Origin of the sequence: Roseicella frigidaeris, from assembly GCF_003258945.1 — a bacterium.
In the GTDB taxonomy this organism is placed as follows: domain Bacteria; phylum Pseudomonadota; class Alphaproteobacteria; order Acetobacterales; family Acetobacteraceae; genus Paracraurococcus; species Paracraurococcus frigidaeris.
On sequence record NZ_QLIX01000001.1, the window covers coordinates 554,273 to 635,423 of the forward strand.

The 81,151-nt window shown below is 73.1% G+C and carries 71 protein-coding genes (1 of these 71 only partly in view); 34 read left to right on the forward strand and 37 right to left on the reverse strand.

Annotated elements, in window-relative coordinates:
* The 4 genes from DOO78_RS02570 to DOO78_RS02585 all read left to right on the forward strand — a co-directional run.
* Window positions 1-150, forward strand: partial view of a chorismate mutase gene (locus DOO78_RS02570; protein WP_165838679.1) — the final stretch only. 678 nt of this gene lie to the left of the window's left edge; only the last 150 of its 828 coding nucleotides appear in the window; its start codon lies off the left edge, out of view; its stop codon occupies window positions 148-150.
* A complete protein-coding gene (gene hisC, locus DOO78_RS02575) occupies window positions 150-1,244 on the forward strand; it encodes a histidinol-phosphate transaminase (RefSeq protein WP_111468144.1) in 1,095 nt (364 codons plus the stop codon). The genes DOO78_RS02570 and hisC overlap by 1 nt, the downstream gene beginning before the upstream one ends.
* Entirely contained in the window at window positions 1,237-2,178 is a 942-nt protein-coding gene (locus DOO78_RS02580) for a prephenate/arogenate dehydrogenase family protein (protein ID WP_111468145.1), read from the forward strand. Before hisC ends, DOO78_RS02580 begins: the two co-directional genes overlap by 8 nt.
* 166 nt (window positions 2,179-2,344) lie before the next feature.
* A complete protein-coding gene (locus DOO78_RS02585; RefSeq protein ID WP_128079987.1) occupies window positions 2,345-3,340 on the forward strand; it encodes an SMP-30/gluconolactonase/LRE family protein in 996 nt (331 codons plus the stop codon).
* 12 nt (window positions 3,341-3,352) lie between these two features.
* Here DOO78_RS02585 and DOO78_RS02590 read toward each other — a convergent pair whose 3' ends face one another.
* The 5 genes from DOO78_RS02590 to DOO78_RS02610 form a co-directional block, all read right to left on the reverse strand.
* Entirely contained in the window at window positions 3,353-3,808 is a 456-nt protein-coding gene (locus DOO78_RS02590; protein WP_111468147.1) for a hypothetical protein, read from the reverse strand.
* A complete protein-coding gene (locus DOO78_RS02595) occupies window positions 3,805-4,389 on the reverse strand; it encodes a c-type cytochrome (RefSeq protein ID WP_111468148.1) in 585 nt (194 codons plus the stop codon). Before DOO78_RS02595 ends, DOO78_RS02590 begins: the two co-directional genes overlap by 4 nt.
* A 64-nt stretch (window positions 4,390-4,453) precedes the next feature.
* Window positions 4,454-5,713, reverse strand: coding sequence for a PQQ-dependent sugar dehydrogenase (locus tag DOO78_RS02600; RefSeq protein WP_111468149.1), 1,260 nt, complete (start codon window positions 5,711-5,713; stop codon window positions 4,454-4,456).
* Window positions 5,714-5,995: 282 nt separating this feature from the next.
* The gene (locus DOO78_RS02605) at window positions 5,996-7,513 is read right to left on the reverse strand and encodes a UdgX family uracil-DNA binding protein (RefSeq protein WP_207802770.1); all 1,518 of its coding nucleotides are present in this window, start codon (window positions 7,511-7,513) and stop codon (window positions 5,996-5,998) included.
* Window positions 7,510-8,766 (reverse strand): putative DNA modification/repair radical SAM protein, encoded by a 1,257-nt coding sequence (locus DOO78_RS02610; protein WP_111468151.1) that lies wholly within the window; start codon window positions 8,764-8,766, stop codon window positions 7,510-7,512. The genes DOO78_RS02605 and DOO78_RS02610 overlap by 4 nt, the downstream gene beginning before the upstream one ends.
* A 168-nt stretch (window positions 8,767-8,934) precedes the next feature.
* Between DOO78_RS02610 and DOO78_RS02615 the strand changes: the two genes are divergently transcribed.
* The 7 genes from DOO78_RS02615 to DOO78_RS02645 all read left to right on the forward strand — a co-directional run bounded on the left by DOO78_RS02615 (window position 8,935) and on the right by DOO78_RS02645 (window position 16,684).
* The gene (locus DOO78_RS02615) at window positions 8,935-9,999 is read left to right on the forward strand and encodes a ketopantoate reductase family protein (RefSeq protein ID WP_165838680.1); all 1,065 of its coding nucleotides are present in this window, start codon (window positions 8,935-8,937) and stop codon (window positions 9,997-9,999) included.
* Between the two features lie 73 nt (window positions 10,000-10,072).
* Window positions 10,073-11,044: a tripartite tricarboxylate transporter substrate-binding protein gene (locus DOO78_RS02620; RefSeq protein WP_111468153.1), complete on the forward strand. Its 972-nt coding sequence runs from the start codon at window positions 10,073-10,075 to the stop codon at window positions 11,042-11,044.
* Window positions 11,045-11,511: 467 nt separating this feature from the next.
* The gene (locus DOO78_RS02625) at window positions 11,512-11,952 is read left to right on the forward strand and encodes a PepSY domain-containing protein (RefSeq protein ID WP_165838681.1); all 441 of its coding nucleotides are present in this window, start codon (window positions 11,512-11,514) and stop codon (window positions 11,950-11,952) included.
* Between the two features lie 105 nt (window positions 11,953-12,057).
* Window positions 12,058-13,602 (forward strand): ABC transporter ATP-binding protein, encoded by a 1,545-nt coding sequence (locus DOO78_RS02630; RefSeq protein ID WP_111468155.1) that lies wholly within the window; start codon window positions 12,058-12,060, stop codon window positions 13,600-13,602.
* Window positions 13,586-14,656 (forward strand): ABC transporter permease, encoded by a 1,071-nt coding sequence (locus DOO78_RS02635; protein ID WP_243634311.1) that lies wholly within the window; start codon window positions 13,586-13,588, stop codon window positions 14,654-14,656. The genes DOO78_RS02630 and DOO78_RS02635 overlap by 17 nt, the downstream gene beginning before the upstream one ends.
* A complete protein-coding gene (locus DOO78_RS02640; protein ID WP_111468157.1) occupies window positions 14,649-15,578 on the forward strand; it encodes an ABC transporter permease in 930 nt (309 codons plus the stop codon). The genes DOO78_RS02635 and DOO78_RS02640 overlap by 8 nt, the downstream gene beginning before the upstream one ends.
* A 32-nt stretch (window positions 15,579-15,610) precedes the next feature.
* Window positions 15,611-16,684 (forward strand): BMP family ABC transporter substrate-binding protein, encoded by a 1,074-nt coding sequence (locus tag DOO78_RS02645; protein ID WP_111468158.1) that lies wholly within the window; start codon window positions 15,611-15,613, stop codon window positions 16,682-16,684.
* Window positions 16,685-16,702: 18 nt separating this feature from the next.
* On the opposite strand, the gene arfB is transcribed toward DOO78_RS02645, so the two are convergent.
* The 3 genes from arfB to DOO78_RS02660 are packed head-to-tail and all read right to left on the reverse strand — an operon-like array spanning window position 16,703 to window position 19,271.
* The gene (gene arfB, locus DOO78_RS02650) at window positions 16,703-17,125 is read right to left on the reverse strand and encodes an alternative ribosome rescue aminoacyl-tRNA hydrolase ArfB (protein WP_111468159.1); all 423 of its coding nucleotides are present in this window, start codon (window positions 17,123-17,125) and stop codon (window positions 16,703-16,705) included.
* Window positions 17,122-17,898 carry an ethanolamine ammonia-lyase subunit EutC gene (gene eutC / locus DOO78_RS02655; RefSeq protein WP_111468160.1) on the reverse strand — a complete coding sequence of 259 codons (777 nt, stop codon included), beginning with the start codon at window positions 17,896-17,898 and terminating at the stop codon, window positions 17,122-17,124. The genes arfB and eutC overlap by 4 nt, the downstream gene beginning before the upstream one ends.
* Window positions 17,895-19,271, reverse strand: a complete 1,377-nt coding sequence (locus DOO78_RS02660; protein WP_111468161.1) for an ethanolamine ammonia-lyase subunit EutB — start codon at window positions 19,269-19,271, stop codon at window positions 17,895-17,897. Before DOO78_RS02660 ends, eutC begins: the two co-directional genes overlap by 4 nt.
* A gap of 167 nt (window positions 19,272-19,438) precedes the next feature.
* On the opposite strand from DOO78_RS02660, the gene DOO78_RS02665 reads away from it, so the two are divergent.
* Genes DOO78_RS02665 through DOO78_RS02675 form a run of 3 tightly spaced genes read left to right on the forward strand, consistent with a single transcriptional unit; the run spans window position 19,439 to window position 22,670 of the window.
* Entirely contained in the window at window positions 19,439-20,632 is a 1,194-nt protein-coding gene (locus tag DOO78_RS02665) for an LLM class flavin-dependent oxidoreductase (RefSeq protein WP_111468162.1), read from the forward strand.
* Window positions 20,629-21,801 carry a serine hydrolase domain-containing protein gene (locus DOO78_RS02670; protein WP_111468163.1) on the forward strand — a complete coding sequence of 391 codons (1,173 nt, stop codon included), beginning with the start codon at window positions 20,629-20,631 and terminating at the stop codon, window positions 21,799-21,801. Before DOO78_RS02665 ends, DOO78_RS02670 begins: the two co-directional genes overlap by 4 nt.
* A 5-nt stretch (window positions 21,802-21,806) precedes the next feature.
* Window positions 21,807-22,670, forward strand: coding sequence for an MBL fold metallo-hydrolase (locus tag DOO78_RS02675; RefSeq protein ID WP_111468164.1), 864 nt, complete (start codon window positions 21,807-21,809; stop codon window positions 22,668-22,670).
* Window positions 22,671-22,691: 21 nt separating this feature from the next.
* Here DOO78_RS02675 and DOO78_RS02680 read toward each other — a convergent pair whose 3' ends face one another.
* From DOO78_RS02680 to DOO78_RS02700, 5 genes are all read right to left on the reverse strand, one after another.
* Window positions 22,692-24,320 (reverse strand): inorganic phosphate transporter, encoded by a 1,629-nt coding sequence (locus tag DOO78_RS02680; protein ID WP_111468165.1) that lies wholly within the window; start codon window positions 24,318-24,320, stop codon window positions 22,692-22,694.
* Between the two features lie 349 nt (window positions 24,321-24,669).
* Entirely contained in the window at window positions 24,670-25,428 is a 759-nt protein-coding gene (locus tag DOO78_RS02685; RefSeq protein ID WP_111468166.1) for an ABC transporter ATP-binding protein, read from the reverse strand.
* 7 nt (window positions 25,429-25,435) lie between these two features.
* Window positions 25,436-27,241, reverse strand: a complete 1,806-nt coding sequence (locus DOO78_RS02690) for a branched-chain amino acid ABC transporter ATP-binding protein/permease (RefSeq protein ID WP_207802758.1) — start codon at window positions 27,239-27,241, stop codon at window positions 25,436-25,438.
* Window positions 27,241-28,098, reverse strand: a complete 858-nt coding sequence (locus DOO78_RS02695; RefSeq protein ID WP_111468167.1) for a branched-chain amino acid ABC transporter permease — start codon at window positions 28,096-28,098, stop codon at window positions 27,241-27,243. The genes DOO78_RS02690 and DOO78_RS02695 overlap by 1 nt, the downstream gene beginning before the upstream one ends.
* Window positions 28,099-28,122: 24 nt before the next feature.
* The gene (locus DOO78_RS02700; RefSeq protein ID WP_207802759.1) at window positions 28,123-29,322 is read right to left on the reverse strand and encodes an ABC transporter substrate-binding protein; all 1,200 of its coding nucleotides are present in this window, start codon (window positions 29,320-29,322) and stop codon (window positions 28,123-28,125) included.
* A gap of 357 nt (window positions 29,323-29,679) precedes the next feature.
* Between DOO78_RS02700 and DOO78_RS02705 the strand changes: the two genes are divergently transcribed.
* A complete protein-coding gene (locus tag DOO78_RS02705; RefSeq protein WP_111468243.1) occupies window positions 29,680-30,915 on the forward strand; it encodes an aminotransferase-like domain-containing protein in 1,236 nt (411 codons plus the stop codon).
* Between the two features lie 26 nt (window positions 30,916-30,941).
* Here the strand turns inward: DOO78_RS02705 and DOO78_RS02710 are convergent, their stop codons facing one another.
* Window positions 30,942-31,391 (reverse strand): group III truncated hemoglobin, encoded by a 450-nt coding sequence (locus DOO78_RS02710; protein WP_111468169.1) that lies wholly within the window; start codon window positions 31,389-31,391, stop codon window positions 30,942-30,944.
* A 177-nt stretch (window positions 31,392-31,568) separates the two neighbouring features.
* Here DOO78_RS02710 and DOO78_RS02715 point away from each other — a divergent pair, with 177 nt between their 5' ends.
* Window positions 31,569-33,989: a recombinase gene (locus DOO78_RS02715; protein WP_111468170.1), complete on the forward strand. Its 2,421-nt coding sequence runs from the start codon at window positions 31,569-31,571 to the stop codon at window positions 33,987-33,989.
* Window positions 33,990-34,062: 73 nt separating this feature from the next.
* Window positions 34,063-35,526, forward strand: coding sequence for an FAD-dependent oxidoreductase (locus DOO78_RS02720; RefSeq protein WP_111468171.1), 1,464 nt, complete (start codon window positions 34,063-34,065; stop codon window positions 35,524-35,526).
* Between the two features lie 32 nt (window positions 35,527-35,558).
* On the opposite strand, the gene DOO78_RS02725 is transcribed toward DOO78_RS02720, so the two are convergent.
* The 3 genes from DOO78_RS02725 to hemC all read right to left on the reverse strand — a co-directional run bounded on the left by DOO78_RS02725 (window position 35,559) and on the right by hemC (window position 38,157).
* Window positions 35,559-35,987 carry an organic hydroperoxide resistance protein gene (locus DOO78_RS02725; RefSeq protein WP_111468172.1) on the reverse strand — a complete coding sequence of 143 codons (429 nt, stop codon included), beginning with the start codon at window positions 35,985-35,987 and terminating at the stop codon, window positions 35,559-35,561.
* On the reverse strand, window positions 35,987-37,096 hold the full coding sequence (gene hemH / locus DOO78_RS02730) for a ferrochelatase (protein WP_111468244.1): 1,110 nt from the start codon (window positions 37,094-37,096) through the stop codon (window positions 35,987-35,989). The genes DOO78_RS02725 and hemH overlap by 1 nt, the downstream gene beginning before the upstream one ends.
* A 68-nt stretch (window positions 37,097-37,164) precedes the next feature.
* Window positions 37,165-38,157, reverse strand: coding sequence for a hydroxymethylbilane synthase (hemC, locus tag DOO78_RS02735; RefSeq protein WP_111468173.1), 993 nt, complete (start codon window positions 38,155-38,157; stop codon window positions 37,165-37,167).
* Window positions 38,158-38,558: 401 nt separating this feature from the next.
* Between hemC and DOO78_RS02745 the strand changes: the two genes are divergently transcribed.
* Together DOO78_RS02745 and DOO78_RS02750 are read left to right on the forward strand one after the other, a co-directional pair.
* Window positions 38,559-39,602, forward strand: coding sequence for a LysR substrate-binding domain-containing protein (locus tag DOO78_RS02745; RefSeq protein WP_111468175.1), 1,044 nt, complete (start codon window positions 38,559-38,561; stop codon window positions 39,600-39,602).
* Between the two features lie 113 nt (window positions 39,603-39,715).
* A complete protein-coding gene (locus tag DOO78_RS02750; protein WP_111468176.1) occupies window positions 39,716-40,135 on the forward strand; it encodes a VOC family protein in 420 nt (139 codons plus the stop codon).
* Window positions 40,136-40,186: 51 nt separating this feature from the next.
* On the opposite strand, the gene DOO78_RS02755 is transcribed toward DOO78_RS02750, so the two are convergent.
* The 7 genes from DOO78_RS02755 to DOO78_RS02785 all read right to left on the reverse strand — a co-directional run bounded on the left by DOO78_RS02755 (window position 40,187) and on the right by DOO78_RS02785 (window position 49,625).
* The gene (locus DOO78_RS02755) at window positions 40,187-42,616 is read right to left on the reverse strand and encodes a TonB-dependent siderophore receptor (protein ID WP_165838682.1); all 2,430 of its coding nucleotides are present in this window, start codon (window positions 42,614-42,616) and stop codon (window positions 40,187-40,189) included.
* Between the two features lie 311 nt (window positions 42,617-42,927).
* Window positions 42,928-43,878 carry a FecR family protein gene (locus DOO78_RS02760; protein WP_111468178.1) on the reverse strand — a complete coding sequence of 317 codons (951 nt, stop codon included), beginning with the start codon at window positions 43,876-43,878 and terminating at the stop codon, window positions 42,928-42,930.
* A gap of 89 nt (window positions 43,879-43,967) precedes the next feature.
* Window positions 43,968-44,483: an RNA polymerase sigma factor gene (locus tag DOO78_RS02765; protein ID WP_111468179.1), complete on the reverse strand. Its 516-nt coding sequence runs from the start codon at window positions 44,481-44,483 to the stop codon at window positions 43,968-43,970.
* A gap of 174 nt (window positions 44,484-44,657) precedes the next feature.
* Window positions 44,658-46,046 (reverse strand): dihydrolipoyl dehydrogenase, encoded by a 1,389-nt coding sequence (gene lpdA / locus DOO78_RS02770; RefSeq protein WP_111468180.1) that lies wholly within the window; start codon window positions 46,044-46,046, stop codon window positions 44,658-44,660.
* Between the two features lies 1 nt (window position 46,047).
* On the reverse strand, window positions 46,048-47,376 hold the full coding sequence (locus DOO78_RS02775) for a dihydrolipoamide acetyltransferase family protein (protein WP_111468181.1): 1,329 nt from the start codon (window positions 47,374-47,376) through the stop codon (window positions 46,048-46,050).
* Window position 47,377: 1 nt separating this feature from the next.
* Window positions 47,378-48,391, reverse strand: a complete 1,014-nt coding sequence (locus tag DOO78_RS02780) for an alpha-ketoacid dehydrogenase subunit beta (protein WP_111468182.1) — start codon at window positions 48,389-48,391, stop codon at window positions 47,378-47,380.
* Between the two features lies 1 nt (window position 48,392).
* Window positions 48,393-49,625: a 3-methyl-2-oxobutanoate dehydrogenase (2-methylpropanoyl-transferring) subunit alpha gene (locus DOO78_RS02785; RefSeq protein ID WP_111468183.1), complete on the reverse strand. Its 1,233-nt coding sequence runs from the start codon at window positions 49,623-49,625 to the stop codon at window positions 48,393-48,395.
* A gap of 272 nt (window positions 49,626-49,897) precedes the next feature.
* Between DOO78_RS02785 and DOO78_RS02790 the strand changes: the two genes are divergently transcribed.
* From DOO78_RS02790 to DOO78_RS02800, 3 genes are read left to right on the forward strand one after another with little or no spacing between them, the layout of a single operon-like run.
* Complete coding sequence (locus tag DOO78_RS02790) at window positions 49,898-50,767, forward strand: FAD binding domain-containing protein (protein WP_207802760.1); 870 nt, start codon at window positions 49,898-49,900, stop codon at window positions 50,765-50,767.
* Between the two features lie 3 nt (window positions 50,768-50,770).
* Complete coding sequence (locus DOO78_RS02795; protein ID WP_111468184.1) at window positions 50,771-51,274, forward strand: (2Fe-2S)-binding protein; 504 nt, start codon at window positions 50,771-50,773, stop codon at window positions 51,272-51,274.
* A complete protein-coding gene (locus DOO78_RS02800) occupies window positions 51,271-53,520 on the forward strand; it encodes a xanthine dehydrogenase family protein molybdopterin-binding subunit (RefSeq protein WP_111468185.1) in 2,250 nt (749 codons plus the stop codon). The genes DOO78_RS02795 and DOO78_RS02800 overlap by 4 nt, the downstream gene beginning before the upstream one ends.
* A gap of 68 nt (window positions 53,521-53,588) precedes the next feature.
* Here the strand turns inward: DOO78_RS02800 and DOO78_RS02805 are convergent, their stop codons facing one another.
* A complete protein-coding gene (locus DOO78_RS02805) occupies window positions 53,589-54,023 on the reverse strand; it encodes an Lrp/AsnC family transcriptional regulator (protein WP_111468186.1) in 435 nt (144 codons plus the stop codon).
* A gap of 160 nt (window positions 54,024-54,183) precedes the next feature.
* On the opposite strand from DOO78_RS02805, the gene DOO78_RS02810 reads away from it, so the two are divergent.
* Complete coding sequence (locus DOO78_RS02810) at window positions 54,184-55,074, forward strand: dimethylarginine dimethylaminohydrolase family protein (RefSeq protein WP_111468187.1); 891 nt, start codon at window positions 54,184-54,186, stop codon at window positions 55,072-55,074.
* Between the two features lie 58 nt (window positions 55,075-55,132).
* Entirely contained in the window at window positions 55,133-56,389 is a 1,257-nt protein-coding gene (gene rocD, locus DOO78_RS02815; RefSeq protein ID WP_111468188.1) for an ornithine--oxo-acid transaminase, read from the forward strand.
* A gap of 47 nt (window positions 56,390-56,436) precedes the next feature.
* On the opposite strand, the gene DOO78_RS02820 is transcribed toward rocD, so the two are convergent.
* On the reverse strand, window positions 56,437-57,183 hold the full coding sequence (locus DOO78_RS02820; protein WP_111468189.1) for a siderophore-interacting protein: 747 nt from the start codon (window positions 57,181-57,183) through the stop codon (window positions 56,437-56,439).
* A gap of 187 nt (window positions 57,184-57,370) precedes the next feature.
* On the opposite strand from DOO78_RS02820, the gene DOO78_RS02825 reads away from it, so the two are divergent.
* On the forward strand, window positions 57,371-57,940 hold the full coding sequence (locus tag DOO78_RS02825) for a TetR/AcrR family transcriptional regulator (RefSeq protein ID WP_111468246.1): 570 nt from the start codon (window positions 57,371-57,373) through the stop codon (window positions 57,938-57,940).
* 167 nt (window positions 57,941-58,107) lie between these two features.
* Here DOO78_RS02825 and DOO78_RS02830 read toward each other — a convergent pair whose 3' ends face one another.
* The 6 genes from DOO78_RS02830 to DOO78_RS02855 all read right to left on the reverse strand — a co-directional run bounded on the left by DOO78_RS02830 (window position 58,108) and on the right by DOO78_RS02855 (window position 64,538).
* Window positions 58,108-58,674, reverse strand: a complete 567-nt coding sequence (locus DOO78_RS02830) for an NADPH-dependent FMN reductase (protein ID WP_111468190.1) — start codon at window positions 58,672-58,674, stop codon at window positions 58,108-58,110.
* Window positions 58,675-58,724: 50 nt separating this feature from the next.
* Window positions 58,725-59,765: an SDR family oxidoreductase gene (locus tag DOO78_RS02835; protein ID WP_111468191.1), complete on the reverse strand. Its 1,041-nt coding sequence runs from the start codon at window positions 59,763-59,765 to the stop codon at window positions 58,725-58,727.
* A gap of 102 nt (window positions 59,766-59,867) precedes the next feature.
* Complete coding sequence (locus DOO78_RS02840; RefSeq protein ID WP_111468192.1) at window positions 59,868-61,013, reverse strand: FAD-dependent oxidoreductase; 1,146 nt, start codon at window positions 61,011-61,013, stop codon at window positions 59,868-59,870.
* Entirely contained in the window at window positions 61,010-62,248 is a 1,239-nt protein-coding gene (locus tag DOO78_RS02845) for an MFS transporter (RefSeq protein ID WP_111468193.1), read from the reverse strand. The genes DOO78_RS02840 and DOO78_RS02845 overlap by 4 nt, the downstream gene beginning before the upstream one ends.
* Entirely contained in the window at window positions 62,245-63,639 is a 1,395-nt protein-coding gene (locus tag DOO78_RS02850; protein ID WP_111468194.1) for an MFS transporter, read from the reverse strand. The genes DOO78_RS02845 and DOO78_RS02850 overlap by 4 nt, the downstream gene beginning before the upstream one ends.
* Window positions 63,640-63,647: 8 nt before the next feature.
* Window positions 63,648-64,538: a PRC-barrel domain-containing protein gene (locus tag DOO78_RS02855; RefSeq protein ID WP_111468195.1), complete on the reverse strand. Its 891-nt coding sequence runs from the start codon at window positions 64,536-64,538 to the stop codon at window positions 63,648-63,650.
* 138 nt (window positions 64,539-64,676) lie between these two features.
* On the opposite strand from DOO78_RS02855, the gene DOO78_RS02860 reads away from it, so the two are divergent.
* Window positions 64,677-65,111, forward strand: a complete 435-nt coding sequence (locus DOO78_RS02860) for a secondary thiamine-phosphate synthase enzyme YjbQ (RefSeq protein ID WP_111468196.1) — start codon at window positions 64,677-64,679, stop codon at window positions 65,109-65,111.
* 26 nt (window positions 65,112-65,137) lie between these two features.
* Window positions 65,138-66,205, forward strand: a complete 1,068-nt coding sequence (locus DOO78_RS02865; RefSeq protein ID WP_111468197.1) for an SDR family oxidoreductase — start codon at window positions 65,138-65,140, stop codon at window positions 66,203-66,205.
* A gap of 195 nt (window positions 66,206-66,400) precedes the next feature.
* On the opposite strand, the gene DOO78_RS02870 is transcribed toward DOO78_RS02865, so the two are convergent.
* Entirely contained in the window at window positions 66,401-66,712 is a 312-nt protein-coding gene (locus tag DOO78_RS02870; protein ID WP_111468198.1) for a KTSC domain-containing protein, read from the reverse strand.
* A 110-nt stretch (window positions 66,713-66,822) separates the two neighbouring features.
* On the reverse strand, window positions 66,823-67,245 hold the full coding sequence (locus DOO78_RS02875) for a hypothetical protein (protein ID WP_111468199.1): 423 nt from the start codon (window positions 67,243-67,245) through the stop codon (window positions 66,823-66,825).
* A 479-nt stretch (window positions 67,246-67,724) separates the two neighbouring features.
* Between DOO78_RS02875 and DOO78_RS02880 the strand changes: the two genes are divergently transcribed.
* The 6 genes from DOO78_RS02880 to DOO78_RS02905 all read left to right on the forward strand — a co-directional run bounded on the left by DOO78_RS02880 (window position 67,725) and on the right by DOO78_RS02905 (window position 75,669).
* Entirely contained in the window at window positions 67,725-68,936 is a 1,212-nt protein-coding gene (locus DOO78_RS02880; protein WP_111468200.1) for a nitrate/nitrite transporter, read from the forward strand.
* 6 nt (window positions 68,937-68,942) lie between these two features.
* Window positions 68,943-71,057, forward strand: a complete 2,115-nt coding sequence (locus DOO78_RS02885) for a molybdopterin oxidoreductase family protein (RefSeq protein ID WP_111468201.1) — start codon at window positions 68,943-68,945, stop codon at window positions 71,055-71,057.
* A complete protein-coding gene (locus tag DOO78_RS02890) occupies window positions 71,054-71,407 on the forward strand; it encodes a hypothetical protein (RefSeq protein ID WP_207802761.1) in 354 nt (117 codons plus the stop codon). The genes DOO78_RS02885 and DOO78_RS02890 overlap by 4 nt, the downstream gene beginning before the upstream one ends.
* 10 nt (window positions 71,408-71,417) lie before the next feature.
* Complete coding sequence (nirB, locus tag DOO78_RS02895) at window positions 71,418-73,859, forward strand: nitrite reductase large subunit NirB (RefSeq protein WP_111468202.1); 2,442 nt, start codon at window positions 71,418-71,420, stop codon at window positions 73,857-73,859.
* Window positions 73,860-73,861: 2 nt separating this feature from the next.
* Window positions 73,862-74,191 (forward strand): Rieske (2Fe-2S) protein, encoded by a 330-nt coding sequence (locus DOO78_RS02900; protein ID WP_111468203.1) that lies wholly within the window; start codon window positions 73,862-73,864, stop codon window positions 74,189-74,191.
* A gap of 239 nt (window positions 74,192-74,430) precedes the next feature.
* Entirely contained in the window at window positions 74,431-75,669 is a 1,239-nt protein-coding gene (locus tag DOO78_RS02905) for a M24 family metallopeptidase (RefSeq protein ID WP_111468204.1), read from the forward strand.
* Between the two features lie 66 nt (window positions 75,670-75,735).
* Here DOO78_RS02905 and DOO78_RS02910 read toward each other — a convergent pair whose 3' ends face one another.
* The 3 genes from DOO78_RS02910 to DOO78_RS02920 form a co-directional block, all read right to left on the reverse strand.
* Entirely contained in the window at window positions 75,736-77,184 is a 1,449-nt protein-coding gene (locus DOO78_RS02910; RefSeq protein ID WP_128079988.1) for a phospholipase D family protein, read from the reverse strand.
* Window positions 77,185-77,360: 176 nt separating this feature from the next.
* The gene (locus tag DOO78_RS02915) at window positions 77,361-78,251 is read right to left on the reverse strand and encodes an endonuclease/exonuclease/phosphatase family protein (RefSeq protein ID WP_243634313.1); all 891 of its coding nucleotides are present in this window, start codon (window positions 78,249-78,251) and stop codon (window positions 77,361-77,363) included.
* A gap of 327 nt (window positions 78,252-78,578) precedes the next feature.
* Window positions 78,579-79,460, reverse strand: a complete 882-nt coding sequence (locus tag DOO78_RS02920; RefSeq protein WP_165838683.1) for an LLM class F420-dependent oxidoreductase — start codon at window positions 79,458-79,460, stop codon at window positions 78,579-78,581.
* A gap of 319 nt (window positions 79,461-79,779) precedes the next feature.
* Between DOO78_RS02920 and DOO78_RS02925 the strand changes: the two genes are divergently transcribed.
* Window positions 79,780-80,820, forward strand: a complete 1,041-nt coding sequence (locus DOO78_RS02925; protein ID WP_111468207.1) for a Bug family tripartite tricarboxylate transporter substrate binding protein — start codon at window positions 79,780-79,782, stop codon at window positions 80,818-80,820.
* Window positions 80,821-81,151: the final 331 nt, after the last annotated feature.

The following is an 81,151-nucleotide window of genomic DNA, read 5'->3' on the forward strand; positions in this document are numbered from 1 at the left end:
CAGATCCAGCGCGAGGCCGGCCATGCCCTGGCGCTGGCCGAGATCGAGGGGGTGGTCGCGGCCGGCGATCCGCGCCTGGCCCGGCTGCCCTTCGCCCATGTCGTGCCGCTCGGCTTCTACGCCGTCCCGGCGAGTGGAGATCCAGGCTGATGCCGACCCTGCTGCCCCGCCCCTCCATCCTCTCGATCGAGCCCTATGTGGGCGGCGAGTCGAAGATCCCGGGCGTCAACCGCATCGTGAAGCTCTCCTCCAACGAGGGGGCCTTCGGGGTGCCGCCGGGCGCCCAGGCCGCCTATGCGAGGCTCGCCGCCGAGCTGCACCGCTACCCCGATGGCAGCGCCACGGCGCTGCGCGCGGCGATCGGCGCCCGCTTCGGCCTCGATCCGGCGCGGATCGTCTGCGGCAACGGCTCGGACGAGCTGATCGGCGCGCTGATCCTCGCCTATGGCGGCGAGGGCACCGAGCTGGTGATGAGCGCGCATGGCTTCGTCATGTACGACATCGCCGGCCGCTATGCCGGCTGCCGGGTGATCAAGGTGCCGGAGCGCGACCTCACCGCCGATGTCGATGCCATGCTGGCGGCCGTCGGCCCGCGGACGCGGCTGGTCTTCCTCGCCAACCCGAACAACCCGACCGGCTCCATGCTGCCAGCCGGGGAGGTGGCGCGGCTGCGCGCCGGGCTGCCCGAGGAGGTGCTGCTGGTGCTGGACAGCGCCTATGCCGAATACGTCACCCGGCCGGATTACGACCCCGGCACGGCGCTGGTCGAGGCCGGCACCAACACGGTGATGACGCGGACCTTCAGCAAGATCTTCGGCCTCGGCGGCGTGCGCCTCGGCTGGTGCTACGCGCCGGCGCATGTCATCGACATCCTCAACCGCGTCCGCGGCCCCTTCAACGTCAACGCCCCCGCCATGGCCGCCGGCATCGCCGCGCTGGCCGAGCCGGATTGGGTGGAGACCTCCGTCGCGCACAACGCGGAGTGGCGGGCGCGGCTCTCGGAGGGGCTGCGCGCCGCCGGTATCGGCGTGCATCCGAGCGAGGGCAATTTCATCCTCGCCGATTTCGGCACCGCCGAGCGGGCCAAGGCGGCGGATGCGGCGCTGAAGCAGCGCGGCCTGATCGTGCGCATGATGGGCGCCTATGCCCTGCCGCAGGCGCTGCGCATCACCATCGGCACGGCCGAGGAGTGCACCATGGTGCTGGACGCGCTGACGGGCTTCATGCGCGGCGCGAATGGCTGAGCAGTTCTTCGGGCGCGGCGCGGCGACGCCGGACCAGGTGCGGACGCAGGCGGCGCCGCTCTTCGAGCGGCTCTGCCTGATCGGCGCTGGGCTGATCGGCAGCTCCATCGCCCGCGCGGCGCGGGCCAAGGGCGGCATCGCCCGCAGCATCGTCGCCCATACCCGGCGGCCGGAGACGCTGGACCGCATCCGCGCCCTCGGCTTCGCCGATGTGGTGGAGCCGGATGCGGCGCGGGCGGTGGCGGGGGCGGATGGCGTCATCCTCTGCGTGCCCGTCGGCGCCTATGCCGGGGTGATGCGCGAGATCGCACCGCATCTGGCGCCGGGCTGCATCCTCACCGATGTCGGCTCGACCAAGGGCAGCGTGATCCGCGACCTGCGGCCGCTGCTGCCGCCGGGCGTGCATCTGGTGCCGGCGCATCCCATGGCCGGCACCGAGCACAGTGGCCCGGATGCCGGCTTCGCCGAGCTCTTCGAGGGGCGCTACTGCATCCTGACGCCGCTGCGCGAGGGCGATCCGGCGGCGACGGAGCGGGTGGCGGAGCTGTGGCGCCGCTGCGGCTCCATGGTCGAGCGGATGGATGCCGAGACGCATGACAAGGTGGTGGCGATCGTCTCGCACCTGCCGCACCTGATCGCCTTCACCATCTGCGGCACCGCCGACGACCTGGCGGAGGAGACGCGCGAGGCGGTGCTGCGCTTCGCCGCCTCCGGCTTCCGCGACTTCACCCGCATCGCCGCCAGCGATGTCGATATGTGGCGCGACATCTTCCTCAACAACCGCGACGCCTTGCTCGAGATGCTGGCCCGCTTCACCGAGGACAGCCACGCCCTGGCGCGGGCCGTGCGCTGGGGCCAGGCGGATTTCATCGAGGACCGCATCCGCCGCGGCCGGCGCATCCGGCGCGGGTTGATCGAGCGCCGGCAGGCCTGACGGCCGGCGCCCTACGGGCCGCGTCATGGCGGTTGCGGTTCGCTCTGCCGCTTCGCTATGGTTGCATGGCTATAGCGGCGCGGGCTGCCGGGGTCGCGCCGTGGCGCCGGGGAAGACCCGGTCGCCGCCTCGCCGCAGGATGGCGGCGCGACAACGGGAGGAACCCATGCAAAAGCGATTGCGCGCCACCCTGCGTGGCCTGCGCCGGGCCGCCATGGCGGCCGGTCTTCTGGCGCTTCCCCTGGCCGCCGGCAGCGCGGCAGCCGATGTCGTGGTCCCTGGCCACGGCGACTTCCCCGAAAGCCTGCATGCCAGCGCCGACGGCACGCTCTTCTTCAGCAGCATGGCCGGCGGCCGGATCTTCCGCGCCGCGCCCGGCGCGGCCGAGGCCCGCGAATGGATCCCGGCCGGCACCAACGGCCTCTCCTCGGTGCTCGGCATCCTCGCCGACGACCGGTCCGGCACGCTCTATGCCTGCTCGAACGACATGGGCTTCGCCGGCATCACGGTGCCGACGGGCAACACGCCGCCGGCGCTGAAGCTGTTCGATTTGCGGACCGGCGCGGCGAAGGGCAGCTTCCCCTTCCCGCCCGGCACCATCGAGGGACAGTCGCCGCTCTGCAACGACATCGCGGTCGCGGGCGACGGCACGGCCTATGTGACCGACACGCTGTCCGGGCGCCTCCTCCGGCTGCGGCCGGGCGCCACGGCGCTCGAGGTCTGGGCGCGCGATCCGCGATGGAACGACAAGGGGCCACGGCTCGATGGCATCGCCATCGGCGAGGGCGCGCTCTACGTGAACTTCTTCGAGGGCGACGGGCTGTTCCGCGTGGCGATCGGGCCGGACGGCAGCGCCGGCGCGGTGACGAAGCTCAGGACCTCGCGCCCGCTCGTCCATGCCGACGGGCTGCGCATGGCCGGGCCGAACACGCTGCTGATGGTCGAGGGCGAGGGCAAGGGCACGCTCGACCTCATCACCATCAAGGGCGACGAGGCGGAGATCCAGGTGGTGCGGGACGGGTTCCAGGGACCGGTGTCGGTCGTCCAGCATGGCGACACGATCCACGTGCTCGATGTGCCGCTGAAGTACCTCTTCGATCCGGCGCTGCGGTCGCAGACGCCGCCGCCCTTCAAGGCGGTCCCCGTGAAGCAGCCGAGATAGGGCGGCGGCGCGTCAGGGCATGATGTCGGCCGCGTCGCAGGCGGCCGGGATCACCGCCTCCGCCGGCAGACTGCCCTCGGCATAGCGTTCGAGGCGCGCGCGGAAGTCCCGGTAGGGCGCGCTGGCCTGCTGCGCATGGCAGGTGGTGGACATGCCGGCGAGCTCGCGCGGCAGGCCGCCATTCTCCTCCACGATGCGCTGCATCCGCTCTCGCACCCGGGCGAGTTCGGCCCGGGTGCGGCCCTGGTAGCGGCTGCGGGCCTCGGGCGAGAAGGGGCAGTGCTCGAAGCGCTCGGCCAGGGCGCGGCGGAACATGCGCCCGGCGAGCGGATCGCCGCAGGCATCGAACTGGTAGAGCGAGATGGCGAAGCCACGCTCGAAGGCCTCGGTGTCCTGCAGCGGCGGATCCTGCGCCGGGCCGGCCGCCACGAGCAGCAGGGCGGCGGCGAGCAGCGGCGCGCGCCTCATTCCGGACTCTCCAGGTAGAGGGCGATCGCGGTGATCTCGTCATCCGAGAGGCCGCCGGCAACCTCGTTCATCGCCGCGACGCCGACGCTCGGGCGGGCGTTCTTGCGGTAATCCTCGAGCGCCTTCGCCGTGTACTCGCGCGTCTGGTGGGCGATCGCCGGCGCGGCCTGGCTGCCGGCGTAATTGTCCATGTGGCAGGAGGCGCAGCGGTGCCGCGCGGCGGCCTGCTTGCCCATCTCGTGCAGCGCCGGCTCGGCCGGGCCGGGCGGCGGGCTGATGCGCGGGAGGGAGGCGAAGAAGGCGCCGAGGTTGCGCAGCTCCTCGTCGGAGAGCTCGGCGGCCTGCGGCTGCATGATCTCGCTCTGCCGCCGGCCGGAGCGGAAGAAGACGAGCTGCCATTGCAGGTAGCGCTCCTTCTGCCCCGCGAGGGAGGGAATGGATCGGTCGGCGGTGATGCCGTCCGTGCCGTGGCAGGCCATGCAAGGCTCGGCGCGGACGCGGCCGGCCTCGATATCGGCGGCTTCGGCGGTGGGGAAGGCGAGGCAGGCGGCGGCCGCGAGGGCGGCGAAGAATGGGCGCATGCGCGGCTCCGTCCAGGTGCGAGGGCGTGCCGCCCGGTCGCCGTGACCGGGCGGCTGCCTCGCCTCAGCGGGAATAGCTGATGCGGTAGATGGCGCCTGCCCAGTCATCCGCGACCAGCAACGCGCCATCCTTGGCGACGACGACGTCGGCCGGGCGGCCGGAATACTCCTGCGCCCCGGTCAGCCAGCCCTCGGCGAAGATCTCCTGCTTGGCGTTCTTGCCGTCCGGATCGACGGTGACGTGCACGATCCGCCCGCCCTGGTACTTGTGCCGGTTCCAGGAGCCATGCTCGGCGATGAAGATGGTGTTGCGGTACTCCGCCGGGAACATGCTGCCGGTGTAGAATTTCATCCCAAGCGGCGCGACATGGGCGCCGAGGTTCAGCACCGGCGGGGTGAACTCGTCGCATTTGTGGCCCATGGCGAACTTCGGATCGGGCATGTCGCCCTGGTGGCAGTAGGGGTAACCGAAATGCTCGCCCAGCCGGCCGATGCGGTTCAGCTTGTCGCTCGGCATGTCGTCGCTGACCCAGTCCCGGGCATTCTCGGTGAACCAGTACTGCCCGGTGCGCGGATCGATGTCGCCGCCGACGCTGTTGCGCACGCCGAGCGCGACGAGCTCGGCGAGGCCGTTCGGGTGCACGCGGCGGATCTGCGAGAGGCTGGTCGGGGGGATGCCGATGTTGAAGGGCGGGCCGAAGGGCAGGTACATCGCGCCCTCCTTGTCCATGACGATGTACTTCCAGCCATGCGCGACGAAGGGCGGCATGTCGTCGTAGACGACGGTCGGCTCGGGCATGGCGCCGAGCTTCGACTCCGCGCCGTCGTAGCGGAGCAGTTTGTCGATGGCGACCACGTAGAGCGCGCCGTCGCGGAAGGCGACGCCGGTGGGCATGTTCAGCCCCTTCAGGATCGTCTTGACCTCGCGCTTGCCGCCCGAATCGGTCACCGCATAGACGCTGCCGGCACCGAAGGAGCCGACGAAGAGCGTGCCGTTGTCGCCCCAGGCCATCTGCCGCGCCTCGGGAATGCCGGAGGCATAGACCTCGATCTTGAAGCCGGGCGGCAGCTTGATCTTCTTCAGGTTGTCCTGCAGCTCGGCGAGCGGCGTCGGGGTGGCCGGGCCGACCGGTGGCGCCAGGCCCTTCTGCCCCTCGGTCTCGTCGCCCAGGAACCAGTCGGGCGGCGGGTTCTTCCAGAAGCTCGGCTTGCTGCTGTCGTAGCTCTTGAGCTGCGCGGCGGCCGGTCCGGCGCCGAGCGCCAGCCCCGCCGCGGCGAGCGCGGCGAGCGCGATCCCCCGCTTCCGCAATGATGTACCGGACATGGACGGTTCCCCGTTGTTTCCACGACACCATAACGATGTCGCGTGCCGCACGAGACCATGCGGAGTTGCCGCATTGCAAGCGCCCCGCTCGGCCGGGAATGCGGAATCCGGGCGGCCGATCCGAGGCTGCATTCCCTGTCCGTCATGCAACGGCAAGCTCCGCGAAATCCGCTGATGGCATCTGGGCCAGGACCCGCTCACCCGGCTTCGCGGACCATGGTCCAGCGTGTCATTCGAGCGCGCGATTCGCGCCTTCGGTGAGTCGGGCTCGGCGGTCACGCCCTAGGCGCCGGGGCGTTCCGCCATCTCCCGCGCCGCGGCGAGGTCGGCGACGAAGCGGGCATATTCGCGCTCCTTGCCGGCGGGGTCGGGCAGGCGCAGCAGGTAGGAGGGATGCACGGTCGGAAAGATGCGGAAGCCCTCCGGCGCCTCGATCACCTCGCCCCGCACCCGGGTGATGGCGAGAGGCTTGCCGGTCAGCGCCCGCAGCGCCGTCGCGCCGAGCGAGACCACGAGGCCCGGCGCGACCAGCTCGATCTCCCGCTTCAGGAAGGGCCGGTAGTAGGTGATGTCGCCGGCATCCGGGGATTGGTGCAGGCGGCGCCGGCCGGTCGGCTTGAATTTGAAATGCTTCACCGCGTTGGTGACGTAGGCGGCGCTGCGGTCGATCCCCGCCTCGGTGGCGGCGCGGTCGAACAGCCGCCCGGCCGGGCCGACGAAGGGCCGGCCGGCAAGATCCTCCTCGTCGCCCGGCTGCTCGCCGATGAACATCAGCGCCGCGCCGAGGGGGCCTTCGCCGAAGACCGGCTGGGTGCTGGCCGCCGTCCAGGAGGGCAGGTCGTTGCGGCCCATGAGCTCGGCCCGCAGCGCGGTGAGCGCCGCGGCCGGGTCCTCGATGCGGGAGAAGAGATCGGCTGGCATGGTCTCCGCAACGTCCGGGAGGGGCATTGGCTGCACCGGCCTGGATGGCGGGCGCTGGCGCCGTGCGGCCGGCGGGGCCGCGCCGCGGGCCAGCATCCCGGCCACGCGCTGCGGCGCCTCGGCGATCAGGCGGGGGATCTCGCGCGCTTCCGGCAGGTTGCGCCAGTACTTCACCGGCATCTCCGCCCGCATCGCCGCCGGCTTCAGGCGGGCGGGATTGAAGACGCTGCGGTAGTAGGCGCGCCAGAGCTCCTCATGGGCATCCTCGGCCGGCGCCTCACGCCGAGTCCCGCCGGGGCCCATGCGCAGCGTCTCGCCATCCCAGTGCGCACTGGCCTCCGGCGTCAGGATGGACCAGCGCAGCCCGGCGAAGCGCCGGATGAAGAAGCCCGTCTCGGCTTCGAGGATGTGGTGGTCGGGCTCGAACCAGGCGACGTAGTGCGCCGCCGGGCCAGCTTCGCCTGGCGCCTCGGTCCCGACGCAGCGGAAGCGGAGGAAGGCGTGCATCTTGTGGGCGTCGCGCCGCACCGCCCGCACCATGGCGGAGAGGCGGAGGATGTCCGGATCCGTCGCCACCTGCAGCAGCCCCGGCTCGCCCCGCGCCAGCCGCCAGAGCAGGCGGTAGAGCAGGGCGAAGCGGTCCGGGTCGCGGTGGCGGATGGCGGTTTCGGCGGCCTCGACGAAGCGGCGCGGCACGCTGGCCGTCAGCGGCGCCGTCTCCGGCACCCGATCCCGGGCGAAGAGCGCCGGCGCCTCGCCGGCCACCCGCCAGGCCACCGCCGCGGGCGGCAGATCCGCCGCCAGCAGGCACCGCGCCTGGGCGCGCCAGGCGGGAAAATCCGCCGGCCCGGGCAGCGGCGCGTCGATCCGGCCGGTCAGAGCAGCACCATCTGGCGCGGCCGCGCCGCCGCGGCCAGGCCGCCTCGCGGCGCCAGCAGCCGCCGCAGATCGGCGCGGTCGAGCAGGCCGGCGCGCGGCTGCCGGTCGGCGGTGACGAGGAAGGGCAGCAGCTTCGCCAGCGGCAGGCGCAGCCGCGCCAGGTCGTCAGTGCGGATCGCCCGCTGCCGGCGCGTCGAGAGCAACTTCTCGACCGTGCGCGTGCCGAGGCCGGGGACGCGCAGCAGCATCTCCCGCGGCGCGCGGTTGACGTCGATGGGGAAGCGCCCGCGATGCTTCAGCGCCCAGGCCAGCTTCGGATCGAGGCCGAGATCGAGCATGCCGTCCTCGCCGCCCGCCAGGATCTCCTCCAACTCGAAGCCGTAGAAGCGGAGCAGCCAGTCGGCCTGGTAGAGGCGGTGCTCGCGCAGCAGCGGCGGCGCCTGCGGCGGCAGCGTCGCCGAGGCGTCGGGGATCGGCGAATAGGCGGAGTAGTAGACGCGGCGCAGCCCATAGGCCGCGTACAGCGTGGCGCTGGCGCCCAGCACGGCCCCGTCATCGGCGGCATCGGCGCCGACGATCATCTGGGTGCTCTGGCCGGCGGGGGCGAAGCGCGGCGGCGCGGCGCGGCCGGCCTCGCGGCCCGCCTCGCGCGCCTCATCGATCCTGAGCCGCAGGCCGGCCATGGCGCGGCGGATGCCGGCGGCGTCCTTCTCGGGCGCGAGCCGCCGCAGGCTGGCCTCCTGCGGCAGCTCGACATTGATGGAGAGCCGGTCGGCCCATCGCCCGGCGCGGGCGAGCAGCTCCGGCGCCGCATCCGGGATGGTCTTGAGGTGGATGTAGCCGCGGAAGCCGTGCTCCTCCCGCAATTGGCGGGCGACCTCGGTGATCTGCTCCATCGTGTAGTCCGGGGAGCGGATGATGCCGGAGGAGAGGAACAGCCCCTCGATGTAGTTGCGGCGATAGAAGTGCAGCACCAGCGTCACCAACTCGCGCACCGTGAAGCGGGCGCGCGGCACCTGCGAGGAGGCGCGGTTGATGCAATAGGCGCAGTCGAAGAGGCAGGCGTTGGTCAGCAGCACCTTGAGCAGGGAGATGCAGCGCCCGTCCGGGGCATAGGCGTGGCAGATGCCCATGCCCTCGGTGCTGCCGATCCCGCCCTCGCGGCTGTCGCGCGTCTCGGTGCCGGAGGAGGCGCAGGAGGCATCGTATTTCGCGGCGTCGGCGAGGATCTCGAGCTTGCGGCGCAATTCCATGGATCGTTCCGGCCTCGGGGCATCCGCGGGCGCTGCGAGGCCGGCGGATTGTTCACTATATGTTCTCAGATGCCCGCCTGGCAAGCCCCGCCCGCCGCCTCCGGCCCGCGGATTGCGGCACCTGCAACCCAGGGGCATCATCGCCCGGAATTCGGGAAGGAATGCTCCATGGGCAATCGCATCGCCATCATCGGCGCGGGGGCGGTCGGCGGCTATGCCGGCGCGCATATGGTTCAGGCGGGCGAGGACGTCACCTTCGTCGACATGTGGCCGGAGCATGTCGAGGCGATGCGGCGGGACGGGCTGCGCATCACCCATATCCGCGACGTGCCCGAGTTCACCGTGCCGGTGCAGGCGCTGCATCTGACGGAGCTGCAGCAGGTCTCCAAGCAGCGGCCCTTCGACATCGCGTTCATCTGCGTGAAGTCCTACGACACCGCCTGGGCCACCACGATGGTGAAGCAGTACCTGGCGCCGGGCGGCTTCTGCGTCTCCCTGCAGAACTGCATGAACGAGGAGACCATCGCCGGCATCGTCGGCTGGGGCCGCACCCTCGGCGCCATTGCCTCCTCCATCACCGTCGAGCTCTGCGAGCCCGGGCATGTGCGGCGCGCCTCCGGCAAGGGCGGGGCGGCGCATACCGTCTTCCGCGTCGGCGAGGTGCATGGCCGCATCACCGACCGGGCGCAGGAGGTCGGCCGGCTCTGCGCCCTCTCCGACAGCTGCGTGGTCACCGCCAATCTCTGGGGGGAGCGCTGGTCGAAGCTGGTCACCAACGCCATGGCGAACGGCCTTTCCGCCTGCACCGGGCTGATCAGCCGCGAGATCCTGCTCGACGACACGCTGCGGCAATTCACGGCCCGGCTCGGCAGCGAGGCGATCCGCGTCGGCCAGGCGCTCGGCTATTCGCTGGAGGAGGTGCACCACCTCGACCCCGAGATCATCGCCCGGGCCGGCGAGGGCGATGCCGAGGCGCGCCGCGCCTATGACGAGCACCGCATCCGGGAGGCGAACAAGCCCGGCGGCGGCGCGCATCGCCCCTCCATGGGCCAGGACATGGTGAAGGGCCGCCGCACGGAGATCGAGTTCCTGAACGGCTTCATCACCGACCGGGCGCAGGAGATCGGCCTCGCCACGCCGGCCAACGCGGCGCTGACCGAGATCGTGAAGCGGGTCGAGAAGGGCGAGTTGCAGCCCGACCCGCAGCACATCAAGGCGCTGCGGCTGAACTGAGGCGTCCCTGTTCCATCGATCGGCCGCGCGATCCCTCGCCTCGTCGCGGGATCGCGCGCTGGGAGACTCCACGATGCATCCGACGCGCCGCGGCCTGCTCGCCGCTCCGCTCATCCTGGCCGGCACCGCGCGGGCGCAGGAGGCGGATTACCCGACCCGCCCCGTCACCATCATCGCCGCCGGCGCCGCCGGCGGGCCGACCGACACCGTCACCCGCATCGTCGCCGACAGCATGGGCCGGCATCTTGGCCAGCCGGTGGTGGTCGAGAGCATCGGCGGCTCGATCGTCGGGCCGCAGCGCATGGTGCAGTCGAAGCCCGATGGCTACACGCTGCTGATCAACAATATCGGCATGGCGGCGAGCGCCACGCTCTACCGGTCCCTGCCCTATGACGTGCCGGGCAGCTTCGCCCCGCTCGGCCTAGTCTCCGACGCGGCGATGACCATCGTCACCCGCCCGGATTTCGCGGCGAAGGACCTCGCCGCGGTGATGGCGGCGTTGGCGCAGCGCGGCGATGCGCTGAACATGGCGACCGCCGGCCTCGGCTCGGCGGCCAATCTCTGCGCCCTGCTGGTGCAGCAGGCGGCCGGCAACCGGGCCACCGTCGTGGTGTTCCGCGGCACGGCGCCGGCGATCGCCGAGCTGATGGCCGGGCGGATCGACCTGCTCTGCGACCAGGCGACCAACACCATCCCCTATATCCGCGACAACCGCGTGCGGGCCTGGGGCGTCAGCAGCCCGCAGCGGCTGCCGGGCCTGCCGGCGGTGCCGACCACGGCGGAGGCCGGCTTCGGCGGCATCGCCATGAGCACCTGGCATGGGCTCTACGCGCCGGCCGGCACGCCGGAGCCGATCCAGGAGAAGATCTCCGCCGCCATGCGCGCCGCGTTGCAGGAGCCGAAGCTGCGCCAGCGCTACGCCGAGCTGCTGACCGACATCCCGGCCCCGGAACGGCAGACCATCGCCTTCCACCGCCGCTTCCTGGCCGAGGAGGTGGCGCGCTGGCGGCCGATCATCCAGGCGGCCGGCGCCTATGCCGACTAGGGCAGATCCCGATCAGGTGGCCTCACCTGATCGGGTGGCGGCATCGGACCGCGTGAAGAGGCTCGCGCAACACCACGATGGAATATGATGCGGGGGCGAATCGCGCTTGAAGGGCGGGAATCGGCGGGGCCAGCCCGGCCGGCAAATCGCGCCGGCTCGTCGGCTCCTGGTGACGCGCATCGCGCGATGTTGCGCGATGATCCGGAAGGCTAATTCGCCTGTGCATACAGGGTCCGTCGCGCTAGGCGGGCCGTGGAACGGGATCGCCACGACGGCCTCGGACCGTGCGCAACGCGCGGTCGAATGCCGGTGCGGGGCAGGGGCCGTGAAGGCATGTGAACGGCGCCGGCGCGAAGGCGGTTCACGACCGGGCCGCCAGCGGCTAGCGTCTCGGCATGAACCTTCCCCAGCCGGCGCGGTTAGTCCGGCCATTCTGCCCGGGGACGGGCCATGTCGGAGTTTGCGCCATGCCCGTGCGGCACTCGTTTGCCCCTATCCTGTGCCTTGTCCTGGCCTGTGCGGCGCCACTCCCGGCGCCGGCGCAGGACACACCGGCCCAGAAGACCGATCCCGCCTGGCTGACCGTCGACCAGGTGCGCACCGTGCTGCGGGCGCGGGGCTACAACGAGATCGGCGAGGTGGAGCGGCAGGGCGACACCTACAAGGTTTCGGACGCGACGCGCTATGGCGAGAAGGTGCCGGAGCTGCGGATCGACGCGCTGACCGGCGCGCCGCGCGACGCCCCGATGCTCACTGAGGGTCAGGCACGCATCCTGCTGCAGGAGCGCGGCTACACCGATGTCGAGGAGGCAGGCCGGGAGGGGGAGGTGATCCATCTCCGTGCCCGCCAGAGCGACACGCCGGTCGAGCTGCGCGTCAATGCCCGCACCGGCACGGTGATACGCTGAGCCTCGCCGGGACCGCCCTGGCGATGGCGCGCCCCGCCCCGGGCCCGGCCTGCCGGCGCCGCCGGACATGAGCGCCGGCCGGTCCGCGCTCGCCCGCCGGCCTGCATGAGCATGCTGCCGCCCGCCCCGCCCCGCCTGGCCCTGACGGGCATCGTCAAACGCTATGGCGGCGTGCTGGCGAATGACGGCATCGCGCTGCGCGTGGCGCCGGGCGAGATCCATGCCCTGATCGGCGAGAACGGCGCCGGCAAGTCCACCCTGATGAAGATCGTCTACGGCGTCGTCGCCCCCGATGCCGGCGAGATAACCTGGGATGGCCGCCCCGTCGCCATCGCCGACCCGAATGCCGCGCGACGCCTCGGCATCGGCATGGTCTTCCAGCATTTCTCGCTCTTCGAGAGCCTCACCGTCACCGAGAACATCGCCCTTGGCCTCGGCAGCGCGCGGCCGCTGCCGGCGCTGGCGGCGGAGATCCGGCAGGTCGCGGCGTGCTACGGCCTCGCGGTCGATCCCGGGCGGCCCATCCACCATCTCTCGGTCGGCGAGCGGCAGCGGGTCGAGATCCTGCGCTGCCTGCTGCAACGGCCGCGGCTGCTCATCCTGGACGAGCCGACCAGCGTGCTGACGCCGCAGGAGGTGACGGGCCTCTTCGGCATGCTGCGGCGGCTCGCGGCGTCGGGCTGCTCGATCCTCTACATCAGCCATAAGCTGGAGGAGATCCGCGGGCTTTGCGACGCCGCCACCGTGCTGCGGGCCGGGCGGGTGGTGGCGCGCTGCGACCCGCGGGCCGAGACGGCGGAAGCCCTGGCCGAGATGATGATCGGCGGCCGCGTCGCCCACACCACGCGGCCGCCGCCACGGCAGTCCGGCCCGCCCTGCCTGGTGGTGGACCGTCTCAGCCTGCCGCCGGCCGAGCCCTTCGGCACCGCGCTGCGCGACGTCACCCTGGAATTGCGGGCCGGCGAGATCCTCGGCATCGCGGGGGTCGCCGGCAACGGCCAGACGGAGCTGCTGGCGGCGCTGGCCGGCGAGCGGCGCGTGGCGCCGGCCCGCATCGCGCTCGAGGGCCGGCCCATCGGCGGCCTCGGCCCGGCGCCGCGGCGGGCGCTGGGCCTGACCTTCATCCCGGAGGAGCGCCTCGGCCGCGGCGCCGTCGCTGGCTACAGCCTGGCCGAGAACGCCCTGCTGACGCGGCTCGATGCCCGCACGGCGCCGCATGGCCTGCTCGACCGGCGCGCCATCCGGGCGCTGGCGGCGCGGCTGATCGTCCGCTTCGGCGTGCGCGCCGCGGGAGTCGCGGCCAAGGGGCGCAGCCTTTCAGGCGGCAACATGCAGAAATTCATCGTCGGGCGGGAGATCGATGCCGGCCCGCGCGTGCTGCTCGCGGCGCACCCCACCTGGGGGGTCGATATCGGCGCCGCGGTCGCCATCCACCAGGCGCTGCTGGACCTCGCCGCGGCCGGGGCCGGGGTGCTGGTGGTCAGCGAGGATCTGGACGAGCTGCTGGCGATCGCCGACCGCATCGCCGTGCTGGCCGGCGGCCGCCTCTCGCCGCCCCGGCCGGTCGGGGAGACCAGCATCGAGGCGATCGGCCTGCTGATGGGCGGCCAGGGGACGGCGCGAGGCATGGCTGATGCCGCTACGGCTTGAGGCGCGGCCGGAGCCGTCGCGCGCCATGCTCTGGCTCTCGCCGGTGCTGGCGGCGGTCCTGGCCGCGGCCGGCGGCGGCCTAGTCTTCGCCGCGCTCGGCTACGATCCGCTGCTGGCGCTGCGCACCCTGTTCATCGATCCGCTTGCGACGCTGGACGGGTTGACCGAGCTCGGCCTGAAGGCGACGCCGCTGCTGCTCTGCGCCATCGGCATCGCCATCGCGGTGCAGGCCGGCCTCTGGAACATCGGCGCCGAGGGGCAGCTCACCATGGGGGCGATCGCCGGCGGCGGCATCGCGCTCGCCTTCGGCGGCGGGGGCCACTGGTGGATCCTGCCGGCGACGCTGCTGGCCGGCGCCGCGGGCGGCGCCGCCTGGGCCGCGATCCCGGCATTGCTGAAGACGCGCTTCCACGCGCATGAGATCCTGACCACCCTGATGCTCAGCTATGTCGCGGTGCAGATCCTCGGCTGGCTGGTGCATGGCCCCTGGATCGACCCCGAGGGGTTCAACTTCCCGCAGAGCCGGATGTTCGAGCCGGATGCGCTGCTGCCGGTGCTGGTCGAGGGCTCGCGCCTGCATGCCGGCGCCCTGCTGGCGCTGCTGGCGGTGCCGCTCGCCTGGCTGCTGCTCGCCCGCACCGCGGCGGGCTTCCGGCTGCGCACCATCGGCCTGGCGCCGCGGGCCGCGCGCTATGCCGGCTTCCCGGAGCGGGGCAGCGTCTGGTTCGCCCTCTGCCTCTCCGGCGCCCTGGCCGGGCTGGCGGGCGTGGGCGAGGCGGCGGGGCCGGTCGGGCAGCTGCAGCCGGTGATGTCGCCCGGCTACGGCTTCGCCGGCATCATCGTGGCCTTCCTCGGCCGGTTGCAGCCCTTCGGCATCCTGGCCGCGGCGCTGCTGATGGCGCTGATCTACCTGGGCGGCGAGCAGCTGCAGGTCTCGATGCAGTTGCCGCTCGCCGCGACGGGCACGATCCAGGGCATGCTGCTCTTCTTCCTGCTGGCCAGCGACGTCTTCATCGACCATCGCCTGGTCTGGATGGCGCGCCGGCATGCCTGACGGCTTCGTCCTGCTCGCCCTGCTGGTGGCCACGCTGCGGGCCGCGGCGCCACTGCTGCTCGCCGGCTTCGGGGAGCTGGTCGCCGAGCGCTCCGGCGTGCTCAACCTCGGCGTCGAGGGGATGATGCTGGTCGGCGCCGCCGCCGGCTTCATCGCCACCGTCGCCACCGGCCAGGTGCTGCTCGGCCTGATGGTCGCGGCGCTGGCGGGGATGCTGATGGCGTTGCTCTTCGGCCTGCTGACCCTGACGCTGGGCGCCAACCAAGTGGCCTGCGGCCTGGCGCTGACCATCTTCGGCACCGGCCTCTCGGCGCTGATCGGGCTGCCCTGGCAGGGCACGCCGATCCCCGGCCTGGCCAGCGTGATCTGGCCGGGGCTCGATGCCGCCGGGCCGGTGGCGCAGCAGCTCATGCTGCTCGATCCTTTGCTCGGGCTGGCCCTGCTGCTGCCGGTGCTGGTCGGATTCTTCCTCTACCGCACCCGATCGGGCCTGATCCTGCGCGCGGTGGGCGAGAGCCATGAGGTGGCGCATGCGCTCGGCTACGGCGTGTTGCGCGTGCGCTATGCGGCGGTGCTGTTCGGCGGTGCCATGGCCGGGCTGGCCGGGGCCTATCTCTCCCTGGTCTACACGCCGATGTGGACGGAGAACATGGTGGCCGGCCGCGGCTGGATCGCCCTCGCCCTGGTGGTCTTCTCGGCCTGGAAGCCGGTCTGGCTGGCCATCGGCGCGCTCTTCTTCGGCTTCGTCACCATCGCGCAATTCCAGGCCGGCGCCCTCGGCCTGGACGTGTCGCCGCATCTTCTCTCGATGCTGCCCTATCTCGCCACGGTGGTCGTGCTGGTGCTGATCTCCCGCGACGAGACGCGGCGGAAGCTGAACGCGCCGGCCGCCCTGGGCAAGCCTTTCACCGCCGCCGGATGATACCGCCGCTCCACCATGGGACACCGCGCCGCATGAGCCTGCACCGCCGCCCGCTTCTCGCCCTGCCCGCGCTGCTCGGCGCCGCCGCGCTGCGCCCGGCCCGCGCCGCCGATCCCTTCCGGGTCGGCTTCGTCTATGTCTCGCCGATCGGCGATGCCGGCTGGACCTTCCAGCACGAGCTCGGCCGGCGCGCGGTGGAGGCGGCGCTCGGCCCGGCGGTGAAGACCGCCTATGTGGAGAACGTGCCGGAGGGCGCCGATGCCGAGCGCGTCATCCGCCGCCTGGCGCAGGACGGCAACCAGATGGTCTTCGCCACCTCCTTCGGCTACATGAACCCGGTGGAGAAGGTGGCGCGCGCCTTCCCCAAGGCGAAGTTCGAGCACGCAACGGGCTACAAGCGCGCCGCCAATCTCGCCACCTATTCCGGCCGCTACTACGAGCCGCGCTACCTCACTGGCATCATCGCCGGCCGGCTCTCGAAATCGGGCACCATCGGCTATGTCGCCGCCTTTCCGATCCCGGAGGTGATCCAGGGCATCAACGCCATGCTGCTCGGTGCCCGCAGCGTCAATCCGAAGGCCGTGATCAAGGTGGTCTTCACCAGCTCCTGGTTCGACCCGGGCAAGGAGCGCGCCGCGGCGGACACGCTGGTGGCGCAGGGCGCCGACTACCTGACGCAGCACACGGACAGCACCGCCGTGGTGCAGGCGGCCGAGGAGAAGGGCGTCTGGTGCAGCGGCTATGACAGCGACATGCTGAAATACGCGCCCAAGACCCATACCACCGCGGTCGAGATGCATTGGGACGACTACTACATCGACCGGGTGCGCAAGGCGATCGACGGCGGCTGGACCAGCGGCGATGTCTGGGGCGGGCTGGCGAGCGGCATGGTGAAGCTCTCCCGCTTCAACCCGGCCCTGCCGGCGCCGCTGCTCGCGGAGGTCGCGGCGCAGACCGAGGCGATCAAGTCCGGCCGGCTGGTGGTGTTCTCCGGCCCGCTCCGGGACCAGTCCGGCGCGGTGAAGCTGCCGGAGGGCAAGGCGCTGACGGATCCCGAGATCTTATCGATGAACTGGTTCCTGGAGGGCGTGCAGGGCAAGCTGTGAACCTGCGCGCCGCGTGACTCACTCGGCATCCGGCCGCCCGCGCAGCCGCTTGACGTCGCCCCGCTTCGCCTTGCCCTCCAGCCGCCGGGTCTTGGCGCCGAGCGTCGGCCTGGTCGGTCGGCGTGGCGGCGGGGGCGGCGTCGCCGCCTCGCGGATCAGGGCCAGCAGCCGCTCCCGCGCATCCTCGCGGTTGCGGAGCTGGGTGCGGTGCCGCTGCGCGGTGATGACCAGCACGCCCTCCCCGGTGACGCGCCGCCCGCCGAGGCGCAGCAGCCGCTGCCGCACCGGCTCGGGCAGGGAGGGGCTGCGGAGGATGTCGAAGCGGAGCTGCACCGCCGTCTCCACCTTCTGGATGTTCTGGCCGCCGGCGCCGGAGGCGCGCAGGAACTCCTCCTGCAACTCCGACTCGTCCAGGCTGATGCGGTTGGTGACGCGGATCATGGCGGCAGCAGGTCCTGGCGCGGCTGCTCGTCCTTGAGCGCGACGCCGGTCATCCCCTGGCCGAGCGCCGCCCGCGCCAGCCAGACCAGCTTGCCGGCGCCCTGCGCGGGGGAGAGCCCGCCGGGGCGGATGTTGGAGATGCAGTTCCGCTCGGCATCGCTGCGCCCCGGCCGCGGCGCATGGGTGAGGTAGAGGCCGAGGGAATCGAGTGCCATCAGCCCTGGCCGCTCGCCGATCAGCATGGCGACCAGACGCACCCCCATGGCGCCGCCGATTTCGTCGCCGAGCGCGACCCGGGCCTGCTCGGCCAGCACGATGGGCGCCAGCGGGATGCCGGCCTGGCGAAGCAGCGGCAGGGCATGGCCGATCACCGCCGGGGCCTGCGCCTGCACGCCGGTGGCGCAGAGGCCATCGGCGATGACGAAGAGCAGGCTGCCCGGCGCCGGCGGCAGCAGGGCGCGGTGCTCCTCCCGCAGCCTCCGGCCGAGATCGGGGCGCAGCAGATAGGCCCGGCGGTTCGGCGCCTGGCTGGCGACGCGCAGCACCGGCAGGCCGAGCGGCGCCAGCGCCGCCTCCAGCGCCGCCGGGTCGAGGGCGGACTGCACCGCGTCGCGGGCCCGAGCATGCGCCTCCTGGAAATCGAGATGCGCCGCGGTGGGCAAGCCGTTGCCGGCGCGGCCGAGGGCGACGCGCGCCGCGGTGAAGCGGCGCAGCTCGCTCCATCGTGCCGATGGCGCGTCCGGGGGGGCGGCCGGCGGATCGGCGGCGCTCATGCCAGCCCCGCCAGCGACGGGGCAAGGCGCGGCGGCAGCTCGCCGGCGCTGCTTGCCGCCTCCAGCCCCATCCGCTCCATCCAGGCGGCGAATTCCGGCGCCGGCCGCTTGCCGAGCGCGGCGCGGAGATAGCGGCCATCGTGGAAGGAGCTGGACTGGTAGGCGAGCATCACGTCATCCGCCCCGGGCACGCCCATGATGTAGGTGACGCCGGCGACGCCGAGCAGGGTGAGCAGCGCGTCCATGTCGTCCTGATCGGCCTCGGCATGGTTGGTGTAGCAGACATCCACCCCCATCGGCAGGCCGAGCAGCTTGCCGCAGCAATGATCCTCCAGCCCGGCGCGGGTGATCTGCTTGCCGTCGAACAGGTATTCCGGGCCGATGAAGCCGACCACCGAGTTCACCAGCAGGGGCGGGAATTCCCGCGCCACCGCATAGGCCCGCGCCTCGATGGTCTGCTGGTCGCAGCCGTGATGCGCCTCGGCCGAGAGGGCGCTGCCCTGGCCGGTCTCGAAATACATCAGGTCCTGGCCGAGGCTGCCGCGGCCGAGGCCGAGCGCCGCCTCCCGCGCCTCGCGCAGCAGGGCGAGGCTGACGCCGAAGCTGCGGTTGGTCGCCTCCGTCCCGCCGATCGACTGGAAGACGAGATCGACCGGCGCGCCCTGCTCGATGGCGAGCAGGGTGGTGGTGACATGCGCCAGCACGCAGCTCTGGGTCGGGATGGCGTAGCGGTCCCGCACCGCATCCAGCAGCTCGAGCAGGCGGAGGGTGTTGTCCAGGCTGTCGGTCGCCGGGTTGACGCCGATGACGGCATCGCCGGCGCCGAGCAGCAACCCGTCCAGGATGGCGGCGGCGACGCCGCGCGGGTCGTCCACCGGGTCGTTCGGCTGCAGCCGGATGGAGAGGCGGCCCGGCAGCCCGAGGGTGTTGCGGAAACGGGTGGTGACCTGGCATTTCGCGGCGATCGCCACCAGGTCCTGCAACCGGCAGATCTTGCTGACACCGGCGACCATCTCGGGCGTCAGGCCGGGGCGCAGCGCGGCCAGCATGGCGGGCGAGGCTGCCTCGGAGAGCAGCCAGTCGCGGAAGCCGCCCACCGTCAGATGCGCGACCGGGGCGAAGGCGGCCACATCGTGCCGGTCGAGGATGAGGCGGGTGACCTCGTCCTCCTCATAGGGGATGACTGCCTCGGTAAGGAAATGCCGCAGCGGCAGGTCGGCCAGCTCCCGCTGCGCCGCCACCCGTTCCTGCGCGCTGCCGGCGGCGAGGCCGGCCAGCACGTCGCCGGAGCGGAGCGGCGTCGCCCGCGCCAGCAGGGTGCGCAGATCGGGGAAGAGGTAGCGCGTGCCGCCGACCGCCTGCGCGAAGCCCATGGGACCCTCCTGGCCCTCTCCTTTACGCGGAATCCCCTGCTGCGGGGAGGGCGCCCCGGGGACGCCGAGGAGGGCGGCGGGCCCCGTGGCTTGACGCTGCGGGGCGCCCGGGACCAGCCTTGCCGGGAAGGGCCCGGCAAGGGCTGTCCGTCGCGGAGGGAACGCGCATGAAATTCGGCGTCTTCTACGAGCTGCAACTGCCCAAGCCCTGGGGGCCGCGCAGCGAGCGCGACCTGTACCATGATGCGCTGTCGCAGCTCGAGCTGGCGGACCGGCTCGGCTACGACTATGCCTGGGAGGTGGAGCACCACTTCCTCGAGGAGTATTCGCACTCCCCGGCGCCGGAGGTCTTCCTCGGCGCCGCCAGCCAGCGGACCAAGCGGATCCGCCTCGGCCATGGCATCATCCAGCTCACCACCAACCATCCCGCCCGGGTCGCCGAGCGCGTCGCCTGCCTCGACCTGCTGAGCGACGGGCGGGTCGAGCTCGGTATCGGCGAGGGCGCCAGCATCACCGAGCTCGGCCCCTTCGAGCGCAGCATGGAGGAGAAGCGCGCGGTCTGGGAGGATGCGGTGCGCTGCGTCCTGCCGATGTTCACGCAGGAGGGCTGGGAATACGACGGCCCCTATTTCAAATTCCCGCTGCGCAACGTGCTGCCCAAGCCGCTGCAGCGGCCGCACCCGCCGCTCTGGGTCGCCTGCTCGCAGCTCGAGACCATCGAGATGGCCGGCCGCCGCGGCATGGGGGCGCTCGGCTTCCAATTCCTCTCGGCCGATGCGGCGCATGCCTGGGTGCACGCCTACTACAACAGCTTCGTCAAGCGGCAGGAGAAGCTGGCCGAATACGAGACCAACCCGAACATCGCCATCGTCAGCTACTTCATGTGCGCCGAGACGGACGAGGAGGCGCGGCGCCGTGCCGATGGCGTCACCTTCTTCCAGTTCGCGCTGCGCTACTACAACGCCGCCAAGGGGCGGGAGCGGGCGAAGCCCGGCACGGTCAGCCTCTGGGACGAGTACGAGGCCTGGAAGCGCGCCAATCCCGAGGCGCTGCAACGCGCCCTCTCGGGCGGGCTGATCGGCTCGCCGGAGACGCTGCGGCGCAAGCTCAGGAAATTCGAGGCCTCGAACATCGACCAGGTCATCCTGCTCAACCAGGCCGGCAAGAACACGCATGAGCATATCAGCGAAAGCCTGGAGCTCTTCGCCCGCGAGGTGATGCCGGAATTCCATGCCCGCGAGCCGGCGCATCAGGACTGGAAGCGCAAGGTGCTTGCGGGCGAGATCGCGTTGGAAGAGATCGACACCGAGCCCTTCCGCGAGCGCTTCGGGCCGAATGCGGTGCGGGCGGCGGCGGAATGAGCCCGCTGCCGCTGGCGCGGCCGGAGGAGGTCGGCCTCTCGACGGCCCGGCTGGAGCGGCTGGGCGCGGTGCTGGAGGAGCGCATCGCCGCCGGCCACCTGCCTGGCGCGGTGGTGCTGGTCGGGCGGCAGGGCCGGATCGCCTGGCACCGGGCCCATGGCCGGCGCGACCCTGCCGCGGCGGACCCGATGCGCACGGATGCGATCTTCCGCATCTACTCCATGACCAAGCCGCTGGTCTCGGTCGGCATCATGCTGCTGATGGAGGAGGGGCGGCTGCAGCTCGGCGAGCCGGTCGGCCGCTACCTGCCCGATCTCGCCGGGCTGCGCGTGGCGGCGCCGGGCGGCGGCACGGTGCCGGCCGCGGCGCCGGTCACCATCCAGGACCTGCTGCGCCATACCTCCGGCCTCACCTACGAATTCCTTGGTACCGGGCCCGTCCACCAGGCCTATGCGGCGGCGCGGATCGCCCGCCGGGCGCAGACCAATGCCGACCAGGTGGCGACGCTCGCCACCCTGCCGCTGCTGCACCAGCCGGGCACGCGCTGGGAGTACAGCCGCTCGACCGATGTGCTCGGGCGGCTGATCGAGGTGGTGGCCGGGCAATCCCTCGGCGCCTTCCTGGCCGAGCGCATCTGCGCGCCGCTCGGCATGGTCGATACCGGCTTCCATGTGCCGACGGGCCAGCAGCATCGCCTCGCCGGTGGCTTCGCGCGCGACCCGGAGAGCGGCGCCGAGGTCGCCCTGCTGGATGTGCGCGAGGCGCCGCAATTCCAATCCGGCGGCGGCGGCATGGTCTCGACCAGCGCCGACTATGCCCGCTTCCTGCAGATGCTCGCCGCGAATGGCGCGACGGAAGGTGGCCGGATCCTCTCGCGCAAGACGGTCGAGCTGATGACCGCCGACCATCTCGGCGCTATTCCGGGCAGCCCCGACCTGCTGCCGCCCGGCTTCGGCTTCGGGCTCGGCTTCGCCGTGCGGCGGGACCGCGGCCTGGCGGTGACGCCCGGCTCGGTCGGCCTGTACTACTGGAGCGGGCTGGCCGGCACGACCTTCTGGGTCGATCCGGCCGAGCGACTCTTCGCCGTCTTCATGATGCAGGGGCCAGGGCAGCGGGAATACTATCGCGGCCTGATGCGCGACATGGTCTATGCGGCGATCGTGGATTGAGCGGCATGCGCTGGACGATTGGCGAGGTCACGATCAACAAGGTGGTGGAGCTGGAAATGGCCGGCGGCAGCCGCTTCCTGCTGCCGCAGGCGACGCCGGAGGAGGTGCGCGGCATCCCCTGGCTGGCGCCGCATTTCGCCGACGAGGCAGGGCGGCTCCGCCTCAGCATCCATGCGTTGATCATCGAGACGCCGGCGGGCCGGCGCATCCTGGTCGATACCTGCCTCGGCAACGACAAGCAGGGGCGCAGGATTCCGCACTGGAACGGCCGCCAGGGACGCTTCCTCGAGGATCTGGCCGAGGCCGGCTATCCGGCGGAGAGCATCGACACCGTGCTCTGCACCCATCTGCATGTGGACCATGTGGGCTGGAACACGCGGCTGCTGGACGGGCGCTGGGTGCCGAGCTTCCCACGGGCGCGCTACGTCTTCGGCCGGCGGGAATTCGCGCACTGGTCGCGGCCGGAGGCGGGGGATGACAGCCAGCGCGCGGTCTTCGCCGATTCTGTGCAGCCGATCCTCGATGCCGGCCTCGCCGAGTTGGTGGAGGCGGATCACCGGCTTTGCGAGGAGGTGCAACTGGTGCCGAGCTTCGGCCACACGCCGGGGCATGTCAGCGTGCTGATCCGATCCGCCGGGGAGGAGGCGCTGATCACCGGCGACATCGCGCACCACCCCTGCCAGCTCGCCCGGCCGGACTGGAGCTCGACCGCCGATAGCGACCCGCGCCAGGCCGAGGCGACGCGGCATGCCATCTTCGGCGGGCTGGCGGGGCGGCCGGTGCTGGTGGTCGGCACGCATTTCGCGGGACCGAGCGCCGGCCGCGTGGTGCGGGACGGGGCCGGCTACCGGCTGCTGGTCTGCTGGTAGGCGCGCGGGTGATCCGCCAGGTCAGAAAACCTGGCGGAAGATCACGTAGAGCGAGCCGGCGATGACGATCGCCGCCGGCAGGGTGAGCACCCAGGCCATCGCCAGGTTGCGGACGGTCGCCCATTGCAGGCCCGAGCCGTTCGCCGTCATCGTGCCGGCGACGCCGCTCGAGAGCACATGGGTGGTCGAGACCGGCAGGCCGTAGACATCGGCCATGCCGATGGTCGCCATGGCGACGATCTCGGCCGAGGCGCCCTGCGCATAGGTCAGGTGCGTCTTGCCGATCTTCTCGCCCACCGTCACGACGATGCGCTTCCAGCCCACCATGGTGCCGAGGCCGAGGGCCAGCGCCACCGAGACCTTCACCCAGGTGGGGATGAATTTGGTGCTGTGGTCGAGGGCCGCGCGCAGCGACTTGAGCGAGGCCAGCTCCGCCTCGCTGAAGCCCGGCGGGTGCTGGCCCATGACGCGCACCGCGTCGGAGGTGAGATACATGTCGTTGCGCACATTGGCCGTGACGCTGGCCGGCACCGCCCGGATGGCGCCGTAGCTCTGCACCTGCCGGCTGATATCGGCGGTGAGCGTCGCAAGGGCCGCGAACACTTCGGGGCTGCCCACTTGGCGCGTCTTCAGCGCGTCGCCGATGACGCCGCGCGCGGCCGCCGCGCTGGCGGGCGGGCTGGCGCCACCGGCATGCGCCTCGAACACCGACTGCGCCTGGCGCGTGGTCTCAAGGAAGGCCGGCGTCGCGCTTTCCGGCATCGAGCGGTTCAGCGCATAGGCGGTGGGCACGGCACCGATCAGGATGAGCATGATCAGCCCCATGCCCTTCTGGCCGTCATTGCTGCCGTGGAAGAAGGACACCCCGGTGCAGGTCAGCACGAGCAGGGCGCGGATCGGCGCCGGCGGCGGCTTGTTGCCCTCGGGCGCCCGATACAGCGCTGGGTTGCGCACCACGAATTTCATGGCGAGAAGCAGCAGCGCGGCCAGCACGAAGCCGATCATCGGGCTGATCAGCAGCGACTCCAGCACGCCGACCGCCTGCGCCCAATCGACGCCGGAGGTGTTCTGGCCTTCAGGCGCCAGCAGCTGGTTGGCGATGCCTACCCCCATGATGGAGCCGATCAGCGCGTGCGAGGAGCTGTTCGGCAGGCCCATCGCCCAGGTGCCGAGATTCCAGATCACCGCCGCGATCAGCAGGGCGAAGATCATGGCATAGCCGGCGCCGCTGCCGACCTGCAGGATGAGCTCGACCGGCAGCAGGGTGACCACGGTGAAGGCGACCGCGCCGCTCGAGGTCAGCACGCCGAGGAAGTTCCAGAAGCCCGACCACACCACGGCGGTGAGGGGCGGCAGGCTGTGGGTGTAGATCACGGTCGCCACCGCATTGGCGGTGTCGTGGAAGCCGTTGACGAACTCGAAGCCGAGGGCGGTCAGCAGAGCGATGCCGAGCAGCACCAGCGCCGCCGTGGCGATCTCGTGCTGGCCCGCCGCGCCCACATCGCCGGCGATGCTGAAGGCGGCATAGGCAAGGCCCCCCGCCAGCACCAGGATGAAGGCGATGGCGCCGAACGAGTGCGGCCTGCGGTCGAGGTCCGGCCTGGGTGAATGCGCAGGCGCGAGGCCCCGGTCCAACGCAGCGTCCGACATCATCCCCATCCCGATCCTTGTTCGGGGAGGCTAGGCGGCGCCTGCGCCGGGTTCGATGTCGGGACCATGACAGATGGCGCCGCGTCAACGAGCAGCGGGGCCGGCCAGGGGCGCGGGGCCCAGCAAAGGCTTGATGCTACTCGGCTTGGCTGGTTCCCGTTTGATATCGAATAAACAATCCCTCACCTTGCGTACGGCCGCTGGTAAGGCTTGCGTGCTGGTTCAGAATGCAAATCCGCCCGTCCCGTCGCCGGTCGGCATGTGGCGCGAGGCGGGGCGCGGAGCGCCGCAACCCGGGAGCCTGCCGCAGTCCCAGGCTTCCGCGCGGCATGCTCCATCCGATCACGCCCTAGCCATGCAGGTGCAGCGGCGACTCGCCACCGAAATAGCTGCGCTCCAGCCGCAGCGGCAGGTCCGGCTCGTCGGCCGCCGCCTCCAGCGCGATCCGCCCCTGCACCATGGCATAGACCCGGTCGGAGACGGCCAGCGCCTTCTCGATGAGCTGCTCGACCAGCAGCACCGAGGTGCCCTTCTCCCGCAGCGCCGCGACGACGCCGAGGACGCGGTCGACCAGCACCGGCGAGAGGCCGGCCGAGGGCTCGTCCAGCATCATCAGCCGCGGCCGCCGCACCAGCCCCTGCGCCACCACCAGCATCTGCTGCTGGCCGCCGCTGAGCGCGCCGCCGCGGTCCTGCCGCTTGGCGGCGATCTCGGGGAAGTATTCGAGCGCCTCCTCGATCCGCTGCGCCCGCTCGGCCCGCGGCAGGTCGTAGCCGGCCAGCAACAGGTTGTCGGCGACCGAGATCTGGGTGAAGACCCGATGCCCCTCGATGACATGCACGAGGCCGGCGCGCGCCGCCTCGCGCGGACCGGCGCCCCGCATGTCCTGGCCGGCGAAGCGCACCTCACCCCCGCTCAGCGGCAGCAGGCCGGAGACGGCGCGCAGCAGCGTGGTCTTGCCGGCGCCGTTGGGGCCGAGCAGCGCCACCACCTCGCCCGGCATGATGCGGAGCGAGACCTCGTGCAGCACGGCGATCTTGCCGTAGCCGGCCGCGAGGCCCGTCACCTCGAGCACGGGCGCCGCGCCGGGCCCGGCGCCCGTCCGCATCGCCGGTTCAACCGCCGAGATAGGCACTGACCACCTCCTTGTGGCTGCGGATTTCCTCCGGCGTGCCGGCGGCCAGCACCTTGCCCAGGTTGAGCACGGTGATGCGGTCGCAGATCTCGAAGATCAGGTCGGCATGGTGCTCGACCAGCAGCACGCCGATGCCCTGGCGGCTGACGCCGCGGATGAGCTGGTCCAACCGCTTGATCTCGTCGGTCGAGAGGCCGGCGGCCGGCTCGTCCAGCATCAAGAAGGCCGGGCGCAGCATCAGGGCGCGGGCGATCTCCATGAAGCGCAGCTCGCTGTGCTGCAGCCGGTCGGCGCGGATATCCGCCAACGCCCCGAGGCCGACGGCCTGCAAGGCCTGCCGGGCGCGGTCCTCGAGCATCCGCTCCTCCCGCCGCTGCCGCGGCAGGGAGAGCAGCGCCTCGAGGAAGCCAGCGCGGCCCTCAATGGTGGCGCCGACCATGACGTTCTCGAGCACCGAGGCTTCGCCGACCACCCGCGGCGTCTGGAAGGTGCGGGCGATGCCGCGCGCGGCGCGCCCGACCGCGTCGCCGGCGGGCAGGGGGCTGCCGTCGCAGGTCATGCCGCCCGTCTCCGGCCGGTAATAGCCGGAGATGACGTTGAGCGTCGTCGTCTTGCCGCTGCCATTCGGCCCGATCAGCCCGTGCACCTCGCCGGGGCGGAGATCGAGGTCGAGACCGTCGATGGCGCGGACGCCGCCGAAGGCCAGCACGATGTCGCGCAGCGTGAGGCCGGCATGCCGCGGCTGCTGCCCGAGCAGGGCCGGTAGCAGCTCCGGGCGGGGGATCACCGCCCGGTTCTCCGGCAGCTTGCGGCGGTTGCGCGGGTCGATGAGCGAGGCGATGCCGCCCGGGATGGCCAGCACGATCACCAGCAGCAGGGCGGCGTAGAGGAAGGTGGACCAGGCGGCGAGCGGCGCCGCCACCTCCGGCAGCAGGGTCAGCAGCAGGGTGCCGAGCAGCGGCCCGAGGATGGAGCCGCGGCCGCCGATCAGCACCGCGATGAAGAAGAGCAGCGAGAGGTCGAAGGTGAAGGCGTCGGGGGTGATGTAGGTCTGCAGCGTGGCGAAGAGCCCGCCGGCGAAGCCCGCCAGCGCCCCGGCCAGCAGGAAGACCAGCACCAGCAGCCATGGCTTGGCGATGCCGCTCGCCTCCGCCGCCACCTCGGCGTCGCGCAGGGTGACCAGGGCGCGGCCGAAGCGGCTGCGGGCGATGTTGCCGGTGATCCAGGTGCAGAGCGCGGCGAGCGCCAAGCACAGGTAGTAGAAGCCCCAGGCGGTGTCGAAGGGCGCGGGCAGGCTGGGGCCGGTGATGCCGATGCCGCCGCCGGTCACGTCCTGCCAGGCCAGCGCCACCTGGGTGACGATGGTGGCGAAGCCGAGCGTCGTCATGGCGAAGTAGAAGGTGCGCAGCCGCAGCGCCGGCAGGCCGACCACCACGCCGAAGACGGCGCCGAGTAGCGCGGCGGCGGCCAGGGCGAGCGCCGGGTGCAGCGGCTCCAGCAGGTTGCCGGCCGCCAGCACGCTGGCGGTGTAGGCGCCCACCGTCAGCAGCGAGACATAGCCGATGGCGAGCTGCCCGGCGAAGCCGACGATGAGGTTGAGGCCGGAGACCAGCACCCAGTAGATGCAGGCCCGGGTGGCGATCAGCGCCCAGTATTCGTTGCCGGTCAGCGGCAGCAGCAGGGCGAGGGCGAGCAGCGCGGCGAAGGGCCAGAGCAGGGCGAGCAGCCGCGGCCGGGAGGGCGCGGCGCCGGCGGCAACCGGCATGGCGTCGTCGATGGCGGCCATCACACCCTCCGCGCCGCCGGGGCGCCGAACATGCCTTGCGGCACGGCGAGGAGGACGATGATGAAGAGGGCGAAGACCGCGACCGAGGAGAAGATGCCGCCCACCAGGAAATTCGCCGCCTGCTGGAACAGGCCGAGCAGCAGCCCGCCGATGACGGCGCCGCGGTTGTTGCCGAGGCCGCCGAGGGCGACCGGCACGAAGCCGTAGAAGTTCAGCAGCGGCCCGTTGGCGAAGAAGGCGAGCAGGAGCTGGCCGCCGGCGAAGCCGGCGAGCGCCCCGATGGCCCCGGCCAGGGCGTAGCTGGCGATGCGCAGGTTCCGCTCCGGCAGGCCGAGGGCGCGGGCGGCGAAATTATCCTCGGCGACGGCGAGGAAGGCGCGCCCGACCAGGGTGCGGCGATAGAGGTATTCCAGGCCGATGATGGTGGCGGCGCAGGCCAGCACCGGCAGCCAGTATTTCTCGTCCCATATCCCCTCGCCGATCCCGAGCAGGCGCGGGAAGGGCTGCGGCTCGGTGCTCCAGGTGAGCGCCGTCACCTGCTGGATCATCAGCGCCAGCGCCAGGGTCGAGAGCACATAGAGATGCTGGTCGAGGCTTTTCAGCACCGGCCGCACCGCGACATATTCCGTGACCACGCCGACCAGGGCGCAGGCGGCGAGCGTCAGCGGCAGGGCCAGCAGGATGGGCAGGCCGAGGCGCAGCGCGAAGAGCGAGCCCAGCACGCCGCCGAGCATGCCGAGCTGCCCGGCGGTGAAGCTCATGACGCGGGAGGTCGCGAACATCGTGTTGTAGGTGATGCCGATCAGCGCGTAGATCGCGCCGACGGCCAGGCCCGAGGCCAGGATGGAAGCGAGCATCGACGGTCCTCCCGCGCGCCCGGATCAGCCGTAGCCCGGGGCGAGGGCGAAGGTGCCGTTGCGGCCGGAGCTGGCATCCGACATCACCACGTCCTGGCCGGGATAGCCGTTGTGCTGCTCGGCCGTGTAGCTGTAGTCGCCATAGTAACCGGGCCAGGCCTGCAGCCCGTTCCAATGCTTGATGATGGCCTCGTTCGAGGTGCTGCCCGTCGCCTTCACCGCATCGGCGACGAGGTTCACCGCGTCGATCGCGCAGGCGATCCACCAGAACAGCGTGTCCTGCAGGGCCACCTTGCCCTGGAGCTTCTGCACCAGCTCCTCGCTGCGCGGCGGCAGCTTGCCGTCGGCGCCGTAGCTGCAGCTCCGGTAGCCGATGGCATAGACCTTCTTCCAGTTCTCCGGCTTGTCGATGAGCTGCCCGATCTCGCCGGAGGAGAGCGAGGGATGGCCGATGAAGGGCACGTCCCAGCCCATCTTGGCGCGGGTGTTGAGCAGCCGCGCGATCATGCCGGTGGAGACCGACCAGATGATGATCGCCTCCGCCCCGGCGTTGCGGGCCCGCAGCATGTCGGGCGTCATGTCCGGCTGGGTGGCGTCGATATTGGCCTTGTAGACCACCTCGGCGCCGTCCTTCTGGAAGCCGGCGGCGCTGTCGTTCGCCGCGGTGACGCCATAGCCCGTGGTGTCGCCGATGACCGCGACCTTCTTCGCCTTGGCGACCTTGGTGGCGTAGTTGCGCACCGCATCGTCCCATTGCGTGTTGCTCGGCGCGATGCGGAAGGCGTTCGGGTACTTCTTCGGGTCGATCAGGCTGTTGACCACGCAGGGATGGATGTTCGGCATCTTGCCGCGGGCCATGATGGCCGTGGTCGCCAGGCTCTCGCCGGAGTTGGTCGGCCCCCAGATGGCGTGCACCTTGAGCTGGCTGATCATCTCCTGCGTCGCGTTCACCGCCTTGGTCGGGTCGCCCTGGGTGTCGCGGGTGACGATCTCCACCTTGCGCCCGCCGATGCCGCCGGCGCCGTTGATCGCCTCCGCCGCCCAGACGACGCCGCGGTTGAAGCCGATGGCCGGGGCCGAGCTGGGCCCGGTCAGGGCGGCGAGCCAGCCGATGCGGATCGGCTCGGACTGGGCGAGGGCGGGCGCGGCGAGGCCGAGGCCCGATGCGGCGGCCAGCCCGGTGCCGCCAAGGGCGAAGCCCCGGCGCGTGATCATCCTGGACATCTCGTTCCTCCTGGCGCGGGCCCCGCCTTCGGACGAGTCCGCCATAGTCTTCGGGCACGGCGCCGGGGCGCTCCCTCGGGCCGCCGGCCGCGGCCTCGGGGCATCGCTCTCGCTGGGGCGGGGACCGGCCATCGCACCTGGCCTGGCCGAGACCGGACCGGGCAGGCCCTTCAGGCCGCGGCTCCTGCGGCGCCGTGCCCGCCTATCCTGCGGGGAAGGCCCGGGTTGTCAACGCTGCCCCAGGCGGCGCGTGGGCGGGGCGGGGCCCCGGATTGCCCGCGCGCCCGCGCCTCGGCAGAGTGGGGCGGAGGGGCGGCGCCCCCAAGAATGATCGACTTCCAGGGACCGCAGACGCCCATGTCCACGACAGCGACCGACTTCACCCCGCTCTTCCGCAAGGACGTGCCCGCGGCGGCGCCGCGCTTCACCGGCCTGCCGAAGTACAATTTCATCGGCGGCCACAACGACCCGACGCACATCCCCGCCGAGACGCTGGCGGACTGCGCCGCCGCCCTGCTGCGGCGCGACGGGGCGAAGCTCGCCCTCTACAATCTCGGCCAGGGGCCGCTCGGCCATCGCGGGCTGCGCGAGCTGGTCGTGGACAAGCTGAAGCGCCATCGCGGCGTCTCGGTGACGCCGGAGGAGGTGCTGCTCACCTCCGGCTCGCTGCAGGGGCTCGACCTGGTGAACAGCCTGCTGCTCGAGCGCGGCGACACGGTGCTGGTCGAGGAGCTCTCCTATGGCGGCGCGATCACCCGCCTGCGGGCCCTCGGCGTCACCGTGGTGCCGATGCCGCTGGATGCCGACGGCATCCGCATCGACGCACTCGGCACCACGCTCGACGGGCTGAAGGCCAAGGGCGTCCGGCCGAAATACCTCTACACCATCCCGACGGTGCAGAACCCGACCGGCTCCATCATGCCGCTGGAGCGCCGGGAGGCGCTGCTGCGCCTGGCCCGGGCGCATGGCGTGCCGGTCTTCGAGGACGAGTGCTATGCCGACCTGGTCTGGGCCGGCACGCAGTCGCCGCCGGCGCTCTACGGGCTCGACCCGGACCAGGTGATCCATATCGGCAGCTTCTCGAAGACCCTCGCGCCGGCGCTGCGCTCGGCCTATGCCGTCGCGCCCTGGCCGATCCTGTCGCGGCTGGTGGCGCTGAAGACGGATGCCGGCAGCGCCTCGCTCGAGCAGATGCTGGTGGCCGAGTATTTCTCGAAGCATTTCGACAGCCATGTCGAGGCGCTCTCCGGCGTGCTGAAGGAGAAGCTCGACGTCATGCTGGAGGCGGTGGAGCGGGAGTTCGGCAGCGCCGCGGAATGCTTCGTGCCGAAGGGCGGCATCTTCCTCTGGCTGCGCCTGCCGGCGGAGGTCGATGTCCGCAAGCTGGTGAAGCCGGCGGCCGATGCGGGGATCGCCTTCAACCCCGGGCCGGAATGGGCGGTGGTGCCGGATGCGGCGGCCTCGCAGCTGCGGCTCTGCTTCGCCCTGCCATCCAAGGAGCAGATCCGCGAGGGCGTCGCCGCCTTCGCCCGGGTCTGCTTCGAGCAGACCGGCATCCCGGCGCAGAGCGGCAACATCCGCCACGGCGGGTAGGTTCCGGGCGGCGGGGGGGGGCCGCCTCAGCCGCCGGCGGCGCGCGCGGCCGGCCGCGGCGGCAGGGCGAGCGGGATCAGCCCCATCTCCAGGCTGCGGGCGATGCGCCGCGCCCGTTCCAGCATATGCGCCGCCCCGGCCGGGCTCAGCCGTTCCCGCGCCACCTGCTCGAACAGGGCCAGCCAGCGGGCGAAATGCGCCGGGGTCAGGCGGAGCGGCGCATGCGCCTGCATGGGCTGCCCGTGATAGCCGCCCTGCATCAGGGCCACCGAGCCCCAGAAGCGGGCGAGGGTGGCGATATGCGCCTCCCAATCCGCGACGCCGGCGAAGGCCGGGCCGAGCAGCGGGTCCTCCCGCGCGGCGCCATAGAAGGCGCGCAGGAATGCCTCGATCGCCGCGGGGTCCAGGCCGGTCTCGTCGGTGATGGCCCGGCTGAGGGCGGCGCGGCGTTCGGCGGTTTCGGGGATGGGTGACATGGCGGGCTCTCCGGCGGCGTGGTCGCGCCGATAAGTGGTATTGTCAATGCATTTTTACGGTCGGAGGCCCGGGCTCGCTCGGTGAATTTTCTGCATCTGGTGGTCCAAGGCCCCATTGATCGCTATATATGGTGTGTACCGACCGGAGTCGCAGCCGGTCCCATGGAAGGCGATAGAATGGATGGCTCCCTGCCCGGACCCTTTCGGGCCCGCTCCGCTCCGGCCCCCGGCGCCAGCTTCGGCACCGCGCCCCGGCCGGCGCGCGCGCTCGATCCGGGCATGGGCCTGGCCGTGGCGCGCCGCACCGTCTTCCGCCCGGAGGACCGCGAGGATTTCGGCCGCGTCGCCGACCGGGTGGCCGCCGGCAACATGGCGCTGCTCGGCGAGGCGGCCGATCCGGTCGAGCAGGCGCGGCTGCGCAACGCCATCGCCACCGGCGCCCTGCTGACCTCCGGCCGGCACCTGCAGCACGGCGATGCCGCGCAGCCGGGGCGGAACATGGAGGTCTTCACCAATTGCGCCACCGCGCATGCCTCCTTCACGCTGTTCTACCTGCTGCTGAACGGCAGCGGCGTCGGCCGTGCCTATGACGACGAGCTGATGGCGGTCGATTGGGGCCGGGCGCCGCGGCTGCTGCTGCATCTCGACCCCGCGCATCCCGACTGGCCACGGGACCGCGCCGCGCTGCACCGCTTCGGCCTGGAATTCGCGCTGCTGCCCTGGGGCAGCCGGCCGGAGGACGTCACCGCGGCGCAGGAGGCGGATATCCGCGCCTGGATCGCCCGCGAGCTGCATCCCGTCGCCGCGCCCCTGCCGCCGGACGTGATCCGCCACCGCATCGAGGACAGCCGCGAGGGCTGGGGCAAGGCGGTGGAGCTGCTGGAGAGCCTTGCCTTCGCCGGGGCCGAGGACCGCACCCTGCTGCTCGATTTCAGCGCCATCCGGCCGCGCGGCGCGCCGATCGGCGGCATGCAGGGCCGCCCGGCCTCGGGGCCCCTCTCGCTCATCCGCGGCTTCGTCAACCTGCGCCGGCACGTGATCGCGCCGTCGCGGCCCGATGCCGCCGGGGGGACGCCGCTGCCGCCCTGGGAGCAGGCGCTGCTGGCCGATCATCACCTCTCGGTCGAGGTGCAGGTGGGGGGCGCCCGGCGGGCGGCGCGCATGGCGACGAAATCCTGGCGCGACCCGGGCATCCTCCGCTTCATCCGCGCCAAGGCCGAGGGCGGGCTCTGGACGGCGAACAACTCCGTCATGGTCGATGCCGAATTCTGGGCGGGCGTGCGCGCCGCCCGCGCCGGCAGCGCGGCGCCGCTGCACCGCCAGGCGCTGGCGGTCTTCGAGGAGGCGACGCGCTGCGCCTTCATCAATGGCGAGCCCGGCTTCATCAATGGCGACCGGCTGGAGGACCACCGCACCGGCGCCGCCTGGGCCAAGCCGGTGCATGCGGATGGGCGCGACGTCCGCTCCGCCCGCTACCAGGCCGACCAGGCCGTGCCGCTGCTGGCCGAGCTCGCCCGCCGGGCGCAGCAGGCGCGCTTCCCGGCCACCACCAACCCCTGCGGCGAGATCACCCTGCACGTCACCGGCGGCTATTGCGTCATCGCCGATTTCGCGCCGCTGCTCGCCTGCCCGGTCGATCTGGCCGAGGTCGCGCCCGGCGCGGTGCCGGCGGACCTCGCCGCCGCCTGGGATGCGCGGGTCGAGGACAGCGTGCGGCTCGGCATCCGCTTCCTGATGCGGGCCAACCTGATGGACGCGCTCTATGCCGAGGAGGTGCGGCGCACCAACCGCATGGGGATCGGCCCGACCGGCCTGCACGAATGGGCCTGGATGCGCTGGGGCCTCGGTTTCGCCGACCTGCTGGACGAGGACCGCTCCGCCCCCTTCTGGGCCATGCTGGCGCGGCTCTCGGCGGCGGCGAAGGCCGAGGCGCTCGACTATGCCGAGGAGCTCGGCCTGGCCGCGCCGGTCACCGTCACCACGGTCAAGCCGGCCGGCACCACCAGCAAGCTCTTCGGCCTGACCGAGGGCGCGCATCTGCCGGCGCGGCGGCAATATCTCCGCTGGGTGCAGTTCAAGGGCAGCCAGGAGGGGGAGGGCTGGAGCGCCGACAGCGACCCGCTGCTGCCGGATTACGCGGCGCGCGGCTATCCGGTGCGCGGGCTGCAGAGCTTCCCTGGCATGGCGGTGGTCGGCTTCCCGACCCTGCCGCTGATCCAGCGCCTCGGCATCGGCGAGCGGCTGGTGACGGCGCCCGAGGCGGGGCCGGAGGAGCAGTATCGCTGGCTGGCGCTGCTGGAGCGGCACTGGATCGGCGCGGAGCGGGGCAACCAGGTCTCCTACACCCTGAAGCTCTACACCGACCGGCACGACCTCGAGGCCTTCCGCGCCATGCTGCTGGAGCACCAGCCGCGCATCCGCTGCTGCGCCATCCTGCCGAGCCGGCCGGACCATGCGCTCGGCTATGAGTACCTGCCGGAGGAGGAGGTGTCGCCCGGCCGCTTCGCCGCGCTGGTCGAAAGCGTGCGCGATCCGGCGTTGCACGAGGCGATCGACCTCGCGCATCTGCAATGCGCCGCGGGGGTCTGCCCGATCTGAGCCGGCGCGCCGCCTCTTGCGCCGTGCCCGATCCGGCGGATGCTGCGACCGGGCGGGGCGCAGGGGGCTGAGCATGCCGGACCAGGCCGAGGGGCTCGCGGCGCAGGCCGCCCGGGTGGCGCGCGATCTCGATCTGCTGGGGCTGCCGCCGGCGAACTGGCCGGCCACGCCCGCGGGCCCGGATGGCGCGCCGGTGCTCGACGTGCTGGTCGTCGGCGCCGGCATGTATGGCATCGCCGCCACCGCCGCCCTCGCCTTCAAGGGCGTGCGCGCCATCCGCATGCTGGACCGCGCCCCGGAAGGGCTGGAAGGGCCCTGGGTGACCACGGCGCGCATGCAGACGCTGCGCTCGCCCAAGCACCTGCCGGGCGTAGCACTCGGCATCCCCTCGCTCACCTTCCGCGCCTGGTACGAGGCACGCTTCGGCGCCGCGGCCTGGGAGCGGCTGTACAAGATCCCGAATGCCGACTGGCAGGCGTATCTGCTCTGGGTCCGCCGGGTGCTTCGCCTGCCGGCGGCGAATGGCGTGGCGCTGCGGCGCGTGGAGCCGCACGGGGGGATGCTGGCGGCGGTGCTGGAGGAGGGCGGCGCCGAGCGGGTGCAGCTCTGCCGGCATCTGGTGCTGGCGACCGGCCGCGCCGGCACCGGCGGCCCGGCGCGGCCGGAGGGGATCGATCCGGCCCTCTGGCCCGATCTCGCCGCCGATGGCGGTGCCGCCATCGATTTCGCGGCGCTGCGCGGCAAGCGCGTCGCGGTGATCGGCGGCGGCCCGATCGCCTGGGACAATGCCGCGACGGCGCTGGAGCAGGGGGCGGCGCGGGCCGAGATGTATGTCCGCCGCCAGGTGCTGCCGCAGGTGAACAAGGGCCGCGGCGCGGCGCATCCCGGCTTCTTCGAGGGCTGGGCGACGCTGCCGCCGGCGGAGAAGTGGCGCATCCTGGCCTATACCCAGGACCTGCAGGCGCCGCCGCCGCATGAATCGGTGCATCGCGCCCTGCGCCTGCCGGGCTTCGCCCTGCATCTCGGCACGCCGGTGCGGGGCGCGCGGCGGTGCGGCGATGCGGTCTGCCTCGATCTCGGCGAGGGCCGGGAGGCGATGGCGGATTTCCTCATCCTCGGCACCGGCTATGCGGTCGATCCCGCCGCCATGCCGGAGATCGCGGCGCTGGCGCCGCGCATCGCCCGCTGGGGCGATCGCTACACGCCGCCGCCGGGGCTGGAGCGGCCGGAGCTCGCCGCCTTCCCCTGGCTGGGGGAGGGGTTCGAACTGGTGCCGCGCGACCCGGCGGATGCGGCCCCGCTCACGCGCATCCATCTCTTCAACCACGCCGCCTTCGCCAGCCTCGGCGCCATCGCCTCCGACATCCCCGGCGTCTCGGTGGGGGCGGAGCGGCTGGCGCACCGCATCGCGGCGCGGCTCTTCGCCGAGGACATCGCGGCGATGCGGGCGCGGCTGGAGGCCTTCGCCGAGCCGGAGCTGCAGGGCACGCCCTTCTTCGCGGCCGATCTGCTGGCGGGCGGGCCGCCGGCGCGGTGAGCGCGCCGCGCCGGCCGCCCCCTTGCCGCCCGTCAGGCCACCGTCAGGCGGACATCGAGGTTGTCGCGGGTGGCGTTGGAATAGGGACAGACCTGATGCGCCCGCTCCACCAGCGCCTCGGCCTGCTCCCGCGGCACCCCCGGCAGGCTCACCGCCAGCGCCACCTCGAGCCCGAAGCCGCCCTCGCTGCGCGGGCCGATGCCGACCGTCGCCGTCACCGTCGCGTCGTTCGGCACCTTCGCCGTGCCGCCCTGCGCCGCGACAAACTTCATCGCCCCGATGAAGCAGGCGGCATAGCCGGCGGCGAAGAGCTGCTCCGGGTTGTTGCCCGGGCCGCCCGCGCCGCCGAGCGCCTTCGGCGTCGAGAGCCGCAGCTCCAGCCCGCCCTCCTCGATCCGCGCCACCCCGTCGCGGCCGCCGGTCGCGGTCGCGCTGGTCCGGTATTTCACGTCAACGGGCATCATGCTTCTCCTTGCTGCATCGAGCGCCGGGCCGTCCCGGCGCGGGGGTCAGGGGTGGCGGTCCGCGCCGGCGCCAGCCATCCCGCGAGCTCCTGCCGCAGGATCGCATCGAGAAGCCCGGTCATCTCCGGGCCGTCGTTCAGGCAGGGCACCAGGCAGAACCGTTCGCCGCCGGCGCGCAGGAAGCTGCTGCGCAACGCCAGGCCCAGCTCCTCCAGCGTCTCCACGCAATCGGCCAGGAAGCCGGGCGCCACCACCGCCAGCCGCCGGACGCCGCGGGCCGCCAGCGCGGCGACATGCTGCGCCGTGCAGGGCTGGAGCCAGGGCTCCCGCCCGAAGCGCGACTGAAAGCCGATCGGCATGTCCTCGACGGTGCGGTCCAGGGCGCGGCGCAGCGCCGCCATGGTGCGGGCGCACTCCGCCGGATAGGGGTCGCCGGCCCTGGCGTAGCGCTGCGGCAGGCCGTGGAAGGAGCCGAGCAGCAGCTCGGGCGTCCAGGTCAGGCCGTCGAGCGTGTCGCGGATGCGCCGCGCCTGCGCCTCGATATAGGCCGGGTGGTCGGCGAAGGGCGCGGCGATGCGCAGCGCCGGCTGCCGCCGCATGCCTTGCAGCGCCCGGAAGGCGGCATCGTTCACCGATGCCGTGGTGGTGGCGCTGTATTGCGGATAGAGCGGCACGAGCAGCACCCGGTCGCAGCCCCGCGTGACCAGCGCCTGCAGCCGCTCGGCGATCGAGGGCTTGCCGTAGCGCATCGCCCAATCGATCATCACGCCCGTGCCCTCCTGCGGCCAGGCGGCGGCGAGGCGCGCGGCCTGGCCGCGGGTGATGTGGCGGAGCGGCGATTCATTCCTGTCCTCACGCCAGATGGCGCGATAGGCGGCGCCGGTGCGGAAGGGCCGCGTGGTCAGGATCACGCCCTGCAGCAGCGGCTGCCACCAGAGCGGGTTCGCCTCGATCACCCGCCGGTCGGACAGGAATTCCGAGAGGTAGCGGCGGATGGCCCAGTAGCCGGTGCCGTCCGGCGTGCCGAGATTGACCAGCAGCACGCCGATGCGGCCGCCGCGCGCCGGGGGTGCCTCCGGTGCCGGGCGCGACGCGCCGGCTTGCATGGCGTCGTCGCGCGCCGGGATCGCCGTCGCGGACCGGTCGAGGGCCCGGCCCTCCGCCAGGATGGTGCTCATGCCAGGATGTCCGCCGGCGCGTCGGCCCGCAGCGCGGCGCCGAGCGCCTGACCGAGGCGCGCGGCGTCGGCGGCGCTGCCGCGCAGGGTGCGGCGCAGCAGGAAGGACCCGTCGAGGCGGGCGACCATCGCGCTCGCCAGCACCTCGCCGCCCGGCAGCAGGCGGGCGAAGGCACCGATCGGGGCGCGGCAGGACCCCTCCAGTGTCCGCACCACCGCACGCTCGACCGTCGCCGAGATGCGGGCCGGCCGGTCATCGAGCGAGGCCAGCGCTGCGAGGGTGGGGTGGTCGGAGGCCCGCGCCGTGACGGCGATGATGCCCTGGCCGGCCGCCGGGAGCATCAGCTCGGGATCGAGGATCGCCGCGGCGCGCTCCGCCAGGCCGAGCCGCTTCAGCCCGGCCAGCGCCAGCAGGGTCGCCGCGTAGTCGCCGCTGCGCAGCCGCTCCAGCCGCGTGCCGACATTGCCGCGGATCAGCCCGACCCGCAGATCCGGCCGCGCGTGCAGGAGTTGCGCCTGCCGCCGGGCCGAGGCGGTGCCGATCCGCGCCCCCTCGGGCAGCATGGGGAAGGGCAGGGCGCGCTCGACCGGCGGGCAGGAGGGGGCGAGGACCAGGGCGTCGCGCGGGTCCTCGCGCGGCAGCACGCAGGCGATGACGATGCCGCGCGGCAGCTCGGTCTCCAGGTCCTTCAGGCTGTGGACGGCGAGATCCAGCCGGCGGTCCAGCAGCGCCTCGTGGATCTCCTTGGCGAAGAGGCCCTTGCCGCCGATATCGGCCAGCCGCCGGGCCGGCTGGCGGTCGCCGCTGGTGGCGATGACGGCCTCGGCCAGGGGCAGGCCGGGGCGCGCCGCGCCGAGGCCGGCCGCGACCAGCCGCGCCTGGACGCGGGCGAGCGCCGAGCCGCGGCTGCCGATGCGCAGCGCCTCGGGGAGCGATGCCGGGAAGGCGGGCGGGGCGGGGCGGGAGAGTAGGGACAGGGCGGCCGACATGCCGGAGGTCTCCCTATGCGGGCGGGACGGGGCGGGGAGGGGAGGGAAGCCGGGCCGGCGGCGGCCCGGCGCGGATCATGCGGCCGCGGCAAGCGGGGCGGGCGTGCTGGCCGGCGCCGTCTGCATCCCGGCAAGCCTTCGCCGCGGCTCGCTGGCCCGGCCCGCCTGCCGGCCGATGCCGTGGGCGATGGTCCGCGCGCCATGGTCGGCCGAACCCTTGGCGTGCACCTTGTCCGGGACCGGCGCGCCGGCCGTGATGGGGAGGATCGGGAGGGTCGGGTCAGCCATCGTCTCTGCCTCGTTCCAGCGCCCGGCTGGGTCGCGGCGGCAGATTGCCGTCGGCGCTTGATCAGGAGAAATCGATCTTTCCAGTCCCAGCGTTCGGCTTTATCTATCAGTCGATGTCCCGCCAGAGCCTCGCCGGCCTGTCCCTGCGCGATCTCGACTATGCCGTCGCGGTGGCGGAGCTCGGGCATTTCGGCCAGGCGGCGGAGCGCTGCGGCGTCAGCCAGGCCGGTCTCTCCGAGCAGGTGCGCAAGCTGGAAGGGCTGCTCGGCGTCACGCTCTTCGAGCGGACCACGCGGCGCGTCAGCGTGACGCCGGAAGGCGAGGCCCTGCTGGCCCAGGCGCGCCTGGTCCTCGGCGCCGCCCGGGCCTTGCTGGAGCGGGCGCGGAGCCGGGGGGAGCCGCTGGCTGGTCCGCACCGGCTCGGCGTGATCGAGACGCTCGGTCCCTACTACCTGCCCGGCCTGCTGTGGGAGGTGCGGCGGCGCTTCCCGCGCCTCGAGCTCCGGCTGCAGGAGGGGCGCACCACGGCGCTGGTGCAGTCGCTGCAGGATGGCGAGCTGGACCTGCTGCTGCTGGCGCTGCCGGCGCCGGCGCCGGGCCTCACCGGCGAGGCGCTCTTCTTCGAGCCCTTCCGGGCCATCCTGCCGGCCGACCACCCCCTCGCCGAGGCGCCACGGCTCGGCGTCGCCGATCTCGCCGGCGAGGGGCTGCTGTTGCTGGAGGAGGGGCATTGCCTGCGGGACCAGGCGATCGCGCTCTGCGGCCTCGCCCGGCCGAGCCAGGATGCCCGCTTCGCCAGCAGCCTCGAGATGCTGCGGCACATGGTCGCGGCAGGCGAGGGACACTCCCTGCTGCCGCTGCTCGCCTTGCAGGAGCGGGCCGAGCTGGGCGGCCTGGTGCGGATCCGCGACCTCGAGGGCGAGGCGGCGGGCCGGACCATTGGCCTGGCCTGGCGCGGCACCGATCCCCGCGCCGGCGCCTTCCGCGACCTCGCGGCCTTCCTGCGGGACGTGGCGCCCGCCGGCACCTCCGCCGTGCCGGCGCCCAGACAGGAGGCGCCAAGACAGGAGGCGCCGGGGCGGGAGGCGTCGCGGCGCGCCGGTCGTGCCCCCGATCCGCCGCCGCCGGCGACGCGAAGGCCCGGCCGGACGCGGTAGCGCGGCAGGCCCGGCGTGCATTCCCCGCGGCGATCCGCTGTACTCGCCAGCACTGCCGCCTCCTCTCCGGCCCACGGCGGAGCGCGGCAGCCCAGGGAGAGGAGCGTCAGGTCATGAAGGTCAGGCTGCACCACGTGAATTTCTGCTCGAATCGCGTCGCCGAGATGGATGCCTTCTACCGCACGGTCCTCAACCTGGAGCCCGAGCCCAGCCTGCAATCCGCGCGGGTGACGCAGGATGGCTATGCCGGCAAGGTGGCCTTCGTCACCGACGGCACGACGCAGCTGCATCTCGCCGAGCGCGACCTCGATGTCGGCTTCCGCACCGGCCATGTCATCAACCCGCTCGAGCGCGGCCACATCGCCTTCCGCACCGATGACATCGAGGCCTTCAAGGCGCATCTGCGGCACCGGGGCATCCCGTTCTCGGATTACGGCGCCTGGGCGATGAATGGCTGGGCGCAGATCTTCTTCCACGATCCGGAGGGCAATGTCGTGGAGGTGCATGAGGACCGCTCCGGCAAGGCCGAGTGACGGCCCGGGCCGGTGGCCGGCGCGCCCGGGGGCGTCCCGGGCGCGCCGCCTTCACCAGCGGTAGCTCAGCGTGCCGATGATCGTCCGGCCGAGGCCGACGAAGCACTGCCCTTCGGTGTAGCAGCCCCGGATGAACTGCTTGTCGGCCAGGTTGGTGGCGTTCACCACCGCCATCAGCCCCTTCAGGTCCGGCCGCAGCGCGCCGAGGTCGTAGGAGATCCGGGCGTCGAACAGCGTGGCCGAGGGCACGCGCAGGGTGTTCTCGGTATCGCCCCAGCTCGAGCCCAGATAGCGCATGCCGGCGCCGAGCCGCAGCCCCTCCGCCGGGCCTTCGAGGAAGCCGTAATCCAGCCAGAGCGAGGCCCGGTGCGCCGCCTGCAGGACCGGATGCTTGCCCTCCGTCCCGTCATTGGCGCGGGTGACGGTGTTGTCCAGGTAGCTGTAGGAGGCAAGGACGTTGATGTTGCGGTTCAGGCTGGCCCGGGCCTCCAGGTCGACGCCGCGGGAGCGGATCTCGCCGGTCTGCACGTTGAACAGCGTGTTGTTGGGATCCGGCGTCAGGACATTCTGCTGCCGCAGGTCATAGACGGCGGCGGTGAGCAGCATGTTCCAGCCCGGCGGCTGATACTTCACGCCGAGCTCGTATTGCCGGCCGGTCGTCGGCTTGAACGGGCTGCCGCCGGCATCGGTGCCGCTCTGCGGGTTGAAGGATTCCGCGTAGCTGACATAGGGCGAGATGCCGCTGTCGAAGGCATAGAGCAGGCCGACGCGGCCGGTGAAGGCGCTGTCGTCCATCTTGGTCGTGGTGTTGTTCAGCAGGTTGCGCGTCGTCGAATCGGCCCAGTCCTGCCGGCCGCCGAGCAGCAGCCGCCAGCCGCCCCAGGCGATCTGGTCCTGCAGGTAGAGGCCGTAGCGGTTCAGCGACTGGGTGTTGCGCACCACCGGGTTGCCGTAGCGCGGCCCGCCGGTCGGCGGGCAGGGGTTGTAGGTGAAGACGTCGCAGGAATAGAGGGTCCGGTCGTAATACCAGGTGTTCTCGCCATTGGCGCCTTGGTAGTCGAAGCCGCCCACCACCGTGTGGTTGATCGGTCCGGTGCGGAAGCGGGCCTGGGCATGCGTGTCCGCCGTATAGGCGTCATACTCCATGCCGCGGCGCGTGTAGACGCCGAGCAGGTTGCGCTCGTTGGCGGCGAAGAATTGCGGGTAGTAGCCGTCCAGCACGCTGCGCGTGTGGAAGTACCGGAAATTCTGCCGGACCGTCCAGGTGTCGTCGAACTGGTGCTCGAACAGCGAGGTGATGCCGTATTGCCGGCGGGTGTTGTTGTAATGGTCCTTGTCGCCGTAGTTGCGGCGCATGTCGAGCGTGCCGTTCGGGTTCGGCAGGATGGTGCCGCTGGCCGGGATGTAGCTGTAGAGGCCGCCTTCCGGGTCGTAGGCATACTGGCCGATGATGGTCCAGCTCGTCCGGTTGTCCGGCCGCCAGGTGAGGGCCGGCGAGATCGAGAGGCGCTGCTGCCGGGACCCCTCCACCTGCGTCCCGCCCTGGGAGCCGAGGCCGGTGATGCGGTAGAGCAGCGTCTTGTCGGCGTTCAGCGGACCCGTCGAGGTGAAGCTGCCGAGCAGCCGGCCATAGCTGCCGGCCTGCAGCCGCACCTCGCCGCCCTCCTGGTCGGACGGCCGCCGGCTCACCAGGTTGATGACGCCGGCCGGGGAGCCGGCGCCGTAGAGCACCGAGGACGGCCCCCGCAGCACCTCGATGCGCTCGAGGTTGAAGGACTCGATCTGGGTGCCCGCGCCCGGCCCGGCATTGTGCAGCACGCGCATGCCGTCCAGGTAGTAGTCCATGGCGAAGCCGCGGCTATAGGCCTCGTCGTTGTTGCCATAGGCGCCGAGATACTCGCCTTCGAGGCCCGCGGTGTAGCGCAGCGCCTGGCCGACATTCAGCGCCTGCTGGTCGTCCATCTGGTCGCGCGTGACGACGGAGATGGATTGCGGCGTCTCCAGGATGGGCGTGTCGGTCTTGGTGGCGGTGGCGGCGACCTCCGCCACATAGCCGCGCACCGGCTGCCAGGCGCGCGGTTGCAGCCCCGCCGTGACATTGACCTCCGGCAGCACGACGGACCCGTCCGCCGCGGCGCCTGGCTGCGGCGCCGGCCGCAGCAGCACGGTCTGCGGCGAGGTGAACTGCGCCTCCAGCCCCGATCCCGCGAGGAGGCGCTGCAGGGCCTCCCGCGCCGACATGGTGCCCGAGACGCCGGCCGTCCGCCGGTCGCGGGTCAGGCGGCTGTCATAGAGAAGCTGGATGCCGCTGGCCGCGGCGAAGCTGGCCAGCCCCTGATCCAGCGGCCCGGCCGGGATGCCGACCTGCAGCGGCGCGCCCCGTTCGGCGGCCGGGGCGGCGGGTTGCGCGAAGGCGCCTCCCGGGGCGACCCATGCCATGCCGCCCAGCACCGCCGCGACCAGGCGGCCACTTCCCCGCATTCGTCTTGCTGACACGACAATCCAGTCCTCGATCCGTCCCGACTTGCTGCCCGGAAGCGTTGCGCTTCCATGGGGGGGACGTTTCCCGACCGAGCGGACTGCAAGCGGCCGTGCCATTTTTTTGCGGCTTGCGTCAGGAATGGCACGCGGCCCATCGGCAGGGCGGGGCCTCGCGCCCGCAGGCCCATGCGCTGCCGCGGCAGCAACGGCCCGGAGCGCCGGTTGCAAGCCGGTGCGGACGGCATTCTGGAGCATTTTGGTTTCGGAGCATCTTCACCCGATCAGGTGAGTCCACCTGATCGGGCTCTGCTCTAGCGCAGGATCAGCAGGCCCCCCGGCAGGGCGCGCTCCTGCAGCCCGGCGACCTCGCGGAGATGCGCGACCACCTGATCGAGCCGATCGAGATGGAACACGCCGCTCACCTGGCGCTGGGCCGCGGCCTCGTTCAGCAGCAGGATATGGCCGGGCCGGTAGCGGTTGATCTCCGCCACCACCGTCCGGATGCTGCGGTCGCGGAAGACGAGCAGGCCCTGCCGCCAGCCCGCCACCAGCGCCAGGTCGACGCGGCGCCGGGCGCCGAGCCCGGCCGGGCCGTAGCTCACCTGCTCGCCGGGGCCGAGCTGCACGTCGCCCGCGGCCTGCACCGCGACCCGGCCTTCCAGATCCGTCACCGAGACGGCATCCGCCTCCATGAGGATGTTGAAGACCGTGCCGAGAACCCGGGTCTCGCCGCCGCCGGAGGCGACGACGAAGGGCCGTTCGGCGTCGCGAACCACGGTGAAGCTCGCCTCGCCGCCGAGGAGTAGGACCCGGCGCTCGCCGGCCGTGAAGCGCAGCGACAGGCTGGTGCGGGTGTTCATCTCGACCAGGCTGCCATCCGGCAGCGCCAGCCGCCGTCGCTCCCCGGTGCCGGTCCGATAGGCGGCGCCGAGTTCGGCGAAGCTCGGCACCCAGCCCCCTCGCTGGCCGAGCAGCAGCGCGCCGCCCGCCGAGGCGGCGAGGGCGGTGCCGCCGGCGAGGAGGCCGCGCCGGCCATGCCCGGCCGGTGGCAGTGCCAGGGCGCCCTCCCGCGGCATCGCCGGCACCAGCCGGGACCAGAGCCGCGCCGCATCCCGCAGGGCGGCCTCATGCGCCGGGCTGCGCCGGCGCCAGAGGGCGAGCCGCCAGGCATCGGCATCGGTGGCATCGCCGGAGGTGAGGCGGGCGACCCAGGCCTGGGCTTCGCGGCGAAGCTCGTCCTGCGATGCAGGCGGGTCAGTCATGGGATGACCGGATACTGCAGCCCGAAGGCGATTGTGATGCGAGCCGCCTCATACCGGGAAGACGATCCGGCGCGAAGCCGGCTGCAAATTCAGGGGCGCTTTCTCTCCAGCCACACGGAACAGTGATCCAGCGCCCGCTCGATCTCATAGGCCACGGTGCGGACCGAGATGCCCAGGCGCGCGGCGATCTCCGCATGCGTCAGGCCCTCCAGGCGGGCCGCCGCAAGGATGGCCCGGCGCCGGGCCGGCAGGGCGGCGAGCGCGGCCTGCAGCCGCGCCATCTCGGCCCGGCCCTCCAGCACCGCATCCGGCGCCGGGGCCTCGTCCGGGATGGCGAGCAGGGCGTCGATCTCCAGCGGCTCCAGCTTCCGGCGCGTCTCCCGCCGCGCCTGGTCGGCCGCGACATTGGCCGCGACCTGCAGCAGGAAGGCCTCCGGATCGCGCACATCCGGCAGGGTGGCGACCTGGCCGACGCGCAGCCAGGTGTCCTGCAGGGCCTCCGCGGCACGGGCGGCCGAGCCGAGGCGGCGGCTGAGCCGGGTCAGCAGCGACGCATGGCGCTGGGCCAGGTGCTGGAGGAGCGACAGCCTGTTCTTCTCCTCCAAGCTCCGTCCTCCCGGACCCGATCACCGGCCTGCGCCCGCGCCTGGGCCTGGCCTGGGCCTCGCCCGGCACCACCCTAGCGTTATTGCGAATGATTCGCAAATAGGGCGCAGGGCATCCAGGAGGGGGTGAGAGCAGCCGGCCGCAACCTTCCCCGGACCGGGCGGCGCCGCGGATCAGACGCCGTGCGGCGCCTGGCCCAGCGCCCGCAGCGCCGCCTCCTGCAAGGCCTCGCCGCGGGTCGGATGCGCGTGCACGGTGGCGGCGACATCCTCCAGCCGGGCCCCCATCTCGAGCGCCAGGGCGAAGCCGGCCGCGAGTTCCGAGACGCCCGCCCCGACCGCCTGGATGCCGAGCAGGAGATGCGTGTCGGCGCGCGCCACCACCCGCACGAACCCCTCCTCCTCCGCCTCCGTCAGCGCCCGGCCATTGGCGGAGAAGGGATACTGCCCCACCCGGACCTCCCGCACCGCCCGCCGCGCCTCCGCCGGGGCGAGGCCGACCGAGACGATCTCCGGGCTGGTGAAGCAGATGGCCGGGATCGCCACCGCGTCGAAGGCGCGGCGCTCGCCGGCGACGATCTCGGCGACCATCTGCCCCTGCGCCATGGCGCGATGCGCCAGCATGGGCCCGGGCGTGATGTCGCCCACCGCCCAGACATTGCGCATCGAGGTGGCGCAGCGGGCATCGATGCGGAGGAAGGCGCCGTCCATCGTCAGGTCGAGCCCCTCCAGCCCGAAGCCCTGCGTCCGGGGACGGCGCCCGACCGCGACGAGCACCCGGTCGGCGGGCACCGCCTGCTCGCCGCCATCCCCGGTGGCGACGCGCAGCGCCGTGCCGTCCGGGGTGAGGCCGCGCGCCTCGGCGCCGGTCAGCAGCGCCATGCCGAGCCGGTCCATGGCGCGCTGCACCGGCCGGGTGAGCTCGGCATCCCAGCCGGGCAGGATGCGCTCGCCCGCCTCCACCATCGTCACGCGCACGCCGAGCCGGGCGAAGGCCATGCCGAGCTCGAGGCCGATATAGCCGGCGCCGACCACGACCAGCCGCTCCGGCAGCGCGGCCAGGGAGAGCGCCTCGGTCGAGGAGAGGACGCGGCCGCCGAAGGGCAGGGCGGGCAGCTCCACCGGCGCCGAGCCGGTGGCCAGCAGCACGTGCTCGGCGCGGATGGTCTGCGGCCCGGTATCGGTCTCGACCCGGCAGGTCTTGCCGTCGAGCATGCGGCCGCGCCCCTGCAGGCTGCGCACGCCGGCGCCCTTCAGCAGGGTGGCGACGCCGGCATTCAGCCGGCCGACGATGCCGTCCTTCCAGGCCATGGTCTCGGCCAGGTCGAGGCTCGGCGCGCCGAGGCGCAGGCCGAAGGGCGAGGGCTTCGTTGCCGCGGCGTATTCCGCCGCGACATGGATCAGCGCCTTCGACGGGATGCAGCCGATGTTGAGGCAGGTGCCGCCGAGGCTGCCCTGCTCCACCAGGATGGTGTCCAGGCCGAGCTGGCCGGCGCGCACGGCCGCGGTGTAGCCGCCCGGGCCGCCGCCAAGGACGAGGAGCTTCGCGGTCAGGTCGCCCATCTCAGCCCCCGATGAAGATGCGCGCGGGCATCTCGAGCAGCCCCTTGATGCGCTGGATGAAGACCGCCGCGTCATAGCCGTCGACGACGCGGTGATCGAAGGAGGAGGAGAGGTTCATCATCCGGCGCGGCACCACGGCGCCGTCGATCCACATCGGCCGCACCGCCATGCGGTTGACGCCGATGATCGCCACCTCCGGCCGGTTCACCACCGGGGTGCTGACGATGCCGCCCAGCGCGCCGAGGCTGGTGATGGTGATGGTCGAGCCGCTCAGCTCCTCGCGCCCGGCGAGGCCGGTGCGCGCCGCATCGGCCAGGCGCTTCACCTCCGCCGCGCAGTCCCAGAGGTCGCGCGCCTCGGCATGCCGCAGCACCGGCACGACCAGGCCGCCCGGCGTCTGGGTGGCGATGCCGACATGCACGCCGCCATGCCGCCGGATCACCTCCGCCTCGTCGTCGTAATGCGCGTTCATCTGCGGGAATTCGGCGAGGGCGCGGACCAGGGCCTGGATCAGGAAGGGCAGCAGGGTGAGCTTCGGCCGCTCCCCGGCCTCGGCATTGAGCGCCGCCCGCAGCGCCTCCAGCGCCGTCAGGTCGATCTCCTCGACATAGGAGAAATGCGCGACGCGGCGCTTCGCCTCGGCCATCCGCTCGGCGATGCGGCGGCGCAGGCCGGTGACGCGGATCTCCTCGATGCGGGTATCGGCGGCGCGGCCGGCGGGCGCCGGGCCAGGGCCGCCCTCGCGAAGCCAGGCCTCGATATCCTCGTGCAGGATGCGCCCGGCCGGGCCACTGCCGCGGAGCTGGCGCAGGTCGATGCCGGCCTCCCGCGCCCGCTGCCGCACGGCCGGCGAGGCGATGGGCCGCTCGCCCGGTTGCCGCGGCGGGCCGGCGGGGCGCGCCGCGGGGGCCGGCCGGCGCGGCAGCGCCGCGGCGGGGCGTGGCTCGGGCGCGGCGGGGCGCGGCGGTGCGGGATCCAGTGGTGCGGGATTGGCCGGCGCGCCCTCGGGCGGTGTCGCGGCGGGCGCCGCCTTGGGCTGCGGCTCGGCTGGCGCCTTGCGCGGCGCCGGGGCGGCGCTGTCCGGCGCGCCCGGCACCTCGATCCGCAGCAGCTCGCCGCCGACCGCGAGCCGGCTGCCGACCTCGCCGCCGAGGGCGATGACGGTGCCGCCGACCGGCGAGGGGATCTCGACCGTCGCCTTGTCGGTCATCACCTCGGCGAGCGGCTGCTCCTCCCGCACCACGTCGCCGACCTTGACGTGCCAGCCGACCAGCTCGGCCTCGGCCACGCCCTCGCCGATATCCGGCATCTTGACCACGCGCGTGCCCATCTCAGTCCTCCAGCACGGCGCGGAGCGCCCGGCCGACGCGGTCCGGGCCCGGGAAGTAGTCCCATTCCTGGGCGTGCGGATAGGGCGTGTCCCAGCCGGTGACGCGCAGGATCGGCGCCTCCAGGTGGTGGAAGCAGCGCTCCTGCACCTGCGCCGAGAGCTCGGCGCCGAAGCCGGAGGTGCGCGTCGCCTCGTGCAGGATGACGCAGCGGCCGGTCTTCATCACCGAGCGCTCGATTGCCTCGACATCGAGCGGCACCAGGCTGCGCAGGTCGATGATCTCGGCATCCACGCCCGTCTCCTCCGCCGCCGCCTCGGCCACATGCACCATGGTGCCGTAGGCGAGCACCGTCACCGCCGCGCCCTCCCGCCGCACCGCCGCCTGGCCGAGCGGGATGCTGTAGTGCCCGTCCGGCGTCTCGCCGAGCGGGTGGCGCGCCCAGGGCACGATGGGCTGGTCGTGATGGCCGTTGAAGGGGCCGTTGTAGACCCGCTTCGGCTCGAGGAAGATGACCGGGTCGTCATCCTCGATCGCCGCGATCAGCAGACCCTTGGCGTCGTGCGGGTTGGAGGGGATGACGGTCTTCAGCCCGGCGACATGGGTGAAGAGCGCCTCCGGGCTCTGGCTGTGGGTCTGGCCGCCGAAGATGCCGCCGCCGCAGGGCATGCGCACCACCATCGGCGCGGTGAACTCGCCGGCCGAGCGGTAGCGCAGCCGCGCCGCCTCGGAGACGATCTGGTCGTAGCCGGGATACATGTAGTCGGCGAACTGGATCTCGGCGACCGGGCGCAGCCCGTAGGCGCCCATGCCGACGGCGACGCCGATGATCCCGGTCTCCGAGATCGGCGCGTCGAAGCAGCGCGAGGCGCCGTATTTCCGCTGCAGCCCCTCGGTGCAGCGGAAGACGCCGCCGAAATAGCCGACATCCTCGCCGAAGACGACGACGCGGGGATCGCGCGCCATCATCACGTCGAGCGCGTCGCGGATGGCCTCCACCATGGTGCGGCGCGGCATCCTAGACCCCCGCTTCCTGGCGCTGCTCCCGCAGGTGCCGCGGCATCTCCTTGTAGACTCCTTCGAACATGGCGGCGCTGCTCGGCTTCGGGCCGTCATGCAGGGTGCCGTAGCCCTCCGCCTCGCGCGCCGCCGCCAGCACCTCGTCCTCGATCTCGGCGCGGAGCTGGGTCTGCCGCTCCTCGCTCCAGGCGCCGAGGGCGATGAGGTGGTTCTTCAGCCGCTCGATCGGGTCGCCGAGCGGCCAGGCGTCGGATTCCTCCTTCGGCCGGTAGCGCGAGGGGTCGTCCGAGGTGGAGTGCGCCCCGGCGCGGTAGGTCACCCATTCGATCAGCGTGGCGCCGAGGTTGCGCCGCGCCCGCTCCGCCGCCCAGGAGGAGGCGGCATGCACCGCGAGGAAGTCGTTGCCGTCCACCCGCAGCGAGGGGATGCCGTAGCCATGCGCCCGGGCGGCGAAGGTCGCGCTCTCGCCGCCGGCGATGCCCTGGAAGGCCGAGATGGCCCACTGGTTGTTCACCACGTTCAGGATCACCGGCGGCCGGTAGACCGAGGCGAAGACCAGCGCGGCGTGGAAGTCGCTCTCGGCCGTCGAGCCCTCGCCGACCCAGGCGGCGGCGATGCGGGTGTCGCCGCTGATCGCCGAGGCCATGGCCCAGCCCACAGCCTGGACGAATTGCGTGGTGAGGTTGCCCGAGACGGAGAAGAAGCCGGCCTCCTTCGCCGAGTAGAGCACCGGCAGCTGCCGCCCCATCAGCCGGTCCCGCTCGTTGGAGAAGACCTGGCACATCATGTCGACCAGCGGCCAGTCCTGGGCGATCAGCAGCCCCTGCTGGCGATAGGTCGGGAAGTTCATGTCGCCCTTCTCGAGCGCCGTCTGGAAGCCGCAGGCCACCGCCTCCTCGCCGGTCGAGGGCATGTAGAAGGAGGTCTTGCCCTGGCGCTGCGCCATCATCATCCGGGCGTCGAAGGCGCGGGTCTTCAGCATGGCGCGCAGCCCGGCCTTCATCGCCTCGACGCCGAGCCCCGGATCCCAGGGGCCGACCGCCTCGCCCTCGCGGTTGAGGACGCGGATGATGGAATAGGCGAGGTCGTGGATCTCATGCGCCGGCACATCGACCGGCGGGCGGCGGACGGCGCCGGCCCGGGGGATGCTCAGATACTGGAAGTCCGGCCGGCCGCCGGGCCGGACCGCCGGCTCCGGCACGTGCAGCGACAGGGGTATCCGCTCGGCCATGGCGCGCTCCCACTCAGCGGCCGGGAGGGCCGCCGGGCGGCACGATGGGCCAGCCTGCCGCCTCCTGGCCAGACGGGCGAGCCTATCGCAGCGGATCGAGTCGCCGCCCGTCATTCCGGCACCGCGCCGGACCCTGTCGGCCGGACGTCCGACCAAGGGGGCTTTGCCCACCCGGCCGGCCGGCGTAGCCTGCCGTTACGATCCCTGGTCCCGCCCGGCGCCGCGCTGCGCCGCGGGCGTGGGACGCCATGGAAACGATCACGGAAGCAGGCATGACGGACATACGATACCTGGCGCCAGGCACGCTGGACGAGGCGGTCGGCGCCTATGCCGCCGCGGCGGGGGCAGCCCGCATCCTGGCCGGCGGCACCGACCTTCTCGTGCAGATGCGCGCCGGCGTCGTACGGCCCGGCCTCATCGTCGACATCAAGAAGATCGCCGAGATGACCACGATCGAGGAGACGCCGGAGGGCGGCTTCCGGATCGGCGCCGCGGTCTCCGGCGCCCGGCTCGCCGAGCATCCCCGCTTCGGCAAGGTCTGGCCCGGCGTGCTGGAGGGCATCAACCTCATCGGCTCGAAGCAGGTGCAGGGCCGCGCCTCGCCGGGCGGCAACCTCTGCAACGCCTCCCCGGCCGGGGACAGCGTGCCGGCGATGATCGCCGCCGGCGCGGTGGTGACCATCCAGGGCCCGAACGGGCGGCGGCAGATGCCGGTCGAGGCGGTGCCGGCCGGGCCGGGGCGGACCAACCTGGCCCCGGGCGAGATCCTCGTCAGCTTCACCCTGCCGCCGCAGCCGGCGGGCACGGGCGATGCCTATCTGCGCATGATCCCGCGCACCGAGATGGACATCGCCGTGGTCGGCTGCGGCGCCTGCATCACCCTGGAGGACGGCGTGGTGACGCAAGCCCGGATCGGCCTCGGCGCCGTCGCGCCGACGCCGCTGCTGGTCGGGCCCGCCGCGGCCGCGCTGATCGGCAGCCGGCTGGAGGAGGCGGCGCTGGCGGCGGCGGCGGCGGCCTGCAGCGCCGCCTGCCGTCCCATCGACGACAAGCGCGGCACCATCGCCTATCGCACCAAGGTGGCGGGCGTGCTGCTCCGGCGCTGCGTCGCCATCGCCGCCGACCGCGCCGGGAGGGCCTGAGCCATGGCGAAGATCCACGTCACCACCACCGTCAACGGCGAGCCGGTCGAGTTCCTCTGCGAGCCGCAGCAGAGCATGCTCGACGTGCTGCGCGGCCCGCTCGGCCTCACCGGCAGCAAGGAGGGCTGCGGCTCCGGCGATTGCGGCGCCTGCAGCATCACGCTGGATGGCCGCCTCATCTGCTCCTGCCTGATGCTGGCGGTGGAGGCCGAGGGGCATGAGATCGGCACCATCGAGGGCATGGCGAGCGGCGACGGGCTGCACCCGCTGCAGCAGAAATTCCTCGAGATGGCGGCGCTGCAATGCGGCATCTGCACGCCCGGCGTGCTGATCGCCGCCCGGGCGCTGCTCGAGAAGAATCCCGACCCGACCGAGACCGAGGTGCGCTTCGGCCTCGCCGGCAACCTCTGCCGCTGCACCGGCTACGACAAGATCGTCCGCGCGGTGCTGGAGACGGCGGCGGAGATGCGCGGGGCGAAAGCGGAGATGCCGGAGGCCGTGCGATGAACGACATGACCAACAAGTGGATCGGCCAGCGCACGATCCGCCCCGACGGCGCCGAGAAGGTCACCGGCCGCGCCGCCTATGCCGCCGACACCACCATGCCCGGCATGATCTGGGGCAAGGTGCTGCGCAGTCCGCACGCGCATGCCGTCATCCGCTCGATCGACACCGCGAAGGCCGAGGCGCTGCCGGGCGTGAAGGCGGTGGTGACGCGGGCCGACATCGTCGACTTCCCGCTCGACAAGCCGGTCATGCTCGGCATCCAGGACATGCGCTGGATGAGCCGCAACGTCATGGCGCGGGAGAAGGCGCTGTTCCACGGCCACCCGGTGGCGGCCGTCGCCGCGACCAGCGAGAGCATCGCCGCCGAGGCGCTGCGGCTGATCGAGGTGGAGTACGAGGTGCTGCCGCATGTCATCGAGATCGATGACGCGCTGCGGCCGGACGCGCCGATCCTGCACGACTTCCTCCGCTTCGAGGGCAAGCCCTCGAACATCGCCGGCAAGCTGGAGCATAAGCTGGGCAACATCGAGGCCGGCTTCGCCGAGGCCGATGTCGTCATCGAGCGCAGCTTCACCACCCGCCCGGTGCATCAGGGCTATATCGAGCCGCATGCCTGCCTGGTCAGCGTCGCGGCCGACGGCAAGACCACCATCTGGTCCTCCTCCCAGGGCCAGTTCATGGTCCGCGCCATGACCGCGCTGCTGACGGGCCTCCCGCAGAGCGACATCCGGGCCATCCCGGCCGAGATCGGCGGCGGCTTCGGCGGCAAGACCATCATCTATCTCGAGCCGCTGGCGACGCTCCTCTCGAAGAAGTCCGGCCGGCCGGTGAAGATGGTGATGTCGCGCGAGGAGGTGATGCGCGCCTCCGGCCCGACCTCCGGCTCGAAGAGCACGGTGAAGATCGGCGCGACCAGGGATGGCCGCCTGGTCGCGGCGCAGGGCACCTTCTGGCTGCAGGCGGGCGCGCTGCCCGGCTCGCCGATCCGCGGCGCCGCCGGCTGCGGCTTCGCGCCCTACACCATCCCGAACGTGGTGGCGACCGGCTTCGACGTGGTCAGCAACCGCTCCAAGGTCGCGGCCTACCGCGCCCCCGGCGCGCCGATCGGCGCCTATGCGGTGGAATGCGTGATCGACGAGGTCGCCGAGGCGCTGGGCATGGACCCGCTGGAGCTGCGGCTGAAGAACGCCGCGCGCCAGGGCACCAAGGCGGCGCATGGCCCGGTCTATCCCCGCATCGGCTTCATGGAGACGATCGAGGCGGCGCAGGCGCATCCGCATTACAACACGCCGCTCGGCGAGGCGCCGGCGGGCCGGCTGCGCGGCCGCGGCGTCGCCAGCGGCTTCTGGTTCAATGCCGGCGGCGAGAGCAGCGCCCAGGTCAACATCACCGAGGACGGCAACGTCGTCGTCACCACCGGCCATCCGGATATCGGCGGCTCCCGCGCCTCCATCGCCAACATCACCGCCGAGCTGCTCGGCATCGACTACAAGCGCGTCTCGGTGCTGATCGGAGACACGGCGACGATCGGCTACAGCAACCTGACCGGCGGCAGCCGCGTGCTCTTCGCCTCGGCCATGGTGGTGACGCAGTCGGCCGAGAAGGTCATCACCAGCCTGAAGGAGCGGGCGGCGAAGATCTGGAAGATCGACCCCGAGGCGGTGGCCTGGGAGAATGGCGAGGCGCGGCCGGTCAGCGAGAATGCCGGCCGCTTCCCGCCGCTGAGCCTGGCCGAGCTCGCCGCGCGGGCGACCGAGACGGGCGGGCCGATCGGCGCCGGCGTGCAGCTCAACACCACCGGCGCGGAGGGCGGCTTCGCCACCCATCTCTGCGATGTCGAGGTGGATGTCGATCTCGGGATCGTCCGGGTGCTGCGCTACACCTCCTTCCAGGATGTCGGCCGCGCCGTGCATCCGAGCTACGTGGAAGGCCAGATGCAGGGCGGCGCGGCGCAGGGCATCGGCTGGGCGCTGAACGAGGAGTACATCTACGACCGGCAGGGCCGGGTGGAGAATGCCGGCTTCCTCGACTACCGCATGCCGGTCTGCTCGGACCTGCCGATGCTGGATGCGGTGATGATCGAGGTGCCCAACCCGAAGCATCCGCAGGGCGTGCGCGGCGTCGGCGAGGTGCCGCTGGTGCCGCCCCTCGCCGCGGTGGCGAACGCCGTCCACGACGCGCTCGGCAAGCGCTTCTACGCCCTGCCGATGTCGCCGCCGCGGGTGCTGGAGCGCCTGGAAGGCTGACCCGTCCCCCAGGACGCCCGATTGCGGCGTCCTGGGGAGGCCGCGACGCGGTTTCGTGGGGAGTTCTCCTAGCCCTTCTGGGTCGAGAGCAGGATGCTGGTCTCGGTGTTGGCCACGCCCTCCAGCATCCGGATGCGGTTGAGCGCCCCGTCCAGCGCCTCCAGCCCCTCCGCGCCGAGCTCGGCGATCACGTCCCAGCGGCCATTCGTCATGTGCAGCGCCCGCACCTCCGGGAAGCCGCGCATCGCCCGCAGCACGCCCGCCGTGCTGCGGCCGCGGATCTCGATGGCGGTGATGGCCCGCACCCCGGCGCCCGCCCGCTCCGCCTCGGCGCCGAGCCGCAGCGTGAAGCCCTGGATCGCGCCGCCCCGCAGCAGCCGGGCGATGCGGTTCTGCACCGTGCCGCGGGAGACGCCGAGCATCGCCGCCAGGCTGGAGGCCGGGCGCCGCGCGTCGTCGCGCAGCAGGGCGATCAACCGTCGGTCGGTGTCGTCGAGCTCCATGCGCCCCCTTGGCGATCTGTCCGTCCGGATTGGCAGTTTGCCCGATTCGAGGCGCCGGATTGCCAATTGTCGAGCGGAAGGCTGGCGCTCCCGCTTGCCAGGATAGGCGCGAAACGGCCCGCCTCGGACCCCGCTTCCGACCCCTGGGCCAGGAGAGCGCATGGCCCCGACGATCCTCATGACCGACCCAGCGCATTTCGAGGTCGATTATGTCATCAACCCCTGGATGCGGCCGGAGGATTGGCACCGCGATGTGGAGGCGAACCGCGCCGCCGCCCGCGCCGCCTGGTCCGGGCTGGCCGAGGCGCTGCGCGCCGCCGGCGCCAGGCTCGAGGTGCTGCCGGGCGCCCCCGACCTGCCGGACATGGTCTTCCCCGCCAATGCCGCCGTGGTGCTCGACCGCCGGGCGCTGCTGGCCCGCTTCGCCTGCGTGGAGCGCCGGCCGGAGGAGGCGCGGTTCCGCGCCGGCTTCCGTGGCCTGCAGGCGCGCGGCCTGATCGACGAGGTCGCCGAGCTGCCGGAGGGGCTGTACCAGGAGGGCGCCGGCGACTGCCTCTGGGATGCCGGGCGCGGGCAGTTCTGGGCCGGTCACGGCCAGCGCTCGCTGCGGGGCGCCATCCCGCATCTCGCGGATTTCTTCGGCCAGCCCATCGTGCCGCTCGAGCTGGTCTCGCCGCGCTTCTACCACCTCGATGTCTGCTTCTGCCCGCTGCCGGGCGGCGAGGTGCTGCATTACCCCGGCGCCTTCGCCCCCGCCTCCCTGGCCGAGATCCACGACCGCATCCCGGTGGCGCAGCGCATCGAGGCAACGGCGGAGGAAGCCGGCCTGCTCTGCCTCAACGCCGTCGCGCTCGGCCGCACGGTGGTGATGGCGCGCACCTCGCCGCGGCTGCGGGCGATCCTCGCCGAGCGCGGCTACCGGGTGGTCGAGCTCGACCTCGCCCCCTTCATCCTCTCGGGCGGCGCCGCCTTCTGCATGACGCTGCGGCTCGACCGCAGCACGGCCGCGGCGGTGGCGCCGCAGGCGCTCGCCGCCGTTCCGGCGGGCTGATCTTCCCGCCCCGCCGCCTCGCGGCAGGGCAGCCGGCTGCAAGCACAGGACACGCACCATGCCCGACACCCTGCCGCTCCTCCTGGCCACGCCCGGCTTTTCCGGCGGCTGCGACCATGCGGCGATCGAGGACCGGCTCGGCGCCCGCAACTACAAGCCCCTCGACGTCGTCCTCGCCCGCGGCGAGGGCGTCTGGGTGTGGGATGTCGAGGGCCGGCGCTACCTCGACTGCCTGGCGGGCTATTCCGCGGTCAACCAGGGGCATTGCCACCCCCGCATCCGCGCCGCCATGGTCGCGCAGGCCGGCCGGCTGACGCTGACCTCCCGCGCCTTCCGCAATGATCAGTTCGCGCCCTATCTCGAGACGCTGTGCGGCCTTACCGGCTTCGGCAAGGCCCTGCCGGTCAACAGCGGCGCCGAGGCGGTGGAGAGCGCGGTGAAGCTCGCCCGCCGCCATGCCTACGACGTCAAGGGCGTGCCCGAGGGCGAGGCCGAGATCATCGTCGCCGCCCGCAACTTCCATGGCCGCACCACCACCGTGGTCAGCTTCAGCACCGACCCGACGGCGCGCACCGGCTTCGGGCCCTTCACGCCGGGCTTCCGGATCGTCCCCTTCGGCGATGCCGCGGCGCTGGAGGCCGCGATCACTCCCCGCACCGCCGCCGTGCTGCTGGAGCCGATCCAGGGCGAGGCGGGGGTCGTCATCCCGCCCGAGGGCTATCTGCGGGCGGTGCGGGCGGCCTGCGACCGGCATCGCGTGCTGCTGATCCTGGACGAGGTGCAGACCGGCCTCGGCCGCACCGGCCGGATGCTGGCGGCCGAGCATGAGGGCGTCCGGCCGGACCTGCTGCTGCTGGGCAAGGCGCTCTCCGGCGGCTTCTACCCGGTCTCGGCGGTGCTCGGCGAGGCGGCGGTGATGGATGTCATCGGGCCCGGCGAGCATGGCTCGACCTTCGGCGGCAACCCGCTGGCCTGCGCGGTGGCGCGCGAGGCGCTCCGCGTCCTCGTCGAGGAGGACATGGTGGGGAATGCCGCCCGCATGGGGGAGAGGCTGCTGGCCGGGCTGCGGGGGATCGGCGGCTGCCTGCGCGAGGTCCGCGGCCGCGGCCTGATGCTGGCGGCCGGGATCGACCCCGCCGCCGGCACCGCCCGCGCCTATTGCGAGGCGCTGCGCGAGGCCGGCCTGCTCTGCAAGGACACCCACGACAACACCATCCGCATCTCGCCGCCCCTGGTCATCACCGCGGCGGAGGTGGACTGGGCGCTGGAGGGGTTCGCGCGGGTGTTCCAGGGGCCGCCGCCCGGCAGGCGCTGAGCCGGGCCGCCGGGGGAGAGGGGGAGCGGCGCCGCTCCCCCATCCGGTCAGGCCTCCAGCTTCTCGCTGGCATCCGCCTGGCCCTGCACCCAGTAGCCGGCCGCCTTCAGCCAGGGGGCGGGATGGCGCATCACCTCCAGCACGTGCCGCCGCAGGGCGCGGGCCACGCCGGCCTCGGCCGCGATCCAGATGAAGCCCTCGCCCGCGGGCGGGACGAAGGTTTCCAGCGCCGCCAGCAGCGGCGCCGGATCGGCCGCCTGCGCCGGCGGGCGGTGCACCCAGACCGCCTGGTGCGCCGCCGCCGTCTCGAAGCGCTGCTCCTCCTCCGGCCCGGTCACCGCGACGAGGCTGGTGACCGGGGTGCCCGCCGGCAATTCCTCGATCCGCCGGCCGATCGCGGGCAGGGCGGTCTCGTCGCCGACGAGCAGCCACCAGTCGAAATCATGCGGCACCACCGCCGAGCCGCGCGGGCCGCCGATCTGCGCCGCGTCGCCGGGCTTGGCGCCGCGCGCCCAGGCGGTCACCGGGCCGGCCTCGTGCAGGGCGAAATCCACCACCAGCTCGCCCGCCGCGGCATCGAAGCGGCGCGGCGTGTAGTCGCGCCGCTCGGTCTGGCCGGCCTCGCCCGGCGCGAAGACCTTGATGTGGTCATCGGGGGAGAGGCTGGTGAAGCCGGCGAGCGCCTCGCCCGCGAGGGTCAGCCGCAGCATGCGCGGCGTGACGTGTTCGGTGCGGCGGACGGTGAGGTCGCGCCAGTGCAGCGCGTGCCGGATGCGGGTGATGGCGTGTTTCATGGCAGCTCCTTGCGGCGGCGTCCGGGCCAGGGCGTTCCGGCTGGCTTGGGCGCGGCGCGAGGCCTCCCGGCTGGCAGGTTCGGCATCGGCAGCATGGATACCGATTGGTATTTAGATACCGTATGGTATGTGGAAATGCAAGGGCGCGGGCGGTGCCGGCCGCGCGGAAGGGGATGCGGACAGGACCATGGCACGCTTGAGCAGGGCGAAGAGCCAGGCGCTGACGCGCGAGCGGCTGCTCGCCGCCGCATCCGAGCTCTTCGCCAGGGAGGGCTACGCGACCACCTCGGTCGACCGCATCGCCGCCGCGGCGGGCTACAGCAAGGGAGCGGTCTACTCGAATTTCGAGGGCAAGGAGGCGATCTTCCTCGCGGTCCTCGAGAGGCAGGGGCAGGAGGCGCTGGATGCCCTGCTGGCCGGCATCGCCGCCGCGCCGGATGCGGCCGGCGCCATCGAGCTGCTGGCGGCCTGGGCCGATGCGCGCTCCGGCAGCGGCACCTGGTCCCTCACCATCCTCGAGCATGCGCGCCTCGCCGCCCCCGGCGCGCCCTCGCTCCGCCGGCAGGAGGCGATCATCCGCGACCACTGGCGGCAACTCGGCGAGGGGTTGCGGCGCCGCTTTCCCGGTCTGGCCGGGGAGGGCGAGACGCTCGGCGCCCTGCTGCACGAGATTGCCTATGCGCCGGCCCTGACCTTCATCGCCCGGCCGCGGCCCGGCGATCTCGTGCGCCTGGCGATGGCGCGGCTGCTGGCCTGACCGGCGGGCCCAGAGCATCGCGTTTCCAGGGCAGATCCCGATCAGGTGATACGAACGGTCGTTGATGGTGACCCATCAACGACCCCTCAAACGCCGGGCGCCGCGCGCTCGGCATGGATGAAGCATGCATGCCGTTGGTTATGGGTCTGCCCGATCGGGCGCCGCGCTCAGCGGCGCAGCCGCAGGGTCCAGTCCCGCAGCGCCACCAGCAGCGACTGCACGAACTCGCGCGTCTTCTCGTCGGTCAGCCGTCCCTCGGCATCGAAGCGGCTCGTCGCCTGGCCGATCATCACCTCCGGCCGGTTCAGCACCAGGGCGTTGAGGAAGACGAAGCTCTGGCGCAGGTGGTACTGCGCCCGCGCCGTGCCGATCGCACCCGGGCTCGCCCCCATGATGCCGACCGGCTTGCCCTCGAAGGGCTGTTCGGGGGGGCGGGAGGCCCAGTCGATGGCGTTCTTCAGCACGCCGGGGACCGAGTAGTTGTATTCCGGCGTGGCGATCAGCACCGCATCCGCGGCCCGGATGCCGTCGCGCAGCGCCTGCACCGGTGGCGGATAGCCGTCATGGCGCAGATCGTCGTCATAGGGCGGGATCTCGCGCAGGCCCTCGAAGATCGTGAGCTCCAGGCCGGGCGGCGCCAGCTCGCGGGCCGCGCGCAGGGCGGCGGCGTTCAGCGAGCCGCGCCGCAGGCTGCCGCAGAGGCCGAGGACCTTCACGGGGGACGGGGATGCCATCGCGTATTCCCTTCTCTGGCTACGGGTGGGGGAGGGGCAGGCCGCCCGGGTCAGCGCGCCGGCGGCCCGTGCCGCTGCTGGCCGGGCGTGGTGAGGCCCTGCCAGGCCAGGGGCAGCAACAGGCCGAGCGCCAGCCCGGCCGCGGCGCGCAGCCAGTCCGGATCGACCGCCATGGCCCGGTCGCGCGCCCTGGCGTCGAAGCGCCCATGCGCGCCCTGGTCGCCCGGCCAGGGCGTCATCAGGTTGTCCGGCCGGCCGGGCGGCTCGGGCTCCTGCGTCATCTGGCCGTCATAGCCCTGGCGGGCGAGGAGGCGGTCCACCAACCCCGGCGCCAGCATGGTGCCGAGGATGGCCTTCACCGTCGCGCCGCCGACCCAGAGCTCGCGCGGCGCCGTCAGCGCGGCCTGGACGATCCGCTCCGCCACCGGCTCCGGCTGGTGGATCGGCGGCACCGGCTGCGCCCGGCGCGGCATGTGGCTGCGCGCCCAGTCGAATTGCGGCGTGTTCACCGCCGGTAGCTGCACCATGGTGAGGCGGATCCGGCTGCCCTCGTGCTGCAACTCGGACCGCAGGGAATCGGTGAAGCCGCGGATGGCGAATTTCGCCGCGCAATAGGCGGATTGCAGCGGAATCGCCCGGTAGGCGAGGGCGGAGCCGACCTGGACGATGGTGCCGGCGTTGCGCGGGCGCATGTGCCGCAGCGCCGCCAGCGTGCCGTGCACATAGCCGAGATAGGTCACCTCCGTGACCCGGCGGTACTCCTCCGGCCTGGTGTCGTGCACCGGCGCGAAGGTGGTCGCCATGGCCGCGTTCACCCAGGTGCCGATGCCGCCGAAGACCTCCGCGGCGCGATCCGCGGCGGCGAGGATGCCGGCGGCGTCGGCGGTGTCGGCGGGCAGGGCGATGGCCCGCACGCCGGCGGCCTCGGCCTCGCGCCGCGCCGCCTCCAGCCCCTCGGTGCCGCGGGCGATCAGGGCGAGGTCGAAGCCGCGCCGCGCGAAGGCGCGCGCCGTCGCGCGCCCGACCCCGGCCGAGGCGCCGGTGATGACGACCGCACCGGGGGCGGCGCGCCTGGGGGTGATGGATGCCATGGCCGGGACCTCTGCCTCATCGGGCGCGAACACCCGGCGCGACCCTGTGGTTGCCCCGGGTGGATGCCCGGGGTGGTTGCCGGGTGGGCGCTGGCGGGCCGGCTATCCGGCCCGGCGGGCCGGCGGCGCCGCGAGGCGCGCCATCCAGCGTCCGTCCAGCCATTGCTTCAGCCGCCAGAGCCAGCGCCCCTCGAGGGCGAGGCGGCCGCGCAGCGCGATCGCGGCGCCGTCCGCCGTGCCGATCAGCGCCAGGGCCCGGCGTTGCGGGCGGATGGCGCGCGGCGCCGCGCCGCTCGCCACCCGCCGGAGATTGGCCAGCAGCGGCGCGCCCTGGCGGACCGCGAAGACGCCGGCCTTCGGCCGCGGATGCGGCAGCACCGCCGCGACGTCGCCCGCCGCGAACACCTCCGGATGCGAGATCGAGCGCAGCGTCGCGTCCACCGCGACGAAGCCCGCCGGATCGAGGGCGAGGCCGCTGCCGGCGAGCCAGGCGGGCGCCGCCGCGCCGGTCGCCCAGAGCGCCAGGTCGATGCGCAGGCTCCGCCCATCGGCGAGGCGCAGCCCCTCCGGCCCGCTGCCGACGACCTTGGCCCCGTCGATCACCGCGATGCCGCGCGCCGCCAGCGCCCGGGCGACCAGCCGGCGCCCCCAGGGGCCGGTGGCGGGCAGCAGCGCCGGCCCGGGCAGCAGCCAGAGTGCCGCCGCGCGACCCTCCTGCGCGAGGCGGCGGCGCAACGCGAAGGCCAGCTCGACGCCCGCCGCGCCGCCGCCGATGACGGCGATCCGCGCCGGGCCCGGCGGCAGGCCGTCCAGCGCCGCCGCCAGGCGGGCCGGGACGTCGCCGATCGGCCGCACCGGCAGCAGCCGGCCCTCGCCCGGCGGCAAGGGGCGCGCGACCGAGCCGGTATCGAGGGAGAGCAGGTCGTAGGGGAACCGCGCGCCGCTGGCGCAGAGGAGGTGCCGCGCCGCCGCGTCGAGCGCCGTGGCCCGGTCGTGCCGCAGCGCGACGCCGGCCGCATCGGCGAGGCGGCCGAGATCGATGCGGCAGGCGGCGGGCGGGCAGAGGCCGGCGAGGAGGGCCGGCAGCCGGCCGGAATAGAGCGGCGCCGTCTCGGCCGCGACCAGGGTGATGCGCAGCCGCGGCTCGGGCCGGCGGGCGAGGCCGTGCAGCAGGCCGAGATGCGCATGCCCGCCGCCGACCAGCAGCAGGCGTCGCCCCGCCGCGGCCGCGGGGGCGGCCGAGCTCATCGCGCCCGGTCCGCGCCGCCGAGGCCGCGGCAGAGCGGCATGGCGAGGGCACAGAGCGCCGCCATCGCCCAGAAGCCGCCGATCCCAAGCCAATCATGCAGCGGGCCGGAGGCGAACAGCAGCAGCGTGGTGGCGAGGCCGCTGCCGAGCGAGGCGAGCAGCGACTGCGCGGTCGCCGCCAGCCGGTCCGGCACCGTCTGCGCCAGGATCGCCATGGCCGCCAGGTGCTGCGCCGCGAAGGTCAGCCCGTGCAGCAGCTGGGCGAGCGCGATTGCCGGCACCGGCCCGTCGAGCGCCATGACCGACCAGCGCAGCACCCCCGCCAGGGCGGTGAGGGCGCAGAGCCCGCCGGGGCCGAGCCGGGCGAGGAGCGGCCGGCCGAACAGGAAGAACACCGCCACCTCGGCGACGACGGAGAGCGACCACAGGCCGCTGACCGCGACGGGGCCGAGGCCGGCCGCCTGCCACTCGAGCACCGCATAGCCGGCATAGAAGGCATGGCTGCCCTGGATGAGGCCGGAGACCAGCAGCAGGCGCCGGAAGGAGGGCAGCCGCAGCGTCGCGGCGATGGCCTGGCGGCCCGGCCCGGCGAGGCCCAGCCGGGCGGGGGGCGGGCCGGCCTCGGCGGGCGTCTCGGCCGGGCGCGGCAGGCGCAGCGCGGCGAGGCCGGCGAGGCCGAAGAGCAGGGCATTCAGCCAGAGCACGACCACCGGCGTGCCGGCCACCTCGGCCGCCTTGCCGGCGCCGAGGCTGGCGAGGATGAAGGCGGCGGCGCCGGCGCCCCGCACCGGGCCGTAGTGCAGGCGCGGCCGCCCCGCCTCGTGGCGGGCCGCTTCCCGCACCGCCAGCGCGTCGGGCAGCGGCCCCACCGGCGCCGTCGTCAGCGCATGCGCGATGCCGACGACCAGCAGGGGCACGAAGCCCCAGGCGAAGGCATAGCCGAGCACGCTGAGCGCGGCGCCGAGCAGCGCCGCGGCGAGCAAGGCCCGCGGCGCGCCGAGCCGGTCGGCCAGCGCGCCGGCGAGCGGCATGGTGACCAGCCGCAGCCCGGCCCCGATCGCGAGCAGCAGCGCCACCTCGGAGGGGGCGGCGCCACGGGCGACGAGCACCGCCGGCAGCAGCGGGCTGAGGACGCCCCAGCCGAGGAACAGCAGGACGAAGAGCCACAGGTAGCGCGGCAGCGCCGCGATCGGCCGGGCGGCGGCCTGGCCGCGCAGCGGGCGCAGGCGCGTCATGCCTCGCCGCCCGGACCCCGTCCCCCGCCCGGCCCCGGATCAGGACCTGAATCGGGACCCGGTTGGGCCGCCTCGCCGGGCCGGGATGCGGCCTCCGGCATGCGGCGCGGGCGCGCGGGCGAGGCGCTCGCCACCGGGGCGGGATCGGGCCCGGCGGCTGCCGTGCCGGCGCGCGGCGTCGCCGCTTCCGGCGCCTCCTCCTCCTCGGTGGGGCGCGTCTCCGGCATGGCGAACAGGGCCAGCGCGAAGGCGAGCAGCCCCGCCCCGGCCAGGGCGCCGAAGGCGAGGCCGGTGCCGTATTGCGCCGCCAGCGCCCCGGCGATGGTGGTGCTCGCCGTGGCGCCGATGCCGCTGGCCAGGCCGAACAGCCCCATGCCGGTGTTGAACAGCCGGGTGCCCCGCGTCAGGTCGGCGGCGAGCAGCGGCAGCAGGATGCCGAAGGCCGTCGCGCTGATGCCGTCCAGCGCCTGCACCAGCACCAGGGCGAAGGGGTGTTCGATCAGCGCCAGCAGCAGCCCGCGCAGCGGCAGGGCGCCGAGGCCGAGCAGCAGCAGCAGGCGGCGGCCGCGTCGTGCCGCCAGCCGGCCGAACCAGGGCGAGATCAGCGCCACCACGAGCTGCGGCACGACGATGCAGGCGGCGATGATGAGGTTGGCCATCCTGCCGGCCCGGGCCGTCGCCTCGGTGCCGGCCAGCGGCAGCATGGCGGCGTTGGAGAGGGCGAAGAGGGCGCAGCAGGCCGAGAAGATCAGCACGCCGCGATTGGTCAGCAGGCCGCGCAGCCCCTGCCAGCCGGATTGGCTGGCGGCGTGCCGCATCGCCGTCTCCCGCGGCGCCAGATCGGCGGCGCGGATGCGGCTGAGCGCCAGCATCGCCGGCAGGGTGAAGAGGGCGGTGAGCCAGAACACCGCGGCGCCGGAGACATAGGTGCCGACCAGCCCCATCAGCCCGGCGGTGATGCCGTTGCCGATGGCGCGGTAGCGCGAATTGCGGCCCAGCCGCTCGCCGAGCGCGGCCTGGCCGACCAGCGCCAGGCTGATGGCGGCGACGGCCGGGTTGAGCAGGCAGCTGGCGAAGCCGTGCAGCACCTCGGCGCCGAGCACGGGCAGGGTCTCGGGCCAGGCGGCGAAGGTCAGGGCGCTGAGGGCGAGGGAGAGCAGCGCGGCGAAGGCGACGAGGCGCTTGCGCGGCGTGGCGTCGACCAGGGCCCCGGCCGGCACCTGGCTCAGCATGGCGGTCAGGGTGCCGACGCTGAGCGCGAGGCCGATCTCGAACTCGGTCCATTCCTGGGAGGTGAGATAGACCGCGACGAAGGGGCCGAAGCCCGTCTGGACCTCGGCGAGGAAGAAATTCAGCCAGTCCAGCGCGCGGGCGCTGCGCCTGCCCTGCATGCGCGCGCCTATTTCGGCGCGGCGGGAGCGGGTGGCGCCCCAGACGCTGGATCGGGGGGCGCTGGATTGGGGGGCGCTGGATCCGGGGGCGCCGGATTGGGGGGCGTCGGCGCGGAGGGCGCCGGCGCGGCCGGGGGCGCGCCAGGCGGCGAAGCCGGGGGGGACGCCGTGGGCGCCACCGGCGGTGGCTCACTGGTCGGCGCCGCGGCGCCTGGCGTGGCTGGCGGCGCGGCCGGCGCGGCCTGCGGGTCGGCGGGCGCGGCGGGGCCGGCCGGCGGCGGCTCGGAGGCGGCGGGCGGCGCGCCCGGGGCGGGGTGGGGCGCGGGATCGGCCGGCTGCGGCGCGGCGGAGGAGGCGGGGGCGGCGCCGGCGGGCTGGCCGACCGCGTCCTGCGGCGGCGTGGCGACGATCACCGGGCCATCCGGCTTGTAATCGGGGAAGTTCTTGAGCTGGTCGCGGTCGAGGGTGAGGGTGATCGTGTTCTGGCCATTCGCGGTGGAGAAGGTCAGCGCCCGCCAGGCCACGGCGATGCGCCGCTTGCCGACGCCGAGGAAGCCGCCGAAGTCGAGGATGACGGCGCGCGGCTCGCCCGACGGATCGATCACGACATTGACGATCTGCGCGACGGTCTCGCCATCGGTGCCCTTCACCTCCCGCCCGAGCAGCCGCAGCACCGAGCCCTTCTCGATCCGCTCCGGCTGGGCGGGCGGCGGCGCGGGCTTCTCGGCGGCCGGCTTGTCCTGCGCCTGGGCGGTGGTGGCCCAGCCCAGCAGACAGCCCAGCAGGCAGCACAGGACGAGGCGATGGCTCGTCTCGGCATGGCCTGGCCGGGTTGGGCGGGGGCGCGGCAGGGCCGTGTGCCATGGCCATGGCGGCAGCCCTGTCTCTGCGGCGTGCATCTGGTCCTCCGGGACGGGTGGCGAAGATCCGGCCTCGCCAGCATGGCAGGCGATGCCCCATCCTGCCAAAGCCCGAGGCGCGGCCTGCCGTCGCGCCGGCGCGAATCGGGGCGCCGGGCCGGCGGCGCGGAGGGGGGCATGGAGCAGCGGCTGCACCGGATCGTCGTCGCCACCGGCGGCCGCGGCCTCGTCGACATCAGCCGCGAGGTCTGCGGCTGGTGCGCGGCCCAGGGCATCGATACCGGGCTGCTGACCCTCTGGTGCCGGCATACCTCGGCCTCCCTGCTGGTGCAGGAGAACGCCTCGCCCGAGATGCGGATCGATCTCGAGGCCTTCCTGGCCCGGCTCGTGCCGGATGGCGACGCGGCGCGCTACCGGCATGCCGATGAGGGGCCGGACGACATGCCGGCGCATATCCGGGCGGCGCTGACCCAGACCCAGCTCTCCATCCCGGTGCAGGAGGGGCGGCCGGTGCTGGGCACCTGGCAGGGGATCTATCTCTACGAGCACCGCACGCGCCCGCACCGGCGCGAGCTGGTGCTGCACCTGCTCGGCAGCGCCCGGGCAGGGTGACGGCTGCAACGCGGGGAGGAGGCGGCATGGACAACACGCAGGGGCTGCTGGTCGTCGGCGCGACCGGCGCGGCGGCGACGCGGCTGCTGGAGCGGGCGCGGGCGCGGCCCGGCTTCGCCGTGACCGGCCTGTCGCGGCGCCGGCCGGCGGGGGCGGAGGATTGGCTCGCGGCCGACCTGACCGATGCCGCGGCGCTGCGCCAGGCCCTCTCCGGCCGGCCGGAGATCACCGCGATCGTCTATGCCTCGCGCGCGCCGCATGCCGAGACCGGGGTGGAGGACGTGCCAGCGAACCTCGCCATGCTGCGCAACCTGCTGGATGCGGCCGAGGCGGCGCTGCCGCGCTTCCGGCACATCCACCTCATCCAGGGCGGCAAGTGGTACGGGATGCATCTCGGGCCGTTCCGCACCCCGGCGCGCGAGGACGACCCGCGGCACATGCCGCCGAATTTCTACTACGACCAGCAGGACCTGGTGGCGGCGCGCCAAGCGGCGCAGCCCGCCGGCCGCGGCTGGAGCTGGAGCGCGAGCCGGCCGAATTTCGTGCTCGATGTCGCGCCCGGCCGGGCCCGCAACATGGTCTCGACCCTCGGCGCCTATGCCGCGATCTGCCGCGAACTGGGCGTGCCCTTCGATTTCCCCGGCCGGCCCGGTGCCTGGACCGCGCTGCTCGAGGTGACGGACGCGACGCTGCTGGCCGAAGGCGTGCTGTGGATGCTCGGCGAGCCGCGCACCGCCAACCGCGCCTTCAACCTGGTGAACGGCGACAGCTTCCGCTGGTGCGATGTCTGGCCGGCCCTGGCCGCGTGGTTCGGCGTGCCGGCCGGCCGGCCGCGGCCGCTGCCGATGGCCCGCTGGATGGCCGACAAAACCCCCGTCTGGGAGCGGATCCGGGCGCGGCACGACCTGGCGCTGCCGCTGGACGCGGTGGCGAGCTGGGACTTCGCCGATTTCTTCCTCGGCCTCGACCACGACGTGATGCTGTCGATGACCGCGGCGCGCGAGGCGGGCTTCACGGGGTTCGTCGATAGCTGGCGCATGTTCGCCACGCAGATCGAGGGCTACCGCGCCGCGCGCATCCTGCCGCCGCGCTGAGCCGGGCCGCCCTGCCTGGCTGTGGTCCCGGGGCCACAGCCGGCGCGCCATCCGGGCCCAGGTGAACAAAGGCAGAAGGTTCCTGCCATCCCAGCCCAGGCCACCGCTGGGCCCGGTTGTCCGCCAGATATCCACCGGGATGTCCACGATGCTGGGGATAACTCCGCGCTTGACGCCGGGGCGCCCCGGCCGGGCTCAGCCGGGCGGGGCGGCCTGTCCCCGCGGCGCCGCCGGCGCGGCGAAGCGCGGCTGGATCTCCGTCCGCACATACCGGTCCACATGCGGCGCGCGGACGACCTCGCGGAAGATGCTCAGCGGAACCGAGGCGTAGTCGAGCTGCCGGCCATCGCGCCGGCCGAGCCGGAGCGTTCCCTCGGCCGGCGGCTCGCCGCACCAGCGGGCGAAGGCATAGGTCGGCGAGACCAGGGTGGAGGTGCTGCAGGTCTCGGCCAGGGCCGAGGCCAGGGGGGCGATCAGGAGGGCGAGGGCAAGGGGAAGTGGGCGCATGCGAGGCATCCGATGGGGTTGGCGGCGGGAGGGAGCGACGCCCGCCCGGGCGGGCGCCGAGGCGCCGACGCGGATCGCGGCAGGGTGCGCCCGGGAACTCGGATCGGGACTCAGAAGGTGAGGCGTTGGGTCTTCAGGTCGCGCGACAGCGCCTGCAGCGCCTCGTGCACCTCGAGCAGCGAGCGGCGCAGGATCGCCGCCTCGCGCTGCGCCGCCTCCGCCGCCAGTTGCGGCGGCGCGACGGTGAGCCGCTGGATGGAGACCGAACCGGCTTCCAGCGGCACCCAGAGATGCCAATAGGGGCGCCCGTCGCCGGTGCCGTGCGGCGCCCAGAGGGCCGGGTCCTCGAGGCCGGCGAGCATGCCGGCCAGGCTGTCCGGCGAGAGATCGGCCCGTCCCGCGAGCACGAGCGGGATCAGCGCCTCCCGCACCCCGTCGAGGCCGGCGACGACGCTGGCCATGGCCTGGGTGCCGTTGGCGATCACCACGAACCAGGCCGCGCCCTCCGCGCTGCTGTCGGTCGCCTCGCCCAAAGCCGCTCTCCTGCTCCACCGGATTGCTTCGATGGCGCAGGCGGCCGGGCCGGCAAAGAGGTGATGCGGCTTCGATCCGATCGCCCGCGGCAAGAGGGGGACACCGGGAGGAAGGCCATCGCTGTCCGGGCGCCGCGCCGCCTGACGGCGCAGGGAATGTGCCGGAAGAGAACGAGATGATGTCGATCTAAAAACGGTCCTGTGAACTGCGGGATGGATGGAGCGGGTTTCGTCGCGCGCGGCCTTCTTCCTAGGATGGATATTCGCTGACCCGGCAAGCGGCCTTCGCCGCATTGCCCGTGGTCCCGGCGGAAGGGTTCGGAGGGCGGCGCGGCTGGAACCGCGCCGGCGAGGCCGGGTCCTCGGGGAAGGCAACACGGTTCCACGGCGGCGCGGAGCGTCGCTGCGGAAGGCCCGGTGCGTCCGGGTCGGGCAGGGCGAGCCGCGCGGCAAACGGGCGCGCGGAGTTGCTTGGCCGTATGGTGTCACGGGATTTCCTGAAGGCGGGGCATCCGCCGACCCTCTTCGCCGCCTTCTTCTATTTCGACATGAGCTTCATGGTGTGGGTGATGCTGGGGCCGCTCGGCGTCCAGATCGCCCGCGACCTGTCGCTGAACCCGGCGCAGCGCGGCCTGATGGTCGCCGTGCCCCTGCTCTCCGGCGCGCTGCTGCGGGTGGTGAACGGCGTGCTGGTCGATCGCATCGGCCCGCTGCGCACCGGCATGATCGGCCAAGTCATCGTCATCCTCGGCCTGCTGCTCGCCTGGTGGTTCGGCGTGCACAGCTTCGCGCAGATCCTGCTGCTCGGCGTCGTCCTCGGCGTCGCCGACGCCTCCTTCGCCGTCGCCCTGCCGCTCGCCTCGCGCTGGTATCCGCCGGAGATGCAGGGCATCGCCCTCGGCATCGCCGGCGCCGGCAATTCCGGCGTCGTCTTCGCCGCGCTCTTCGCGCCCGCCCTCGCCGCCGCCTATGGCTGGACGAATGTCCTCGGCCTGGCCGCCATCCCGCTGCTCATCGCCTTCGCCACCTACCTGCTGCTGGCGCGCGAGAGTCCGGACCGGCCGCCGGCGAAATCCTTCGCCGAGTACATGGCGGTGTTCCGCCTCAGCGATGCCTGGTGGTTCATGTTCTTCTACGCCGTCACCTTCGGCGGCTTCTCCGGCCTCGCCTCCTCCCTGCCCATCTACTTCCACGACCAGTACGGGCTGGACCCGAAGACCGCCGGCTTCTTCGCCGCCGCCTGCGTCTTCGCCGGCTCGCTGGTGCGGCCGGTCGGCGGCACGCTGGCCGACCGCATCGGCGGCATCCGCGCCCTCTCCGTCATGTATGCGACGGCGGCCGTCGCCATCGGCATCGTCAGCTTCGGCCTGCCGCAGGCCTGGATGGCGCTGACGGTCTTCATCATCGGCATGCTCGCCTTCGGCATGGGCAATGGCGCGGTCTTCCAGCTCGTGCCGCAGCGCTTCCGCGCCGAGATCGGCGTCATGACCGGCCTCGTCGGCATGACCGGCGGCATCGGCGGCTTCTACCTCGCCTCCTCGCTCGGCTATTCCAAGCAGGTCACCGGCAGCTACCAGGCGGGGCTGCTGGTCTTCGCGCTGCTCGCGGCGGTGGCGCTGATCGGGCTCACCGGCATCAAGACGCGCTGGCGCACCACCTGGGGCGCCGCCACCGGGCTGGGGCGGATCTGAGCCGGCATGGCGCTCGCCCCGTTCCAGGCCGCCGCCGATGCCGGCACGCATTGTCCCTATTGCGCCATGCAATGCGCCATGCGGCTGGAATGGCGGGACGGCCGGCCGGAGGCGGTGCCGCGGGACTTCCCGACCAGCCGCGGCGGCCTCTGCCGCAAGGGCTGGACGGCGGGCGAGATGTACGCCGCCGCCCGCCCGGCAGGGCCGCTGCTGCGCGACCGGCGCGACGCGCCGCTGCGCCCGGCGGGCTGGGAGGAGGCCTTCGACCGCATCGCCGCCGGCCTCCGCGCCGCCCAGGCGGCGGGCGGGGCGGATGCGGTCGGTGTCTTCGGCGGCGGCGCCCTGAGCAACGAGAAGGGCTATGCGCTCGGCAAATTCGCCCGGCTCGTCCTCGGCACCCGCCACATCGACTACAACGGCCGCTTCTGCATGGCCTCCGCCGCCGCGGCGGGCGGGCGCGCCTTCGGCCTCGATCGCGGCCTGCCCTTCCCGCTGTCCGACATCCCCGAGGCGCGGGCCATCCTGATCGCCGGCGGCAACCCCGCCGAGACCCTGCCGGTGATGATGCAGTACCTGGAGGCGCAGCGCGCCGCGGGCGGCCAGCTCATCGTCGCCGATCCGCGGCGCAGCGCGACCGCCGCCATGGCCGATCTGCACCTGCAGCTCACGCCGGGCAGCGACGCGGCGCTCGCCGCCGGCATGCTGCATGTCGCGGTGCGCGACCGGCTGCTGGACGAGGGCTTCATCGCCGCGCGGACCAGCGGCTTTCCCGCCGTGCGCCGCGCCGTCGCCGCCTGGTGGCCGGACCGGGTGGAGCGGGTGGCCGGCGTGCCCGAGCGCCTGCTGGTCCGCGCCACCCACATGCTGGCCGAGGCGGCAACGGCGATGATCCTCTCCGGCCGCGGGCCGGAGCAGCAGAGCCACGGCGTCGCCAACGCGCTCGGCTACATCAACCTCGCGCTCGCCCTCGGCAAGGCCGGGCGGCGCGGCTGCGGCTGGGGCACGCTGACCGGCCAGGGCAACGGCCAGGGCGGCCGCGAGCACGGGCAGAAGGCGGACCAGCTTCCCGGCTACCGCAGCATCCTCGATCCGGCGCATCGCGCGGCGGTGGCGGCGGTCTGGGGCGTGCCGCCCGAGCGCATCCCCGGCGCCGGCGTCTCGGCCTGGGAGCTGCTGCAGCGCTGCGGCCGGCCGGATGGCATCCGGGCGCTGCTGGTGCATGGCTGCAACCTGCTCGTCGCCGCCCCCGATGCCGCGGCGCTGCGCGCGCGGCTCGCCGGGCTCGACCTGCTGGTCGTCGCCGATCCCTTCCTCTCCGAGACCGCCGAGCTCGCCGATGTCGTCCTGCCCGTCGCCCATTGGGCCGAGGAGGAGGGGACGATGACGAACCTGGAAGGGCGGCTGCTGCTGCGCGAGCGGCAGGCATCGCCGCCGCCCGGGGTGCGGACCGATCTCGAGGTCCTGCAGGCGATCGCCGCGCGGCTGGGCCGCGGCGGGCTGGTGAGCGCCGAGCCGCGCGCGGTGTTCGAGGAGCTGCGCCAGGCCAGCGCCGGCGGCGCCGCCGACTATGCCGGCATCACCTGGGAGCGGATCAAGGCCGAGCAGGGCGTCTTCTGGCCCTGCCCGGCGCCCGACCATCCCGGCACGCCGCGCCCCTTCGAGAGCCGCTTCGCGACGCCCGACGGCCGCGCCCGCTTCCACCTGGCCGAGCACCGCGCCGCGGCCGAGGAGACGGATGCCGACTACCCGATGCTGCTCACCACCGGCCGGGTGCTGGCGCATTACAACTCCGGCACCCAGACGCGCCGCGTCGAGGCGCTGCTGCAGGCCGATCCGGCCCCCTATGTCGAGATCCACGCCCAGGTGGCGCGCGGCCTCGGCATCGCCGAGGGCGAGGTGGTGCGCCTGGTGACGCGGCGCGGCGCCGTCACGCTGCCGGCCCGCCTGGCGCCCGGCATGCGCCTCGATACCGTCTTCGTGCCCTTCCACTGGGGCGGGCGCGAGGCGGTGAACCTGCTGACCAATCCCGCCCTCGATCCGGTCTCGCGCATTCCCGAGTTCAAGGTCTGCGCCGTCCGCATCGAGCGCGTCCCACCCAGCCACGGGGAGAGTCCGGCATGACCATGGAGACGACACCACGCTTCCTCAACGGCACCTTCCCGTTCGAGGGCCGCGGCCTGGGCTCGCCGATGCTGCTGCATCCGAGCCTCTGCTACACCGTGCCGGCCGACAGGCGGGCCCAGCTCATCTATTTCCGCGCCGGGCACTCCGCCGATGCGCTGGTCAGCCTGGTGCTGATGCGCGCGGGCAAGCCGATGCGCCTGTTCCCGCTCGGCGCCAAGGGGGCGATGCACGTGCCGCTGGCGGTGGTGGAGGACCTCTTCCCCGAGACGCCGCTCGAGCTCCACATCGCCGCGCCGCCGGGCGTCAGCGGCGAGGTCGTGGTCGATATCGGCCTGATGGAAATCTGAGGAGACGCGCATGGCGAAGCGGAAACTGGTCGTCATCGGCAATGGCATGGCGGGCGCCCGGGCGGTGGAGGAGGTGCTCGCGCGGGGCGGGGCCAAGCTGTTCGACATCACCATGTTCGGCGACGAGCCCTACGGCAACTACAACCGCATCCTGCTGTCGAACATCCTGAGCGGCATCCAGGATGCCAGCGAGATCTTCCTCAACCCGCTCGACTGGTATGCCGAGAACGGCATCACCCTGCATGCCGGCTCGCCGGTCACCGAGGTCGACCGCTTCGCCAGGGTGGTGCAGGCGGCGAACGGCGTCAGGGCCGGGTATGACGTGCTGCTGATCGCCACCGGCAGCCGCGCCTTCATCCCGCCCATCCCCGGCATCTTCCTCGGCGAGCGCCGGCTCAAGCCCGGCGTCTTCGGCTTCCGCACCATCGACGACTGCGAGGGCATCGCCGCCGCGGCGGGCGAGGGGCGCAAGGCCGCCGTGATCGGCGGCGGCCTGCTCGGGCTCGAGGCGGCGCGCGGCCTGCTGCAGCATGGCTGCGAGGTGCATGTCATCCATCTGGCGGGCCACCTGATGGAGCAGCAGCTCGACACCCAGGGCGGCGCCATCCTGCGCAGGACGATGGAGGGCATGGGCATCCAGGTCCATGTCGGCACCTCGACGGGCCAGGTGCTGGGCGAGGAGCGGGTGACCGGCCTCGCCTTCAAGGACGGCACCGTCCTCGATTGCGAGCTGGTGGTCGTCGCCGCCGGCATCCGGCCGAATTCCGAGATCGGGCTGCGCGCCGGGCTGACGGTGGAGCGCGCCATCGTCGTCGACAACCACATGCGCTCGGTCGACGACATGAACATCTATGTCGTCGGCGAGTGCGCGCAGCATCGCGGCCGCGTCTATGGCCTGGTGGCGCCGCTCTGGGACCAGGCCAAGGTCTTCGCCGAGCATGTGACGGAGAGCAACCGGGACGCCGCCTATCACGGCTCGAAGCTCGCCACCAAGCTGAAGGTGATGGGCGTCGAGCTGGCCTCCATGGGCGTGACGGAACCCTCCGAGGAGCGGGACGAGGTCATCCAGTTCAGCGAGCCGCGGCGCGGCACCTACAAGAAGCTGATCGTGCGCGACGGGCGGCTGATCGGCGGCATCCTGATGGGCGACATCAGCAAGGCCGCCTATCTCATGCAGGCCTTCGACCGCGACAGCCCGCTGCCCGAGGAGCGCCTCTCGTTGCTCTTCGACCTCGGCGCGCCGCCGCAGAAGGTGACGCTCGACGAGATGCCGGCCGAGGCGCAGGTCTGCAATTGCAACGGCGTCAGCAAGGCGGCGATCGGCCAATGCGTCGCTGGCGGCAACCGGACCCTGGCGGCGGTGATGAACGCCACCCGCGCCGGCAAGGGCTGCGGCTCCTGCAAGGGGCTGGTCTCCGACCTCGTCGCCTGGTTCGCGGGCGGCGAGGTGGAGGAGGATCCCTCGGTCCACTGGTACGTGCCGGGCATCCCCCTGCGCAAGCCGGAGCTGATCGAGGCCATCCGCGAGAAGGAATTGAAATCCGTCTCCGCCGTCTTCCGCGAGCTCGGCGGCGGCATCGAGGATGCGAATGCCAAGCCGGCCCTCGCCTCCCTGCTCGCGGTGGTGTGGAAGGGCGACCATGTCGCCGAGCCGGATGCCCGCTTCATCAACGAGCGCATCCACGCCAACATCCAGAAGGACGGCACCTTCTCCGTCGTGCCGCCCATGCCGGGCGGGGCCACCACCCCGGCGGAGCTGCGCCGCATCGCCGAGGTGGCGGAGCGGTTCAACGTGCCGCTGGTGAAGCTGACGGGCGGCCAGCGGATCGACCTGCTCGGCGTCCGGAAGGAGGACCTGCCGGCGGTCTGGGCCGCGCTCGGCACCGTCTCCGGGCATGCCTACGGCAAGACCTTCCGCACCTGCAAGGCCTGCGTCGGGACGGAGTTCTGCCGCTTCGGCCTCGGCGACAGCATCGCCCTGGCGCGGAAGATCGAGGACCGCTTCAAGGGCATCGACAGCCCGCACAAGATGAAGCTGGCGACCACGGGCTGCCCGCGCAACTGCTCGGAGGCGCTGATCAAGGATGTCGGCTTCGTCGCGGTCGGCGACGGCAAGTGGGAGATCTATGTCGGCGGCGCAGGCGGCTCGCATGTGCGCAAGGGCGACCTGCTCTGCACCGTCGCCTCGCACGAGGAGGCGCTGCTGCTCGGCGGCCGCTTCATGCAGTACTACCGCGAGGAGGCGAAGTACAAGGAACGCACCTATACCTGGATCGAGCGCGTCGGCATCGAGCGCGTCCGCGCCGTGGTGGTGGAGGACAGCGAGGGCATCGCCGCCCGCCTCGACGCCGCGATGCAGGAGTCGGTCGATGCCTATGTCGATCCCTGGAGCGAGCTGATCAAGCAACGGGAGACGACGCGCTTCGCCTCCCTCATCCCGGCGGGAGAATGAGCATGGAGGCCGAACGCGTGCTCTGCCGCCTGGCGGACATCCCGCCGGGCGAGGGCCGGACCTTCGAGGTGGGGGGCGAGCGCATCGCCGTCTTCCACACCCGCGCCGGCGGCGTCTTCGCCACGGCGGCGGACTGCCCGCACAAGGCCGGCCCGATGGCCGACGGGCTGGTCGGCGGCACCACCGTGACCTGCCCCTTGCACGAGCGGGTCTACGATCTGCGCAGCGGCAAGGAGTTGTCGGGGGAGTGCGACATCGCCGTCTATCCGGTGCGCCTCAGCGCCGATGGGCAGGTCGTCATGCCCGCGCCCGTCGCGGCCGTGGCCGGCTGAGCGGCGTCCCCACCCCGCCCGGGGCCTCGGCCGATCCGGCCCAGCCCGTTGTTCCGTCACGGTTTCCGCCGCCTCCGGCGATGCCGGGGGGCATGACGATGCGCCAGACCGGCCGCGCGCCGCCTCTGATGGCTGCCCTCGGGGCATGGACCGCGGTAGGCTGCCGGTGTCCCCGCCCCGGTGGGCCGTCCGCGACCGCGGCGCCGCCGCCGGGCGGGACGCCATGAGGGAGGCGAAGCATGTCCACCACCATCGCGACCCCGCCCGCCGCCGGCCGGGCCGCTGCCGGGCCCGGCAGCGGGACGGTGACCCCGGGCACCGCGCCCTTCGACACGCAACGGCTGGACGACCTGCTCGCCGCGGCCGATGTCGACGCGGTCGTCACCACCTCGCGCCAGGCCGCGCAATACCTGCTCGGCGGCTACAGCTTTCCCTTCTTCGACCATCGCGACGCCATCGGCCTCAGCCGCTACATGCCGGTGGTCGTCTATGTGCGGGGCCGCCCCGACCTGACGGCCTATATCGCGCACCGGCTGGAGAAGCACGAGCACCAGCTCGGCCGCTTCTGGACGCCGGTGGTGAAGACCGTCTCCGGCACCACCACCGATGCCACCGAGAATGCCATCGCCTATCTGCGCAGCCTCGGCCTGCCGCTGCGGCGCATCGGCGTCGAGCCCGCCTTCCTGCCCTCGGACGCGGCGGCGCTGCTGCGCGACGGGCTGCCGAATTGCGCGCTGATCGATGTCGCCCAGCCGCTCGAGCGGCTGCGCGCCCGCAAGAGCCCGGCCGAGCTCGCCATGCTGCGCGAGGCCTCGGAGCGGGTGGTGGAGTCGATGCTGGCCACCTTCGCCGCCTGCCGGCCGGGCCTGAGCAAGGCGGCGGTGGCCGAGCGGCTGCGGCGGGAGGAGGAGGGGCGCGACCTCACCTTCGAATATTGCCTCATCACCGCGGGCGAGAGCCTGAACCGCGCCGCCTCCGCCCAGGAATTCCGGCCGGGCGACATCCTCTCCCTCGATTCCGGCGGCCGTTATCAGGGCTATATCGGCGATCTCTGCCGCATGGGGATCCTGGGCGAGCCGGACAGCGAGCTGCAGGACCTGCTCGGCGCCGTCGAGGCGATCCAAGCGAAGGCGCGCGGCATGGTCCGGGCCGGCACCCCCGGCGGCGCGGTGCAGGCGGCGGGGGAGGCGGCGGCCGCCGCCTCGCCGCTCGCCAAGCACCTGGAGTTCCTGGCCCATGGCATGGGGCTGGTGCAGCACGAGGCGCCCTGGCTGACGGCGCATGGGCCCATCCCCTATGCCGCGCATGACGCTGAGCGCCCGCTGGAGGCGGATATGGTGCTCTCGGTCGAGACGACGCTGCTGCATCCGAAGCGCGGCTTCATCAAGCTCGAGGACACGATCGTCGTCACCGAGACGGGTTGCCAGCCCCTCGGCGATGCCGGCCGCGGCTGGAACCGCTGCGGCACGGCGGCGTAGCGCTGCTGCCGCCCTGCCGGGCCGGATGGTGGTTCGGCGAGGCCGCATGGCGGCCTCGCGGGGGGCTCAAAGCTGCGCCTCGACCGGCAGCAGGCGGATCAGCCCGGCCAGCACCCGGCGCGAGAGCGAGGCATCGGGCTCGTGGCGCGCCGTCGCCGGCCGCTCCAGCGCATCCTCGGCCGACCAGCACAGCCTTCCCTCCGCGAGCGTCACCCGCCAGCTGCGCGACGGGTCCGCCAGGCGCTGGTGCTCGGCCCGCAGCTCGCGCGCCAGCTCCGGGCTCTCGGCGAAGATGCCCATCTCGGTGTTGAGCGCGGCCGAGCGGGGATCGAGGTTGAAGGAGCCGACGCAGACCGTCGTCTCGTCCACCACGAAGGCCTTGGTGTGCAGGCTGGCGCCGCGCGAGCCGAAGAGGCTGGTCGCCTCGTCGCCGCTCGGCTTGAGCTCGAACAGCAGGATGCCGGCCTCGAGCAGCGCGCGGCGATAGCGGGCATAGCCGCCATGCACCGCGACCACGTCGGTCGCGGCGAGGGAGTTGGTGATGACCGCGACATGCACGCCGCGCCGCACCAGGGTGGTGAGCAGATCCAGCCCGGCCGCGCCCGGCACGAAATAGGGCGAGATGAGCAGCGCCTCGCGCTGCGCCAGGCGCAGCGCATCGGCCGCCTCGGGCCCGATGCCGCCGGCGGCGCGCGCCCGGCGCCGGGCCCCGAGGCCGCGCTTCGCCTTCTCCGGCGGGTCGGCGACGATCCGGATCGCCGTCTCCGGCACGCCGACGAGGCGGTCCTCCAGGCAGGCCGAGAGGCGGCTGCCCTCCGGCGAGCGGGCGAGGAAGCGCCGCGCCTCGGGGGCCACCGCGGCGGATTGCAGGCGGCGGCGCAGGCTCGCCAGCCCGCCGCGGGCATTGCCGGCCGGGCTCAGCTCGCGCGCGGGGCGGGCGAAGGGGCTGCGCCAGTAGCGCTCGAAGACCGCGGTCGCCTGCGCGGCGGCGCGGCCGGCGAGCAGCAGGTCGAGGTCGCGGAAATTGAACTCCTCGGCCGCGTCGAAATACTCGTCCGCCAGGTTGCGGCCGCCGGCGATGGCGACGCGGCCATCGGCGATCCAGGCCTTGTTGTGCATGCGGCGGTTGAGGTGCCAGCCGCCCAGCAACATCTCGAGCGCATAGCCGAGCCAGCCGAAGGCGCGCCAGCGGGTGCCGTTGAACAGCCGCACCTCGATCTGCGGATGCGCATCGAGGGCGGCGATCGCCCGTTCCTGGCCGAGGGCGAAGACGTCGTCGAGCAGCATGCGCACCCGCACGCCGCGATCGGCCGCCCGCAGCACCTCCCCGGCCAGCAGGCCGCCGGTCAGGTCGCCGTGCCAGAGATAGTATTGCAGGTCGAGGCTGCGGCCGGCCGCCCGCGCCGTCGCCGCCCGCACGGCGAAGGCCTCCGTCCCGCGCACCAGCAGCGCCGCCCCGGTCGCGGCGCCGAGCCGGCCGGTCACCGTATCGACCGCCCGGTCGAGCGCCGTCATGCCGCGCGCCGCCGGGGCCTCCGAAGCCTGCAGGCTGGCCGCCGGCGGACGCGTCTCCGATCCATGGCGAGCCAGCACCCAGTTCCTCCGCAACCTTTCCGCACCCGGGACGGGGTCTCAACGGCCGAGCCGGCCGCGGGTTTGGGCGTCGGGCCGGCAGGCGCCCGGCCGGGGCGTCACGCCGCCGCGGCCAGGTCCGATCGCGCCGGCTGCTGCGCCGGCGGCAGCCGCACCTGCGCCTTCAGCGGCAGGTGATCCGAGGCGAGGCGCGCCAGCGGCGTGTCATGCGCCTCCACCCGCAGCACCTGTGCCTGGGCGCAGCCGAGGATGCGGTCGAGCCGCAGGAAGGGGCGGCGCGAGGGAAAGCTCGGCGGCCCGCCGGTGACGCCGCCGAAGACCGCCTCAAGACCGGTCAGCGCGTTCCGCGCCCGGTTGAGCCGCCATTCGTTCAGGTCGCCGAGCAGCAGCGTCGGCATGTCCGTGGGCTGCCCCGCCTTCCCCTGGCCCGCCTTCCCTTGGCCGATCGCGGCCAGCACCGTCTCCACCTGCCGGGTGCGGCAGCGGCGCAGCAGGCCGAAATGCGCCGCCACCACGCGCAGCCTGTCGGTCCGGCCGGGCAGGGTGAGCTCGGCGATCACCGCGCCGCGCGGCTCGGCGCCGGGCAGGTCGATCCGCCGCAGCTGCCAGCGCGTGCCCGGCCGCACCAGCAGCGCATTGCCATGCCAGCCCATGCCGTCCGGCAGGTCGGAGACGGGCAGCGGCTGCAGGCCGGTGGCCTGCGCCAGCCGCGCCGGGTCGAGCAGGGCGGTGCGCCGGCCGAAACGGCGATCCACCTCCTGCAACGCCACCAGATCGGCGCCGAGCTCGGCGAGCACCGCGACCACGCGGCCGGGGTCGAACTGCCCGTCGGTGCCGACGCATTTGTGCACGTTGTAGGAGGCGACGCTCAGCTCGATGCCCGGCGTCCCGGCGGGCGCCTCCGGCATCGCCGGCAGGGGCTCGGCGGCGCGGCGGAGAGGGGCGGCGCGCGGCGAGGCACCGGGATGGGAGGAGCGGAGGCTGGGCACGGGCGATCCTGCATGGGTTGCGCGGTGGGGGCGATGACGACCCGGCCCATAGATGGGATGGGCGCGCGGCCGGTCCAGGGGATGCGCCAAGGCTTCTCGCCATACGGCTTTGTATGGACGCAGCAATTCAACCCAGCGCCCGAGGATGGGTAGATCCCGAATGGCCGGTCTCCCGTGCATGGCGACCGGGAGGCCCGGCCCGATAGGCTGCCAGAACGCTCCGTCGGGCGGCGGGTTGAGGCCGCCGGCCCGGAGCGGCCGGGCGCCCGCATCATCGCGCCGCCCGGCGCCGCTCGCCAAGGCCGGTCGCGGCGGGGAGGGCGCCGGTCAGGCGGCGCAGGCCCGGATCACCCGCTCGCCGAAGCGCGGCAGGCTCTCCTCCAGATCGGGCAGGAAGGCATGCACCGGCAGGACGACGCGGCCGATGCCGCGCCGCCGGCGCTCCTCCACCGCCGCCAGCGGGTCCTGGCCCGAGCCGGGAAGCGCGCCCGGGCAGCCGGCCAGAATCTCGATCGCCGCCGGGTCGCGCCCCGCCGCCTCGGCGCTGCGCCGGACCAGGTCGAGCAGCGGCATGGTATCCATCTGCGCGCCGATCGAGGGGAAGAAGCCGTCGCCGAGCCGCCCGGCGCGGCGCGCCGCCGCCTCGGAATGGCCGCCGACGATGATCGGCACCGAGCGCGCCACCGGCTTCGGGGTGCAGGTCATGCCCTCGAAGGCGACGAAGCGGCCGGCGAAGCGGGCATTGTCCTCGCGCCAGAGGGCGCGCATGGCGGCGACATACTCATCCGCCCGGCGGCCGCGCTCCGCGAAGGGCACGCCGAGGGCGGCGAACTCCTCGGCCAGCCAGCCGACGCCGATGCCGAGCTCGATCCGGCCGCCGCTCATCGCATCCAGGGTCGCCACCTGCTTGGCCAGGACCAGCGGGTTGCGCAGCGGCAGGATGATGACGCCGGTCATGAAGCGCAGGCGGGTCGTCGCCGCGGCGGCGAAGGCCATCCAGATCAGCGGGTCCGGCATGGCGCTGAACTGGCTCCCCGGCAGGCGGCCGCCGGCGGCATAGGGATAGACGCTCTCATAGGTCTCCGGCAGCACGACATGGTCGACGGCGAAGACGGAGTCGAACCCCGCCGCCTCGGCCAGCCGCGCCAGGCGGGCGGCGCCGGCGGCGTCGGGGAAGGTGTTGTTGCCGAAATGCAGGGCGAATTTCATCGCGGAGGCTCCTCCCTGGAGCAGTCTTGCAGGGTGCCGGAAGCTTGCCGGCGGCGCGCCCGCCGCGTCCAGCCGCCGGGAACCCCGCGGCGCCGCGGGTTCCCGGCCGCGCCCGGTCTGCCCGACGGCGGATGGGCGTCCGCAATGGAACGCCCATCCGCCGTCGCTCCTTGTTCGCCGGAGCCGATTCACGCGCCCGGGCATTCACGCCCGCCCACGATCCGCTCTACCCTGCCTGCAAGCAGACGAGCCGCCCGGTGCCGATGGGTGGCCATGGGGGAAACAGGCCGATGACCATCCACCGCAGGCTCGGGGCGCCATGCGCCGCAGGCTGAGCCCGGGGCCGCTCCGCCGCCGGGCGCTGCCCGGCCTCGCCGCCGCGCTGGCGCTGCCCGGGATGCTGCCAGGGGCGTTGCCAGGGGCGTTGCCTGGCCTGGCCCGCGCCCAGGGGCGTGGCCCGGAGGGCTGGCCGCAGGGACGGCCGGTCAGCCTCGTCATTCCCTTCCCGCCCGGCGGCGCGACCGACATCGTCGCCCGGATCCTGCAGGACGACTTCACCGAGCGCTTCGGCGCCAGCTTCGTGCTCGACCACAAGCCGGGCGCCTCCACCACCCTCGGCACCCGCGCCGTGGCGCGGGCGAAGCCCGATGGCATGGTGCTGCTGCTCGGCAGCAACTCGGCCCTGTCGCAGGCGCCCTATGCCTTCCGCAACCTCGGCTACGACCCGCAGACGGATTTCACGCCGATCAGCCTGCTCTATGCCTCGGCCTATCTGCTGGTGGCGCATCCCCGCTGGGGCAGCTTCGAGGCGATGATGGCGGCGGCGCGGCAGAAGCCCGGCACGCTGACCTATGGCAGCTGGGGCGTTGGCTCCACGGCGCATCTGCTGATGCTCGACATGCTCGGGCGGAGCGGGGTGGAGATGCTGCACGTCCCCTTCGCCGGCCCGGCCCCGGCGCTGACCGAGATCCTGGCCGGGCGCGTCGACATGATGTTCTCCACCTTCGGGCCGGCCCGGGCGCATGTGCAGGAGGGCCGGCTGCGGGCCCTCGGCACGCCGCACGAGCAGCGGCTCGCGGCGATGCCGGCGGTGTCGACCATGGGCGAGCTTGGCCTGCCCGGCCTCGTCGTCAGCGCCTGGTGGTGCCTCGCCGGCCCGGCCGGCTTGCCGGCGCCGCTGGCCACCGCGCTCGGGCAGGCGGTGCCGGAGGCCCTGGCCCGGCCGGCGGCGCAGCGCCTGATGGAGGAGTTCGGGCTGCTGCCGCTGCCCCTCGGCGCCGCGGCGCTGCGCGAGCGCATCCGCCACGATCTCGCGCTGAATGGCGAGCTGATGCGCAAGGCGGGGATCACGCCCGAATAGGCGGGGTCCGGTGCGGGGCCATCGACAGCCCCCTCATGCCGGCGTGTGCCTCAGGGCCCCCGACCGCCGGCGCCTTCCAGCGGCCTGGCGGCGCGCCGCCCGTCCGGGGCCCCGGATCGGCCGGGCGACCGGTCCGCCGGCCTCATACCAACGGCATGAAGGCTTCCTTCATGCCGAGCGCCCGAACGGGCGCCGCCGGTCGAGCCGCAAGGCGCGCCTGTCGGCGCGATGCGGCGAAGCCAAGCAACTGTCTTTTGTGTGAATGTGGTGTTTTAGGCTGGGGCGTAGGGTTTGTTGTCGCGGATGAGTGCGTTGGCGAGGACGATGAGCT

Bases quoted from the DNA above. Each gene is read 5' to 3' on its own strand.
- DOO78_RS02830 (WP_111468190.1), bottom strand. From the start codon at position 58,674: ATGGCATCCCCGTCCCCCGTGAAGGTCCTCGGCCTCTGCGGCAGCCTG.
- DOO78_RS02885 (WP_111468201.1), top strand. From the start codon at position 68,943: ATGGCGCTCGCCCCGTTCCAGGCCGCCGCCGATGCCGGCACGCATTGT.
- DOO78_RS02675 (WP_111468164.1), top strand. From the start codon at position 21,807: ATGCGCTGGACGATTGGCGAGGTCACGATCAACAAGGTGGTGGAGCTG.
- DOO78_RS02890 (WP_207802761.1), top strand. From the start codon at position 71,054: ATGACCATGGAGACGACACCACGCTTCCTCAACGGCACCTTCCCGTTC.
- DOO78_RS02680 (WP_111468165.1), bottom strand. From the start codon at position 24,320: ATGTCGGACGCTGCGTTGGACCGGGGCCTCGCGCCTGCGCATTCACCC.
- DOO78_RS02700 (WP_207802759.1), bottom strand. From the start codon at position 29,322: ATGTCCAGGATGATCACGCGCCGGGGCTTCGCCCTTGGCGGCACCGGG.
- eutC (WP_111468160.1), bottom strand. From the start codon at position 17,898: ATGAGCGCCGCCGATCCGCCGGCCGCCCCCCCGGACGCGCCATCGGCA.
- DOO78_RS02855 (WP_111468195.1), bottom strand. From the start codon at position 64,538: ATGCACGCCGCAGAGACAGGGCTGCCGCCATGGCCATGGCACACGGCC.
- DOO78_RS02905 (WP_111468204.1), top strand. From the start codon at position 74,431: ATGTCCACCACCATCGCGACCCCGCCCGCCGCCGGCCGGGCCGCTGCC.
- DOO78_RS02615 (WP_165838680.1), top strand. From the start codon at position 8,935: ATGGGCAATCGCATCGCCATCATCGGCGCGGGGGCGGTCGGCGGCTAT.
- DOO78_RS02825 (WP_111468246.1), top strand. From the start codon at position 57,371: ATGGCACGCTTGAGCAGGGCGAAGAGCCAGGCGCTGACGCGCGAGCGG.
- DOO78_RS02840 (WP_111468192.1), bottom strand. From the start codon at position 61,013: ATGAGCTCGGCCGCCCCCGCGGCCGCGGCGGGGCGACGCCTGCTGCTG.
- DOO78_RS02705 (WP_111468243.1), top strand. From the start codon at position 29,680: ATGTCCACGACAGCGACCGACTTCACCCCGCTCTTCCGCAAGGACGTG.
- DOO78_RS02920 (WP_165838683.1), bottom strand. From the start codon at position 79,460: ATGAAATTCGCCCTGCATTTCGGCAACAACACCTTCCCCGACGCCGCC.
- DOO78_RS02790 (WP_207802760.1), top strand. From the start codon at position 49,898: ATGACGGACATACGATACCTGGCGCCAGGCACGCTGGACGAGGCGGTC.
- DOO78_RS02690 (WP_207802758.1), bottom strand. From the start codon at position 27,241: ATGGCCGCCATCGACGACGCCATGCCGGTTGCCGCCGGCGCCGCGCCC.
- DOO78_RS02900 (WP_111468203.1), top strand. From the start codon at position 73,862: ATGGAGGCCGAACGCGTGCTCTGCCGCCTGGCGGACATCCCGCCGGGC.
- DOO78_RS02720 (WP_111468171.1), top strand. From the start codon at position 34,063: ATGCCGGACCAGGCCGAGGGGCTCGCGGCGCAGGCCGCCCGGGTGGCG.
- hemC (WP_111468173.1), bottom strand. From the start codon at position 38,157: ATGTCGGCCGCCCTGTCCCTACTCTCCCGCCCCGCCCCGCCCGCCTTC.
- DOO78_RS02610 (WP_111468151.1), bottom strand. From the start codon at position 8,766: ATGGAATTGCGCCGCAAGCTCGAGATCCTCGCCGACGCCGCGAAATAC.
- arfB (WP_111468159.1), bottom strand. From the start codon at position 17,125: ATGATCCGCGTCACCAACCGCATCAGCCTGGACGAGTCGGAGTTGCAG.
- hisC (WP_111468144.1), top strand. From the start codon at position 150: ATGCCGACCCTGCTGCCCCGCCCCTCCATCCTCTCGATCGAGCCCTAT.
- DOO78_RS02810 (WP_111468187.1), top strand. From the start codon at position 54,184: ATGGCCCCGACGATCCTCATGACCGACCCAGCGCATTTCGAGGTCGAT.
- DOO78_RS02580 (WP_111468145.1), top strand. From the start codon at position 1,237: ATGGCTGAGCAGTTCTTCGGGCGCGGCGCGGCGACGCCGGACCAGGTG.
- hemH (WP_111468244.1), bottom strand. From the start codon at position 37,096: ATGCAAGCCGGCGCGTCGCGCCCGGCACCGGAGGCACCCCCGGCGCGC.
- DOO78_RS02775 (WP_111468181.1), bottom strand. From the start codon at position 47,376: ATGGGCACGCGCGTGGTCAAGATGCCGGATATCGGCGAGGGCGTGGCC.
- DOO78_RS02640 (WP_111468157.1), top strand. From the start codon at position 14,649: ATGCCTGACGGCTTCGTCCTGCTCGCCCTGCTGGTGGCCACGCTGCGG.
- DOO78_RS02865 (WP_111468197.1), top strand. From the start codon at position 65,138: ATGGACAACACGCAGGGGCTGCTGGTCGTCGGCGCGACCGGCGCGGCG.
- DOO78_RS02625 (WP_165838681.1), top strand. From the start codon at position 11,512: ATGCCCGTGCGGCACTCGTTTGCCCCTATCCTGTGCCTTGTCCTGGCC.
- DOO78_RS02795 (WP_111468184.1), top strand. From the start codon at position 50,771: ATGGCGAAGATCCACGTCACCACCACCGTCAACGGCGAGCCGGTCGAG.
- DOO78_RS02785 (WP_111468183.1), bottom strand. From the start codon at position 49,625: ATGGCCGAGCGGATACCCCTGTCGCTGCACGTGCCGGAGCCGGCGGTC.
- DOO78_RS02670 (WP_111468163.1), top strand. From the start codon at position 20,629: ATGAGCCCGCTGCCGCTGGCGCGGCCGGAGGAGGTCGGCCTCTCGACG.
- DOO78_RS02725 (WP_111468172.1), bottom strand. From the start codon at position 35,987: ATGCCCGTTGACGTGAAATACCGGACCAGCGCGACCGCGACCGGCGGC.
- DOO78_RS02585 (WP_128079987.1), top strand. From the start codon at position 2,345: ATGCAAAAGCGATTGCGCGCCACCCTGCGTGGCCTGCGCCGGGCCGCC.
- DOO78_RS02880 (WP_111468200.1), top strand. From the start codon at position 67,725: ATGGTGTCACGGGATTTCCTGAAGGCGGGGCATCCGCCGACCCTCTTC.
- rocD (WP_111468188.1), top strand. From the start codon at position 55,133: ATGCCCGACACCCTGCCGCTCCTCCTGGCCACGCCCGGCTTTTCCGGC.
- DOO78_RS02685 (WP_111468166.1), bottom strand. From the start codon at position 25,428: ATGCGGACGGGCGCCGGGCCCGGCGCGGCGCCCGTGCTCGAGGTGACG.
- DOO78_RS02800 (WP_111468185.1), top strand. From the start codon at position 51,271: ATGAACGACATGACCAACAAGTGGATCGGCCAGCGCACGATCCGCCCC.
- DOO78_RS02805 (WP_111468186.1), bottom strand. From the start codon at position 54,023: ATGGAGCTCGACGACACCGACCGACGGTTGATCGCCCTGCTGCGCGAC.
- DOO78_RS02925 (WP_111468207.1), top strand. From the start codon at position 79,780: ATGCGCCGCAGGCTGAGCCCGGGGCCGCTCCGCCGCCGGGCGCTGCCC.
- DOO78_RS02645 (WP_111468158.1), top strand. From the start codon at position 15,611: ATGAGCCTGCACCGCCGCCCGCTTCTCGCCCTGCCCGCGCTGCTCGGC.
- DOO78_RS02835 (WP_111468191.1), bottom strand. From the start codon at position 59,765: ATGGCATCCATCACCCCCAGGCGCGCCGCCCCCGGTGCGGTCGTCATC.
- DOO78_RS02860 (WP_111468196.1), top strand. From the start codon at position 64,677: ATGGAGCAGCGGCTGCACCGGATCGTCGTCGCCACCGGCGGCCGCGGC.
- DOO78_RS02620 (WP_111468153.1), top strand. From the start codon at position 10,073: ATGCATCCGACGCGCCGCGGCCTGCTCGCCGCTCCGCTCATCCTGGCC.
- DOO78_RS02780 (WP_111468182.1), bottom strand. From the start codon at position 48,391: ATGCCGCGCCGCACCATGGTGGAGGCCATCCGCGACGCGCTCGACGTG.
- DOO78_RS02630 (WP_111468155.1), top strand. From the start codon at position 12,058: ATGAGCATGCTGCCGCCCGCCCCGCCCCGCCTGGCCCTGACGGGCATC.
- lpdA (WP_111468180.1), bottom strand. From the start codon at position 46,046: ATGGGCGACCTGACCGCGAAGCTCCTCGTCCTTGGCGGCGGCCCGGGC.
- DOO78_RS02845 (WP_111468193.1), bottom strand. From the start codon at position 62,248: ATGACGCGCCTGCGCCCGCTGCGCGGCCAGGCCGCCGCCCGGCCGATC.
- DOO78_RS02665 (WP_111468162.1), top strand. From the start codon at position 19,439: ATGAAATTCGGCGTCTTCTACGAGCTGCAACTGCCCAAGCCCTGGGGG.
- DOO78_RS02600 (WP_111468149.1), bottom strand. From the start codon at position 5,713: ATGTCCGGTACATCATTGCGGAAGCGGGGGATCGCGCTCGCCGCGCTC.
- DOO78_RS02760 (WP_111468178.1), bottom strand. From the start codon at position 43,878: ATGACTGACCCGCCTGCATCGCAGGACGAGCTTCGCCGCGAAGCCCAG.
- DOO78_RS02870 (WP_111468198.1), bottom strand. From the start codon at position 66,712: ATGCGCCCACTTCCCCTTGCCCTCGCCCTCCTGATCGCCCCCCTGGCC.
- DOO78_RS02635 (WP_243634311.1), top strand. From the start codon at position 13,586: ATGCCGCTACGGCTTGAGGCGCGGCCGGAGCCGTCGCGCGCCATGCTC.
- DOO78_RS02750 (WP_111468176.1), top strand. From the start codon at position 39,716: ATGAAGGTCAGGCTGCACCACGTGAATTTCTGCTCGAATCGCGTCGCC.
- DOO78_RS02695 (WP_111468167.1), bottom strand. From the start codon at position 28,098: ATGCTCGCTTCCATCCTGGCCTCGGGCCTGGCCGTCGGCGCGATCTAC.
- DOO78_RS02660 (WP_111468161.1), bottom strand. From the start codon at position 19,271: ATGGGCTTCGCGCAGGCGGTCGGCGGCACGCGCTACCTCTTCCCCGAT.
- nirB (WP_111468202.1), top strand. From the start codon at position 71,418: ATGGCGAAGCGGAAACTGGTCGTCATCGGCAATGGCATGGCGGGCGCC.
- DOO78_RS02755 (WP_165838682.1), bottom strand. From the start codon at position 42,616: ATGCGGGGAAGTGGCCGCCTGGTCGCGGCGGTGCTGGGCGGCATGGCA.
- DOO78_RS02590 (WP_111468147.1), bottom strand. From the start codon at position 3,808: ATGAGGCGCGCGCCGCTGCTCGCCGCCGCCCTGCTGCTCGTGGCGGCC.
- DOO78_RS02745 (WP_111468175.1), top strand. From the start codon at position 38,559: ATGTCCCGCCAGAGCCTCGCCGGCCTGTCCCTGCGCGATCTCGACTAT.
- DOO78_RS02595 (WP_111468148.1), bottom strand. From the start codon at position 4,389: ATGCGCCCATTCTTCGCCGCCCTCGCGGCCGCCGCCTGCCTCGCCTTC.
- DOO78_RS02850 (WP_111468194.1), bottom strand. From the start codon at position 63,639: ATGCAGGGCAGGCGCAGCGCCCGCGCGCTGGACTGGCTGAATTTCTTC.
- DOO78_RS02820 (WP_111468189.1), bottom strand. From the start codon at position 57,183: ATGAAACACGCCATCACCCGCATCCGGCACGCGCTGCACTGGCGCGAC.
- DOO78_RS02710 (WP_111468169.1), bottom strand. From the start codon at position 31,391: ATGTCACCCATCCCCGAAACCGCCGAACGCCGCGCCGCCCTCAGCCGG.
- DOO78_RS02715 (WP_111468170.1), top strand. From the start codon at position 31,569: ATGGATGGCTCCCTGCCCGGACCCTTTCGGGCCCGCTCCGCTCCGGCC.
- DOO78_RS02910 (WP_128079988.1), bottom strand. From the start codon at position 77,184: ATGACGGCGCTCGACCGGGCGGTCGATACGGTGACCGGCCGGCTCGGC.